General features: G+C 60.8%; 90 protein-coding genes (1 of these 90 cut by a window edge). 45 read left to right on the plus strand and 45 right to left on the minus strand.

The window, feature by feature from the left end:
- Positions 1-623 carry the 3' portion of an oxidoreductase gene (locus ACTJJ6_RS04195; RefSeq protein WP_049298926.1) on the plus strand. Its footprint begins 418 nt before the window's first position, so the window shows 623 of its 1,041 coding nt (coding positions 419-1,041); the start codon falls outside the window, past its left edge; it ends in the stop codon at positions 621-623.
- Between the two features lie 72 nt (positions 624-695).
- Entirely contained in the window at positions 696-1,700 is a 1,005-nt protein-coding gene (locus ACTJJ6_RS04200; RefSeq protein WP_016927889.1) for a bile acid:sodium symporter family protein, read from the plus strand.
- An 11-nt stretch (positions 1,701-1,711) separates the two neighbouring features.
- Here the strand turns inward: ACTJJ6_RS04200 and ACTJJ6_RS04205 are convergent, their stop codons facing one another.
- The 3 genes from ACTJJ6_RS04205 to ACTJJ6_RS04215 form a co-directional block, all read right to left on the minus strand.
- Entirely contained in the window at positions 1,712-2,257 is a 546-nt protein-coding gene (locus tag ACTJJ6_RS04205) for an AAA family ATPase (RefSeq protein ID WP_016927888.1), read from the minus strand.
- 110 nt (positions 2,258-2,367) lie between these two features.
- Entirely contained in the window at positions 2,368-3,366 is a 999-nt protein-coding gene (gene add, locus ACTJJ6_RS04210; RefSeq protein ID WP_049298931.1) for an adenosine deaminase, read from the minus strand.
- A 135-nt stretch (positions 3,367-3,501) separates the two neighbouring features.
- The gene (locus tag ACTJJ6_RS04215) at positions 3,502-4,257 is read right to left on the minus strand and encodes a DeoR/GlpR family DNA-binding transcription regulator (protein WP_143778937.1); all 756 of its coding nucleotides are present in this window, start codon (positions 4,255-4,257) and stop codon (positions 3,502-3,504) included.
- A 96-nt stretch (positions 4,258-4,353) separates the two neighbouring features.
- Between ACTJJ6_RS04215 and ACTJJ6_RS04220 the strand changes: the two genes are divergently transcribed.
- Positions 4,354-4,950: an NUDIX domain-containing protein gene (locus ACTJJ6_RS04220; protein ID WP_143778938.1), complete on the plus strand. Its 597-nt coding sequence runs from the start codon at positions 4,354-4,356 to the stop codon at positions 4,948-4,950.
- On the plus strand, positions 4,947-5,315 hold the full coding sequence (locus ACTJJ6_RS04225; protein ID WP_143778939.1) for an NUDIX hydrolase: 369 nt from the start codon (positions 4,947-4,949) through the stop codon (positions 5,313-5,315). The genes ACTJJ6_RS04220 and ACTJJ6_RS04225 overlap by 4 nt, the downstream gene beginning before the upstream one ends.
- Before the next feature lie 32 nt (positions 5,316-5,347).
- On the opposite strand, the gene ACTJJ6_RS04230 is transcribed toward ACTJJ6_RS04225, so the two are convergent.
- Complete coding sequence (locus tag ACTJJ6_RS04230; protein WP_143778940.1) at positions 5,348-6,529, minus strand: MalY/PatB family protein; 1,182 nt, start codon at positions 6,527-6,529, stop codon at positions 5,348-5,350.
- The gene (malX, locus tag ACTJJ6_RS04235; protein ID WP_033640468.1) at positions 6,522-8,141 is read right to left on the minus strand and encodes a maltose/glucose-specific PTS transporter subunit IIBC; all 1,620 of its coding nucleotides are present in this window, start codon (positions 8,139-8,141) and stop codon (positions 6,522-6,524) included. Before malX ends, ACTJJ6_RS04230 begins: the two co-directional genes overlap by 8 nt.
- Before the next feature lie 223 nt (positions 8,142-8,364).
- Between malX and ACTJJ6_RS04240 the strand changes: the two genes are divergently transcribed.
- Positions 8,365-9,396, plus strand: a complete 1,032-nt coding sequence (locus tag ACTJJ6_RS04240; protein ID WP_033640467.1) for a Mal regulon transcriptional regulator MalI — start codon at positions 8,365-8,367, stop codon at positions 9,394-9,396.
- Here ACTJJ6_RS04240 and ACTJJ6_RS04245 read toward each other — a convergent pair.
- The gene (locus ACTJJ6_RS04245; RefSeq protein ID WP_097102130.1) at positions 9,393-10,274 is read right to left on the minus strand and encodes a LysR family transcriptional regulator; all 882 of its coding nucleotides are present in this window, start codon (positions 10,272-10,274) and stop codon (positions 9,393-9,395) included. The genes ACTJJ6_RS04240 and ACTJJ6_RS04245 overlap by 4 nt on opposite strands.
- Positions 10,275-10,480: 206 nt before the next feature.
- Here ACTJJ6_RS04245 and blaSRT point away from each other — a divergent pair, with 206 nt between their 5' ends.
- The gene (gene blaSRT, locus ACTJJ6_RS04250) at positions 10,481-11,617 is read left to right on the plus strand and encodes an SRT/SST family class C beta-lactamase (RefSeq protein ID WP_016927879.1); all 1,137 of its coding nucleotides are present in this window, start codon (positions 10,481-10,483) and stop codon (positions 11,615-11,617) included.
- A 29-nt stretch (positions 11,618-11,646) separates the two neighbouring features.
- Here blaSRT and ACTJJ6_RS04255 read toward each other — a convergent pair whose 3' ends face one another.
- Positions 11,647-12,552 carry a LysR family transcriptional regulator gene (locus ACTJJ6_RS04255; RefSeq protein WP_033640465.1) on the minus strand — a complete coding sequence of 302 codons (906 nt, stop codon included), beginning with the start codon at positions 12,550-12,552 and terminating at the stop codon, positions 11,647-11,649.
- Between the two features lie 102 nt (positions 12,553-12,654).
- Between ACTJJ6_RS04255 and ACTJJ6_RS04260 the strand changes: the two genes are divergently transcribed.
- Complete coding sequence (locus tag ACTJJ6_RS04260) at positions 12,655-13,809, plus strand: serine hydrolase domain-containing protein (protein ID WP_049299008.1); 1,155 nt, start codon at positions 12,655-12,657, stop codon at positions 13,807-13,809.
- 44 nt (positions 13,810-13,853) lie between these two features.
- Here ACTJJ6_RS04260 and ACTJJ6_RS04265 read toward each other — a convergent pair whose 3' ends face one another.
- Positions 13,854-15,386 carry a YdgA family protein gene (locus ACTJJ6_RS04265; protein WP_049298941.1) on the minus strand — a complete coding sequence of 511 codons (1,533 nt, stop codon included), beginning with the start codon at positions 15,384-15,386 and terminating at the stop codon, positions 13,854-13,856.
- A 140-nt stretch (positions 15,387-15,526) separates the two neighbouring features.
- The gene (manA, locus tag ACTJJ6_RS04270; protein WP_049298943.1) at positions 15,527-16,705 is read right to left on the minus strand and encodes a mannose-6-phosphate isomerase; all 1,179 of its coding nucleotides are present in this window, start codon (positions 16,703-16,705) and stop codon (positions 15,527-15,529) included.
- Between the two features lie 322 nt (positions 16,706-17,027).
- Here manA and ACTJJ6_RS04275 point away from each other — a divergent pair, with 322 nt between their 5' ends.
- The 4 genes from ACTJJ6_RS04275 (at position 17,028) to ACTJJ6_RS04290 (ending at position 20,336) form a co-directional block, all read left to right on the plus strand.
- Entirely contained in the window at positions 17,028-17,498 is a 471-nt protein-coding gene (locus tag ACTJJ6_RS04275; protein ID WP_228009684.1) for a hypothetical protein, read from the plus strand.
- 230 nt (positions 17,499-17,728) lie between these two features.
- Positions 17,729-19,126, plus strand: coding sequence for a class II fumarate hydratase (fumC, locus tag ACTJJ6_RS04280; RefSeq protein WP_016927873.1), 1,398 nt, complete (start codon positions 17,729-17,731; stop codon positions 19,124-19,126).
- A 61-nt stretch (positions 19,127-19,187) separates the two neighbouring features.
- Positions 19,188-19,877 carry a helix-turn-helix transcriptional regulator gene (locus ACTJJ6_RS04285; RefSeq protein WP_440802198.1) on the plus strand — a complete coding sequence of 230 codons (690 nt, stop codon included), beginning with the start codon at positions 19,188-19,190 and terminating at the stop codon, positions 19,875-19,877.
- Between the two features lie 90 nt (positions 19,878-19,967).
- Complete coding sequence (locus ACTJJ6_RS04290; RefSeq protein WP_028128189.1) at positions 19,968-20,336, plus strand: VOC family protein; 369 nt, start codon at positions 19,968-19,970, stop codon at positions 20,334-20,336.
- Here ACTJJ6_RS04290 and tus read toward each other — a convergent pair.
- Positions 20,326-21,264: a DNA replication terminus site-binding protein gene (gene tus / locus ACTJJ6_RS04295; protein WP_033640460.1), complete on the minus strand. Its 939-nt coding sequence runs from the start codon at positions 21,262-21,264 to the stop codon at positions 20,326-20,328. The genes ACTJJ6_RS04290 and tus overlap by 11 nt on opposite strands.
- A 277-nt stretch (positions 21,265-21,541) precedes the next feature.
- On the opposite strand from tus, the gene ACTJJ6_RS04300 reads away from it, so the two are divergent.
- Both ACTJJ6_RS04300 and ACTJJ6_RS04305 read left to right on the plus strand, forming a co-directional pair.
- Positions 21,542-23,338, plus strand: a complete 1,797-nt coding sequence (locus tag ACTJJ6_RS04300) for a glycoside hydrolase family 3 protein (protein WP_440802200.1) — start codon at positions 21,542-21,544, stop codon at positions 23,336-23,338.
- 126 nt (positions 23,339-23,464) lie between these two features.
- Positions 23,465-24,751: a glycoside hydrolase family 10 protein gene (locus tag ACTJJ6_RS04305; RefSeq protein WP_440802203.1), complete on the plus strand. Its 1,287-nt coding sequence runs from the start codon at positions 23,465-23,467 to the stop codon at positions 24,749-24,751.
- A 51-nt stretch (positions 24,752-24,802) separates the two neighbouring features.
- On the opposite strand, the gene ACTJJ6_RS04310 is transcribed toward ACTJJ6_RS04305, so the two are convergent.
- Positions 24,803-26,071, minus strand: coding sequence for an MFS transporter (locus ACTJJ6_RS04310; protein ID WP_170913122.1), 1,269 nt, complete (start codon positions 26,069-26,071; stop codon positions 24,803-24,805).
- Between the two features lie 147 nt (positions 26,072-26,218).
- On the opposite strand from ACTJJ6_RS04310, the gene ACTJJ6_RS04315 reads away from it, so the two are divergent.
- The 3 genes from ACTJJ6_RS04315 (at position 26,219) to bioD (ending at position 29,299) form a co-directional block, all read left to right on the plus strand.
- Complete coding sequence (locus tag ACTJJ6_RS04315) at positions 26,219-27,109, plus strand: LysR family transcriptional regulator (protein ID WP_049298953.1); 891 nt, start codon at positions 26,219-26,221, stop codon at positions 27,107-27,109.
- Between the two features lie 159 nt (positions 27,110-27,268).
- Positions 27,269-28,486: a sugar metabolism global transcriptional regulator Mlc gene (mlc, locus tag ACTJJ6_RS04320; RefSeq protein WP_004938526.1), complete on the plus strand. Its 1,218-nt coding sequence runs from the start codon at positions 27,269-27,271 to the stop codon at positions 28,484-28,486.
- Between the two features lie 144 nt (positions 28,487-28,630).
- Positions 28,631-29,299 (plus strand): dethiobiotin synthase, encoded by a 669-nt coding sequence (gene bioD / locus ACTJJ6_RS04325; RefSeq protein WP_004938529.1) that lies wholly within the window; start codon positions 28,631-28,633, stop codon positions 29,297-29,299.
- 5 nt (positions 29,300-29,304) lie between these two features.
- Here bioD and ACTJJ6_RS04330 read toward each other — a convergent pair whose 3' ends face one another.
- Positions 29,305-29,799: a DUF2938 family protein gene (locus ACTJJ6_RS04330; protein ID WP_049298957.1), complete on the minus strand. Its 495-nt coding sequence runs from the start codon at positions 29,797-29,799 to the stop codon at positions 29,305-29,307.
- A 70-nt stretch (positions 29,800-29,869) separates the two neighbouring features.
- Here ACTJJ6_RS04330 and ACTJJ6_RS04335 point away from each other — a divergent pair, with 70 nt between their 5' ends.
- The gene (locus ACTJJ6_RS04335; protein ID WP_016927863.1) at positions 29,870-30,262 is read left to right on the plus strand and encodes a helix-turn-helix domain-containing protein; all 393 of its coding nucleotides are present in this window, start codon (positions 29,870-29,872) and stop codon (positions 30,260-30,262) included.
- Here ACTJJ6_RS04335 and clcB read toward each other — a convergent pair.
- From clcB to ACTJJ6_RS04360, 5 genes are all read right to left on the minus strand, one after another.
- Positions 30,259-31,560 carry a voltage-gated ClC-type chloride channel ClcB gene (gene clcB / locus ACTJJ6_RS04340; protein ID WP_016927862.1) on the minus strand — a complete coding sequence of 434 codons (1,302 nt, stop codon included), beginning with the start codon at positions 31,558-31,560 and terminating at the stop codon, positions 30,259-30,261. The two genes, ACTJJ6_RS04335 and clcB, sit on opposite strands and share 4 nt — an antisense overlap.
- A gap of 125 nt (positions 31,561-31,685) precedes the next feature.
- Positions 31,686-32,825 (minus strand): osmoprotectant ABC transporter ATP-binding protein OsmV, encoded by a 1,140-nt coding sequence (gene osmV / locus ACTJJ6_RS04345; RefSeq protein WP_021505258.1) that lies wholly within the window; start codon positions 32,823-32,825, stop codon positions 31,686-31,688.
- On the minus strand, positions 32,822-33,472 hold the full coding sequence (gene osmW, locus ACTJJ6_RS04350) for an osmoprotectant ABC transporter permease OsmW (protein WP_004938544.1): 651 nt from the start codon (positions 33,470-33,472) through the stop codon (positions 32,822-32,824). The genes osmV and osmW overlap by 4 nt, the downstream gene beginning before the upstream one ends.
- A gap of 8 nt (positions 33,473-33,480) precedes the next feature.
- Positions 33,481-34,338: a glycine betaine ABC transporter substrate-binding protein gene (locus ACTJJ6_RS04355; RefSeq protein WP_227944616.1), complete on the minus strand. Its 858-nt coding sequence runs from the start codon at positions 34,336-34,338 to the stop codon at positions 33,481-33,483.
- 64 nt (positions 34,339-34,402) lie between these two features.
- Positions 34,403-35,119 (minus strand): ABC transporter permease, encoded by a 717-nt coding sequence (locus ACTJJ6_RS04360; protein ID WP_004938551.1) that lies wholly within the window; start codon positions 35,117-35,119, stop codon positions 34,403-34,405.
- Between the two features lie 509 nt (positions 35,120-35,628).
- Between ACTJJ6_RS04360 and ACTJJ6_RS04365 the strand changes: the two genes are divergently transcribed.
- On the plus strand, positions 35,629-37,116 hold the full coding sequence (locus ACTJJ6_RS04365; protein WP_016927859.1) for an MDR family MFS transporter: 1,488 nt from the start codon (positions 35,629-35,631) through the stop codon (positions 37,114-37,116).
- A 50-nt stretch (positions 37,117-37,166) separates the two neighbouring features.
- Here ACTJJ6_RS04365 and ACTJJ6_RS04370 read toward each other — a convergent pair whose 3' ends face one another.
- Together ACTJJ6_RS04370 and ACTJJ6_RS04375 are read right to left on the minus strand one after the other, a co-directional pair.
- Positions 37,167-37,466, minus strand: coding sequence for a DUF1161 domain-containing protein (locus ACTJJ6_RS04370; protein WP_004938557.1), 300 nt, complete (start codon positions 37,464-37,466; stop codon positions 37,167-37,169).
- 89 nt (positions 37,467-37,555) lie between these two features.
- Positions 37,556-37,924, minus strand: a complete 369-nt coding sequence (locus ACTJJ6_RS04375; protein ID WP_049298960.1) for a DUF1283 family protein — start codon at positions 37,922-37,924, stop codon at positions 37,556-37,558.
- Between the two features lie 148 nt (positions 37,925-38,072).
- On the opposite strand from ACTJJ6_RS04375, the gene ACTJJ6_RS04380 reads away from it, so the two are divergent.
- Positions 38,073-38,399, plus strand: a complete 327-nt coding sequence (locus ACTJJ6_RS04380; protein WP_440802211.1) for a YnfA family protein — start codon at positions 38,073-38,075, stop codon at positions 38,397-38,399.
- 36 nt (positions 38,400-38,435) lie between these two features.
- On the opposite strand, the gene ydfG is transcribed toward ACTJJ6_RS04380, so the two are convergent.
- From ydfG to fecI, 5 genes are all read right to left on the minus strand, one after another.
- On the minus strand, positions 38,436-39,185 hold the full coding sequence (gene ydfG / locus ACTJJ6_RS04385; protein WP_016927858.1) for a bifunctional NADP-dependent 3-hydroxy acid dehydrogenase/3-hydroxypropionate dehydrogenase YdfG: 750 nt from the start codon (positions 39,183-39,185) through the stop codon (positions 38,436-38,438).
- 125 nt (positions 39,186-39,310) lie between these two features.
- Positions 39,311-39,832: a GNAT family N-acetyltransferase gene (locus ACTJJ6_RS04390; RefSeq protein ID WP_004938571.1), complete on the minus strand. Its 522-nt coding sequence runs from the start codon at positions 39,830-39,832 to the stop codon at positions 39,311-39,313.
- A 199-nt stretch (positions 39,833-40,031) separates the two neighbouring features.
- On the minus strand, positions 40,032-42,383 hold the full coding sequence (gene fecA, locus ACTJJ6_RS04395) for a TonB-dependent Fe(3+) dicitrate receptor FecA (protein ID WP_440802214.1): 2,352 nt from the start codon (positions 42,381-42,383) through the stop codon (positions 40,032-40,034).
- A gap of 114 nt (positions 42,384-42,497) precedes the next feature.
- Positions 42,498-43,454 (minus strand): ferric citrate uptake sigma factor regulator FecR, encoded by a 957-nt coding sequence (gene fecR, locus ACTJJ6_RS04400; protein ID WP_049298962.1) that lies wholly within the window; start codon positions 43,452-43,454, stop codon positions 42,498-42,500.
- Positions 43,451-43,975 (minus strand): ferric citrate uptake sigma factor FecI, encoded by a 525-nt coding sequence (gene fecI, locus ACTJJ6_RS04405; protein WP_033640439.1) that lies wholly within the window; start codon positions 43,973-43,975, stop codon positions 43,451-43,453. The genes fecR and fecI overlap by 4 nt, the downstream gene beginning before the upstream one ends.
- Before the next feature lie 426 nt (positions 43,976-44,401).
- Here fecI and guaD point away from each other — a divergent pair, with 426 nt between their 5' ends.
- Complete coding sequence (guaD, locus tag ACTJJ6_RS04410) at positions 44,402-45,718, plus strand: guanine deaminase (protein WP_079449275.1); 1,317 nt, start codon at positions 44,402-44,404, stop codon at positions 45,716-45,718.
- On the opposite strand, the gene ACTJJ6_RS04415 is transcribed toward guaD, so the two are convergent.
- Positions 45,700-46,866: an MFS transporter gene (locus ACTJJ6_RS04415; RefSeq protein ID WP_440802218.1), complete on the minus strand. Its 1,167-nt coding sequence runs from the start codon at positions 46,864-46,866 to the stop codon at positions 45,700-45,702. The two genes, guaD and ACTJJ6_RS04415, sit on opposite strands and share 19 nt — an antisense overlap.
- A gap of 103 nt (positions 46,867-46,969) precedes the next feature.
- Here ACTJJ6_RS04415 and ACTJJ6_RS04420 point away from each other — a divergent pair, with 103 nt between their 5' ends.
- The 3 genes from ACTJJ6_RS04420 to ACTJJ6_RS04430 all read left to right on the plus strand — a co-directional run bounded on the left by ACTJJ6_RS04420 (position 46,970) and on the right by ACTJJ6_RS04430 (position 51,700).
- Entirely contained in the window at positions 46,970-47,884 is a 915-nt protein-coding gene (locus ACTJJ6_RS04420; RefSeq protein ID WP_033640432.1) for a LysR family transcriptional regulator, read from the plus strand.
- Between the two features lie 437 nt (positions 47,885-48,321).
- Positions 48,322-49,608, plus strand: a complete 1,287-nt coding sequence (locus tag ACTJJ6_RS04425) for an HlyD family secretion protein (RefSeq protein WP_016927851.1) — start codon at positions 48,322-48,324, stop codon at positions 49,606-49,608.
- On the plus strand, positions 49,601-51,700 hold the full coding sequence (locus ACTJJ6_RS04430) for a peptidase domain-containing ABC transporter (RefSeq protein ID WP_016927850.1): 2,100 nt from the start codon (positions 49,601-49,603) through the stop codon (positions 51,698-51,700). Before ACTJJ6_RS04425 ends, ACTJJ6_RS04430 begins: the two co-directional genes overlap by 8 nt.
- Positions 51,701-51,886: 186 nt before the next feature.
- On the opposite strand, the gene ACTJJ6_RS04435 is transcribed toward ACTJJ6_RS04430, so the two are convergent.
- From ACTJJ6_RS04435 to ACTJJ6_RS04475, 9 genes are all read right to left on the minus strand, one after another.
- Positions 51,887-52,174, minus strand: coding sequence for a hypothetical protein (locus ACTJJ6_RS04435; protein ID WP_025302730.1), 288 nt, complete (start codon positions 52,172-52,174; stop codon positions 51,887-51,889).
- 42 nt (positions 52,175-52,216) lie between these two features.
- Entirely contained in the window at positions 52,217-52,384 is a 168-nt protein-coding gene (locus ACTJJ6_RS04440) for a hypothetical protein (protein WP_016927849.1), read from the minus strand.
- A gap of 24 nt (positions 52,385-52,408) precedes the next feature.
- Positions 52,409-52,669: a hypothetical protein gene (locus ACTJJ6_RS04445; protein WP_016927848.1), complete on the minus strand. Its 261-nt coding sequence runs from the start codon at positions 52,667-52,669 to the stop codon at positions 52,409-52,411.
- Positions 52,670-52,913: 244 nt separating this feature from the next.
- A complete protein-coding gene (locus tag ACTJJ6_RS04450) occupies positions 52,914-57,059 on the minus strand; it encodes a non-ribosomal peptide synthetase (RefSeq protein WP_440802225.1) in 4,146 nt (1,381 codons plus the stop codon).
- Complete coding sequence (locus tag ACTJJ6_RS04455) at positions 57,059-60,865, minus strand: AMP-binding protein (RefSeq protein ID WP_164052831.1); 3,807 nt, start codon at positions 60,863-60,865, stop codon at positions 57,059-57,061. The genes ACTJJ6_RS04450 and ACTJJ6_RS04455 overlap by 1 nt, the downstream gene beginning before the upstream one ends.
- 17 nt (positions 60,866-60,882) lie before the next feature.
- Complete coding sequence (locus ACTJJ6_RS04460) at positions 60,883-61,332, minus strand: toxin-activating lysine-acyltransferase (RefSeq protein ID WP_025302733.1); 450 nt, start codon at positions 61,330-61,332, stop codon at positions 60,883-60,885.
- Between the two features lie 18 nt (positions 61,333-61,350).
- Positions 61,351-62,877, minus strand: coding sequence for a hypothetical protein (locus tag ACTJJ6_RS04465; RefSeq protein ID WP_016927843.1), 1,527 nt, complete (start codon positions 62,875-62,877; stop codon positions 61,351-61,353).
- A gap of 78 nt (positions 62,878-62,955) precedes the next feature.
- A complete protein-coding gene (locus tag ACTJJ6_RS04470; protein ID WP_125460888.1) occupies positions 62,956-63,243 on the minus strand; it encodes an E492 group microcin in 288 nt (95 codons plus the stop codon).
- Positions 63,240-63,530 (minus strand): hypothetical protein, encoded by a 291-nt coding sequence (locus ACTJJ6_RS04475; RefSeq protein ID WP_049298970.1) that lies wholly within the window; start codon positions 63,528-63,530, stop codon positions 63,240-63,242. The genes ACTJJ6_RS04470 and ACTJJ6_RS04475 overlap by 4 nt, the downstream gene beginning before the upstream one ends.
- A 300-nt stretch (positions 63,531-63,830) precedes the next feature.
- Between ACTJJ6_RS04475 and dcp the strand changes: the two genes are divergently transcribed.
- Positions 63,831-66,032 (plus strand): peptidyl-dipeptidase Dcp, encoded by a 2,202-nt coding sequence (gene dcp, locus ACTJJ6_RS04480; protein ID WP_440802231.1) that lies wholly within the window; start codon positions 63,831-63,833, stop codon positions 66,030-66,032.
- Between the two features lie 71 nt (positions 66,033-66,103).
- On the opposite strand, the gene ACTJJ6_RS04485 is transcribed toward dcp, so the two are convergent.
- From ACTJJ6_RS04485 to ACTJJ6_RS04505, 5 genes are all read right to left on the minus strand, one after another.
- Positions 66,104-67,414, minus strand: a complete 1,311-nt coding sequence (locus tag ACTJJ6_RS04485; protein ID WP_016927840.1) for an MFS transporter — start codon at positions 67,412-67,414, stop codon at positions 66,104-66,106.
- 142 nt (positions 67,415-67,556) lie between these two features.
- Positions 67,557-68,186 (minus strand): N-carbamoylsarcosine amidohydrolase, encoded by a 630-nt coding sequence (locus tag ACTJJ6_RS04490; RefSeq protein ID WP_016927839.1) that lies wholly within the window; start codon positions 68,184-68,186, stop codon positions 67,557-67,559.
- A 9-nt stretch (positions 68,187-68,195) separates the two neighbouring features.
- The gene (locus tag ACTJJ6_RS04495; RefSeq protein WP_016927838.1) at positions 68,196-68,948 is read right to left on the minus strand and encodes a maleate cis-trans isomerase family protein; all 753 of its coding nucleotides are present in this window, start codon (positions 68,946-68,948) and stop codon (positions 68,196-68,198) included.
- A gap of 15 nt (positions 68,949-68,963) precedes the next feature.
- A complete protein-coding gene (locus tag ACTJJ6_RS04500; protein WP_079449269.1) occupies positions 68,964-69,758 on the minus strand; it encodes an alpha/beta fold hydrolase in 795 nt (264 codons plus the stop codon).
- Entirely contained in the window at positions 69,755-70,906 is a 1,152-nt protein-coding gene (locus ACTJJ6_RS04505) for an FAD-dependent monooxygenase (RefSeq protein WP_033634195.1), read from the minus strand. The genes ACTJJ6_RS04500 and ACTJJ6_RS04505 overlap by 4 nt, the downstream gene beginning before the upstream one ends.
- A 326-nt stretch (positions 70,907-71,232) precedes the next feature.
- Between ACTJJ6_RS04505 and ACTJJ6_RS04510 the strand changes: the two genes are divergently transcribed.
- From ACTJJ6_RS04510 to ACTJJ6_RS04525, 4 genes are all read left to right on the plus strand, one after another.
- Complete coding sequence (locus ACTJJ6_RS04510; RefSeq protein WP_049298978.1) at positions 71,233-72,291, plus strand: 2,5-dihydroxypyridine 5,6-dioxygenase; 1,059 nt, start codon at positions 71,233-71,235, stop codon at positions 72,289-72,291.
- 66 nt (positions 72,292-72,357) lie between these two features.
- The gene (locus ACTJJ6_RS04515; protein ID WP_004938613.1) at positions 72,358-72,831 is read left to right on the plus strand and encodes a MarR family winged helix-turn-helix transcriptional regulator; all 474 of its coding nucleotides are present in this window, start codon (positions 72,358-72,360) and stop codon (positions 72,829-72,831) included.
- Between the two features lie 85 nt (positions 72,832-72,916).
- Positions 72,917-73,459, plus strand: a complete 543-nt coding sequence (locus tag ACTJJ6_RS04520) for a (2Fe-2S)-binding protein (protein WP_049298981.1) — start codon at positions 72,917-72,919, stop codon at positions 73,457-73,459.
- Positions 73,452-77,021, plus strand: a complete 3,570-nt coding sequence (locus ACTJJ6_RS04525) for a molybdopterin cofactor-binding domain-containing protein (protein WP_440802241.1) — start codon at positions 73,452-73,454, stop codon at positions 77,019-77,021. The genes ACTJJ6_RS04520 and ACTJJ6_RS04525 overlap by 8 nt, the downstream gene beginning before the upstream one ends.
- Positions 77,022-77,027: 6 nt before the next feature.
- Here ACTJJ6_RS04525 and ACTJJ6_RS04530 read toward each other — a convergent pair whose 3' ends face one another.
- Positions 77,028-77,909 carry a LysR family transcriptional regulator gene (locus ACTJJ6_RS04530; RefSeq protein ID WP_033640419.1) on the minus strand — a complete coding sequence of 294 codons (882 nt, stop codon included), beginning with the start codon at positions 77,907-77,909 and terminating at the stop codon, positions 77,028-77,030.
- Positions 77,910-78,016: 107 nt separating this feature from the next.
- Here ACTJJ6_RS04530 and ACTJJ6_RS04535 point away from each other — a divergent pair, with 107 nt between their 5' ends.
- The 9 genes from ACTJJ6_RS04535 to ACTJJ6_RS04575 all read left to right on the plus strand — a co-directional run bounded on the left by ACTJJ6_RS04535 (position 78,017) and on the right by ACTJJ6_RS04575 (position 89,245).
- Positions 78,017-78,760, plus strand: coding sequence for a sulfite exporter TauE/SafE family protein (locus tag ACTJJ6_RS04535; RefSeq protein WP_197758007.1), 744 nt, complete (start codon positions 78,017-78,019; stop codon positions 78,758-78,760).
- 269 nt (positions 78,761-79,029) lie between these two features.
- Positions 79,030-79,353, plus strand: a complete 324-nt coding sequence (locus ACTJJ6_RS04540; RefSeq protein WP_239044521.1) for a hypothetical protein — start codon at positions 79,030-79,032, stop codon at positions 79,351-79,353.
- A gap of 260 nt (positions 79,354-79,613) precedes the next feature.
- Positions 79,614-80,888, plus strand: coding sequence for an HlyD family secretion protein (locus ACTJJ6_RS04545; protein ID WP_193842758.1), 1,275 nt, complete (start codon positions 79,614-79,616; stop codon positions 80,886-80,888).
- Positions 80,881-82,980, plus strand: coding sequence for a peptidase domain-containing ABC transporter (locus ACTJJ6_RS04550; protein WP_440802246.1), 2,100 nt, complete (start codon positions 80,881-80,883; stop codon positions 82,978-82,980). The genes ACTJJ6_RS04545 and ACTJJ6_RS04550 overlap by 8 nt, the downstream gene beginning before the upstream one ends.
- A 170-nt stretch (positions 82,981-83,150) precedes the next feature.
- Positions 83,151-84,206 carry a P1 family peptidase gene (locus ACTJJ6_RS04555; protein WP_021504539.1) on the plus strand — a complete coding sequence of 352 codons (1,056 nt, stop codon included), beginning with the start codon at positions 83,151-83,153 and terminating at the stop codon, positions 84,204-84,206.
- A gap of 16 nt (positions 84,207-84,222) precedes the next feature.
- A complete protein-coding gene (locus tag ACTJJ6_RS04560; RefSeq protein WP_015377804.1) occupies positions 84,223-85,047 on the plus strand; it encodes a M55 family metallopeptidase in 825 nt (274 codons plus the stop codon).
- A gap of 201 nt (positions 85,048-85,248) precedes the next feature.
- Positions 85,249-87,471 (plus strand): xanthine dehydrogenase family protein molybdopterin-binding subunit, encoded by a 2,223-nt coding sequence (locus tag ACTJJ6_RS04565; protein ID WP_049298996.1) that lies wholly within the window; start codon positions 85,249-85,251, stop codon positions 87,469-87,471.
- Complete coding sequence (locus ACTJJ6_RS04570; RefSeq protein WP_004940763.1) at positions 87,471-87,929, plus strand: (2Fe-2S)-binding protein; 459 nt, start codon at positions 87,471-87,473, stop codon at positions 87,927-87,929. Before ACTJJ6_RS04565 ends, ACTJJ6_RS04570 begins: the two co-directional genes overlap by 1 nt.
- 11 nt (positions 87,930-87,940) lie before the next feature.
- Complete coding sequence (locus ACTJJ6_RS04575; protein ID WP_016927822.1) at positions 87,941-89,245, plus strand: c-type cytochrome; 1,305 nt, start codon at positions 87,941-87,943, stop codon at positions 89,243-89,245.
- A gap of 37 nt (positions 89,246-89,282) precedes the next feature.
- Here the strand turns inward: ACTJJ6_RS04575 and ACTJJ6_RS04580 are convergent, their stop codons facing one another.
- Positions 89,283-90,452 carry a cupin domain-containing protein gene (locus ACTJJ6_RS04580; protein WP_440802251.1) on the minus strand — a complete coding sequence of 390 codons (1,170 nt, stop codon included), beginning with the start codon at positions 90,450-90,452 and terminating at the stop codon, positions 89,283-89,285.
- Between the two features lie 562 nt (positions 90,453-91,014).
- On the opposite strand from ACTJJ6_RS04580, the gene ACTJJ6_RS04585 reads away from it, so the two are divergent.
- The 3 genes from ACTJJ6_RS04585 to licT are packed head-to-tail and all read left to right on the plus strand — an operon-like array spanning position 91,015 to position 95,146.
- The gene (locus tag ACTJJ6_RS04585) at positions 91,015-92,871 is read left to right on the plus strand and encodes a beta-glucoside-specific PTS transporter subunit IIABC (RefSeq protein ID WP_016927820.1); all 1,857 of its coding nucleotides are present in this window, start codon (positions 91,015-91,017) and stop codon (positions 92,869-92,871) included.
- On the plus strand, positions 92,868-94,283 hold the full coding sequence (locus tag ACTJJ6_RS04590; protein WP_049298999.1) for a glycoside hydrolase family 1 protein: 1,416 nt from the start codon (positions 92,868-92,870) through the stop codon (positions 94,281-94,283). The genes ACTJJ6_RS04585 and ACTJJ6_RS04590 overlap by 4 nt, the downstream gene beginning before the upstream one ends.
- A gap of 20 nt (positions 94,284-94,303) precedes the next feature.
- Positions 94,304-95,146, plus strand: a complete 843-nt coding sequence (gene licT, locus ACTJJ6_RS04595; RefSeq protein WP_151254804.1) for a BglG family transcription antiterminator LicT — start codon at positions 94,304-94,306, stop codon at positions 95,144-95,146.
- On the opposite strand, the gene ACTJJ6_RS04600 is transcribed toward licT, so the two are convergent.
- Positions 95,131-96,045: a LysR family transcriptional regulator gene (locus ACTJJ6_RS04600; RefSeq protein ID WP_337055331.1), complete on the minus strand. Its 915-nt coding sequence runs from the start codon at positions 96,043-96,045 to the stop codon at positions 95,131-95,133. The two genes, licT and ACTJJ6_RS04600, sit on opposite strands and share 16 nt — an antisense overlap.
- A 103-nt stretch (positions 96,046-96,148) precedes the next feature.
- Here ACTJJ6_RS04600 and ACTJJ6_RS04605 point away from each other — a divergent pair, with 103 nt between their 5' ends.
- Together ACTJJ6_RS04605 and ACTJJ6_RS04610 are read left to right on the plus strand one after the other, a co-directional pair.
- The gene (locus tag ACTJJ6_RS04605) at positions 96,149-96,715 is read left to right on the plus strand and encodes a chromate transporter (protein ID WP_049299001.1); all 567 of its coding nucleotides are present in this window, start codon (positions 96,149-96,151) and stop codon (positions 96,713-96,715) included.
- Entirely contained in the window at positions 96,712-97,233 is a 522-nt protein-coding gene (locus ACTJJ6_RS04610) for a chromate transporter (protein WP_028127817.1), read from the plus strand. Before ACTJJ6_RS04605 ends, ACTJJ6_RS04610 begins: the two co-directional genes overlap by 4 nt.
- Before the next feature lie 4 nt (positions 97,234-97,237).
- Here the strand turns inward: ACTJJ6_RS04610 and ACTJJ6_RS04615 are convergent, their stop codons facing one another.
- Positions 97,238-97,591, minus strand: coding sequence for a protease inhibitor Inh/omp19 family protein (locus ACTJJ6_RS04615; RefSeq protein ID WP_016927814.1), 354 nt, complete (start codon positions 97,589-97,591; stop codon positions 97,238-97,240).
- A gap of 411 nt (positions 97,592-98,002) precedes the next feature.
- Between ACTJJ6_RS04615 and ACTJJ6_RS04620 the strand changes: the two genes are divergently transcribed.
- Positions 98,003-99,619, plus strand: coding sequence for a serralysin family metalloprotease (locus ACTJJ6_RS04620; protein WP_016927813.1), 1,617 nt, complete (start codon positions 98,003-98,005; stop codon positions 99,617-99,619).
- 41 nt (positions 99,620-99,660) lie between these two features.
- Here the strand turns inward: ACTJJ6_RS04620 and ACTJJ6_RS04625 are convergent, their stop codons facing one another.
- Together ACTJJ6_RS04625 and ACTJJ6_RS04630 are read right to left on the minus strand one after the other, a co-directional pair.
- A complete protein-coding gene (locus ACTJJ6_RS04625) occupies positions 99,661-100,311 on the minus strand; it encodes a dihydrofolate reductase family protein (protein WP_164053681.1) in 651 nt (216 codons plus the stop codon).
- Between the two features lie 69 nt (positions 100,312-100,380).
- Positions 100,381-101,385 carry an alpha/beta fold hydrolase gene (locus ACTJJ6_RS04630; RefSeq protein ID WP_049299004.1) on the minus strand — a complete coding sequence of 335 codons (1,005 nt, stop codon included), beginning with the start codon at positions 101,383-101,385 and terminating at the stop codon, positions 100,381-100,383.
- A 234-nt stretch (positions 101,386-101,619) separates the two neighbouring features.
- Here ACTJJ6_RS04630 and ACTJJ6_RS04635 point away from each other — a divergent pair, with 234 nt between their 5' ends.
- Positions 101,620-102,051 (plus strand): DcrB-related protein, encoded by a 432-nt coding sequence (locus tag ACTJJ6_RS04635; protein WP_049207056.1) that lies wholly within the window; start codon positions 101,620-101,622, stop codon positions 102,049-102,051.
- Between the two features lie 31 nt (positions 102,052-102,082).
- A partial coding sequence (locus tag ACTJJ6_RS04640; protein WP_440827391.1) for a PAAR domain-containing protein occupies positions 102,083-105,555 on the plus strand: 3,473 nt, incomplete at its 3' end.

Below are 105,555 nucleotides of genomic sequence, written 5' to 3' on the forward strand. Positions count from 1 at the left end.
GTTCGCTGGGCGAGGTGGTGTATTTCGAGTCGCATTTCGATCGCTACCGGCCGCAGGTGCGCCAGCGCTGGCGTGAACAAGGCGGCGTCGGCAGCGGCATCTGGTTCGATTTGGGGCCGCATCTGCTCGATCAGGCGCTGCAACTCTTCGGCAAACCCGAACGGCTGTTTGTCGATCTGGGTGAGCTGCGGCCGGGAGCGCAGGCGGTGGACTATTTCCACGCGCTGCTGAGCTATGGCGATCGCCGTGTGGTGCTGCACGCCAGCATGCTGGCGGCGGCAGAGAGCCCGCGCTACGTGGTGCACGGCACCCGCGGCAGCTATGTCAAATACGGCCTCGATCCGCAGGAAGACCGACTGAAGGCCGGCGAGCGTCTGCCGCAGGCCGATTGGGGCTATGACATGCGCGAGGGTATAGTGACGCTGTCACGTGACGATCTGCTGGCGGAGCAACCGCTGCTCAACATTCCCGGCAATTACCCGGCTTATTACGCGGCGGTGCGCGACGCGATCGCCGGTACAGGCGAAAACCCGGTGCCGGCCGCCGACGCCATCGCGGTGATGGCATTGATCGAACTGGGGCTGGAATCGGCCCGGCTGCAGCAGGCGCTGCCGGTGGTTTGATACTGCCCATTTCTCTGTGCCCGGCGAAGCGTCGGGCCTTTTTACGACTTTACGTGCAAGGAAATTCGTTTCATGTCCTGGTTGCAGCGTTTGCGCATTGATAAATTTTTGCTGGTTCTGATTTTGGTGGTGATCGTCGCCTCGCTGTTCCCCTGCGAAGGCATCTGGAAAACCTTCTTTGAACACCTGACCACCGCGGCCATCGCGCTGCTGTTCTTTATGCACGGCGCCAAGCTGTCGCGCGAGGCGATCATCGCCGGCATGAGTCACTGGAAGCTGCATCTGCTGGTGTTCCTCAGCACCTTTGCGCTGTTCCCGCTGCTCGGGCTGGCGATGAACCTGCTGGTGCCGGGCATCATGACGCCGACGGTCTATCTCGGCTTCCTCTATCTGTGCGCGCTGCCGGCCACGGTGCAGTCGGCCATCGCTTTTACCTCGGCGGCAGGCGGCAACGTGGCGGCGGCGATCTGCAGCGCCTCGGCGTCGAGCATTCTTGGCGTGTTCCTGTCGCCGCTGCTGGTGGGGGCGTTGATGCATACTCAGGGCGGCAATACCGACGTGCTGCACGCCATCGGTTCAATCATTTTGCAATTGATGGTGCCGTTCGTGATCGGTCACCTGGCGCGGCCATTGATCGGCAAGTGGATCGACCGTCATCGCAAGCTGATCAACCTGACCGACCGTTCGTCGATCCTGCTGGTGGTGTATACCGCGTTCAGCGCGGCGGTGGTGGAAGGGATTTGGCACCGCATCGACGGTTGGTCGCTGCTGACCATCCTGGTGATGTCGCTGGTGCTGCTGACGGTGGTGCTGGTGATCAACACCTACGCGGCGCGCTGGCTGGGCTTCAACACCGCCGATGAGATCACCATCGTTTTCTGCGGTTCGAAAAAGAGCCTGGCGAACGGCATTCCTATGGCCAACGTGCTGTTCCCGGCCGCGGCGGTGGGCGCCATGGTGCTGCCGCTGATGATTTTCCACCAGGTTCAACTGATGGTGTGCGCGGTGCTGGCGCAGCGCTATGCGCGTAAAACCGCCAAACAGCGGGCCGAAGCGGAGGCGCTGGTGGCCAAATAGGCCGCAGGCCGCTAACGGTGGCTCAGCGCGTCGAGCAGAAAGTCGGCGCGTTCGTCCGGTGAGGCGCGCGGCAGTTCTTGCAGCTGATAGCCATAGCGGCGATAGACGGCCACCATTGCCCGGTAGGTCAGCTCGGCTTCGGCGAAAGATTGTTTTCTCTCGCTGTCCTGCGCGTAGATCGCTTGCCACGGCGGGGCGATGAACACCCTTTCGGCATAGCGAAAGGCGCCGATCGCCGCCGTCAAATGCGCGGGGATCGGCAGTCTGCACAGCGTGAGATACCCGGCGATATCCGGCAGCCCGCGATCGAAGAACCAGCATGTTTCCCCCGTCGCTTCGCGCCATGAGCGCAGTTCCCAATCGAGCATCCGCTCGGCGAAGGCCTGGCGATCGCCCCACGGCAGCGCATGGCCGCCGGTACTCACCTGATCCTGAATAATCGCCCGGCCCGCCTCCAAGGAGTGCGGGTAACCACGGCGATGAAGAACGTCGATGAGCGTGCTTTTGCCCGAACCCGGGCCGCCGGTCAGCACGATGCGGCGTAGTTTGTCAGACATGCGGAATTCCTCTCTTGCAACAGAGTGATGGGGTGAAAACAGCGATAAAGACGCGCAGGCGGAAGAAAACGGGGGGATGAGAAGAAGGCGCCGTTTGGCGCCTTGGGAGATTAGCCTTGAACTTTGGCGCGCAGCGCCTGTTTTTCCTGCTCGCTGAGGAAAGCCAGCTTCAGGCCGTTTTCCTGCGCGGTGCGGATTTCTGCCGGCGTCAGCCCGGCCTGCGGCGCGGCGACGCGGTATTCATGCTCGATCTCGATGCCCTGAACCGCCGGATCGTCGGTGTTGATCGACGCCAGCACGCCATGGCGCAGGAAGGTGGCCAGCGGATGCTGCGCCAGTGACGGCACGGTGCTGGTCTGGATGTTGGAGGTCAGGCAGGATTCGATGCCGATGCCGTGTTCCGCCAGGAAGTCCATCAGCGCCGGATCTTCGACCGCTTTCACCCCGTGGCCGATACGTTCGGCGCCCAGCTCGCGGATCGCCTGCCAGATGCTTTCCGGGCCGGCGGCTTCGCCCGCGTGCACGGTGATGCGCAGGCCGGCGTCGCGGGCGCGGTTGAAGTGGCTGAGGAACAGGCTGCCGGGGAAGCCCAGCTCATCGCCCGCCAAATCCAGCGCGGTAATGCCGTCGCGGTGCGCCAGCAATCCTTCCAGTTCCTGCAGACAGGCGGCCTCGCCGAAGGTGCGGCTCATGATGCCGATCAGGCGAATGTCGATATCGCGATCGCGGCAGCCCGAACGGATCCCGTCGATCACCGCTTCCACCACGCCGGCGACCGGCAGTTGATGTTTCATCGCCATGTAGTAAGGGGAGAAACGCAGCTCGGCATAGTGCAGGCCGGCGTTGGCGGCATCCTCGACGTTTTCGTAAGCCACCCGGCGGCAGGCGTCCAGATCGCCCAGCACCGCCACGCCCCAGTCCAGTTTCTGCAGGAAGCTGACCAGATCCGGTTCGGCATGGGTGATCTGCACGTGCGGGCGCAGGCTCTCCAAATCGTTGGCCGGCAGGGCAAGATTGAACTGGCGGCCGAGGTCGAGAATGGTCTGCGCGCGGATGTTGCCGTCGAGATGGCGGTGAATATCGGTAAGCGGTAGGCGGGGATCGATCATGCTGGGCACTCGCTAATTATCGTAGGTAAAGTGCAGAACAGTATAAAAACAAATGGATGAAACTTGCCATCGCGTTGCATAAAAAAGTGATGTGAATCACAAATAATGCGCAATATATCGCATTATCGTCGCGAATCAGGCTTTCAACACGCTGACGCCCGCCTGCTGCAACGGCGCGATCAATGCGTCGTCGGTGGCGCGTTCAACGATGATGGTATGCGCCAGCGTAATATCGCCGATCGCATACTGCGAGGCGGCGTTAAGCTTGGCGGCGGAGGCCAGCACCACGGTTTCCGCCGCGCGGGCCGCCAGCGCGCGTTTGATGTAGGCCTCCTCCAGATCGCCGGTGCTCAGCCCCGCGGTGGGGTGCACGCCGGTCACGCCCATGAAATAAATATCGGCGCGGATATGCGACATCGCTTCTACGGCGGCGGCGCCGACGCTGACGATCGAATGCTTATACAGTCGGCCGCCGATCAGGATCACCTCGACGGTGGGGTGATCGACCAACCCCACGGCGACGCTGGGGCTGTGGGTGACGATGGTGGCGTTGAGGTTGGCCGGCAGTTGCCTGACCAGCTCTGCGGAGGTGGTGCCGCCGTCGATGATCACCACCTGGCCGGGGGCGATCAGCGCCGCCGCCGCTTTGGCGATCGCGCGTTTGGCGCCGGATTCCAAGTGATTGCGTTCGGCGAAGCTGGCGATGGCGGAAGAAACCGGCAGGGCGCCGCCGTGCACCCGCTGCAGCAACCCCTCGGCGTCCAGTTCACGCAGATCGCGCCGGACCGTATCTTCCGACAGCCCGAACATCTCGCTGAGCTGTTTGGCCAAGACCTGACCATCCTGGGCCAGTTTTTCCAAAATGATCTTCTTGCGTTGGCTGGTCAACATGGCCATTTCCTCTCAAATTTCCTATGCGCGAAATATCTTGATCATACACGAAACTGCACGATAGTATCAATTTCCTTCCTCTGGCGGAGTAAAACGATGATAGCCACCAAAGACAGGATTCGCATTGTCGAAACCCGGGTGTTGTCCGATGACTGGTACCTGCTGAAAAAAACCACCTTTGATTTTCTGCGGCGCGACGGCGTCTGGCAACGGCAAAGCCGTGAGACTTACGATCGCGGTGACGGCGCGGTGATTTTGCTGTTCAACCGGCAGGCGCAAACGGTGATCCTGACGCGCCAGTTCCGCTTTCCGGTGTTCGTCAACGGTCATGACGGCATGCTGATTGAGGCCGCCGCCGGGCTGTTGGACGACGCGTCGCCGGAGGCGCGCATCCGCGCCGAAGTTAAAGAGGAAACCGGCTATTTCGTGCAGAACGTGGAGAAAGTGTTTGAGGCGTACATGAGCCCTGGCTCGGTCACCGAAAAGCTGCACTTTTTCGTCGGTGAATATCAGGCGAGCGATCGCCTCAACGAGGGCGGCGGGCTGGCGGCGGAGGGGGAAGATTTGGAGGTGATCGAGCTGCCGCTGGCGCAGGCCCTGCAGGCGGTTCGTCAGGGTACGATCGTTGACGCCAAAACCATCATGCTGCTGCAGTTTGTCGCCTTGAATCGGACGTTGGAGGAACAACGATGAAAGCACAACAAATCTTGATCGCCGGACCCTATCGCAGCGGCACCGATGGCGATCCGCAGCGTATCGCCGCCAATCTGGCGCGCCTGGAACAGGCGGCGCTGGCGGTTTACCAGCGGGGGCACGTGCCGGTGATCGGCGAGTGGCTGGCGCTGCCTTTGGCGGCCGCGGCCGGTTCCACTCAGGTTGGCGATGCGGTCAGCGAGGCGTTTCTTTACCCGGTGGCTCACCGACTGATTGCGCAGTGTCAGGCGGTGTATCGCATCGAAGGGGTGTCTGCGGGGGCCGATAACGACGTGCGGTTGGCTAGCGAATGGGGATTGGCGGTCTATCGTCATCTGGAGGAAATCCCGTTTGTTCAGACGTAACGGAGGGGCGGGCAGAGGCTCGCCCCCTCGCGCTATTGCTCGTCCAGCACAAACCTCAATCCGGCGATCAGCTTGTCCATGCCGGCTTCCAGCTTGCTGCGCGGGCAGCCGACGTTGAGGCGCAGGAACCCGCGGCCTTCTTCGCCGTAGGTAAAGCCCGGCATGATCGCCACCTTTTCACGCTCGATCAGCACCTGCTGCAGCGCCCGATCGTCCACGGCCAGCGGCCGCAGATCGATCCAGGCCAGGTAGGTGGCCTGCGGCGGGTGCCAGCCCAGCGCGGGAAACGCCTGCTCCAGCCGCTCGGCGACGTAGGTCAGATTATCCTGCAGATAGTCGCGCAGGGCGTCCAGCCAGGGTGCGCCGTGGCGATAGGCGGCCACGTGCGCCGCCACCGCCAGCACCGCCGGCGAGGAGAGGCCGTCGCGGGCTTTGAGCTGCTGGAAATAGGTTTCGCGGCTGGCGTCGTCGCTGATAAAGCCGTAGGCGCCGGTCAGTGCCGGAATGTTAAAACTCTTGGAGCCGGAGGTCAGCAAGGCCCAGGCGCCGGTCGCCACCTGGCTCCACGGTGTATGGCGGTGTTCACCCCATACCATATCCATGTGGATTTCGTCGCTGATGACGCGCACGTCGTGGCGCTCGCACAGTTCGGCCATTTGCTGCAGCTCGTCGCGGCGCCACACCTTGCCGGTGGGGTTGTGCGGGCTGCACAGCAGCAGGATCTTGGTTTGCGGCCGCGCCAGCAACGCCTCAAGGTGCGCCATGTCGCAGCGCCAGTCGTCGCCGGCCTTGTGCAGCGGGCAGGCCAACAGCTGGCGTTGGTTGGCGAGGATCACCTTGTAGAAGGCGTCGTAAGCCGGGGTATGGGTCACCACATAGTCGCCCGGTACGGACCATTGGCGGATCAGCTGCGCCGCCATGTAGATAACGGAAGGGCCGTACACCGCCGTTGCGGTGTCGATGGCGACGTTGAAACGTTGCTGATACCAGTGGCGCAGCGCGCCGAGAAAATCTTCGTGCTGCCAGCGGCTGTAGCCCAGCACGCCGTGCTGCAGGCGCTGTTGCAGCGCCTCGAGAATGCACGGCGCGGTGGCGAAATCCATATCGGAGATGGTGAACGGCAGCAGGTCGTCGCTGCCGAAACGATCGGCGATATAGTCCCACTGGGTGCACCAGGTGCCGTGGCGGTCGATCGGGGTGGAGAAATCAAACATGGGTGGCTCCCTGCAGCGCCGCGGCAGGTTGCGCCGTGGCTATCAGTGAGTCTAATTCATCTTTCACCGATTGCACCTGCGGGCCGATCACCACCTGCAGATTGTGGTCGTTGAGATGCACTACGCCGATGGCGCGATTGGCTTTCAGCGCCGCGTCGTCCACCCGGCTCATGTCGTTGACCGACAGGCGCAGGCGGGTGATGCAGTTGTCCAGCGTGATAATGTTGCCCGGGCCGCCGAGGGCCGCCAGAATCGCCGGCACGTTGTAGCCGGATTTGCCCACCGCGCCGCTCGGCGCGCTTTGGCTGACGGCGCTGTCGCTCTCACGGCCCGGCGTTTTGATGTTAAAGCGCTGGATGGCGAAGCGGAAAATGGCGTAATAGCCGACGAACCAAACGGCGGCCACCACCGGCACCAGATACCACTTGGTGGCGGTGCCGTGCAGAATGCCGAACACCACGAAGTCGATGATATTGCCGTCGGTGTTGCCGATGGTCACGCCCAGCAGCGCCATCACGGTAAAGCCCAACCCGGTGAGCAGCGCGTGGATCAGATACAGGAACGGCGCGACGAACAGGAACAGGAACTCGATCGGCTCGGTGGTGCCGCCAACCACGCAGGCCACCACGCCGGAAATCAACAGCCCTTTGATTTTATGGCGGTTCTCCGGTTTGGCGCAGTGGTACATCGCCAGCGCCGCGCCCGGCAGCCCCCCGAGGAACGCCGGCATTTTACCCTGCGACAGGAAGCGGGTGGCGCTCTCGGCGAAGCCGGTGGTGGTCGGACAGGAGAGCTGCGCCTGGAAGATGGTCAGGGCGCCGCTGACGCTGTGGCCGCACACCTCCATCGTGCCGCCTGCCTCGGTAAAGCGGATCAGCGCCACCAGAATGTGCTGCAGGCCGAACGGCAGCAGCAAGCGTTCGCCGGTGCCGAACAGCATCGGGCCAAAGGCGCCGGCGCTGTTGATCACCCAACCCAGCCCGGTGATGCCGGCGGCGAACCACGGCCAGATCAGCGGGATCACCAGGCCGCACAGGCCCAGCACCACGGTGGTCACGATCGGCACGAAGCGCGTGCCGCCGAAGAACGCCAGCGCGTCCGGCAGGCGGATGGTGTGGAAGCGTTCATGCAGGCGATAGACGATGATGCCGACGATCACCGCGCCGAGGATGCCGGTATCGATCGACTGAATGCCGAGGATGTTCTGGATATTGTTGGCTTTCAGCACCAACGGATCGCTGGTGGGCAGCACGCCGGCGGCGGTCAGGTAGAAGTTGGTGCCCAGATTCAGCACGGCGAAGCCGACGAAACCGGAGAAGGCGGCGACGCCTTTGTTTTCGCGCGCCATGCCCAGCGGAATGGCGATGGCGAACATCACCGGCAGGAAGCTGAAGGCGAAGGAGCCTACCTTGCTCATCCAGGTAAAGATCAGCTGGAAGATCGGGTGGCCGATAAACGGCATCAGGGTGATCACGTCGCGGCTGCTCAGCGAGCTGCCGATCCCCAGCATGATGCCGCAGAAAGAGAGCAAGGCGACGGGCAACATGAACGTTTTGCCCAGGCTCTGGAAGAACTCCCAGAGGGTGATTTTGGGTTTGTTGGCTGCTGACATAACCGACTTCTCCTGGCGAAAAGACGAGCAAAAAGGGGACTTCTGATTAGGTAAAAAGAAGATAAAACGTTTTACCTAGCAAAAATGCGGCGCCAATCACAAATCTGCCGCCCGGTTTTTGGCGACAATGCGGCAGGCAGTAAAACGTTTTACTGAGCTAACGGATTCGGTATACCCTTGATCATTACGGCGCGGGTTGCCCAGGAACGGGTTCGCAGAGACTATGAGCATCAAAAAAATCACCATCACCGATGTGGCGCAGCAGGCGGGCGTGTCGGTCACCACGGTTTCCCTGGTGTTGAGCGGCAAAGGGCGCATTTCGCCGACCACCGCCGAGAAGGTCAATCAGGCGATAGAGCAGCTGGGTTATGTGCGCAATCGCCAGGCGGCGACGCTGCGCGGCGGGGAGTCCGGAGTGATTGGCCTTATTCTGCGCGACATTTGCGAACCCTTCTATGCCGAAATGACCGCCGGGCTGAGCGAAGCGCTGGAGGCGCACGACAAGCTGTTGTTTTTGACGCAGAGCGGGCGCGACGGCCAGGGCTTGCAGCGGGCGTTTGACGCGCTGCTGGCGCAGGGCGTCGACGGCATCGTGCTGGCGGGCGGCATCCGCGCGGCGGCTGGGCTGAAGGAAAAGGCGGCCGAGCAGGGCGTGCCGCTGGTCTGCGTGGCGCGCTCCAGCGGTCTCGATGGGGTGGACGTGGTGCGGCCGGACAATATGCAGGCCGCCAAGTTGGCCACCGAATTTTTGATCAAACGCGGTCACAGCCAAATCGCCTACCTTGGCGGCCAGAGCGACTCATTGACGCGCGCCGAGCGGTTGGGCGGTTTTTGCGCCACGCTGGTGCAGTACGGCCTGCCGTTTCGCAGCGAATGGATCGTCGAGTGCGATTGCCGGCAGCGTGAGGCGGCGGAAGCGGCAGAGCAACTGCTGCGCCACTACCCGAACATTACCGCCATCGTCTGCCACAAGGCGTCGGTCGCGCTCGGCGCCTATTTTGGCCTGACGCGCAGCGGCCGCAGTATCGGCTCGGACGGGGTCGACGCCTACTATGGCCGGCAGGTGGCGCTGATCGGTTTCGGCGACGTGCCGGAGGCCGAACTGACCGAGCCGCCGCTGACCTTCGTCTCCAGCTCGGCGCGGGAAGTGGGGCGCAGCGCCGCCGCGCGCCTGCTGCAGCGCATCGGTGACGCCGATCTGCCGGCGCAGAACGTCATTTTGCCGCCGACGCTGATCCGGCGCGGCTCCGCCTAGTCCCGCCGCTGTTCCTCTTCCGCCTCCCGGCGGATCCAGCCGATAAAGGTTTTCATCGCCGGCGTCAGATCCCGCGATTTCAAATGAGTCAGCCAATAGGCGCCGAGCGCGGCCTCGGCGGCGAATGGCCGCTGCAGCGCGCCGGCGGCCAGTTCGCGGCGGAACATGCTGACCGGCGCCAGCGCCACGCCGTCGCACTGGATCGCGCCTTCCACCATCAGCCGGGATGAGTCGAACACCGGTCCGTTGATCCGCCACGGCGTCACCTGCGCAGCCGTGAACCAGCGCTCCCATTCATCCTTGCGGTAAGTGCGCATCAGCTGCTCGTGCTGCAGATCCTGCGGCGTGCGCAAGCGCGCGGCGACCGCCGGCGGGCAGAGCACCGTCAGCGGCGCGTCGAACAGCTTGATATTGCAGGTGGCGGGCCAGAGACCTTCGCCGAAGCGGATGGCGAAATCCATGCCGTCGGCCGACAGATTGACCAGGTTGTTGTGGGTCAGCACCCGCAGATCGATGAACGGATGCGCCGCGCGGAACGCCGCCAGCCGCGGCAACAGCCAGCCGACGGCGAAGGTGCCGACCACCGCCACCGTCAGCACCTCGTGGAAATGCCCGCCTTCGAACTGCTGCAGCACCGCCTCGATGCGGTCGAAAGCGTCGCTCAACACCGGCAGCAGCGCCTGGCCCTCTTCGGTCAGATCCAACCCGCGCGGCAGGCGGCGGAACAGCTGAATGCCCAGCTGTTCTTCCAGCATGCGCACCTGCTGGCTGACGGCGGCCTGGGTGACGCGCAGCTCCAGGCCGGCGCGGGTGAAGTTCAGGTGGCGGGCGGAGGATTCGAACGCCCGCAGGGCGTTGAGGGGAAGTCGGTTGCGCATTGTCGATAGCCATAAGTTTTTCTTTATGCTGGCTGAAATTATTATCGCTTGTCAACCCGACGGCAAAATCCGATATTTGGCGCGGCTGCTGAGAGCGTCGCGGCAGCCGTAAAGGAATGACATCATCAACCAGGGAAAGCGCCGTGCATAACGCCAATAAAAACTTTTGGCCGCGGCCGATGCCCTGCAACCGAAGAGCCTCTATCATGACGAAAATGAACCGCCTGGCGTCCGCGCTGATCGCCGCGCTGATCTTGCCGACCGCGCACGCCGCGCAGCAGCAGGATATCGACGCCGTTATTCAGCCGCTGATGAAAAAATATGGCGTGCCGGGCATGGCGATCGCCGTGTCGGTCGACGGCAAACAGCAGATTTACCCGTATGGCGTCGCCTCGAAGCAGACCGGCAAACCGATCACCGAGCAGACGCTGTTCGAAGTGGGCTCGCTGAGCAAAACCTTCACCGCGACGCTGGCGGTCTATGCGCAGCAGCAGGGCAAGCTGTCGTTCAACGATCCGGCCAGCCGCTACCTGCCCGAGCTGCGCGGCAGCGCCTTCGACGGCGTCAGCCTGCTGAATCTGGCGACGCATACCTCCGGCCTGCCGCTGTTCGTGCCGGACGACGTGACCGACAACGCCCAACTGATGGCCTACTACCGGGCCTGGCAGCCGAAACATCCGGCGGGCAGCTACCGCGTCTATTCCAACCTCGGCATCGGCATGCTGGGCATGATCGCCGCCAAGAGCCTCGACCAGCCGTTTACCCAGGCGATGGAACAGGGGATGCTGCCGGCGTTGGGCATGAGCCACACCTACGTTCAGGTGCCGGCGGCGCAGATGGCCAACTATGCGCAGGGCTACAACAAGGACGATAAGCCGGTGCGGGTCAATCCCGGCCCGCTGGACGCCGAGTCTTACGGCATCAAGTCCAACGCTCGCGATCTGATTCGCTATCTGGACGCCAACCTGCAGCAGGTGAAGGTCGCGCAGCCGTGGCGCGAGGCGCTGACCGCGACGCACGTCGGTTATTACAAGGCGGGCGCGTTCACGCAGGATCTGATGTGGGAGAACTACCCATACCCGGTGAAACTGTCTCGTTTGATCGAGGGCAACAACGCCGGGATGATCATGAACGGCACGCCGGCTACCGCCATCACGCCGCCGCAGCCGGAATTGCGCGCCGGCTGGTATAACAAAACCGGCTCTACCGGCGGTTTCTCCACCTACGCGGTGTTTATCCCGGCGAAGAATATCGCCGTGGTGATGCTGGCCAACAAATGGTTCCCGAACGACGATCGGGTCGAGGCGGCTTACCGCATCGTGCAAGCGCTGGATAAGCGCTGATCGTGGGGGGCGCCGTCGGGGCGCCCCTGTTACCGGTGCTGTCGATCTCGCCGCTCGCGCATGAAATCGATAAAGGCGCGCAGCTTGAGCGGCAGATGCCTGCCGGCGGGAAAGTAGATGAAAAATCCGGATGCCTCGCTGGCATACTCCGGCAGCACTTCCACCAGATCGCCCTGCGCCAGCTCCTGCAACACCGTACCCTGAAAACGCTGTGCGATACCCAGCCCCGCCAACGCCGCATCCTTGATCAGCCGATCTTCGTTAAAGATCAAACTGCCGCTGACGTCCAGCGCCCGCTCATCGCCGTGCCGACTGAAATACCAGGGTTCCAATTTGCCGCTGCCGGGAAAACGGTAGCGCAGGCAATGGTGCGCGAGCAGATCGTCCGGCGTGGCCGGCGCGCCGCAACGCGCCAGATAGTCGGGCGAGGCGACCAGCACCCGGCGCTGGCCGTTGTCGATTGGCACGGCGATCATGTCCTTTTGCAACATGGCGTGCATGCGAATGCCGGCATCGAAACTGCCCAGCACCAGATCGGAAAAGCGGTCTTCGGTAAACAGCTCAAGCTGCACTTCGGGATAGCGTCGCTGAAATTCCGCCAGGTGCGGCATCACCAGCAGCGAAGCGGCCAGCTGCGGCAGCGTAATGCGCAGCAGGCCCGCCGGCTGCGCGCCCAGGGCGCGCACGTCGTCCGCCGCCACGTCGATCTGGCTCATGGCTGGCGACACCTTCTGATAGAACAATCGGCCCTCGTCGCTGAGGCGCACCGAGCGGCTGGTGCGGTGGAATAACCTCACTCCGAGCTGATTCTCCAGCGCCTGAATGTTTTGCGACACCGCCGGCGGCGTGACGCCCAGTTGGCTGGCCGCGCGGGTAAAGTTGCCCAGCCGTGCCACGGCTTCGAAATAGGGCAGCAGTTGCAGGAGTGAACTCATCTATTAATAACCTTTGCTTAATGATTCATTAAATTATGCCTTATTTTAATTTATGACGAACGTTTTAGACTGGTTTTACTTTCCCTCAGCGAGATGAAAATCATGTCGGCAACACAACAGGCGTTAACAGAACGGATCGCGGCGATCGATCAACAGGCGATGGCCGAAGGGCGCATCGTGGGCAGCGTGGTGCTGGTGGCGCGGCGGGGCGAGATTTGTTACGCCGGGGCGGCCGGCTATGCCGACCGCGAAGCGCGCCGGCCGATGCGGCGGGAAACGCAGTTTCGGCTGTCGTCGGTCTCCAAACCCTATACCACGCTGGCGGCGCTGCGCCTGATTGAGCGGGGCAAACTGAGCCTGGACGATGCGGTCAGCGATTGGCTGCCGTGGTTTACCCCGGCGCTGGCGGATGGCCGCCGCCCGACGATCAAGATCCGCCATTTGCTGAGCCATACCGCCGGTCTGGACTATCGGCTGAACCAACCGCCGGCGGGCGTTTACCATCAGTTGGGGATCCAGGACGGCGTGGAGCTGTCGACGCTGACGCTGGAGCAAAACCTGCGGCTGTTGGCGCAGGCGCCGTTGCTGTCGGAACCGGGAGAGCGCTTCAATTATTCACTGGCGATCGACGTGCTTGGCGCGGTGCTGGAGCGGGTGACGGGCATGTCGCTGCCGCAGCTGTTTGTCGAATGGGTGGCGCAGCCGCTGGGGCTTGGCAACACCGCATTCCATGCGACGGACGCCGTGAACCTGGCGACGCCGTATTACAACACGCCGCAAGGGCCGCTGCGCATGCATGAAGGTCTGCGGATCGCCTTGCCGGAAGGCATGGCGGGGGGAGAAGTGACGTTCTCGCCGGCGCGCGCGCTTAACGTGGAGGCTTATCCTTCCGGCGGCGCGGGCATGGTCGGCGATGCCGACGATGTGCTGAAGCTGGTGGAAGCGTTGCGCAGCGGCGGGCAGGGCATGTTGCAGCCGGAGACGGTGGCGTTGCTGCGCAGCCCGCACGTGGGTGCGCAGGCGCAAACGCAAGGGCCGGGCTGGGGGTTCGGCTTTGGTGGCGCGCTGCTGATTGACGCAGAAGCGGCGCAGACGCCGCAGCACGCCGGCACGCTGACCTGGGGCGGCGTTTACGGCCACAGCTGGTTCTTTGATCCACAGGCGCAGCTGAGCGTGGTGATACTGACCAACACCGCGTTTGAAGGCATGTGCGGTTATTATCCGCAGCAGATCCGCGATGCGGTTTATGCGGCGTAAATAAAAAGGGCCCCGCAGGGGGCCCTTGTTAGGTTTTCAGGCGATTACTGCGCCGGTGTCGGAGCGGGTTCCGCTTCCTGCGCCGGTTCAGCGTCTTCCGCCGGGGCGCCCAGCATGGCGAACTGGCCGATGAACTGCTGCAGCGACATTTTGTTGCCGTTCAGGTCAACCTGATTGTCAGCGTAATGGAACTGGCTCGCGATCACGCCGTCTTTCTGGGTGGTCAGTTTGAACATCTGGCCCATGGCCGCCAGGCCCTGCACTTGCTGCTGCGCCAGTTTCTGCGCGTCTTCCGCATTATAGCCCTGCAACAAGGCGGTCTTCGCGGTCACTTCGGTGGCCATCGCTTCCGGAATGGTCAGGCTGAGATCCAGCTTTTTAACCGCCTGAGCGATCAGCTGATCCGGCGATTGTGCCGGGGAGGCGGCCTTGCTCGGATCGGTCATCGCCAGATCCAGCGTGAAGATGCTCTCACCCTTGCTGTTTTTCCAGCTCAGCGGGGCGATGCTGAGGCTTGGATTGCCTTTCAGCAGCATCGGCAGGTTCTTTTGCAGCATCTCGGAGGTCTGCTGTTCGTAGACGTCCGGATCCAGGTTCTCGCCCTGCTGCAGCAGCGCCATGGTTTGGCGGTTGTAGCTGTCGGAGAAGTCTTTCAGCGCCTTGCCGTCGACGTTGTCGATTTTCAGCGTCAGTTTACCGGCGCCGAAGTCGTTGCCCTGCACCTTGAGCGCGTCCATGGTGTAGTCGATCTGGCCGCCGATGTTGCTGCTGCCTTGCTCGCCGAACTTGCTCACCAGATTGAAACCGTCCAACGCCACGGTGTCTTTACCGTCGATCGTCAGTTTGAACTGTTTCAGGGTCATCGTCTGATCGCCGAGCTTCACGCCGAACTTGCTTTCGTTACTGTTGCCTTTCAGGTTGAAGCCCTGGAAGGTGATCTGCTCGTTTTGGCCGAATTCATTCGGGCTGGCGAACACGATAGTGTCGCTATTGGCGTCCAGCGCGAATTTTTTCAGATCGCGGGACACGTCGGCGTCAATGGTGGCGCCGCTGAATTTCAGCGAAGATTTATCCTTCTGGTAGTCCAGTGGGATAAAGTCGATGGTGGACGCGGTATCGCCGCTGTACGAGATGCGCGAATCGGCGGTAAACAGCGATTTGCCTTTGGTGGTTTCAAACAGGCCTTTCACCGCCGGGGTGTTTTCCAGCTCGGTATGCACCGACGCCATGCTCGGCAGCAGGTTGAATTTTTTCAGCTGCGCGAACGGGAACGGACCGTGATCGATGGTTTCCAGGAACGCCACTTCTTCACCGGCTTTCAGCGCCGCGTTTTCGCTGGTATCCGTGCCGTCGGAACGCAGCACATAACGCACTTTGCTGCTGAACAGGCCGCGCTGGTAATTTTCATAGCTCAGCTTGACGCCGGCTTTCGGCAGGTAGGCTTTCAATTGGCCATTGGCGTTGTCGACGACTTCGCCCATGTGCTGCTCGATCTGTTTCCCGGTGTACCAGGATGCCCCGGTCCATGCTGCGCCAAGAACGACAATGACGCTGACAGCGACTAACGATTTTTTCATAGCTCTGTTTCATCCTTTTTTCTTATCACCCTCCGTTGCGTGGGAGGGGCAAATAGGGGCCGCCAAAAAACGCCCGCAGGCGCTTAATTGTGGGGGCAGCTCTCGCTTTCAGCAAGCAATTTGCTGAAATTTATCAACGGTTAGGCCAGTTGGTTATAAACCCGGGCGATGCGGCCGCTGCCGCTGACGTTGACCGGGGATTCGAACGCCCCGATAAAGCAGGATTCGCCCGGTTTGAGCGTCAGGCGTTGCCCGGATTTCTCCAGCGTCGCTTCGCCGGCGACGCAGAACACGATGGCGGCGCTTCGCTGTGCCAGCGCCTGCGGCGCGGCGGTCAAATCGTGCAGTGAGAAGGCGAAATCTTCCACCGGGATCGGGAAGAACAGCTCGTTGCCGCGTTGCTCCGGTTGGGTCAGCAGGCCGGAAGCCGGTTGCGGGCGGAACTGCAGGTTGGCCAGCAGCTCGGGCACGTCGATGAATTTCGGCGTCAGGCCCGCGCGCAGCACGTTATCCGAGTTGGCCATCACCTCCAGCGCCACGCCTTTCAGGTAGGCGTGAGGCGTTTCGGCATACAGGAACATCGCCTCGCCCGGCGCGAGCTGCACCACGTTCAACAGCAGCGGTGAGAACAGACCGCTGTCGTCCGGATAGAAGCCGGCGATGAAGCGCACGGTATCCCAGGGTTCCCCCTGCTGGTTGTTGAGCGCGGCTTTCAGCACGCCGAGCGCCAGCGATTTTTGTTCGCCGCTCATCGTCAACAGGCTGGCGAACAGGGTCGCGAGATGGGCGGTGTCCGGCTGTTGCAGGAAGGCGGCGATGTCGTGGTGCGCGCCGGCGATCGGCTGCAGCAGGGAAACGATATCGGCCAATTCACGAAAACCGTTCATCGCCAGGAACGGCGTCAGGGCGAACACCAGCTCGGGCTTGTGATTGGGATCTTTGTAGTTGCGTTCGGCGGCGCTCAGCGGGATGCCTGCGGCGTTCTCTTTCGCGAAGCCGACCTCGGCCGCCGCTTTGCTCGGGTGGACCTGGATCGACAGCGGCTGATCGGCGCACAGCACTTTAAACAGGAACGGCAACTCGCCAAAACGGCTGGCGACGTTGGCGCCCAGCTGTTTTGGCTGGTCTTCGTCGATCAGATCGCGCAGCGAACGCAGTTCACCGTCGGCGCCCGGCACGCGGGAAGGGCTCTTGGGATGGGCGCCCATCCACAGTTCGGCCATCGGCTGATTATCCGGGTTGGCGATGCCGTAAAGACGGGTCAGCGCATCGTGGCTGCCCCAGGCGTAATGCTGTACCGCGTTGGTCATTTTTTGCATGTCGATAAACGTCCTTAACGTCATTGTCGTACTGGATGACAATAACCTACTGATTTTATACGGTTAACTAAATCTGTGCCGACACCTATCCTACGCCCGCGTCGGCAGGAAAAATCATGGGCGCGATCAAAAAAACGCCGGATAACGTCGCGCCCGGCAACGGGGCCAAAGTATAGCGTGATAACGATCGGCGTCTCAATTGGCGCGCAGGCCTCAAGGCGGCCCGGAAAACCCGCCGATCGATTATTCTTTGGCCCCGCGGAATTATTGCCGATAGCTTGGTCATTCTGCGTCATTATTTATTTTTTCAGCATGTCAAACTATGTCGGCTGAATTTATTTTTTACCGTCTGAGCCATTCCCTTAATTATTATTTTCGCGCTGCGCCGGGCTATCACACGCTGAGCTTAAACCTGCGCGTCAGACCCGTTTACCGTAACGGCCAACACGTCGATTTAACGAAACAAGAGGTCTGTTGCATGAAAAAACTGTTGTTGCTATTGGGGCTTTGCACCGGCGCAACCCAGGCGGCGGTGATTGTCGCCTATCCTTACGCGGCGCCACGCACCGTGGTGATCGCGCCGGCACCGATCGTCGTTACACCCGCGCCGGTCGCGGCTGTGGCGCATCCGCTGGCACTCACCGCCGGTGCGGCGGCGACCGGGGTGTATCGGCATAATGAACGGCAGGACGCCTACGACGAGATCAATCATCTGCAGCAGCAACGGTTCGATGAGCTCAATCATTTACAGGCGCAACGCATCAATAATTTTAATTCGCGTCATCCGCATTAATGGTTATCCACATTTTTATTCTCCAGGCTCATTCCCGGCCGTTTATTTCACCGCGGGTTAACCGGCGGAAAATAACCGCGTCGTTAATGGGTAAAAGAGATGAAACGTGCTGTGAGATAACTCTCTTAATGCGAATAGTTATTATGTCACTATACTGGGAGTGCATGCCGACGGGGGGTAGCGCGTCGGCCTAACCCTACAATTTTAGGAATTATGCTAAGGAGATCATGATGGCAGGCGTTCGTATCGAAAAAGACTCTATGGGCCCCATCGAAGTACCGGCCGACAAGCTGTGGGGCGCGCAAACCCAGCGTTCGTTGGCGCATTTCCGTATTTCCTCCGAAAAGATGCCGACCGCGCTGATCCACGCGCTGGCGTTGACCAAGCGCGCCGCCGCGCAGGTGAACGTGGATCTGGGGCTGCTGCCGGCCGAACGGGGCGCCGCTATCATCAAGGCCGCCGACGAAGTGCTGGCGGATCGCCATGCCGACCAGTTCCCGTTGTCAATCTGGCAAACCGGCTCCGGCACCCAGACCAACATGAACATGAACGAAGTGTTGGCCAACCGCGCCAGCGAGCTGCTGGGCGGCGTGCGCGGTGAAGAGCGCAAGGTGCACCCGAACGACGACGTCAATAAAAGCCAAAGCTCCAACGACGTGTTTCCCACCGCGATGCACGTGGCGGCGGTGATTGCGCTGCGCGAGCACCTGATCCCCGAGCTGAAAGTGCTGCACAAGACGCTGAGCGACAAGGCCGAAGCCTACCGCGACATCGTCAAAATCGGCCGCACCCATCTGCAGGACGCCACGCCGCTGACCCTGGGGCAGGAGATATCCGGTTGGGCGGCGATGCTGGCGCACAATCTGAAACACATCGAGGACAGTATCCCGCACATTGCCGAGCTGGCGCTGGGCGGCACGGCGGTCGGCACCGGCCTGAACACCCATCCGGAGTACGCGGTGCGCGTCGCTAAAGCGCTGGCGGAATTGACCCATCAGCCGTTCGTCACCGCGCCGAACAAGTTCGAAGCGCTGGCGACCTGCGACGCGCTGGTGCAAGGGCATGGCGCGCTGAAAGGGCTGGCGGCTTCGCTGATGAAGATCGCCAACGACGTGCGTTGGCTGGCGTCCGGCCCGCGCTGCGGCATCGGTGAGATTTCGATCCCGGAGAACGAGCCGGGCAGTTCCATCATGCCGGGCAAGGTCAACCCGACCCAGTGCGAAGCGATGACCATGCTGTGCGCGCAGGTGCTGGGCAACGACGTGGCGGTGAACATCGGCGGCGCTTCCGGCAACTTCGAGCTGAACGTGTTCCGCCCGATGGTGATCCACAACTACCTGCAGTCGATTCGCCTGCTGGCCGACGGCATGCAGGGCTTTAACGAGCACTGCGCGGTGGGTATCGAACCGAACCGCGATCGCATCACCCAATTGCTGAATGAATCGCTGATGCTGGTGACGGCGCTCAACACCCACATCGGTTATGACAAAGCGGCGGAAATCGCCAAGAAAGCGCACAAGGAAGGGCTGACGCTGAAAGCCGCGGCGCTGAAGCTCGGCTACCTGACCGAAGCGCAGTTCGACGAGTGGGTGCGGCCGGAAGCGATGGTCGGCAGCATGCAGAAATAATTGATCTGTGAGACAACCGGGGGCTTACTGAGGTAAGCCCCTTTTTTATGGAGAAATTAAGATGTCGCGCGCACAACGTTTACTCGATCTGATGCAGCTGCTGCGCAGCCACCGTTATCCGGTGGCGGGCCATGCGCTGGCGCAGACGCTGGGCATCAGCATGCGCACCCTGTACCGCGATATCGCTACGCTGCAGCAGCAGGGGGCGGAGATCGCCGGTGAGGCGGGCGTCGGCTATGTGCTGCGCCCCGGCTTTATGCTGCCGCCGTTGATGTTCTCGCCGGCGGAGACTGAAGCGCTGGTGCTGGGGATGCGCTGGGTCAGCCGCCGCGGCGACAGCCAATTGGCGAGCGCGGCGGGCCAGGCGCTGGCCAAGATCGCCGCGGTGCTGCCGCCGGCGCTGCGGGAGGAGCTGGAGGCCAATACGCTGCTTATCGCGCCGGTTCAGGCGCCGCCGGTGGCGGATGAGATGCGGGTGCTGATCCGTGACACCATCCGCCGCGAGCGCAAACTGCATATCGACTACCTCGATCTGGCGGGACAGGGCAGCGAACGCCTGCTTTGGCCCTTTGCGCTGGGCTTTTTCGATCAGTTTCAGATGTTGGTCGCCTGGTGCGAGCTGCGTCAGGCCTTTCGCCATTTTCGCCTCGATCGCATCCAGGCCGCCACGCCGTTGGAACAGCGTTATCCGCGTGGCCGGCGGCGGCTGCTGAAAGAGTGGCGCCTCAGCGAGGGCATAGCGGAGCAATAGCGGCACGCTGCTGCCATAAACTGTCAGTCGCGCGCCTTAGTCTGTGCCTATCGGGAACCGACCGGTTCCCATCATCCAGAGGACAGACCGATGACCCTTCCCAGCATGACCCTGCTTTACGTCGACAACCCGCTCAACAGCGCCGCCTTTTATCAACGTTTATTGGGACAGGCGCCGGTGGAACTTTCGCCCGGCTTCGCCCTGTTCGTACTCAACAACGGCTTCAAGCTGGGGATGTGGGCCAAACAGGGGGTAAAACCCGCCGCCACGTTGACCGGCGGCGGCGGTGAGCTGGGCTTCTTGTGCCAGGATCCGCAAGAGGTCGAGGCGCGCTATAACCAGTGGCGCGAACTCGGGCTGCCTATCGAGCAAACGCCGACCGAGATGGAATTCGGTTACACCTTCGTGGCGCGGGATCCGGACGGCCATCGCCTGCGGGTGTATGCCCTCAGCGAGTAGCGTCGTCGGCATACAGGTGCAAGCGCGGCACCAGCAGCCGCAGCGGCCTGGCGTCGGGTTTGTAACGGTGTTTCACCGCGTCGGCGTCGTAGTTGAGCAGCTCGCCAATCTTCGGCACCGCAGCGCCGTTTTCAACCTGACACAGGGCGATCAGCGGCAGCGGGCAGGGGTGTTGCACCTGTTTTTGCTGCTGCTGATACCACACCCGGGCGATCGGCTGCACTTTTACCGGCCGCTTGATTTTCAGCGTCGCATGCTGCGGCAGGCGGCTGACGTCGTCTATTTCGCGGCTGACCAGGGCGGCCCACTGTTCACGGCTGTGCGGCGGCACCGCGCGGCCGGCTTTCAGGCTTTTCTCCAGCTGCGCCAGAATGTCGTCCCGCTTGACGTTTTTGATGATGTGCTTGTTGGCCCAGCCGAAGCGCACGGAGTCGGGATTGGTCAGGGCGGTGAGGGTGCGGTAGGCGCTGAGGGTAATCAGCCCGTGCAGATGGGTGTGCACGAACTCGAAACGCTGCTCCGGCGCCAGACCGGAATCGACGGTGATAATCTGCTCCAGTTCGCTCTTCAGGCGGTTGATCAGCGCCAACTGCGTCTGCAACGTCTGATATTCCGGTTGCTCCACCGCCAGACAGATGACGCCGGGCAGGCGCACGGCGGCCTTGCTGCTGACATTCTCCCGGTTATGGTGGATGAACAACCGTTGATAGTGTTCCAGTGCCAGATCGCGCGCCGCTTGCCCCACATGCTGCTCGACCGCGATATGCGAAATCGCCTGATGTTCCTGGCCTTTTTCAACCTCCGGCAGGCTGAACACCCGCGCCGCCAGCAACCGCAGCGGGGCGATCTGCTGCTGCAACGCGCCGAGCGCCTGCTCCAGCTCGTTAAAGCAGGCGTTCATTCGGCCAATCACATCGTATCTGCTCATCGCTCACTCCCATATTAGTTACAACATACTATAGAAGAGCGGCCGACTGGGGGCAACATCGGCAATGGGGCAATACTCGGCTAAACTGCCCGCCCAGCTTGCCAGGGGAAATAGGGCGGGCAGCAGGGGGAATTCTCTCGCTCGTTTATTTTTTGTTTAGCCCATTTCTTGTTTGCCGTTGTCCAATCGCTGGAACAAACAGAATGGCAGGACGCTATGAGCCCCTCGGGTTATCTTTTCTTCTGTCATTAACGGGTGCTTTAAACGGAGGTTTACGGTGGATATTAAACAGAAAGTCAAAAACATGACGCTGGAAGAGAAGATCGGGCAAAAAATCATGCTGGATTTTCGCTACTGGGATCAGAACGGTAGCAGCAATCAGGATATGACCGTTCCCGATGCAGCCATTGGCAAGCTGATCACCGATAACCACATAGGTGGGGTGATCCTGTTTGCCAATAATCTGAAAGACAAGCAGCAGATCAAAACGCTGACGGCCTGGTATGCCGCGATGAAAACGCACGCCGGCGTTCGTTTGTTTATTGGCACGGATAACGAAGGCGGTAACGTTTTCCGGCTGCCGCGCGGCGACTACGCCTCATTCCCCGGCAATATGGCGCTGGCGGCGGCGATTGAGGGCGGCGCGGATAAACAGCTCGCCGTTGAACAGGGCAAACTGATGGCTCAGGATATGCGCGCGTTGCATATCAATACCAACTTTGCCCCGGTCGTGGATGTCAACACCAACCCGTTCAACCCGGTGATTAACGTTCGCGCCTTCAGCGATGATAAGAACACCGTTGCCCGCCTGGCCGAGAAAATGGTGGCGGGGATGAAGCAGCAAGGGCTGATCACCGCGTACAAACACTTCCCCGGCCATGGTAGCACCTCCACCGATTCGCATACCGGTTTGCCGCGCGTCGATCGTACGCGGGAAGAGGCCTTTGCCATCGATATCGCGCCTTACAAGCAGGCCATTGACCGCTGCGTGGCGCCGGACATGGTGATGACTGCGCATATTCAGTACCCCGCACTGGATAACAGCCAGATCGACACCCGCAACGGTGAAAAAATCACGGTGCCGGCCACCATGTCGCGCGAAATCCAGACCCAGATCCTGCGCAATGAGCTGGGTTATGCCGGCGTAACGATTTCAGACGCGCTGGATATGGGCGCGATTGCCGAGCATTTCAGCCAGCAAGCGGCGGCTGAAAACGTCTTTACCGCCGGGGTGGATATTGCTCTGATGCCTGTCAGCATCGCCTCGCCGGCGCAGGCGAGCCTGCTGCCCGAGCTTATCCGCTACATTGCGCAGCGGGTGAAAACCGGGCATCTCAGCGAGGCCGATATTGATGCCTCTGTCGAGCGCATCTTGCGCCTCAAATTGCGCCATCACCTGATGGGCCATAGCGATAAACCCTGTTCCCACGACGTTTCGTCCTCTGCGCATCAGCTGGAGAAACGGATTGCCGATCGTTCCATTACCGTGGTTATCAACCGTCAATGTCTGCTGCCGTTAAAGGACAAAGCGCTGCGCTACTTTATTCTGACGCCGTGGGGCGAGCAGGCCAAAGGCATTGCGAACGTGATGGCGCAGGAAGGCTACCAGAACGTCGTGGCCGCGAAGGAAACGGAACTGAGCGACGCCCAGGTCAGGGAACATATTGCCGGCTGCGACGTGTTCTTGCTTGGAACCCTCTCAACCCGCTTTACGCCTGCCGAGCAGGATGGGGTTGTGACCTCCGCAACCGGGGCGGCTAATGATACCAGTCCTTATCCGGGCTGGCTGAAATACGCCGCCGAGCAGGGGAAAAAATGCGTTCACCTCTCATTGCGCGCGCCTTACGATATCGTGAACTATGCCGCTGACGTGGATGCGGCTGTCGCCACCTATTCTTACTACGGGTATGACAGCGGCGTATGGCGCGGTCCCTCGATGATATCTCTGGCTCTGGTGCTGACGGGGAAAATCACACCGCACGGAAAACTGCCGGTCAACACCTGGCATGACTACGATGAGCAAACCAATACGGGCAAGGTGGCGTTCCCTCGTGGGACGGGGCTGAGCTGGTAATGGGACAAGTACCGGCGTCGTCAGAAAGGGCGGCGCCGGTCGCTGGATGGCGTTGATAAAGCGGGCGGTTTCTTGCTCCGCACGCCGCGACATGGGATAACCGTCACTCACGGAAGGAGAACATTTATGCCGACAGGCGCAACAAAACTAGGCGGATGGCTGTTGATGGCCGCCATGCTGGGCGTGAGCGGATGCGCCAAACCCCCTGAGCCGGAAAAGCCTCCGCAGCCTGTACCGCCGGTCACACCGATGCGGGGCATCTGGCTGTCCACGGTCATTGGATTGGACTGGCCGCCGGCGGCCTCGCTGAAAGCGGAATCCCCGCAAGAGCGGGCGCGCCTGCAGAAGCAGGGGCTGACGGACGCGCTGGACGACATGGTGAAAACCGGGATTAACACGGTGTATTTTCAGGTTAAACCGGACGGAACGGCCCTGTGGCGTTCTGACATCTTGCCCTGGTCGGAGGTATTGACCGGCACCGTGGGCCAGGATCCCGGTTATGATCCGCTGGCCTTTATGCTGACAGAAGCGCACCGGCGCGGCATCAAGGTCCACGCCTGGCTGAACCCTTATCGGGTTTCCATAAATACCCGACAGCAAACGATAGATGCACTTAATCATACGCTGCAGTCGCCGCCGGCCAGCGTCTATGCGCTGCATCCCGACTGGATCCGCACCGCCAGCGATCGCTTCGTGCTCGATCCTGGTCTGCCCGACGTGCGCAACTGGATCACCGGCGTGGTGGCTGAAGTTGTCAAAAACTATGATGTCGACGGCATTCAGTTTGACGATTATTTCTATTACGAAACGCCGCAATCGCCGCTGGATGATGAAAGGACGTATCGCGAATACGGCCAAGGGTTTGCAGACAAAGCCGCCTGGCGAAGAGACAATACGCTGCAATTGATAAAACAGGTTTCCGCCACCGTCAAAGCGTTGAAGCCCGCAGTCGCGTTTGGCGTCAGCCCGGCGGGCGTATGGCGAAACCAAGCGGACGATCCTGCCGGCTCGGCGACGCGGGCCGGCGCGCCGTCGTACGATACGGCCTATGCCGATACGCGCCAGTGGGTCAAGCTGGGGCTGCTCGACTACATCGCACCGCAGCTGTATTGGCCTTTTGATCGTGAAATTGTCCGCTACGACGTGCTGGCCAACTGGTGGGCCGAGGTGGTGAAAGGCACGCCGGTTCGGCTTTATGCCGGGGTGGCGCTGTATAAAGTGGGTACGCCATCGGCCAGCGAGCCGGCCTGGACCGTCGACGGCGGCGTCCCCGAGCTGAAAAGGCAGTTGGATCTCAACGAGAGCCTGCCGGGGATGGGGGGAACCATCCTGTTCCGGCAACGTTATCTGACCGAGCCGCAAACGGATAAGGCCGTGAACTACCTGCGCACCCGCTGGAAAACCGGTCAATAATCACAGGCTCCGGCATGACGGGCCGCGGCAAGTCGCCGCGGCTTTTTCTTTTCAGAGACGGGCCGCTTCCGGCAGGCGTTTCAGGTAATGCACCACCAGCAGCGCCAGCAACAGCATCAGGCTGATGAACGCCGCCACGCCATTCCAGCCGAAGCTGTGCCAGAACACGCCGCCGAGGGTGCCGGCCACGCTGGAGCCGACGTAATAGCAGAACAGGTACAGCGACGACGCCTGGCCTTTGGCGCGGCGCGCGCGGCGGCCAATCCAGCTGCTGGCCACCGAGTGGGCGGCGAAGAAACCGGCGGTGAACAGCATCATGCCGATAAAGATCGCCGGCACCTGCGGCAGCGCGGTAATCAGGATCCCGATCAGCATAATCACGATCGACGCCAGCAGCACCGGGCCGCGCCCGAAGCGTGAGGTGAGCGCGCCGGCCTTGGGCGAGCTGTAGGAACCGGTGAGGTACACCACCGACAGCAGGCCGACCACCGCCTGGCTCAGGTGATAAGGATCCGCCAGTAGGCGATAACCGATGTAGTTGAACAGGGTGACGAAGCTGCCCATCAGCAGGAAACCCTCCGCGAACAGCAGCGGCAGCCCCTTATCGTGCCAATGCAGTTTGAAGTTGATCAGCAGGGTGCGGGGGCGCAGCGAGCTGGCGCGAAAATGCCGCGAGGCAGGCAGGATACGCCAGAACATGCAGGCGGCGGCGAGGGCGAACAGGCCGATGACGCCAAGCGATACGCGCCAGGAAAAGAAATCGGTCAACACCCCGGTCACCAGGCGGCCGCTCATGCCGCCGATCGAGTTGCCGCTGATATACAGCCCCATCGAGAAGGCGACGAAGCTCGGATGGATCTCTTCGCTGAGGTAGGTCATGCCGACCGCCGCCACGCCGCTCAGCGACAGGCCGATCAGCGCGCGCATCAGCAAAATGCCGTGCCAGCTGGTCATAAAGGCGCAAATCAGCGTGCAAACCGCCGCCAGCAGCAGCGCCACCACCATCACCGACTTGCGGCCGATGGCGTCGGACAACGGCCCGGTAAACATCAGGCCGATCGCCAGCAGGCCGGTGGAGACCGAAAGCGACAGGCTGCTTTCCGCCGGCGAGACGCCGAAATCTTGCGACAGCACCGGCAGGATCGGCTGCACGCAGTAGAGCAGCGCGAAGGTTGCCAGCCCGGCGGAAAACAGCGCCAGCGTCACGCGCATAAACTGCGGCGTGCCGCGTTCGATATAGGGGAGTTTGTTGTTGAGGGTGGAGCGTTTTACTTTTGGCGCAGCGGCCGCGTCATCGTTGGCGGCCAGCGTCGACGGCATCGCGGCCGCAGAACGCACAGGGGTTGTCACAGCGTTTCCTTACCGAACTTCGGGGAGATAAACAGACAGGTTACAGATAACAAAATGATAGGGAGCGGCGATTTTTTTGTCTAATATATTAATAATTCAAATTAAGACGTTTTAAATATGAATATCGAACTGAGACACCTGCGTTACTTTATCGCCGTGGCGGAAGAGTTGCATTTTGGCCGCGCCGCCGAGCGGTTGCGCATCTCCCAGCCTCCGCTCAGCCAGCAAATTCAGGCGCTGGAAGAGATGGTCGGCGCGCGCTTGCTGGCGCGCAACAACCGCAACGTCAGCTTGACGCAGGCCGGGGAGATGTTCCTCAAAGAAGCCTATCAGGTGCTCGATCAGGTCGGGCGCGCGGCGGAAAAGGCGGCGCGCCTGGATCGCGGCGAACTGGGGGAAATGACCATCGGCTTTACTTCTTCCGCGCCCTTTATCGGCGTGGTGGCGCGCAGCCTGCGCGCCTTTCGCCAGCAGTCCCCGCAGGTGCACATCAAGATGCGCGAAATCAACACCAAACAGCAGATCGAACCGCTGCTGAACGGTGAGCTGGATCTGGGGGTGATGCGCAATACGCGGCTGCCGGAGGCGCTGCACTATCAGCTGCTGCTGCGTGAGCCGCTGGTGGCGGTGGTGCCGGAAGGGCATCCGCTGGCGGAAACGCCCGGCGGCGCGCTGCGGTTTCAACACTTGGCGCGGGAACCGTTCGTGTTCTTCTCGCGCGAAGTGGGCACCGCGCTGTACGACGAAATTCTGCTGCTGCTCGGCAAAGCCGGCATTACCCCGTATATCACCCAGGAAGTGGGGGAAGCGATGACCATCATCGGGCTGGTCTCCGCCGGATTGGGCGTCTCGATTCTGCCGGCGTCTTTCGCCCGGGTGAGGGTGGACGGCGTGCGCTATTTGCCGCTGGCGGAGCCGGACGCCACCACCGAAGTGTGGCTGGTGCATCACCGCCGCCGGCCGCTGACCGCTGCCGCGCAGGCGCTGATGGCGTTGATGCTGAAATGACGTTGAACTTGGGCAAATAAAAATCAATTCACGCTGAAATTGCGAGGAATTTGTGCAGCAAATCACATAACTAATCAAATAGTTGACGCTGTATGACAAAAGCCCCACCATAACCCCTAGTCTTTATTTAGAAGCGCGAAAAATAGTAGGAGCAGGTTTGTGATTGCGGTTGGGCAGCCTGGGCATATCGATCAAATCAAGCAGACCAATGCGGGGGCGGTTTATCGGCTAATCGATCAACTGGGCCCGATTTCGCGTATCGAACTGTCAAAACGCGCGCAGCTGGCGCCCGCCAGCATCACCAAGATCGTGCGCGAGCTGCTGGAAGCCCATCTGGTCAAGGAAACCGAGTACCAGGAAATCGGCAGCCGGGGCCGCCCGGCGGTGGGGCTGGTGCTGGACACCGAGGCCTGGCATTACCTGTCCGCCCGTATCAGCCGCGGCAGCATCACGCTGGCGCTGCGCGATCTCAGCAGTAAACTGGTGGTGGAGGAGCAGCTGCCGCTGGCGGCCGAACACCCCGAACCGCTGCTGAAACGCATCCTGACCGAAGTCGACCAATTCTTTATCCGCCACCAAAGCAAGCTGGAACGGCTGACGGCGATCGCCATCACGCTGCCGGGCATGATCGACGTGCAGTCCGGCGTGGTGCATCGCATGCCGTTTTACGATGTGCTGGAGATGCCGCTCGGCCCGGCGCTGGAAACCCGCACCGGCCTGCCGGTTTACCTGCAGCACGACATCAGCGCCTGGACCATGGCCGAGGCGCTGTACGGCGCCTCGCGCGGCAGCCAGAACGTGATTCAGGTGGTGATCGACCACAACGTCGGCGCCGGGGTGATCACCGGCGGCCACGTGCTGCACGCCGGCAGCCACAGCGTGGTGGAGATCGGCCACACCCAGGTCGATCCCTACGGCAAACGCTGCTACTGCGGCAACCACGGCTGTCTCGAAACCGTGGCCAGCATCGAGAACATGCTGGAGATCGCCCAGCAGCGGCTGAGCGGCTCGATGAGCTCCAGCCTGCACGGCGCGCCGCTGACCGTCGAATCGCTGTGTGACGCCGCGCTGGCGGGCGATCAGCTGGCGCGGGACATCATTCTCGGCGTCGGCCACAGCGTGGGGCGGATTCTGGCTATCATGGTCAACCTGTTCAATCCGGAGAAGATCCTGGTGGGCTCGCCGCTCAACCGCGCGGCGGAGATCCTGCACCCGGCCATCGCCTCCTGCATTCGCCAACAGGCGCTGCCGGCCTACAGCGAGCAGGTCAAGGTCGAATCCACGCAGTTCTTCAATCAGGGCACCATGCCCGGCGCGGCGCTGGTGAAAGAGGCGCTGTACAATGGTTCATTGCTGGTGCAACTGCTGCAAGGCTAACATCAGAACTTCTTATTAATCCTGCAAAAGATTGAGCTACCTCAAGCCCCTACGCGGCAGCATCCCCTAGAATTTTTCCGAAAGACTTCTTCGCCGCCGGTGCGGCGATACATTGTTAACGGGGCATTCTGGGGCATTTTATTCATGTTGAAGCGTTTATTTGTGACAGGCACGGATACCGACGTCGGTAAAACCGTGGTTTCCCGCGGGTTGATGCAGGCGCTGGCCGCCGAAGGCCGTTCGGTGGCCGGCTACAAGCCGATCGCCGCGCGCTGCCAGGAAACCAGCGAGGGCATCCGCAATAAAGACGCTTTGGTATTGCAGGCATCTTCAACCCTGCCGCTGTCCTACGAGGAGATCAATCCCATCACCTGCCTGGATGAGGTGTTTCACGCGCATGCGACCGAGGACATCAACTATGGCGTGATGAGCAGCGGTCTGCGGGATCTGTCCGCCAAAGCCGATACGGTGGTGGTGGAAGGCAGCGGCGGCTGGCGGGTGCTGATGAACGATCTGCGGCCTTACGCCGAGTGGGTGGTGCAGGAACAGCTGCCGGTGGTGCTGGTGGTGGGCATCAAGCTGGGCTGCGTCAGCCACGCGTTGCTGACCGCACAGTCGATTATCAATGACGGCCTGCCGTTGCTGGGCTGGGTCGCCAACCGCATCAATCCGGGGTTGGCGCACTATGCCGAAACCATCGCGGCGCTGCAGCAGCGCATTTCCGCGCCGCTGCTGGGTGAGATCCCGTATCTGCCGCGCGCGGAGCAGCGCGAACTGGCGCACTATCTCGACATTTCCACGCTGCTGCGCTAGCGCGCTCAGGCCAGCAAAGGGGCCAACAAACGGGCGGAGACAAACAGCCCCAGGCCGTACACCGTATGCACCAGCAGGCTGATGATGCGGCTACGCGTCGGATTGGGGGTGTTCGCCGCCGCTACGCCAAAGCCCAACGCCGGCTGCATCACGAAGAAGGGCGCCGCCAGGCTCAGCCAGCCGCTCAGCAGCGCGACCAGCGGCGTCGGCGCGGCGTACCACACGATGCCCGCCAAGCCGAGCGGGATAAAGGCGAAGGCGACGCCGATCGCGTAGTGCAGCAGCCATCCCATCGCTTTTTCTCCCCGTCGCACCGGCGCCGCCATGATCGGAGCGTGATAAAACCGGCCGTCGAACAGGCCGATAAACCAGCGGCCAACCAGCGCGTAGTTAAGGGGCGGGATGCCCAGCACGCGCTTTTGCACGATGGCCCACAGATCGGTGCACAGCGTGGCGCCCACCCCGGCCAGCATAATCATCAGTAAAATTTCTGTCGTCATTTTCGTGCCCTTAAAGTCACTCATGGTGTAATGTGCGCACAGTGTGCAACTTAAAGTCGACTTCAAGTCAATGGCAAAAGAACTGGATATTGGCGAGGTGGCGCGTTTGAGCGGCATCGCGCCCTCGGCGCTGCGGCATTACGAGAAAAAAGGGCTGATCGCGTCGATAGGCCGCAATGGTTTACGTCGCCAATACGCCGCTGGGGTGCTGGATCAACTGAAGCTGATCGCCCTCGGGCGGCTGGCGGGATTTACGCTGGATGAGATCGCCTCGCTGTTTGACGAGCGGGGACGCATTGCCCTCGATCGCCGGCTGCTGGCGGCGCGGATTGAAGAACTGGATCGCACCCTGCGGCGTCTGGGGCAGGTGCGCGCCGGTTTGCAGCACATGGTCGATTGCCCTGAACCGGAACACCTGCAGTGCCCGCAGTTCAGGAAGCTGCTGCAGCAGGGCGAGTTTTAAGCCTCGCGTTTGGGCGGTGGCGCGGTGTGGTATACCGATACCGGCCGCAGGCCGCGCGACACGGTGGTGGCGATCACGCAGGCCAGCAGAATGCCGGGCAGCAGCGCGTATTCGCCGGTCATTTCAAACACCATCAGCGCCGCCATGATCGGCGCATGGGTGGTGGCGGCCAGCAGGGTGGCCATGCCGGTCAGCGCCAGCAGCAGCGGCACCGCCGCATCCATGCCTGGCCACAGGCCGAACAGCTGACCGATGATAGAACCGAGCGCGGCGCCGACGAACAGCGTCGGGGTGAAGACCCCGCCGGGCGCGCCCGACCCGCTGCTGGCGAGGATCGCCAACAGCTTGCATACCAGGATCGCGCCCAGCAGCAACACCCCCGGCGGCGCGATCAGCAGCGCCTGCACCACGCTGTAACCGTTGCCCCACACCTGTGGGAACAGCAGCGAAAGCAGCCCGACGATCAGGCCGCCCAGCGCCAGCTGCAACGGCGGCTTCAACCGCAGCGATCGGAACGCGCGGCCGGTGGCGGTCATCAACCACAAAAACAGCGGCCCGCCGGCGCCGGCCACCACGCCGACCAGCGCCATCAGCAGGTATTGCGTCGGCAGAGGGGCGGCGAGCGGCGTCACCAGGTAGAGCGGCGCCTGGCCGCCGTTAAGCAGGTTGGTCATCAGCAGGGCGCTCACTGCGGCGATCACCACCGGGCCGAGCGAGGCCAGCATCAGGGTGCCGAACAGGATCTCGGCGATAAACAGGCTGCCCGCCAACGGCGCATGATAGGCGCTGGCCATCCCGGCGGCGGCGGCGCAGGCCACCCACAGTTTCCATTCTTTCTCGTGCGTAAAGCGCTGGGCGAAGAGCGATCCCACCAGCGCCGCCAGCAGGATCATCGCGCCTTCACGGCCGATGGCGCTGCCGCTCGACACCACCAGCAGCGACGCCAGACACTTCACCAGACTGGCGCCGGTATCCAGCTTGCCGTTGCCGGTCTCAATCGCTTCCATATAGTCGGTGGGCGCCGCCGGACGCTGGTGACGGTAGCGCTGGTGAATATACAGCAGCAGGCCCGCCGCCAGACCGCCCAGGGCGGGCGTCAGCGCGCGTCGCCAGCCGGGCAGCGCGGCGGCGGCGGCCACCAGGCTACCGTCGGCATTGCCGAGCAGCAGCCACTCGAGGCCAATCATCGAACGGTGGAACAGCCACACCGCCAGGGCGGCGGCGACGCCGATAAACACGGCGATAAACAGGCTGCGCAGCAGGGCGCGATAGTGGTGCAGGTGGACCAATCTTTTCATGCGTGGGCGGCGTCGTGAGAAAAATCAAAGGGTCATCAGCGCATTGTGCTTGGCGCTCCGGCCGATGACCAGTGAATCTTTAGCAAACTGCGGCATAGGCGGGGCGGCGAGCGCCCCGGCGGGGGTTATTGCGGCGTCAACACCCGGCGCGTGCGGCCGGAGCTGAGGTAGTCGGCGATATAATCCTGCGAGATTTCGCCGCTGTAGCGGCCGTCTTCATCGACGATCGGCATCCAGGAGGTGTTGTGTTCGTACAGCTTGGACAGCACTACGCGCAGGTTCTCCTCCGCGCGGGCGGTGACGCGAAAGCGGTGCAGGCTGTCGGCGCACACCCCGGGCGCGCCGCGCGCCTCACGGCGTTTGACGTAGCCCAGCGGTTTGCCGTCGGCGTCCACCACCGTCACCGAACGTGCATCGATATCGTCCATCAATCCGAATGCCTCTGTCAGCGGCGTTTCCCGCCGCACCGTCACCGTCTCTTGTTGATCGGCCACGTCGCCGGCCTGCACCAGCAGCAGGCGCTTCAGCGTGCGATCCTGGCCGACAAAGGAGGCGACGAAGTCGTTCGCCGGGCGCGCCAGCAGCTCATCGGCGCTGGCGTTCTGCACGATCTTGCCCTGGCGGAACACCGCGATGCGATCGCCGAGCTTCAGCGCTTCGTCGATGTCGTGGCTGACCAGCATCACGGTCTTTTTTAGCTGGCGCTGCATGTCGAGAAACTCGTTCTGGATGGTTTCGCGGTTGATCGGGTCCACCGCGCCGAAAGGTTCATCCATCAGCAGCACCGGCGGATCGGCGGCCAGCGCGCGGATCACGCCGATGCGCTGTTGCTGCCCGCCGGACATCTCTTTCGGGTAGCGGTGCAAAAAGCGCTTGGGATCCAGCGCCACCATGCTCATCAGCTCCTCGGCGCGATCGTGGCAGCGTTTTTTGTCCCAGCCCAGCATGCGCGGCACTACGGTGATGTTCTCCTCGATGGTCATGTTGGGGAACAGACCGATTTGTTGGATGACGTAGCCGATTTTGCGGCGCAGGCTGACGGTATCCAGCGCGCTGGTGTCTTCACCGTTGATAAGAATGGTGCCGCCGGTGGGTTCGATCAGGCGGTTGATCATCTTCAGCGTGGTGGTTTTGCCGCAGCCGGAAGGGCCGAGCAGCACGCAGATTTCGCCTTCCGGCACGTCCAGATTGATGTTGTCGACGGCGTTGAACGGTGTGCCGTTCTTCTGCATGAACTGTTTGGTCAGATTTTCCAATTTAATCATGAGCGGATCCCCTTGGGCGTGAGCGCAATTTGCAAGCGGTGCAATAACCAATCGAGGACGATCGCCAGCAGGCTGATCATCACGGCGCCGGTAATCAACTGGCGGATGTCGCTGCTGCTGATGCCGTTGAGCAGCAGCAGGCCGAGGCCGCCGGCGCCGATCACCGCGGCGATCGCCATCACGCCGATATTCATCACCACGGCGGTGCGAATGCCGCCGAAAATGACCGGCAGCGCCACCGGGATCTCCACCCAGCGCAGGCGTTGCCAGAACGTCATGCCGATGCCGCGGCCGGCTTCGCGCAGCCCGCCGGGCAGGTTGTCGAGCGCGGTGTGGGTATTGCGCACGATCGGCAGCAGCGAGTAGAGGAACACCGCGGTGATCGCCGGTACGTAGCCAATGCCGTGGCCGATTAAGGAAAACAGCGGGATCATCAGCCCGAACAGGGCGATGGAGGGCACGGTCAGCACCAGCGTGGCCAGGCTCAGCACCGGCGTCGCCAGCCATTTGTGGCGGACGATCAGCACGCCGAGCGGCACGCCGATCAGGATCGCCAGGCCGACGGCGATGCCGACCAGCAGCAGGTGTTCCAGCGTCAATCCGGCGATATAGGCCCAGTTTTGCCAGGCGTAAAGTAAGGTATTCATCATGCCTCCTAAATCAGGCCGCGCTGCTTGAGGAACGCGTCGGCGACCTGTTGCGGCGTCTGGTAGTCGATATCCACCTTGGCGTTAAGCTCGGTGATCACCTGATTGTTGAACTGTTTCGACAGCGTGTTCAGCGCCGCTTCCAGCCCCGGCGTGTTTTGCAACACGTCGGCGCGCACCACCGGCGTGACCGCATAGCTCGGGAAATAGCCTTTGTCGTCTTCCAGCACCTGCAGATCGAAGCCTTTCACCCGGCCGTCGGTGGTGTACACCAGCCCGGCGTCGACGAAACCGTCGCGGATGGCGTTGTAGACCAGGCCGGGGTCCATCTGGCGGATTTGCGGGCGATCCAGCGGCATGTCGTACAGCGCCTGCATCGGTTTCAGACCGTCCGAACGGCCGGCGAACTCCAGATCCAGCCCCAGCAGCCAGTTGTGTTTCGGGTCGGTTTTACGCACCTGTTCCACTTTGGCCACCAGCTGCGACATCGTGCGGATCTGCTCTTTTTCCGCGCGCCGGCGCTGCATGGCGAAGGCATAGGTGTTGTTCATGTCCGCCGGCTGCAGCCACACCAGGCCGAGTTTGGCGTCGAGCTTTTTCACCGTGTCGTAGGTCTCCTGCGGCGACATGCGCTTATTGATGTGGTTAAAGATGATCAGCGAGGTGCCGGTGTATTCCCAGGTCATGTCGATCTGTTTGTTGATCATCGCGTTGCGGGTGATCACCGTAGCCAGATTGGTTTTGGGTTCGACCTGAAAACCTTTGGCCCGCAGGTATTGCACGGTGATCGCCGACAGAATGCGCTGTTCGGTAAAGTTCTTGCTCGCCAGCGTCAGCGGGGCGGCCCAGGCGGCCGCGCCAGTCATCAGCAAGGAGAACAGCAGCGCGTGGCGGAGTCGTTGTAACCATCGAGTCATCGCGTTTCTCCCATCAGGATGCGGTGTGCGGGCTGAGCCGGCGGCCGAGACCGGCCAGCGCCAGATCGAGCAGCAGGGCGATCAGCGCGGTGGCGGCGGCGCCGAGGATCAGCGTCGGGAAGTCGTTCAGGTAGATGCCGGGGAAGATCAGCTCGCCGTAGCTGCTGGCGCCGATCAAAAACGCCAGCGGCGCGGTGCCGACGTTAATTGCCATCGCGATGCGCACCCCGGCGAAGATCACCGGCAGGGCGTTGGGCAGTTCGACCTGGCGCAGCCGCTGTCCGGCGGTCATGCCAATACCGTTGGCGGCCTCGACCAGCGCCGGCGGCACCGAACGCAGGCCGGCATAGGTATTGCGCACGATAGGCAGCAGCGAGGCGAGGAACAACGCCACCACCGCCGGCCGGTCGCCGATGCCGATGATCACCATCGCCAGCGCCAGCACCGCCAGCGGCGGCAGGGTGTTGCCGACGTTAAAGATCTGCATCACGTGCTCCGCCCAGCGGCGGGCGAAAGGGCGGCTCAGCAGGATGCCGCTGGGAATGCCGACCAGCAACGACAGCAGCATGGAACACACCACCAGGAACATGTGCTGCTGACCGAGGTAAATCAAATCTTCCCGGCGCGACTTGAGGGTTTCCCAACCGATGCCGTAAACCAGCAGCGCGATGACGGCGATAAACAACAGGCTCCCGAGGAGCAGGCGCCGATATGGCGCTGACTTGTGCATGATGTTGCGTCCTCCGTTGCGCGGAGCGGCCGAAGAGACGGCGCATTCCGCTCTGATTGTTGCCCACGGCCCGGCGGGCGTGGCGGTACAAAACGGGCGTTTCGCATGAGGTTAGCGACATTGAGCGAAGGGTGCGTTCGGCACAGCGTGCTGAACGTAGGCTCAATACGTGAGTTAATCAGCATAAGATACTGATATTTAAACCCGAGAAAGCACGGGGCCCAAAGGCGCCGGCTAGGGAAGGTATAGCACCCTGTCGTTGACCGTGCCAAGTTTTATGAGCAAAATCAGCTGATTGAGTTTGCCCGTATTGGCGCCGCAGCCCGCGTCAGCGCTGGGATGCGGGTAAAGTGAAAAAAATCCACGGCAAAACGTTACGCCGTAACAGTTAGTCCAAATGGTGCGATTCGCTATCGGCAACGGCGGGATGTGAGGGCGGATAGACTTGGCGCTGGCGCTTGCTGATATACTCAGGGAAAATAAAAACGCCAGGAAACCTGCATAACGCCATGACAAATAACGTTTCACCCGCACCCATCGCTCACCGCCCGCTGATCCTTATCGCCTGCATGCTGGCGATGTTCATGTCGGCGATCGAAGCCACCATCGTCGCCACCGCCATGCCGACCATCATCGGCGATCTCGGCGGCTTCTCGCTGCTGGGCTGGGTGTTCGCGGTCTATTTGCTGGCGCAGGCGATCACCATTCCCATCTACGGCCGGCTGGCGGATCTCTACGGCCGCAAGCGGGTGTTCTTCTTCGGCGCGACGCTGTTCCTGCTGGGATCGGTGCTGTGCGGCTTCGCCCCCGACATGTATTGGCTGATCGGCTTCCGCTTATTGCAGGGATTGGGCGCCGGCGCCATCATGCCGATCGCGTCCACCATCATCGGCGACATCTACAGCGCCACCGAACGGCCGAAGGTGATGGGCTACCTGTCGAGCGTGTGGGGCGTATCGGCGATCATCGGCCCGCTGCTGGGCGCGTTTATCGTGCAACACCTGCCGTGGGCGCTGGTGTTCTGGGTCAACCTGCCGATCGGCCTGTTGGCGATGTTCTTCCTCTGGCGCTATCTGCCGGCGCATCAGCAACTGCGGCGGCACGCGCTGGATCTGGCGGGCACCGCCTGGCTGACGCTGTTCGTTTCGGCGCTGCTGCTGGCGCTGTTGCAGATGGAAAGCCTCGGATGGTGGGTGGCGCCGTTGCTGGCGCTGGCGGCGGCGTCGCTGGCGCTGTTGATACGTCAGGAGCGGCGCGCGGTCGAACCGCTGTTCCCGCTGGCGCTGTGGCAAAGCCGGGTGATCGTCGCCGGCAACATCGGCGGGCTGGTGATTGGCGCGGCGATGATGGGCATCAGCGCCTTTCTGCCCACTTTCATTCAGGGCGTGATGGGGGGCTCGCCGCTGGAGGCGGGCACCACGCTGGCGCTGATGTCGATTGGTTGGCCGTTGGCCAGCACGCTGAGCGGCCGTTTGATGCTGATGACTTCGTATCGCGCCACGGCGCTGCTGGGCGCACTGCTGTTGGTGGCAGGCGGCCTGATCCTGCTGATGTTGCAGCCGAACGGCGGTCTGCTGTGGGGCCGGGTGGCGGCGTTTATGGTCGGCGCCGGCATGGGATTGTGCAACACGACGTTTTTAGTGTCGGTGCAGAACGCGGCGCATTACAGCATTCGCGGCATTGCCACCGCCTGTACGGTGTTTACCCGCATGGTGGGCTCGGCCATCGGCACCGCGATTTTGGGCGCCACGCTGAACCTCAACCTGCAGTGGCGTTTGCCGGAAATTGACGATCCGGTGCAGCGTCTGATGGAGCCGGCGGTGCGCCAGAGCATGGGGAGTGAGGCGCTGGCGCAGCTTATCCAGCAGGTGGCGGCTTCGCTGCATTGGGTGTTCCTGGTGTCGGCGTTGGTGTCGTTGCTGGCGCTGGCGGCGGCGATGCTGATCCCCGCGCGTTGTCGGCCGCAAGGCGAAGAGGAAGAGGCGGAGCAGGCGTAAAGGAAAAGGAAAGGGCGCGGCTGTTGCGCGCCCTGGGTAGCCGATGCGGCTTACTGCGCGTTGGAGGTGTCCTGGCTGGTGCCGGTCTGCGCCGCGTCACCACTATCGTCGCCATTGTTCAGGCGGGTATAAACGATCTTCTGGGTGTCGTTTTCGCAGTGGCCGACCACCTGGCCGCCCGCTTGATCGGCCTGATCGTTAGGCACGATCTCCAGTTTGAAGCCGGACTCCGGAACGCCGTTATTGACGATTTTTTGCGAAATGTCCGCTTTCACGCTTTCACAGGAGGCCAGGGCCGCCAATGGGGCGCCGGCCAGCAATACAGCGGTTAATATCAGCGTTTTCTTCATCACGTCATCCTTTTAGACAATGAACTTCCTGTAACAGGATAGCAGCAACGGCGGCCGGGTTTCACGCATGCCCGCCCGCCGCAGGCGGATTAAGGATTAATCCGACGCCCGGTCTGGCGATCCAGGCATTTACGGGTGTCCGGTTCCCAGTAGGCGTTGACGTTGTTGCTGTCGTTGCAGCGGTCTTCGTCATCCGCCGCGCGATCGGCCTTGTCGAACTCTTTCTCGACGCGGGTGTTGACCTTGTGGCGCAGGGATTTGGTATCATTCCACTGCTCTTTGCTTTGGCGCGCTTCTTCGGTGCTCATCGCGCCGCTGCCTTTGCCATCGACGGTGACGCAGGTGCTGCCCTGCGTGCAGGTGGCGGCCAGCGCCGGCGCCTGCCAGGCGCTCATGACGGCCAGCATGGCGACCGGCAGCATCCCGCGCAGCAGTCGTTGGGTCGAAAATGTTTTCATCGTTTCATCCTTATGAGTGAGTGCGCCTGATGATGGCGGCACTGGCGTTACCTCGCCCGCAGGCGTGGTGATAAATATACCACCGCGCTCCTGGAATTCACCAGCCAAGCGCCGATTCGTTTACTTTATCGAGAGAAAACTGCGACCGATGTTAAAAACTACGCTGTTGTTTTTCGCCACCGCCCTGGCTGAAATTATCGGCTGTTTCCTGCCTTACCTGTGGCTCAAGAAGCAGGGCAGCGTCTGGCTGCTGCTGCCGACGGCATTGAGCCTGATGCTGTTTGTCTGGCTGTTGACGCTGCATCCGGCGGCCAGCGGGCGGGTCTATGCGGCCTACGGCGGTGTGTATGTGGCGACCGCGCTGCTGTGGCTGCGGGTGGTGGACGGGGTCAAGCTGTCTGCGCTGGATTGGGTCGGCGCCGGCGTGGCGCTGGCGGGCATGCTGATTATCGTTTCCGGCTGGCGCGCGGCCTGAGGAAACGCGGCGGGAGTTGCCTCCCGCCGTCGCGGCTCAGGCGCCGCGGTGGATGTTCAGCCCGGCGAAGGACTGGCTGACCGGCATCATTTCCAGCGTGTTGATGTTGACGCGCGCCGGCAACGTCGCGACCCAGAACACCGACTCGGCGATGTCTTCCGGCGTCAGCGCATCGGCGCCTTCGTAGGTTTTGTTGACCTTGCCGTCATCGCCCTTGAATCGCACGTTGGAGAATTCGGTGCCGCCCACCAGGCCCGGCTCGATATCGGTCACGCGAATGCGCGTGCCGTGCAGATCGGCGCGCAGGCCCAGGCTGAACTGTTTGACGAACGCCTTGGTGGCGCCGTACACGTTGCCGCCGGCGTAAGGCCAGTTGGCGGCGGTGGAGCCGATGTTGATCACATGGCCGACGTTGCGCTCGACCATGGCCGGCAACAGCGCGCGCGTCATGTTCACCAGCCCCTTGGCGTTGGTGTCGATCATGGTTTCCCAGTCATCGGCGTTGGCCTTGTGCGCCGGCTCCAGCCCCAACGCCAGCCCGGCGTTGTTCACCAGCACGTCAATCTGACGCAGCTCGGCCGGCAGTGCCTCGATCGCCTGTTGAATGGCGGCGCGGTTGCGCACGTCGAGCCGCACGATGTGCAGCGCTTGGCCGAGTTCTTCCTGCAGCTCTTCAAGACGCTCAAGGCGGCGCCCGGCGGCGATCACCTGGTGGCCTTCACGGATAAAACGGCGCGCAATGGCCTCGCCGAAACCGGAGGTGGCGCCGGTAACAAAAATAATCATGTTGCTGTTCCTCAACTGTTTTTACCCTACATGCCTCTATCATTAGCACAAACCCGCAGGCAGTGGCAGCGGTTATCACGGCGGAAAGCAAAAAAGGTCACACCGGGCCGGCGGCCCGATGCTGATTAGCGCTGAGGCGGCAGGTGGTAGACCACGGCGTCATACTTGATGCGCTCGCAACGGCCGGCCAGCACGCCGCCCAGCGACTCGACGAGGCGGCGGCTGGCGGTATTCTGCTCGGCCACCGGGTAGAGAAAGTGCGGCGGCTGAAAGCGCTCGCTGGCCCAGCGCGCGATGCCCTGCACGATTTCGCGGCCGTAGCCCTGACCATGCAGGCTCTCTTTTACCCAGATGCCCAGCTCCGGGGTGTGGCTGCGCAAATTATGCGCGCCGCCGACCCCGACGAACTGCCGGTCTTCGCGCCGACGGGCGACGAAGATCACTTCTTCACCTTCGCGCATCAACGGCAGCCAGCCTTGCCAGACGTTGGCGAAATCCTCCGGCGACGCCTCTGGTTCAAAGGTCATAAAGCGCGTCAGAGTGGGGGTGATCGCCTGGTAAACATCGTCGGCGTCTGCTGCGGTAAAGGGGGCAATCAACAAACGGTCGGTGTCAACGCGGCACTGAGAAAGGTCATTGTGATTCATCTTATTCCCTCGCTTTTCAGGCCATAACGGCAAAAAATCCGCACCGGTAAATCGGGGCGGATCGTTGATATTACGCGCATTGGCGGCAGAAGCGACTTATTTTTCGCCGCTGCGGCGGCGCGGAGGAACGGCTTTATGTGACGTCGTCACGTTGATGGGAAAGACGGCGGGCACGGTTAACCGCGCCCGCCGTTGAGGATCAGAACTTCACCGAACCTTGCAGATAAATCGTGCGCGGCTGGCCGATGTACAGACCCTTGTTGTTGTCGTCATAGGCGCGGGTGAAATACGCGTGGTTGAACAGGTTTTTCACGCCGACGCCCAGATTCAGGCCGGCCATTTCCGGGCCGAAATCATAGGCGGCGCGCACGCCCCACAGCATATAGCCGGGAATGCGGCCGGTGCTGCCGTCGGCGCTTTCCGCCACGGTGTTGGCGTTGTCGGCGAACTGGCTGGACTGGAACTCGCCGTTAAGATTAAACGCCCAGTTGCCCGGCGTGTAGTCCAGCCCCATCGTGCCTTTATGCTTCGGCGAGAACGGCACCTGGTTGCCCTTGTAGCCGCCGTCTTCACGGATGGTGGCGTTGACGTAGGCGTAGCTGGCGTAGGCGGTCAGGTCGTCCAGTTTCGGCGTCAGCTGCGACAGATCGTAACGCAGGCTGCCTTCCAGCCCGGCATGGCGGGTTTTGCCGCGCGCGGTCACGCTGTCGGTCACCTGGTTGGAGTCGTACTGGTTGTTGAAGTTGATCAGGAACAGCCCGATCTCGCCGGTCAGCGCATCGCCGGCGTAGCGAGTGCCCAGCTCCCAGGTGCGCGCCTTCTCCGGTTCGATCTTGCCGCTGTCCACCGCTTTGCCCATCTGGCTGTATTGCACGGTGCCGAAGGAGCCTTCGGTGTTGGCGTACAGGTTCCAGTATTCGTTCAGGTGATACATCACGTTCAACGCCGGCAGCGGCGCGTTATAGCTGACGTCGAGGCGGTTGTTCTTGATGTAGTTGTTCTGATACGACTTGATGTACTCGTAGCGCATGCCCGGCGTGAGGGTCCAGTCGCCGATGTCGATGCGATCGTCGATATAGAAGGCGTGCGCCTCGGTACCGGACTGGGTGTCGCGATCGTACGGGCTGGCGGTGGACGGCAGCCTGCCGGTACTGGCTTTGCTGGTGTAGCGCAGTTCGTGGGTGGATTCGCTGACGTAGCGATAACCGACGCCGACCTCATGCGCCGAGTCGCCCCAGCGGAAGCTCTGGCTGTAGCGCGGTTCCACGCCGCGCACCCAGTATTCGCGCGGCGACAGCGTCAGGTTTTTACCCTGATCCAGATAGCCGCTGCGCAGGGTATAGGTGTAGAAGCTCTGCACGTCGAACTTGTGCTGCCGATCCGGCTGATACTGGTAGCCGAAGTTCGCCAACTGGCGGCGGCCCCAGAACTTGTCGTACGGGCGCGTCGACTGGAACGGGTTGGCGTTGTAGTCCGCCCGGCTCAGGCCGCCCGGCATCTCCGCTTCGCCTTCGTAGTATTGCAGCAGGCTGTTGAAGGTGTGCACCTCGTTCGGCGCGTAACGGCTTTTCAGCATCACGTCGTCGATTTTGGTCGCACTGTGCTCGCGCCAGTCGCTGCCGCGGGTGCCGGAGTAAAGCAGCGCCGCGCCGAAGCCGTTGTCGGCGGTGCCGCCGATCATCAGGTTGCCGGTGCCTTTCGGGTGATCCTGGCGCGAGGTCGGGCTGAGCTGCCCCTGCATGCCGGCCGCCATGCCGAAGGTTTTCGGGATGGCGCGGGTGACGAAGTTAACCACGCCGCCGACGCTCTGTGGCCCGTAGCGCACCGCGCCGCCGCCGCGCACCACGTCGATCGCATCCATATTGCCGAGCGAAATAGGCGCCAGCGACAGCTGCGGCTGGCCGTAAGGGGCGAAGGGTACCGGGATGCCGTCCATCAACACGGTGGAGCGGCTGGCGAGGCGTGGGTTGAGGCCGCGAATGCCGAAGTTCAGCGCCATGTCATGGCTGCCGGTGCCGTTGTTCTCCGGCGCCACCACGCCCGGCACGCGGTTCAACGCTTCGCGCACGGTGGTGGTGCCGGTTTTGACGAACTCTTCGCGGCGCACGACGTCGCGCGCGCCGGGGTGTTCGAACACGTCGATCTGGCGGCCTTCCGCCAGCCAGTCGCCGACCACGGTGATGTCCTCTTCCTTCTGCGGCTGCGGCAGTTTGGCCAGCGTGTAGCCGTTATTGCCGAGCGCTTTAGCCTGCAGGCCGCTGCCTGCCAGCAGGGCGTTCAGGCCGTCATCGACGCCGTAGCTGCCGCTCAGGCCCGGCGAACGTTTGCCGGCGGTCAACGCGCCGTCCACCGAGAGCGCGATGCCGGCGCGAGCGGCGAAAGCGTTCAGCGCGCCGTCCAGCTCACCGGCCGGAATGTGATAGGTGGCAGCGGCGCTGGAGGCGCTCGCCGTCAGCGGTGCGGCGAAGACCAGGCCAATGGCCACGGCCAGCGGCGTGGCCCGTTTTCCCCAAAGCGAAGCCGGCGCTCCCTTTCCCCAAGCGTTGTTCATACCTTCTCCTGAATCATTTTTTATTTATTGCTGCAGTGTTTTCCTGGGAGTCGGATGAGCAAAGCAAAAGGGACAATCAAGAATGCGATTTTTTATCATTTTCATTTAAAAAATTCAGGCGGGGACGATTTGCAGCCAATAGCGGGTAAAGCTCTGCAGGCGAACCGGCAGCGTCTGGCTGAGCAGGGCGAGGGCGCGATCGGTATCGTTGAGCGGGAAACTGCCGCTGACGCGCAGGCCGGCAACGGCCGGATCGCAACTCAGGTGGCCGCGCCGGTAGCGCGCCAGTTCGGCGATCACCCGGTCCAGCCGCCACTGGCTGACGCTCAGCACGCCGCGCAGCCAGCCGTCCTCCTGCACGGCGGGGTGTTTGTCGCCGAAGGCCGTCGCGCTGAAGCTGATCTGTTCACCGGCGTTCACCCGGCGCTGTTGTTGCGCGTTTTGCGCCAGCTGCGCCTCGACCGCATGCTCCAGCACTGTCAGGCGCGTTTCGCCGTCGCTCTCGCGCACCAAAAAACGGGTGCCGAGCGCGCGCATCGCCCCCTGCGGGCTTTGCACCCACAGCGGCCGGGGATCGCGTCCGGTAACCAGGCTGATTTCCCCGGCGTGCAGGCGGATCAGCCGTTGGCGATCGTCGTAATGCACGTCCACCGCGCTGGCGGTGTTCAGCACCAGCTGGGTGCCGTCGCTTAACACAATGGGTTTGATTTCACCGGTGGCGGTGCGGTAGTCGGCGCGCAGCTCCCGGCCGAGCGGCGACTGGTAAAGGAGGCCGCCGCCGCCCACGCCGAGTAACAGCAGCAGGCTTTTCAGTAGGGTGCGGCGGTCGATCGCGGATTGGCGGCCGGCGCGATCGAGCGCGCGATAGCTGAATTTGCCCGGCACGCCCTGCAGCTGGCTCTGCAACGCTTCGACGCGCTGCCAGGCCCAGCGGTGATCGTCATGCTGCTGGTGCCAGGCTTGCCACTGTTGGCGCTGGCGTTCGGTGACGCGCTCGTCGCACAGCAGGGCATACCAGTGTGCGGCCATTTTCAGCGCCTGGCGCTGCTCGGGGGTGATGGCGTTGCTCATGAATAAACGTCGTTTTCGAGGCTGAACAGCAGGCAATGCTCGGTGGCTTTGGCCATGTATTTTTTAACCGAGCTGACCGAAACGCCGAGGCGCGCGGCGATGTCCGCATAGCCCAGGCCTTCGAGCTGCGACAACAGAAAGGCCTGTTTTACCTTCGGCCCCAGGCCGTCGAGCATGGCGTCGATCTGCTGCAGGCTGTCCAGCAGGCTCTGGCGCTGCTCCGGCGACGGGGCGTAGCCTTCCGGGATCAGCGCCAGCATCTCCAGATAGGCGCGCTCCAGCGTTCTGCGGCGGAACAGATCGACCATCACCCGCTTGGCGACGGTGACCAGAAAATCTTTCGGCTCGCGCAGGGTCGCCGCGGCGTCGCCTTTCAGCAGGCGCATAAAGGTGTCCTGCGCCACATCGTCCGCATCGAACGCGCAGCCCAAGCGCCGGCGCAGCCATCCCTGCAACCAGGCGTGATGGGTGGCGTAGAGGCGCGACAGCGCGGCGTGCGGGGCAGAAGCGGTGGCGGACATGATTTTCGCATTGCTGGTCAAAAAGATGCGCGGATGATAATTGAGAATAGTTATCGTTTCAAGTTTGGCGGTTGTCCTCAGGCCGAGATTCAACCCCCAGGCGCGGTGTTGAAATAAGCCGTACGCCGTGAAGATATTCGCTTGCCCATTCAAGGTGCAGCGGCGCGGTGTTATTTTGGCAGGCAAACGGTTGCTATTGATCTGCCGGCGAAGCGCGACGTTTGCTTTATTCTTTTTTGCCGGTTAACTCCCCTTGGTTAATTAATATCACTTTGTTCTTTAAGGGATAATGTATTTTACGCCGTCAGCTGGCACGCGGCTTGCTATGCTTAAGCCGGTCTTGGCGTTTGGGTGACAAAGGCATTGTTTCATCGGCGCAGGTTATTACGCGGGTGAGGTGGGCCGGTCGCGACAAGGAAGAAAATAATGGCACTGCAATTCACCACGGCTATTCGTGGCAATTTTTTTGATATCTCAGCCTGTGTAGAGGCGCCGCAACAGCTTGAGGAACGCTTGCGGCATATTCCCGACGGTTTACTGCTGCTGAACGACGGCGTCATCGTCTGGTTCGGCAGCTGGCGGCAGGGCGAGGCGCTGCTGCCGCCGGGTTTCACGGTCACGGAGTATCGCGACAAACTGATCGTGCCGGGGTTTATCGACACCCACATCCACTATCCGCAAACCGAAATGATTGGCGCCTATGGCGATCAACTGCTGGACTGGTTAAACAATTACACCTTCCCGACCGAAAGCCGTTACGACTGTGAGCAGCACGCCGACGCGATGTCGGCCTTCTTTCTGCGGGAGTTGCTGAGTAACGGCACCACCACCGCGCTGGTGTTCGGCACCGTGCATCCGCGGTCGGTCGATGCGCTGTTCAGCCAGGCGGCAGCGATGAACATGCGCCTGATCGCCGGCAAGGTGATGATGGATCGCCATGCGCCGGAGGCGCTGCTGGAAACGCCGGCGCAGAGTTACCGCCAGACGCGCGAACTGATCGAACGTTGGCACGGCAAAGGCCGCCTCGGTTACGCCATTACACCGCGCTTTGCGCCCACCAGTACGCCGGCGCTGCTGGCGCAGGTGCAGCGGCTGCGTGAAGAATATCCCGACGTTTGGCTGCAGACGCACCTGAGCGAGAACCCGCAGGAAGTGGCCTGGGTAAAAGCGCTGTTCCCGCAGCACCGCAGCTATCTGGATGTTTACCACCGCTACGGCATGACCGGCGATAAAAGCGTATTCGCCCATTGCCTGCATCTGGAGGAGCAGGAGTGGGACTGCCTGTGCGAGACCCGCTCGGCAATCGCCTTTTGTCCCACCTCCAACCTGTTTCTCGGCAGCGGGCTGTTTGACCTGCAGCAGGCCTGGCGCAAGCGGGTGAAGCTCGGCATCGGCACCGACGTGGGGGCCGGCACCACCTTCAATATGCTGCGCACGTTAGGCGAGGCGTACAAGGTCGGCCAGCTGCAGCATTACCGGCTCTCCGCCGTAGAAGCGTTCTATCATGCCACCCTGGGCGGCGCCCGCGCGCTGGCGCTGGACGACAAAATCGGCAACTTCAACGTCGGCAAAGAGGCGGATTTCGTGGTGCTCGATCCGGCGGTCACGCCGCTGCAGCAGCTGCGCTACGCCAACAGCGCCACGTCGGCGGAGCAAGGGTTCGTGCTGATGATTCTGGGAGACGATCGCAACATTTATCGCACCTATGTGAATGGTAAGGTTGTTTATGAGGCGTCGCGCTGACGCAGCCGCGCCTGCAGCCAAACGCTGAGCGGTGCGACGGCGACGGCACTCAGCGCGCACAGCCATAACAGACGTTGCAAACTGAGCGGGGTGAGGCCGCCGCTCAGCAGCGCGGAGGAGAGCAAGAAGGCCACCGTGGCGCTCAGGTGTATCAGGGCGGTTTGCAGTACGCCGAAGGCGGCGCGTTGCCGATTGTCCGGCCAGCGCATGCTCAGGAAAGAGATCGCCACCAGCCGCGCATAGGCCGCCGCGAGAAACGCGACCATGAACAGTTCACCGCGATCGCCACCGCGCGCCGCCATCCACAGGCTGCCCAGCAGCAACAGCGTGGCGCCCACCGTCAGCGTCACGGCGCCAACGCGTTGCAACCAGCGGCCCGCCAGCACGGTCGCCAGATAGCCGGCCACGCCGCCGATGAGAAACAGCCAGGACAAATGCGCGTCTGCCACCTGTAGCCGCTGGGTGAGCAGCGGCGCCAGCACCGGGATCAGCAGCATCGGGCTGAACTGTGTCAGGCCGGCGGCGGAGGCGAACAGCAACAGCCGGCGATCGAGCGTGACGGGCGCGGCAGCCTGTGACTGCGGCGCATCCTTGGGAACAAACAGCGCCACCAATACGGCCGCCAGCAGACACAGTCCGCCGATAGCCGCCAGCGCGGCGCGCCAGCTTGCCACTTCGCACAGGTACAGCATGCCCGGCATGCCGACAATGCTCACCAACGAAAAGGACGCGATCACCGTCGCCAGCATTCGGCCGTGCAGCGCGGCAGGCGCGGCGTTGAGCAGCAGGCCGATCCCGACGCCCATCGTAGTGCCGCCCAACAGCCCGGCCAGCAGCCGCAGCGCCAACAACCAGTAAAACTGCTGGGTTGTGGCGATCAATAAGGTGGTCACGCCCAGCAGCGTGACGTTGAGCATCAGAAAGCGCCGCTTCTCAACGCCGCCGATCCAGAAAAATGCGCCGATGCCGGAAATCACCGCCGCCAGCGTATAGGCCGCGCTGACATAGCCGGCGAAGCTGACGGGCACGGAAAAATCGCCGGCCATGTAGATGAATATCGGGTTGAATACCATGTATTCCAGGGCATTGGTGAACTGAATAAAGGCGATGACCAGCGCTATCGCCGTCAGCTTTCTCGCGGGTGTCATAAGCATCCATGGGTTGCAGAGTCAGGCCGGCAGTGTAGCGCTTGGCGTTGATCGGGATTAGATGGTAGAAATGGCATGGTTTGTTATCAAATCAGGGATAATCATGCGCGATAAATTGGATTTAAACCTGTTACGCATTTTCGTGGCGGTGGTGGAGCAAGGCAGCTTCGTCGGGGCGGCGCGGGCGCTGGCGATGCCAACCTCCAACGTCAGCCGCTATATCTCTCAGTTGGAGCGCCAGCTTGAGCAGCGGTTGATCGAACGCAGCACCCGCTCGATGCGGCTGACGCCGAACGGCCAGTTGCTGCATGAACGCACCCAGCCGCTGCTGGCGTCGCTGGAACACACCGCGCAAACCCTCAGCGAGCGGCAGCAACAGCTGCGCGGGCCGCTGCGCCTGTGCGTGCCCAATGAAGTTGGGCCATACCTGTTGGGCGAGCCGCTGGCGGCGTTCGCCCTGCAGCATCCGCAGATCGAAATCAGCTGCGTGACCAACCTGGCGGGTATGACGTCGCTGCTCGACGATGTCGATCTGGCGGTGATGATCAGCCGGGGCATGCTGGACGACAGCGACTATGTCGCGCAGCCGCTGGCGTCTTTCCCCTGCATCGTGGTGGCCGCCCCGGCGCTGCTGGCGCAGTGGCCGCCGTCGTCGGAGATTGAGCAATTCACGCAATCGCCCTGTATCAGCACGGTGGATGCGCTGAAGGGGATGCCATGGCAGTTCGTCCGCCCGGACGGCAAGTTCGTTACCGTCCCGGTCAATGCGCGCTATCGCGTCAACAGCGGGGAGATGGCGCTGAAGGCGGCCTTGGCGGGCGTGGGATTCGCCATGCTTTCCGAGCTCGGCTGCCGGCCGTTTCTGGCCGACGGGCGATTGGTTGAGGTGCCGCTGACGTTGCCGCCGGCGCCACTGCAGCTGTATGCCGTTTACCCCGGCCGCCGTTATCTGCCGGCCAAAACGCGCGCGCTGCTGACCTTTCTGATACAACAGGTCGGCGAGGCGGCTCACGTCTAATCACTTGTTTTTGCTCAAACTGCCAACTGCCCTAAGCTAGGAGGTGACTCAGAGGGAGCCATTCCCCGAGACCTTATTCCGTGAACATGGAGGCGTTTCGATTTGATGCGTTTATCCACATTGCTGCTCGATCCGGCGGTTACGCCGCTGCATATTACATATGGCGAGAGATAGAATGAATAGCGTTATTTGATTAGGAGGCTCTTTATTGGTTTTTTATCGATATGCATAGTGATATACGGCTATGTGGCTGGGTAAGTGCGTAAAAAACATTGCATTTCTTCGGAACGCCCGATATCATAATGAGAATAATTATCTTTACGATATCGCTAATTAAAAACAACAGACCTGTTTTAATCTCTGCTGCTGTTTTTCGATATGCTTCCGCATTTTACGAGCCAAGGCTGGCTTGAATTTTATTTCTGGAAAGGGATGTCATGCGTGATTTGTTTCGACAGGAAGCCACGGATCATCAGCGGGCGAAATGGGCGGGTAAGGCTTTATTGATAAACGGCTTGCCTGCCTGGTGCTTTGGTCTTTTATCGTTTTTATTTATTCTTGTTTTCCTCTCTTTTCTTATATTCAGTCATTATACACGCCGCATTAATGTTTATGGTGAAATCACCACCTTCCCCCGCTCAGTCAACGTGTTTGCGCCCCAACAGGGTTTTATCTCGGAACGCTTCGTCGAAGTGGGGGATGTGGTTAAAAAAGGCCAGCGTCTTTATCAGATTGATGTCAGCCGAGTGACGGATAACGGGAAAGTGAGCGCCAATACGCGCCTGGCGCTTGAAAACCAGTTAAAACATGTCGACAGCATCATTCTAAAGTTGCAAGACAACAAGCGTATGACGCTGGAAAATCTGCGCGCGCAAAAAAAACAGTATGAATTGGCGCATATGCAGTCCAAACAGCTGTTGGATAATGCACGAGAGGGGGTGGCATTTGCTCAGGACAACATGCGTTCCTATAAGGAATATCAGCAACGCGGTCTGATTACCAAAGATCAGCTTAGCGGGCAAACCTATTCATTTTATCAACAACAAAGTCTGTTCCAAAACCTGCATAGTCAACACATTCAGGAGTCGTTGCAAATTACGAATTTGGAAAGTGACATCGTTACGCGCGCGGCAGATTTCGATAACCAAATTTCGCAGTACCAGTTTCAGCGCAATGATTTGCAACGGCAGTTAGCGGAAGCCGATGCCAGCGGCGCATTGATCGTGAATGCCCCAAGCGATGGCCGCATTGAGTCTCTCAGCGTTACGCCGGGTCAGATGGTCAATAGCGGTGACAGCTTGGTACAGATTATTCCACGTAATGGCGCGATTTATCAGCTAGTTTTATGGTTGCCGAACACCAGTGTGCCTTATGTTTCAGCGGGGGACGGCATTAACATTCGCTATGACGCTTTCCCTTATGAGAAGTTCGGTCAGTTTCCCGGCAGAATAGAAAGCATCGCTTATGTACCGGCCTCCATTCAAGAAATGTCAACTTACAGCAGTTCTCCCGTGCATCAACCCAGCGCGCAAACGGCATCTTTTTACAAGGTGACCGTTTCCCTGGATAAAACGCATATCAGTTACCAGGGCAAAGCGTTGCAGCTCACTAACGGCATGCGGGCTCAATCCACGCTGTTTCTGGAAGAAAGGCCTCTATATCAATGGATGTTCTCACCTTTCTACGATATGAAAAACAGCCTGATGGGGCCAATCAATGACTGAATCTTATTTAGACGCGCTAAAGGGCAAACTCAATTTGTCGCTGCGCCGCAAAGTGCCGCAGATCCTGCAAACTGAAGCCTCGGAATGCGGGCTGGCCAGTTTAGCGATGGTATGCCATTACCATGGTTTGCAAATCGATCTGTTTAATCTGCGCAGCCGCTACGGCTTTTCTTCACGCGGGGCGACGCTTTCCGCGTTGATTGACATCGCGAGCGCACTCAAGCTGCAATCCAGAGCGTTATCGCTGAATATCGATGAGCTTAAAGCGTTGAAAATGCCCTGTATTCTGCATTGGGACATGAAGCATTTCGTGGTGCTTGTCAGTGTCAGCCGAGGGCGGGCGGTGATCCATGATCCTGCCTTTGGCCGTAAAGTGCTGGAGTTGCATGAACTGTCGCGGCATTTTACCGGCGTAGCGCTTGAGCTATGGCCAGACAGTGAATTTCAGCCGATCAAACAGCAAAGCAGATTGCGCTTTCGTAAGCTGATGAGCAATGTGCGCGGCCTTAAGGGAGCCTTGCTAAAGATCTTCTGTCTGTCGATCGTGATTGAAGCGGTTAATCTGCTGTTGCCCGTTGGTACGCAGTTGGTCATGGACCATGTGATTTTGGCCGGCGATCATGATCTTTTAGCGCTGATTTGTATAGGATTGCTGTTCTTTATTTTATTCCGCACTGGCGTATCCATGTTGCGCTCGTGGATCTCTATCGTCATGGGCGCGTTGATAGACGTGCAATGGAAGGCGGGAGTGTTTGATCATCTGATGAAATTGCCGCTTTCCTTCTTTGAGAAGCGCAAGTTGGGTGATATTCAATCCCGTTTCGGCTCATTGGATACGATAAGAGCGACTTTCACTACCAGCATCGTCAGCAGCATTATTGATGGCATCATGTCTGTCGGGGTCTTTGTCATGATGCTGCTCTATGGCGGCTGGTTAGTTTGGGTGGTGCTCGGCTTTACGGCGATATACGTCATTCTCAGGCTGTCGACTTATCAACATTATCGGCAGCTGTCGGAAGAGCAGTTGGTGAAGGGCGCGCGGGCCGGGTCTCATTTCATGGAGACGTTATATAGCATCAGTACGTTAAAGGCGTTGGGGTTATCTGAAACTCGTTCACAGTATTGGCTGAATCTAAATGTAGAAACGATCAATGCGGGTATCAAGCTGACCAAGTTAAACATGATGTTTGGCGGTTTGGGGGCGTTTATTGCCACCTGCGATCAGGTGATCATCCTTTGGCTCGGCGCGGCATTGGTCATAGACAATCAAATGACGATCGGCATGTTTATCGCGTTTAACGCCTACCGTGGGCAGTTCTCGGAGCGTGCCAGCAGCTTGATCGACATGATGCTTCAGCTGCGAATGTTAAGCTTGCACAATGAAAGGGTGGCGGACATTGTGCTTTCGTCACCGGAACCGCAAATGCCCGCGCGTCAGCTCTTCACAAAAGGCAACGCCGCAGAGCTTCAGGTGCGGAATCTGCGCTACCAGTATGATCGTTTGGCGAAACCCATTATCACGGATTTGAATCTCAGCATTGCTGCGGGAGAAAGCGTGGCGATTGTCGGCCCCTCCGGCGTGGGTAAAACCACATTGATGAAGTTAATGTGTGGGTTGCTGTCGCCGGATGAAGGGGCCGTGCTGGTCGATGGTATGGATATCAGCAACATTGGCGTTAATAATTATCGCCAATGTATCGCTTGCGTGCTGCAGGATGACAAGCTGCTGGCGGGATCTATCGCTGAAAATATTTCAGGATTTGACGCCGAAATGGATCTGAAACGTATTGAGGCGTGCGCACGGCGTTGCAATATGCATGATGATATTCAAAACATGCCAATGGGCTACGAAACATTGATCGGCGAATTGGGGGGAAGCCTTTCTGGCGGACAGAAACAGCGTTTATTGATAGCCCGTGCGCTCTATCGTCGCCCCAGCATTCTGTTTATGGACGAGGCGACCAGCCACCTGGATCTCGATAATGAAACACATATTAACCGCGCTATTTCACAACTGAACATTACCCGCGTGATTATTGCGCACCGTCCATCGACGATTGCTTCTGCGGATAGAGTCATTCAACTCGGGTAACGTCAGCTTCGCTTCACCTGGCTTCTTCATCTCGACATTTTCGCTACGCCAACCGCGTTGCTCCCCCTGTGGTGGGCCCATGACAAAAAGGGTTATCATAACGATAACCCTGGCATGAAATGACGCTTTAGGCGCTGAAGCCAACGTTAACCGGGGAGGTCAGCCGTGTGGCTTGCAGGGCCCCGATCAGTTCGAATCGGTATTGTTGTTGTTCCCCCACATGGTACCGCCGCCGTTGCTCCCGCCCCAGGGAATGCCTGATGGGCCAACAGAGCCGGGGGCACGATCGCCGGTGACGTAGTTACCGACAGCACCGCCGACAATGGTGCCGACAACGCCGCCCGCCACGCCACCGATAGAGCCGATGCCACCGCCGATCGCTGCGCCGACAGTTTCCGCGGAAACCGTCAATGTACCGCTGCGATCTCCTGCACCGGAAATGATTGAACATTCTTCAGAGGTAAGATTGCGCATATTTGCTCCTTAATCATTAAATTTTCAAATAAGCCACGTTTATCATGCCGAGCGCTGCCCGCGATCGCTATTGAGCAATTTATGCGTGCCGATAACGGCAACGGCGATAAGGGCGTATTTCAAGAAGCGATTGAGGGTGAAATAATCCGCAATCGTGCCAGCAACAAGCCCAATTAAAATGGCGAACAATACAATAAGTGACTTTTTCATATGATGAACACGAATCTTCCTGTATTAGTTACTGTCGGCAGGATTGTTCGTCGATGTTTGTTTATTGCCACCCAACATGGATTCCACCATTTTGCCAGCGGTATAGGCGGCACCACCGATAACGGCACCGGCAACAGCGCCTGGGCCGGCACCGACACCGCCAGCCATGGCGCCGGTCATCGCTCCACCAACCGCGCCGGCAGCGACGGCCCCGCCCAGTTCCGCATAGCTGAAATCCCCAGCGGCTGCGATAAAGTTCACTTCATTAATCGTAAGTTCTCTCATAACGACTTCCTTATATTATTGGTTTTTGGTTTTTACAGTTTTCCGATACCAGAAAAATGCCACTAGCAAGGTTGAAAAGATAAAGGATTGAATGATTGTGCTGGTAAACCTCCTGTCTTCGGAAAAAAATAACGAATAAAAAATATCCATGAATGTGTAGTAAAAGCAGAACAAAAAAATCCAACTGCTGGGTAATTTCATCAGTGCCTCAATAGGTTTGAATGGCCAGGGGTATCTTCTCGCGTTATTCCAATGATGTGGACAACGCGCGCAGCATCCGCGACAGCGCTCGAAGAAGTTGAGCGTTGTTTAAAATGCTGTAATGCGTTTCTGCACAATAATTGAGTTGAACGTCATGAGAGGATTGCTTCTCCCAGCGTTGTGCAAGATTGGGGTGTTTACGCTGACGTTGCTGACTGAGCCAAAGCGTCAGCGGTATCGCTATCTGTGGCAGAGGGCCGGCGTTGTTCGTCAGATCAAAGGATTTTTTCAGCGCCCAACAAAAGGCTTCGGCATGTTCCAGCGTGATCTTCTCCGCAAGCACGCTCTGATTCAGCGCATAGTGCATTTTTATCTCGTTGGCGAAGCTGTCTATCGCATTCGTTTCTTGATGCCGACACAAATGACGCGCAATACCGAGAGAGTCGAACAGACTGAGGTAACTTTGCGCCACGCTGAAACCTCGATTCACTGAGGGTTGCTGGGCGGGCAAACCGCTGTCGATAAGCACCGCATGCGCAAAGGGCGCGCCTTGTTCCGTAGCCTGCGCCGCCATATGGACAGCTAATTGGCCGCCCAATGACCAGCCGGCGATAACGGCAGTGTCGCGTTTGGCACGCGGTATGGCCGCCAAATGGGAGGCGGCCAATCGCTGCAGGGTGAGTGTGTCGTCTGCGCCTGGCGCGGCCAACCCCGGGCTGGCGATGGTGATGATGTTGGCGCAGGCGTAAAGTTGTTTTGTCCACTTTGCATATTGATGTACCTGGCCACCGGCACCATGCACCAAATACAAGGTGGGCAGAGAGGGGCGATGGGCTGTGCCGGACAATATCGATAACGGCAAGGGCGCGTTATCGCGCAGACGCTCGGCAAGTTTATCGAGCTGTGAGTAGCCAAGGATTTCCGCCAGGGTTAATTCCACATTAAGGGCACGCTTGATGTTACCCAAAAACGTGATGCCGGAAAGCGAGCTGCCGCCATTGCTGAAGAAGCTGGCATAGGGGTCGATCTTGTCTGGAGCACAGCCTAACGTATCCGCCAACAACTCACGTAGCAGCATGAGTTCCGCGGACGCTGCGGGAACAACATCGCTGGCCTGACTCCGTTCGGTGCCTGGCGATAGCAAGGTGCGATCCAATTTGCCGTTGCGTGAAAGCGGGAAACGTTCAATAAGATGATAGTGGGATGGCGCCATATACGCGGGCAATGCGGCCGTAACCTGCTCGCGTATTCTTTGCTCCGCCTGGACGCTGGCTTTCCCCGCCTCGGTCAATGTGAAATAGGCTTCCAGATACGGTGTGCCGTTCCTGGTTTCATCGCGACAGACGACGCACGCTTCAGCGACCAGTTCGCTGCTTTTGAGCGCGAATTCGACGTCACCCAATTCGACGCGAAAACCCTGCAGTTTCACCTGTTGGTCTTCGCGGCCGAGAAATTCGATGTAACCGCTGCGATGCCAACGGCCACGATCGCCGGTGCGGTACACGCGTTCTCCGGTGGTTGGGAGAAGAACAAAGCTGCCGGCGGTGGTTTGCCTATCGCGCCAATACTCGCGGGCAACGCCAACGCCACCGATATAAATGTCGCCGGTAACGCCGAAACCGCACGGCTCGAGTTTTTCATTCAACACCCACATGCTTTGATTCGGCAATGCGGTTCCATAGGGGATGGCGTTTCTGTAGTGCGTATCTCGTGTAAGCGGATGATAAATTGACCATATTGCCCCTTCGGTGGCACCGCCAAGGCTGGTGATGGTGGCGTTGGGGCAAAGCCGATGTGCTTCGGCGATCAGCCGCGGAGAGATACGATCGCCGCTCAGCCAGATATGCCGCAGTTGAGGCAGCGACAGGATGTTTTCTTGTGCGCAGTATTGCACCAGCATTTGCAAGATGGCGGGAACCGAGTTCCAGATGCTGATTTTCCGCTGGCGTATCGCATGTAGCCATGCTGACGGCTCTTTAGCGTCGTGCGGCGATAACACGGTTACCGATGCGCCGGCTAGCCAACTGCCGAACAGGTCATAGACCGATAAATCGAAGGCCAGGTCGGCGAGCGCCAATACGTTGTCACGATGTGAAACGTTAAACAGTTGATTCATGGTCAGCAAGGTATTGGTGACGGCGCCGTGTTCCATCGCCACGCCTTTTGGCGTGCCTGTCGTCCCCGATGTATAAATGACATAGGCGAGTGCTTCCGCTTCGCCTGGTGGGAAGGTTGCTGTGCCTGTGACAGGGGGAGAAAACAGCGCCTCCAGATCCTGAACGCGGGTTGTCTGCGGATAGCGGGCGCGATGGTGAGCCCGATTGCTCACAACCCAGGCGCAACCCGATATTCGCATAATGGCCGCTACGCGGGCATCCGGTAATCCTTCGGCCAACGGCAAGTAGGCGCGTCCGGCGAGGATCACGCCGAGCGCCGCAATAGCTTGATGAGCGCCGCGTGGAAGATCGATGGCGATGAGCGCGCCTGGGGCGGTATGGGCGTTCAGCCAATGCGCCACGAGGCCGGCGTGCCGCAATAGCCGATCGTAATGCCACACCTGATCTCCCTCGAACAACGCCGGGCGATCCCCATGCTGGTGGGCAGCGCGTAACAGCCGATCGGAAAGAGGTTGCCGCAAGCATACCGGCATCGCCTGCCCGACGGAGAGCTGCCGCAATTGCCGGTTATCGGCCATTGGCGCCAGCGAATAGTGGTCGACGGCCCGCGAAGGATCGCAGGCAATTTGCTGCAACAGCAATGCGTAAGCTTGCGCCAATCCGTTAATACGCTCCGGCGTAAACAGCTTGGCGTTGTATTGCCACTCCAACTGAATGCCTTCTGCGCCGGAAATCACTTCCAGAACCAGATCAAACTTGGGCGGCGCATAGCGTCTTGGCAGGGTGTTAACCTGCGCACCGCCAAGATTTAGCTCGTTGCTTTTGCGATGTTGGCAGACGAACATGATTTGAAAAATGGGGTGGAACTTGCCGCGCGTGGGCTTGAGTTGTTCAACCAGATAAGAGAAGGGCAATCCCTGATGTTTGAAAGCGCGCGCAAATTTATTCGCGTTCTTTTGCAGCAGCGCGGTGAAACTGTCGTCGCCAGTGATGATAAATTGGTGAGCGATCGTGTTGACGAAGCTGCCAACGGCGTCGTTTAACGTCGGCTCGTTCCTGTTGGCGATCGGGCTACCGATGACCACGCGATCCGTCGCCGATTCTCTGGCAATCAGTAACGCGAAGGCGGAGTGCAACAGCGTAAACAGCGTCGTACCGTTATGTTTGGCTAACTGGGCCAGGGCCGACTGCAGTTCGTTCGTCAGCGATGTTCTGACGATATTCTGTGTTTTGCCTGCCGCGGTGATGGCGATATCGTATTCAAGCGCGTGTTTTTCCGGCGCACCATCCAGTTCATCGCGCCAAAACGCCATGCTGTCATCGACATTGGCGATGGCGAGGAAAGGGTCTTCAAGATAGCGGAAAAACGCCTGGCCGTTGTCATAATGCCAATGCTCTTCGTACGCTTGATAGTCACGGCTCAGTTCATCCACCAGCAAATTGGCCGTCCAGCCGTCGACCACGCAATGGTGGAAGGTCAAGAACAGATAGTGGTGCTGCGCGCTCTTTCTCAAGATCCGGCAGCGCAGAGGATACTCAGCCGCGAGGTCAAACGGGATCGTACACTGGGCGTTAAGCGCCGCCAGCATATTTTCTTGCTGCTCTTCACTGTTCAGCCTGCTGATGTCCTCGAGGCTGTGTTCGAAAATGGTTTCATCAGGATGCACGATGTCAACGGTGATGGCTTCACCGTCTAGCCGGTAGCGGCCGCAAAGCGCACCGTGCCGCTTGAGCAGTTTTTTCAACGCGGCGAGCAAACGCTCGGGTTCAAAGGGCCCCAGGATCTCTTTAGCGATCGGAATGTTATACAGCGGGCTGTTCTTGGTGAAGTTTTCATACAGCCACAGGTATTGCCCCGCGTAGTGATTGACGGTGTAACAAGGCTTCTCGCCGGTGTGCCGCTCTGAATTGTCCGGCGTACAGACAGATAAAAATGCGGTGATGTCTTCCTGCACCGCACTGAGTGCGGCGGCGTCAACATGCTCAATGGTTTGGCGTCGAGGCGACAGCTCGCCGAATTTTGCTCCCTGTTTCGCCATTTCCATCAGATTGATCAAGCCGATGACGCTCATCAGTGCGCTCCTTCCATGTTGACGTCGATAGTTTTCGCTGTTCGACCGCTTTTATTCGGGCGTTTGTCGCTGTGGGCGGAAATCAAATTCAGCCAATGCGCTAAGCTACACAACTGCACTCCCGGGTTTCTCCGCTGCGCCATTGTGAAGGCGGCGCGATGGTCGATATTCTCCCCATCATCGAAACCGAAGATCCTCAGTACGCAGCCGTTCAATCGCTCATTGGCCGTATCGAACCGAATGTGCGGGAAATAACCCAGCCGCGCAGAGAGGGCTATCAACTCTGTAACGCCGGCGTCGACGGCTTGGCGGCGCGCATCGACTTTATGCAGCAACAGTAGTCGCTCATGTCGGAAATCGCGTAGCAGGCCTTGCGTGAGTCTGGCTCCGCCGGCCGTATCATGCATAAAGATCATGTGGTTAACTCGGCCGGGCAGGGTGTGCAGCAGGGCCGAAAGTGCATCAAGCCAACTGGCATATTGAGTGGCTTCGTTCGGTACGTTGAATATGGCCGCGTTCAGCGACCATTCAGCAGGCAACGGCAGCGCCTGCGGTGACAGAATGTCCACATCGCGTTTGTCGGCGAGGGCGGCCAATAAAAGCCGTTCATCTGTGCCTTCGGGAGATTGAATAAACAGCCTGCTGCTGGTCGGCGCCTCGGTTGATAGACAGCGGCCGATAGCGCAACGGATGTCCAGATGCTGCGGATCCAGACCATAGCGTGCATGGGCCAACTGCGTCAGGTGTCGGCAGAAATCGGCGAGTCTTGGATGTTCAAGAATGTCGCTCAGGTTCAGATCCAACCGACAGTGGGCGTTAAGCACGTTAATGATTTTTATGGCCTGCAGGGACTCGCCGCCGAGCGTGAAGAAGTCGCCATCGTCACTGCCCAGCGTCGCCAGCCAAACTTCATGCACCAGGGTGTTGAATGTCGTCGAACGCAACTCCCGTGTGGGTTCAGGCATCCGGGATTGTCTCTCCAGGGTGCGATAATCAATCTTGCCGTTAGCCAGTTTGACCAGCGGCGTTGGATGATGCACGAAGCGCTGAGGAATATGGGCATTGGGCAGTTCGCCGTACAGTGTGCGGCGCATTGCCTCACTGAGCGGCTGCCGGCTGTGATAATGCGCGTACAGTTCCGTTCCCGCGTCGCCGCTTTTGGCCAGTACGGCAATCTCGACAATGGAGGGCAAGCGGGCCAGACAGCTTTCTATCTCACCCATATTGACGCGCTGCCCGGCGATTTTCGCTTCACGAATTTTGCGGCCAAGGAACACCAACTGCCCATCTTGGCGCTGGCAGGCGATATCGCCGGTACGAAAGGCGGGCATGAGATGGCCGTTGGCCTCAAGGGTGACGAACTTTTCCGCGCTCAGCGTTGGCTGATGCCAATATCCCAGGCCGACGGTCGCTCCGGCTATCAGTAATTCGCCGCTGCAGCCGAGCGGCAACGGCCTGAGATCCTCGCCGACGATCGCCGTGTATATACCATCCAGCGGTGTGCCTATCGTCACGGCGGCGCCATCGTTTTTGATTTCTGCGGCCGTCGCCACCACGGTTGTTTCGGTTGGGCCGTAGGAGTTGAATAACTTCCTGCCTTTGGGGTAGTGCGCGAACCAGCGTTCTTTGGCTCGCGGTGAAAGGCTTTCGCCGCCGATGATAACGGTAGTGACGGCCGGCGGTAGCGTCTGTTCACCACCGGAGGCGAACAGCATTTCATTAAAGTAGGCGGTCGGCAGATCCAACAGGCTGATTTGATGATCGTCGCAGAATGTGAAGAAAGCGGCAAAGCTGTGCTTGACGGTCTCGGGGGCGATACACAGGTGGGCGCCGGCCCCCAGCGTCATGAAAATTTCTTCGATGCAGGCATCGAAATGCAAGGGCGCAAATTGCAACACGCGTTCGTGCGGTTGAATGCCATAGCATTTTATCGCCGCATCGACAAAAACGTTGAGAGCATGTCGGGCGCCTATCACGCCTTTAGGCATTCCCGTCGAACCGGAGGTAAACATGATATAGCTGGTTCCGACCGGGAACGCCGGCGCCTCAGTCGATGTTTGCCGGCGAAACACGGTGAAGTGTGCGAAATCCGTCGGCATATTGAGTGTCGATGCGCGCCAATGCGCCAATGTGCCAGGCTCGGAATGAACGGAGGGACGCGTGCGATCGGTAATCAGGATAGCGTCGCTAAACTGTTCAAGCAGTTGACGGTAAGCCGCTCCATCCCCTTTGGCATTCAGGTTGACGAAGGGCATTTTCAATTGCAACGCAGCAAGCATGCAGATGATGGCCTCCGGCCCCTGCGGCAAGTCGAGCAACAGTACGGTATGTGCGGCGCGAACGGGAGCCAGGACATCGGCCAGCGCACGCCACTGCTGCTGCAAAACGGCATAAGACAGCGTTCTGAGCGATGACGAAGCGTGTTCAGGCGTGAGGATCGCCGTGCGTTGCGGCGCTTGAACGACGGCACGATCGATACGCTGCATGATATCGACCACGTTGTCGTTGGCTGTTTTACCCAGCAGCGAGAGCGGGAAACGTTGTCGCAATGCCGCGACGGAAAGATTTTCCGGATCGTCGTACAGCAAGGTGCACAAGGTCTGTATCCCCTGGCTGTGCCGCACCAGACTGGCCGCATCGTAAAGCCCTGAGTCGGCATCGATCTCCAGCCGCAGCGTTTGGTTATCGAGATCGGGACGCATGTTGAAGACCAGATCCTGCGCGCCTCCTGAGCGTAAGTTACGAATTTCACTACGCTGAGCGGGAGAGAATGAGGCTGCCGCTTCAAAGGGAATGATATTGACCACGATGTTGAACAACGGCGAGCGGCTGGCGACGCTCCTCAGACTTTTTATCTCTTCGTAACGAAACGCTTGATGTTTCTTGAGTTGCTTGAGCGCGTGTTCAATGGTTTGCGCCAACTGTCGGCATGAGGCGGTGTCCTCAATATCGAGAGTCAAAGGAACAACGTTGGTCTTGCAGGTTAGCGCCTGCCTCGACAGGGCGTCTGTTCGCGCCATCATAGGGACGCCGATCGTTTGCTGCTTCTCGCCGGTACATAAGTACAAATACGCCATCACCGCTACAAAAGTGCGCGCCAGCCAAGAAGGATGTTCGGTTTGCAGCGCAAGGCGCTCGGCAGGATAGGGCAACGACGTCACATGGCGGATGGTCTGTCCCGAGGGAATATTGGCGCAGGCTAATGTCATCGGGTCTGGCAGTGAGGCGCTGGCCGCTTGCCAAAAATGTCGGTCTGCTTGATAGGCGGCTGACTGTTTATACTCAGATTCAGCCCCGAGCAAGGCATCGATCGCCGGTACGTCTTGCGGTTGTTGTGTCTGGTCTCGGTAGGCCTGCGCCACTTGATGGATCAGCAAATAAGTGCCGTAACCATCAAGCAGCAGATGGTGGCTGCAGAAATACCACAGAAAGCGTTTCTCACCCAGCCTGATGATTTTTTGTCTGAATAACGGCGCCGCGTTCAGCGAGAAGGGGCGCTTAGCATCCGCTTCCATTAATTCGATAGCGGTGGCCATATCGTTGGCGCTCTGCGAAAGATCTACCCATTCCACTGAGATATTGGCGGTGACGGAATATTGATAAGGCGTGCCGTTATCCTCATCAAACAGAACGTGCAGCGTAGGGGTTTGGCTGACGACACGATGAATAGCACGTTTCATTCTTGCGATATCGAGAGTGTGATTTATTTCGACATATTCCGCGATATTATAGCTCGATTTGTCATCGCCGATCTTGGTGCCATAGTAAAATCCTGCCTGTGAATCCAGTAATTGATGTTTGCTCATTGCCTCATCCCTGACAATTATTTTTCTTTATTTTTTACAGTCATCAGTCTGCCCGTTCGGCGGGAGCGCCACACAACCGTGCGGCGTTCTACGATGGGGTGAACTCTTTTAAGGTGTTCCAAACATAAATGCGCGCTGCCTGGCTTGCAGCAAAAATCTAAAATACACAGCGTGCCGCCCTCATCCCATTCTGAGTTATGGAGAAGAAACTGCGGGTCGTTAATAAATCGACTCAGCGTCTCATCTCTCAGGTAGGCCCAGGTTATATACCCTATCGGGTTATCCAAATGGTCGAATAATATTTTAAATTGGTTTTGATTAATCGCTTCCTGAGTCCATAGCTGCAACGTTTTTATATGGTACAAACTGTAATTTTTATTCATCAACATACAGTTAACGGCGAAGCCCAGGCTCTCGTATTGACTGAACCTACTTTTACCCTGCTGGTTTTCTTTGATAAAACTCACGAAATATCCTCAGCGTTGTTATTGTAATACGTTGATCGCCTGGCGCTCGAAACGGTCGAGATAGGTTTGCAATTGTTCGGTGATCTCGCTGACTTCGCCGCGCCAGCCGGCAATTTCTTGAAAAATCACTTCACGGCGCATGAACGTGCGGGAACCCAACCTTCTGGTGACGGTCTGCTTCATCGCCAGTTGTAATCCGGCGGAGGTTTGAGCTGCTGATGTTTCCTGAAGGTATTGCGCGTATAACCGACGGAACGCCAGAGAAAATCTCTCCTCCGCGGTCGTACCCTGTTGTTCGGCGGGAACCCTTACGGGCGCGTCGATGAGCCGGTGCAACAGGGCAATCGCCGGATGAGCATTCCCCAGGCCAAGACCTTGTCGACGGGTAAAGACGCCGGGAGCCAAATCGAACATTTTTTGCAAGCGTTCGCCTAAGGCGAACCACTCGGCGGTGAGAGGCAGGCGTTGTAAAAATGCAGGGTCAAAACCCGCCATACCGAGATTATCCAGCAGGCAGGCTCGTTTATAGGCCATGTTGAAGGCCGCACCGATGCCTTGGTGCGCTGCCGCGAGAAATGCCGGGCCGAATTGATGTTTGGCTAAATAAAAAGCGAGATCTTGCAAGCCTCTCAGCAACAAAGGGGCGTCTTCATTGAGCTTGTTGTGTTGAATGTAGCTGCGCCCGGGATCGCGACGTTCTGCGGGAAAAACACTGCGAACACCATGAAAGTCCAGCAGCCTGCCGGCCATATCGCAATTGGAGGGTGAGGTCATCATCACCAAATGCCGGGTGCGGCAGTACGCGATCTGCGTCGCGAGACGCCGGGCAAGCTCGCAGAGCCCGTAGAATGCTTGTTCTTCCTGGGGCAATGCCAACCAGCTTGCGGCGTCAAACTCCGGGGGACGAGGCAGAAAAGCCGGTGCGGCGACAATCAGCTTTTCGACCCGCTGAATATCCGAAGGCTGCCTTTGCATTGCATCATGAGGATGATAGTAGGGTGCGCGGCAAAAATGTGCAGGGCGCACGACGGGCTCACGCACCAGCAACGCCTTGCGGTTATGGGGACTTCTCGCCGATTCAGGAGAGATGGCGGCTAAGGGGCTATCGGTCAACAAGATCGCCTTATTGGGCACGGCACCGTAAGGCAGCAGTTTGGCCATGACGTTCCCCCATAATGCCTCCAATACTGCGCCGGTCATCGTCAACTCACCATCGACATGCTTTGCCCCTTGACCGACTAACGCATTAGCCCCAATACCTTTAACCTGCCAACGCCCATCAAAGCCACAGCGTGCTCCGCCGCCGTTGCGCGAAATAGCGCCGCCGCCATAACGTTCGGCGAAAAAGACTTTTTCATCGTTTAAGCGCGGCGTACCGTCATCAAAAATAGCATGGCGATTATTTTCTTCGATGAGATAGCTGGTCTCTTTTTTCAGTTCGTCTTGTTCGGCAGGGCTTAATGCATTGTGCCAGAGTAATTGAGAACCTGTCTTTTTTGCGACGAAAGGGATCAAGCTTTCGTGAAGCATGGCGAGCTTTGTCATTTTTTAATCGTTATTTTTATTGGTGCAGAGTAAGTTAAATCCCGGCCTTATTGCACAAGGAATAATAAGACTGTTTTTTTAATTTGATGAATCCGGTGTTGAAAGTGAAGACGAAGGTGAAGGGCGGCCACCGCCACTGCCATTCCAGGTTGGGCCCATAGGAACCTGTGGAATAGCAACGTTAACCGGCATGTGTGGTGCGGCTTGAATAGCTATTTCCGTCCCGACGCCCACAGCTAAGGATACGGGGGTGGGTAATTTCGCTATTGTGCTCAGGCTACCGACAATGAGCGAAGTCGGATTATAAGAGTCGTTGCCGTCAGATCCGTTAATACATGACAATTCAACTTCCGTTAAGGCTCTCATTTAAACTCCTTCTTGCGAGAGGTGATAGATAAAACAAGCGAAAAAATAATCGCCATCGGCAAACCATAACTGGCCGTGGTTTTAAGGGCGGCCGTATCCAAAAGGATCGCCTGGCGCTGCAGGCAGTAGTCTAAAAATACGGCAAGGGGAAATATCAAGAACAGCATAACGATGTGGTACGCGCGCACGCCTTTTTTCTTCGCGTTTTTATAGATCGCACTGATAATGAGGATGAAAATGACAATAAGAACTATTTCCGTTATAAGGTGCAATTTGATTAGCTCCATTAATCAAAATTTACATCAAGTTACATTGGGTAACCTGATAAGTCAACAGGGTATTTTATGATTCCTCTTTATTTATCATGGCATTGAATTAATTAATCATAAAATGATTACTTTTTGTGACTATGTGTCGATGATGAAAAATAAAGATGTCAAAGAAGCGTTTGGCCGCGGTCGGCGAGGCGGTTAACTTCTAATCACTTGTTTTTGCTCAAACTGCCAACTGCGCCTAAGCTAGGTGATGACTCTGAGGGAGCCATTCCCCGAGACCTTATTCCGTGAACATGGAGGAGTTTCGATTTGATGCGTTTATCCACATTGGTGCTGGCGATCGGCATGGCGCTGGGCTCGCAGGCACAGGCAGCAGAAACCCAACCTCACGCCGACCATAGCGCGCTGCCCAGCGGCCAGGCGAAGGAGGCTACCGTGACCGGTGAAGCCAATCAGCACGACAAGCAAAAGACTCAGAATCCGTTCTTCTATCAAAGCCGCCTGCCGTTCCAGGCGCCGCCGTTCAACCTGATCAAGGAAAGCGACTACGCGCCGGCGATTGAAGCGGGCATCAAGCAAAAGCGGGAAGAGGTGGAGAAGATCGCCAACAACCCGGCCAAGCCCAACTTCAAGAATACCTTTGTGGCGCTGGAGCAGGCCGGTTCGCTGCTGACGCGGGTGATGAACGTGTTTGGCGCCATGACCTCGGCCAACACCAGCGACGCGCTGCAGAAGCTGGATGAAGAAACCTCGCCGAAGCTGGCGGCGCTGAACGACGACATCATGCTCAACGGCAAGCTGTTCGCGCGCATCAAGGCCATCTATCAAGATCGCGATGCGCTGAAGCTGGATCCGGAGTCGCGTCGGCTGGTGGAAGTCACCTATAAGAACTTCGAGCTGGCGGGCGCCAACCTGTCGGACGCCGACAAGGCCAAGCTGAAGGCGCTGAACCAGGAAGCGGCGACGCTGAGCACCCAGTTCACCAACAAACTGCTGGCGGCGAGCAAAAACGGCGCGCTGGCGATAACCGACCCGGCGAAGCTGGACGGTCTGTCCGAAGGTGAGCTGGCCGCGGCAGCGCAGGCGGCCGCCGAGCGCAAGCTGGAGAAACAGTGGCTGTTGGTGCTGCAGAACACCACCCAGCAGCCGCTGCTGCAGAGCCTGAAAGATCGCGACACCCGCAAAGCGCTGTTCGACGCCTCCTGGACGCGTGCGGAGAAGGGGGACGGCAACGATACCCGCCAGACCATTTCCCGTCTGGCCAAGGTGCGCGCCGAGCAGGCCAAACTGCTGGGTTACCCGAACTACGCCGCCTGGAAGCTGCAAAACCAGATGGCCAAAACGCCGGATGCCGCGCTGAGCTTTATGCGCAACATCGTGCCGGCGGCCACCGCGCGCGCCGAGCGTGAAGCCAAAGACATTCAGGCGGTGATCGATCAGCAGAAAGGCGACTTCAAGGTGCAGGCCTGGGACTGGCAGTTCTATGCTGAACAGGTGCGCAAGGCCAAGTACGATCTGGACGAATCGCAGATCAAACCTTACTTCGAGCTGAACAACGTGCTGAACAAAGGCGTGTTCTACGCCGCCAACCTGCTGTACGGCATCAGCTTCAAAGAACGCAAGGACATTCCGGTCTACCAGCCGGACGTCAAGGTGTATGAAGTGTTCGACAAGGACGGCAAATCGCTGGCGCTGTTCTACACCGACTACTTCAAGCGTGACAACAAGGGCGGCGGCGCCTGGATGAGCAACTTCGTCGATCAGTCTAAGCTCAACGGCACCAAGCCGGTGATCTACAACGTCGCCAACTTCACCAAACCGGCGCCGGGGCAGCCGGCGCTGCTGTCGTATGACGACGTGATCACGATGTTCCACGAGTTCGGCCACGCGCTGCACGGCATGTTCGCCGATCAGGAATACCCGAGCCTGTCGGGCACCAACACCGCGCGCGATTTCGTCGAGTTCCCGTCGCAGTTCAACGAGCACTGGGTCAGCGATCCGAAAGTGTTCAGCCACTTCGCCAAGCACTACCAGACCGGCGAGGCGATGCCGCAGGAACTGGTCGACAAGATCAAGAAGGCCGACAAGTTCAACAAGGGCTACAGCATGACCGAGCTGCTGTCCGCCGCGCTGCTGGACATGCACTGGCACATGCTGACCGCCGATCAGCCGCAGCAGGACGTGGACAAGTTCGAGGCCGAGTCGCTGCAAAAAGACAAGGTGGATCTCAGCTATGTGCCGCCGCGCTACCGTTCCAGCTACTTCCAGCACATCTGGGGTAACGGCTACGCCGCGGGCTACTACGCCTATCTGTGGACGGAAATGCTGGCGGACGACGCCTTCCAGTGGTTCACCGAGCACGGTGGCCTGACCGCCGAAAACGGCCAGCGTTTCCGCGACATGATCCTGTCGCGCGGCAACAGCCAGGATCTGGAGAAGCTGTACATCGACTGGCGCGGCAAAGAGCCGAGCATTGAACCGATGCTGATCAATCGCGGGTTGAAGGACGAGTAAGTTCGGCCACTCCCGATAAGCAAACAAAAGGGCGCGTTATGCGCCCTTCGTCTTTTTGGCGTGGCCGACATTCAGCGGTTCACCACCTTGGCCGGCAGGGCCACCACCAGCAGCGAGCTGAGCAGCAGGCAGCCGGCGAAGGCCCAGAGCGCGCCGCCGCTCTTGCCGGTCAGATCCAGCGCCAGCCCCATCAGCGAATTGCTCACCAGCCCGGCGATGTTGGCCAGCGAACAGGCCAGCGCGAAGCCGGTCGCCGCCGCCGTGCCGCGCAGGAAGGTGGCCGGCAGACTGAAGAACACAGGCACCGCGCCGATGATCGCCGCCTGGGCGATGGAGAACAGCAGCACCGTGGCCAGCGCGTTGTGAGTAAAGAAGGTGCTGCCGGCCATCGCCAACGCGCCGATGATAAACGGCACGATGATATGCCAGCGCCGTTCGCGCAGCCGGTCCGAACTGCTGCCGATCAGCAGCATGCCGAGCAGGGCGGCGACGCTGGGGATCGCCGTCAGATAGCCGATGGTGGTGATGTCGGTGACGCCGGCGGTTTTGATGAAGGTCGGCATCCAAAAGCCCATGGCGTAGGCGCTGAGCAGAATAGCGAAGTCGATGCCGCCGAGCATCCACACCTTCAGGTTGAAGAAGCCGTCGCGGAAGCTGTGCTTGCCGTGATCGGCCTCGGCGTCGTCGCGCGCCAGATCGTCGGCGATGCGTTGTTTCTCCTCGGGCGTCAGCCACTTGGCCTGCTGATAAGTGTTAGGCAACAGCCAGAAGGTCAACACGCCCAACAGCACGCTGGGAATGCCCTCCAGCAGAAACAGCCACTGCCAGCCGTGCAGCCCGTGGCGCATGTCGAAATGGCCCATGATCCAGCCGGAGAGCGGCCCGCCGATCACGCTGGACAGCGGCAGGCCGATCATGAACAGTGCGATGATGCGGCCGCGGCGATAGGTCGGGAACCACAGCGTCAGGTAAAAGAGCACGCCGGGCAGGAAACCGGCCTCCGCCACGCCGAGCAAAAAGCGAATGACGTAGAACTGGGTCGGCGTGGTGACGAACATGGTGGCGGTGGACAGCAACCCCCAGGTGATCATGATGCGGGCGATCCACATCTTGGCGCCGACGCGCTGCAGGATCAGGTTGCTCGGCACCTCGAACAGAATATAGCCGACGAAGAACAGCCCGGCGCCCAGACCAAAGGCCGCTTCGCTCAGCTGCAGCGCGTCGGCCATCTGCAGCTTGGCCAGCCCGACGTTGATGCGATCGAGGTAGGCCGCCAGGTAGCACAGGCAAAGAAACGGGATCAGTTTCCAGGTGATTTTGCGGTACAGCAGCAGCGATTCTGCGTCCGCTTTCCCCGCCAGCGGGGTGTCGACAATGGCCATGATGTTGTCTCCAGGTGGTGCGTGTTGGCCTCCGCAGGAGGCGCCTGTTGTGTTTGCGTTGCATGGGCGCCGCCCTGTTTCGGGCGGTCGCGTGAGGCGCTGTCTGCGCCTTCGTTATTGTCGTGGCAGGTGAATCGTTGACTCATAACCGGTTCAGGTAGTCGAGCGCCTCCTGTTTGTGCACCACATCGCCGTATTTGCTGTCGATGTCGAACAGGTTGGCTTCGTGCGGGCCGGGGTGACGATCGCCGACGCACTCGCGCACCACCATGGCGCGAAAGCCGTGCTGCACCGCATCCACCGCGCTGGCGCGGATGCAGCCGCTGGTGGAACAGCCGATCATCAGCAGCGTGTCGATCCCTTGCGCCACCAGCAGCGGCGCCAGCGCGGTGCCGAAGAAGGCGCTGGCGTATTGCTTGCTCAGCACCACCTCATCGGCCAGCGGCGCCACCGGCGGGCAGAACGCCGCCAGCGGGTTGCCCGCCACCATGTCTTTCATCACCGGCGCTTTCTTCACCCACAGGCCGCCATCGGCAAAATGGCCTGCATGATAGCGGATATGGGTGTGGATCACCGGAATTCCCGTTCGGCGCGCGCAGGCCAGCAGCTCGCGGCTTTCCTCGACCGCGCTGACTACGCCTGGCGCGAACAGCGGCGCGCCTTCGGTGGTGTAGGCCTGCATAAAGTCGATCGCCAGCAGCGCCGGGCGCCGGCCGAAGCCGATGCGCTGGCCCCAGACGCCGCGATAGTTGTCGCTGAGGGTGTCGTTCATTCTGCCTCCTCAATAAGCGCCGGACAGCAGGGCGCCGGCGCCGGGAACGATCGGTTCCAGCTCCAGCGCGGTCAGCATCGCGTAAGTGGTGGCGATGGCGGCGGTGATCACCGGTTTGCCGGTTTGGGCCTCCACCGTCGGGACGGCCGGTAGCGAAGGCATCTGCACGCAGGCGGACAGCACGATAGCATCGACCTCGCGTAAGTCCATCTCGGCGACGATCCCCGGCAGCCTGGCCGGATCGTGCCGGCCGACGTCGAGGTTGTCCGGGATCTCCAGCGCGCGCCATACCTTGACCTCGATGCCTTCGTGCTGGATGTAGTCCACCACCAGCTGGGTCAGCGGTTTCATGTAGGGCGCCACCAGCGCGATGCGTTTGGCGCCGATCACCTTCAGGCCGTTGACCAGCGCGCCGGCGCTGCTGATAACCGGCGCGGCGGCCTGATTGTCTTTCGTCACCTGCGCCAGCCGGGCCTGCGATTCGCGGTGGTAGCCCAGCCCCATCGCCATGATGGCCACCAGGCAGGCGTAGCCGAGCACGTCGACCCGCGCGTCGGACAGCTCCAGCGCGCAGCGATCGGACTCGGCGTCCATCGCCGCCAATTCTTCTTTATTGACGTGTTTCATGCGCATGCGGCTGGAGTGAAAGGTGAAACGCTCCGGGCGTATCAGCTGGCGCGCGCCCAGCATCGCCGGGATCTCGGTTTCCATCGTGGTGTTGGAGCTGGGCACGATCTGGCCGATGCGGTAGTGGTTGCTCATGTCGGTGTTCCTCAGTTAATCCAGAAAATCGCCCAGGGCGCGGAAGAAGCCGTCGAAATCGTCCCACGGGATCATGTGTCCGGCGTTCTCGACCTCGACGATGGCGATCTCCGGCTGCAGCGCGCGGATCTCCGCCCGGTCTTCGGGCTGAATGACGCCGCCTTTGCCCGCGGCCATCAACAGCGTCGGCATGGTCAGCTGCGGGTAGTCGCGGTGGCTGTCCACCTGATGAAAATCGTCGTAGGCGCGTTGGATCGCCGGCTCGTAGCAGGTATGCAGCCACTCGGCGCGCAGCTGGCGCTGTTCTTCGCTCCAGGTTGGGCAAAAGGCGCGCATCTGCTCGGCGCTCATGCCCGGCAGCGACTGCCGGATGGAGTCGGCGTACCACGGCCATTGGCCGGGATAGGCGCGGCGGCCGGGGCCGGAAACCGGCGGATCGACCAGCACCAGTCGCCGCACGCCGGCGGGCCGCAAAGCGGCTGCGCGCAGGGCGAAGCGGGCACCCATCGAATGGCCGAGCAGGGCGTAACTGTCCAGGTTCAGAGCGGCGGCGAAGGCGCTGACGTCCTGTGCGCAGGTCTCTGCGTCATAAGCCAGTTCCGGGCCGCTGGACGACAAACCGCGGCCGCGCACGTCGAGCACGTAGACGTCGTATTTTTCCCCCAGCCGCTCGGCGACGAAGCCCCAGGTGATCGCCGGGCTGGTGATGCCGGGGACCAGGATCAGCGCCGGGCCGTGGCCGCCGTAGCGCAGATAGTGTTGGCGAATGTCGTTGGCGTGAACGTGGGCGCCGTAGAGGAAGGTGCTCATGCGGCGTTCTCCGATTTCAGCGCTTGCGCATACAGGTCATAGCCGTAAACCCAGGCCGGATCTTCCTGGGTGCGCAGGAAGGTGTTGGCGTTGGACACCGCCTGCACCCTGGATGCGCGCTCCTTGCGGTTGGCTTCATACAGCTGGAAAGCGGTGCGGTAGTCGCTGAGGCCGGTTTCCTGCAGGCAGCGGGTCAGCATGGCGGCGTCTTCGATCGCCATCGCCGCGCCCTGCGCCATGTGCGGTTTCATCGGATGGCAGGCGTCGCCGAGCAGCACCAGACGGCCTTCGCTCCACAGCGGCAGCGGTTTGCGGTTCAGCAATGGCCATTTGGTGACCTGTTCGCTGGATTCGATCAGCGCCTGCACGATCGGGTGGTAGCCGGCGAAGGTCTCGAACATCTCTTCGCGGCTGCTGTCGATGAAGCTGCCCTGGAAATCCCAGGCCGGGTGCGGCACGCCGCTGACGTAGTAATACTCGTCGCGCCGTTGGGTGGTGTAGTAGACCATCAGATGGCGGTCCGCCGACCACCACTTCACGCAGTCTTCGAACGTCAGGTTGTATTTCGCCAGCTTCTCGCCGCGGATCAGCGCGCGGTGGGCCACCCAGCCGCTGTAGGTCGGCGCTTCAGCGCCCAGCAGGTGCTCGCGAATGCGCGAGTTGATGCCATCGGCGCCGATCACGATATCGGCGTGGGCCGAGGTGCCGTCGACGAAGTTCAGCACCACCTCGTCACCGCGATCTTCAATCTTGCTCAGGCACTTGCCGAAGTGCAGGGTGCCGGGCTGCAGCGCGGAGAGCTGCAACGCCTGCAAATCGCCGCGGTGCACCGTCACATAGGCGGCGCCGTACTCCCGGCGGGCGAAGGCGCCCAGTTCGATGCGCGACAGGTAGTCGCCGCTTTCGGCGTCGCGGCTGAACCAGAAATCGGGATGAGACGCCATCTGCTCCAACCGTTGCTCAATACCGAGGCGGCGGAAAATCTTCAGTACGTTCGGCCCCATGTGAATGCCCGCGCCGAGGCGTGAGAACGCCGGGCTCTGTTCATACAGATCGACGGTAAAGCCGGCTTTTTGCAGCAGCCCGGCGGCGGCGGCGCCCCCCAGCCCGGCGCCGACGACGGCGATGCGTGGTTGTTTGCTCATCATGTTTCCCCTGTCTGTTGGCTTTTTTCAGCGTAGGCCCAACGCGTGGCTGGACGATTGATTTATAGTGTATGCGCTAAATAACGCAAAGTTGCAAAAGTGTTAAATCAGATCTCGCTCACGCTAATTGACAGCGTGTTACTGTTAAACTCATGTTAATCACAGGATTGATGCGGGATGAAATAGGACTTTCTTATGGTGGATATTCGCAGCTTGCTTTACTTTGCTTTTTTGACTTAGATGAAATGAGTGTGTTCACTTTAAATTGTTTGAAAAATCACCGCCGCCTTGCGGGCGTCGGTGACCCTTGACGAGACAGGAGACAGGCCATGGCGGTCAATGAAACCCAGTTGGTACAGCTGTTCGAGCAGGTGCTTACGCTGTCGAAGGTCGATGCTTCGCAGAGCGTGGCGATTTTGAAAAGCCATTATTCCGATGCGCGCACGGTGCGCGCCGCGACCGACGCGGCGCTGCGGCTGGGCGCCAGGGTGTATGCCGTCGAACTGCCGGCGTTCAACCATCCGCGAGCGATGGGCAACGACATGACCGCCTATTGCGGCGATACCGCGCTGACCGGCAATCTGGCGGCGCAGCGTGCGCTGGAGGCCGCCGACCTGATCGTCGATACCATGATGCTGCTGCATTCGCCGGAGCAGGAACAGATCCTGAAAACCGGCACCCGCATCCTGCTGGCGGTGGAGCCGCCGGAGGTGCTGGCGCGCATGTTGCCCAACGCGGAGGACAAGGCGCGGGTGCTGGCCGCCGCCGCCGTGCTGGAGCAGGCGAAGCTGATGCAGGTGACCTCTGCCGCCGGCAGCGATTTCCGCGCGCCGCTGGGGCAATACCCGACGGTGACCGAGTACGGCTATGCCGATGAACCGGGGCGCTGGGATCACTGGCCGAGCGGTTTCCTGTTCACCTGGCCGAATGAGGAACAGGCGGAAGGGGTGCTGGTGCTGGAGGTCGGCGATATCTTGCTGCCGTTCAAAAGCTATGCGCGCGAACGCATCACGCTGGAGATCGAACAAGGGTTCGTCACCCGCATTCACGGCGGCTTCGAGGCGGAATACCTGCGCGAATACATGAAATACTTCGACGATCCGGAGGTGTACGGCATCTCGCACATCGGCTGGGGTCTGCAGCCGCGCGCCCAGTGGACGGCGATGGGCCTGCACGACAAGAACGACGGCATGTGCATGGACGCGCGCGCGTTCTGCGGCAACTTCCTGTTCTCCACCGGGCCGAACACCGAAGTGGGCGGCACGCGCAAAACGCCTTGCCATATGGATATCGCGCTGCGCCGCTGCGACATTCGCCTCGACGGGCAAACGGTGGTGGCGGACGGTGAAGTGGTGGCGCCGGAGGCGTCGCGCGTGCGCCGGGCGTAATCGTTGCTGCCAACGGCGGGGGTTTGTACTATTCTCGTGGATTCCATAGATGGTGAGAGTAACGCAATGACGCCCCCCGAATACCCGTCAGCCGTGAGCGGCCAACCCGAAAATTATCATTTTACCGAGCAAGTCGGGCACCTGCTGCGCAAGGTTTATCAGCGCCACGTGGCGATTTTCCAGCAAAACGTCGGCGATTCGCAGCTGACGGCGGTGCAGTTCATCACCCTGTGCGCGGTGCGCGATATGGGGCCGAGCTCGCTGACCGAGCTGGTGCAGGTGACGGCGGTGGATCAGGCCACCATCCGCGGCATCGTCGAGCGGCTGAAGGCGCGCGATCTGATCACGGTGACGCCGGATCCGGTGGATCGGCGCAAGGTGGTGGTCGGCCTGACCGACGCCGGCGGCGCGCTGCTGGCGGAAACGGTGCCGCAGGCGGCGAAAATCACAGAATTGACGTTCGGCACGCTGAACCCGGCCGAACGGATAGCGCTGATATTTCTGCTGAATAAAATGCTGGAAGACCCTGCCACCGGCTGATTCGCCCGCGTAACGTCGGTTGCCTGGTGGTCGGTGGCGAGAGGCCAGCCCATAAGACCATCAAGTGCAGGCGGAGACGCAAACAATGGCGATATCTGAAGTGCAATCGCCCAGGGACGGCGCGAAAACCACGCTGACGGAGCATCCGCTGATGCTGTCGGTGAACGGCGAACAGCTTCATGCGCAGGTGATGGCGGATACGCCGCTCTTGCTGGTACTGCGCAACGATCTGGCGCTCAACGGCCCAAAATACGGCTGCGGCCTGGGCGAATGCGGCGCGTGCACCGTGCTGATCGACGGCGTGGCGGCGCGCTCCTGCGTGATCCCGGCCCTCGGCGTGTCCGGCCGGGCGATCGTGACCCTGGAAGGTCTCGGCACTCGCCAGCGCCCGCACCCGGTGCAGCGCGCCTTTATCGAAGAGCAGGCGGCGCAATGCGGCTACTGTCTCAATGGCATGATCATGACCACCAAAGCCCTGTTGGATCGCAATCCCGCCCCGAGTGAGGCGGAGATCCGTCAGGCGCTGTCCGGCAATCTGTGCCGCTGCGGCACCCATCTTGAAATCTTGCGTGCGGTTCAGCGCGCCATCATTCTCTGCCGCGATGAGGACGCCCACGATCATGACTGATTCCCGTACCCCATCGCCGAGCCAGGCCGACTTGCTGCAGCGCGACGGCGTTCTGTTGATCGTCGACAGCGTGCAACCGCCGCCGGGGCTGGTGCCCAAGGGGCAAACGCCGGTGCTGAAGCCCAAGGAGCAAGGGCTGTTTATCGCCCTGTGCGGCAGCGGTGAAATCTATGCCTTTAACGGCCATGTCGATCTCGGCACCGGCGTGCGCACCGCGCTCGGCCAGATTGTCGCCGAAGAGCTGTACCTGCGCATGGATCAGGTGCAAATGGTGTTGGGCGATACCGAGCGCGCGCCGAATCAGGGCGCCACCATCGCCAGCGCCACGCTGCAGATCGCCGCCGTGCCGCTGCGCAACGCCGCCGCCGAAGCGCGCCGTTGGCTGTTGCGCCAGGCGGCGCAGCGCTTCGATGCGCCGATGGAACAGCTGACGCTGGAGGAGGGCGTGATCCGCAGCCCGCAGGGGCAGGCGCTGAGCTACGCCGAGCTGGTGGCCGGCGGTCATGTCGAACTGTCGATTTCCGGCGACGCGCCGCTGAAACCGCAGGCGGAATACCGTCTGGTGGGCACCAGCGCCGCGCGCGTCGATATTCCGGCCAAGGCGACCGGCGAAACCACTTACGTACACGATATGCGGTTGCCGAATATGCTGCACGGCCGGGTAGTGCGGCCGCCCTATGCCGGTTACGACAGCGGCGAATTTGTCGGCACCAGCCTGCTGGCGGTGGATGAAACCTCGATCGCGCATATTCCCGGCATCGTCAAACTGGTGGTGATCGGCGATTTCATCGGCATTGTCGCCGAGCGCGAAGAGCAGGCGATTAAGGCGGCGCAGGCGCTGCAGGTCAGCTGGAAAGACTGGCGCCGCAATTTGCCGCAGATGACCGACGTGGCGCAGGCGCTGCGCGACAACCCGCATTCGACCCGGGTGGTGCACGATACCGGCGACGTGGACGCGGCGCTGGCGGCGGCTGACAGTCGTTTCACCCGCAGCTACCTGTGGCCGTATCAGCTTCATGCCTCTATTGGCCCTTCCTGCGCGCTGGCGGACTACCGACCGGAGCGTCTGCAGGTCTGGTCAGGCAGCCAGAACCCGCACCTGCTGCGCGCCGATCTGGCCTGGCTGCTGGAGTACCCGGAAGCGCAGATCGAGATCGTTCGCATGGAGGCGGCCGGCTGCTATGGCCGCAATTGCGCCGATGACGTCTGCGCCGACGCGGCGCTGCTGTCGCGCGCGGTGAGCCGGCCGGTGCGGGTGCAACTGACCCGCGAGCAAGAGCATGTGTGGGAACCGAAGGGCACGGCGCAGCTGATGGAGGTGGACGGCGGGCTGGACGCCGCCGGGCACCCGGTCGCCTACGATTTTCGCACCTATTATCCTTCCAACGGCGCGCCGACGCTGGCGCTGTTGCTGACCGGCCGGGTCGAGCCGCTGCCGGTGGCCTATGAAATGGGCGACCGCACCTCGGTGCCGCCATACGAATATCCGTCGCTGCGCGTCAGCATCGAGGACATGGCGCCGATCGTGCGCGCCTCCTGGATGCGCGGCGTTTCCGCCTTGCCCAACACCTTCGCCCACGAGTCTTATATCGATGAGCTGGCCCACGCCGCCGGCGTCGATCCGCTGGAGTATCGGCTGCGCTACATCCATGATGAACGCGCCAGTGAACTGATGCGCAGCACCGCAGAACGCGCCGGCTGGACGCCGCATACTGAACCGATGCAGACCCCGGCGGAAGACGGCGTGCTGCGCGGGCGCGGCTTTGCCTACGCCCGTTACATCCACAGCAAGTTTCCCGGCTTTGGCGCGGCCTGGGCCGCCTGGGTGGCCGACGTGGCGATCGACAAAGCCAGCGGCGAAGTGGCGGTAACGCGCATCGTGGTCGGCCACGACGCGGGCATGATGGTCAACCCGGACGGCGTGCGCCACCAAATTCACGGCAACGTATTGCAATCGACCAGCCGGGTATTGAAAGAGCGCGTGACCTTTGAGGAATCGACGGTCTCCGCCAAAGAGTGGGGGGCTTACCCGATCCTGACCTTCCCGGAGGTGCCGGAGGTGGACGTGGTGATGATGCCGCGCCCTTACGATCCGCCGCTGGGCGCCGGGGAGTCGGCATCGGTGCCCAGCGCGGCGGCCATCGCCAACGCGGTGTTCGACGCCACCGGCATTCGTTTTCGCGAGCTGCCGATCACCTCGGACAAGCTGCGAGAGGCGCTGAACGGGCCGGACGCCGAGCGGCAGGCCGCGCCGCCCAAGAAAAAGAAGCGCGGCAAATGGTGGTTCGGTGGCGCGGCGGGGCTGTTCGGCGCCGTGCTGGGCATCGCCGGCAGCGCCTTGCCGTGGCGGGCGGAGATCGCGCCGGTGGCGACGCCCGGCGCCGGCACCTGGTCGGCCGCCACGCTGGAGCGCGGTCGTCAATTGGCCGCCGCCGGAGACTGCGCGGTTTGCCATACCGCGTCGGAAGGGGCGACCAACGCCGGCGGGTTGGCGATGGCGACGCCGTTCGGCACGCTCTACAGCACCAACATTACCCCGGACGTGGCGACCGGCATCGGCAACTGGTCGTTTACCGCATTCGATCGGGCGATGCGTCAGGGCATCGCCCGCGACGGCCGCCACCTCTATCCGGCATTTCCTTACACGGCATTCAGTAAAATGACCGACGGCGACATGCAGGCGCTGTACGCTTATCTGATGTCGCAACCGGCGGTGCGCCAGAGCAATCCGGCCAATCAGATGCGCTTCCCGTTTAACCTGCGGCCGCTGATGGTGGGCTGGAACGCGCTGTTCCTGCGCCAGGGGGAATATCAACCCGATCCGCAACAAAGCGCGCAGTGGAATCGCGGCGCCTATCTGGTCAACGGGCTCGGTCACTGCGCCGCCTGCCATTCGCCGCGCAATCTGCTGGGGGCGGAAAAGGGCGGAGCGGCTTTCCTGGCGGGGGGGATGGTGGACGGGTGGGAAGCGCCGGCGCTGAATCAATTGGCCAACGCGGACAAACCCTGGACCGAGGAACAGCTGTTTCAGTACTTCCGCAGCGGGCATTCCGCCGAGCACGGCGTGGCGGCCGGGCCGATGGGGCCGGTGGTCAGCGAACTGGCGACGTTGCCGCAGAGCGATCTGCGGGCGATGGCCAACTATGTGATGTCGCTGAGCGCCAAGGCGACGCTGAATGTGGAACCGCAGGCGCAGTTGGCGGCCCGCGCGTTGCCTGCGGGTCAACTGGCGGGCGAGCGGTTGTTTCAGGGCGCTTGCCAGGCCTGCCACAGCGCCGCCGCCGGCGGACCGCAGCTGTTCGGCGTCAGCCCGGATCTGGCCAATAACACCAATATCTTCAGCGATCGCCCCGATAACCTGATCAAGGTGATCCTGCAAGGGATCCCCAAACCGGCCACCGCCGAATTGGGCTTTATGCCGGGCTTTAAGGACAGCTTTTCCGATCGGCAGGTGACGGCGCTGGTGAATTATCTGCGCCAACGCTATGCCGGCGACAAACCGGCCTGGCGCGACGTGGAGGCTCAGGTGGCGCGGCTGCGCGCAGAGCCGGGCACGCACTGAGCCGCCTCAGGCTTGGCGCAGGAACGCCACCAGCCGCTGCGCCGGCAGCGGCAGCTGCGCCAGGTCACGCACCGCGATCGACAGACGTCGGGTCGCCCACTCGTCCGTGAGCGGCAGGGCGCCGTGTCGGATCTCCGGATGGCGTTGGGCGCTCTCTTCCGGCACCACCGCCAGCCCGGCGCCGCGCAGCACCATGCGACAGATGGCGTCGAAATTAGCCGCACGAGCCCGCAGCCGCATCGGGCCGCCGCTGCGTATCGCCAGCTGTTCCAGATGCTGTTGCAGCGCACTCTCTTCCGGCAGACCGATGAAATCAAAAGGCAGGGCGTCCGCAAAGCTGAGCGTGCGGCGGCCGCTGAGCGCATGCCCCGGCGGCAGCGCCAGCACCAGACGATCCTGGCGAAAAGGGTAACTTGTCAGCCCGCGCAGATCGGCGTGGTCCGCCACGATGCCGATATCCGCCGCCCGTTCGGCGATGGCCTGCGCGATGGCCGGGCTGGGCAGCTCCTCCAGCGCGATGTCGGTGTGCGGGTGCAGCACCAGAAAATCCGCCAACAGCTCCGGCAGAAAAGCGTCGGCGGCGACGGTATTGGCGACGATGCGCAGCTGGCTGCGCTGGCCCGGCGCGAACTCGGCCATATCACCCCGCAGCCGGTCGCGCTGTTGCAGCAGCACACGCGCGTGTTGCAACAGGCGCTCACCGGCGGACGTCGCCTGGACGCCGCGTGGATTGCGCGTCAACAGCGCCACGCCGGCCTGTTGTTCCAGCCCGCGCATGCGGGCGCTGGCGGCGGCCAGCGACAGCCCGACGCGCTCGGCGCCGGCGGTGATGCTGCCGGTCTCGAGCACCGCCGCCAACAGCCGCAGATCGATAAAGTCAAAATGCATGCGTTTTCCCTCTGTCTTTGCCGCAGGCAGGCTCTGTCATTGCCGCATTGTGCCGCGGCGCGGCGCTGGCCACAATCGAGCCGTTGATTCGCCATAAGGATAGACGCATGTCGCTGACGTTACTCGAAATTGTCGCCCTGACGGGCATTTTTACGCTGGCCGGCACGGTCAAAGGGGCGATCGGTCTGGGGTTGCCGACGGTGTCGATGGGGTTGCTCAGCCTGATGATGCCGCCGGGGCAGGCCGCCGCGTTGCTGCTGTTGCCCTCGCTGATCACCAACCTGTGGCAACTGCTGTGCGGGCCGCGGTTGGGGGCGCTATGCCGGCGGCTATGGCCGATGATGCTGTGCGTCATGCTGGGCACGTTATTGAGCGCCGGCGCGCTCACCGACATCGACGGCCGCCTGGCGCCGCTGGCGCTGGGCATGTGTCTGATCGGCTATGCGCTGCTGGGATTCACCCGTTTTGATTGGCGCATTTCCGCCGTGGCAGAGCCTTGGCTGGGGCCGCTGTGCGGCCTGGTGACCGGTACGCTGACCGGCGCCACCGGGGTATTCGTCATTCCGGCGGTGCCTTACCTGAATGCGTTGGGCCTGGCGCGCGATGAGCTGGTGCAGGCGCTGGGGCTGTCGTTCACCGTCTCGACGCTGGCGCTGGGCGCCGGATTAGCCTGGCATCAGGCGCTGCCCGGCACGCTGCTCGGCGTTTCCTTGCTGTCGCTGTTGCCGGCGTTGGCCGGCATGTGGCTGGGCGGGATCGTGCGCCGTCATTGTCGCCCGCAGCTGTTTCGCCGCCTTTTCTTTATTGGGTTATTAATCTTGGGCGTTGAGATTGTTTGGCGATTCAATTAATTGAATCGATAGCATCTGCGTGTAATTAGGTTCGGTATATTATTCTGGGTTTTATTTTAATATGATGGTTTTCAATGTTTAAAATATAATTTTCTTATTGGATTTTTTATGAAATACAGGATGGTTATGGATTGTCATTAGTGTGTTTTACTTTTGCCATTACAGCTATTTTTAATGACTGTAAAACCAGTAAACCCATAGGAGAGTATTTATGAAGGAAATTTTAAGTAGCCAATTCGATGCGGTGTCGGGGGGATGGCAGGACCGAGATGGGAGTGGAAAAAGAGCGTCTGATAACGGAGATGGGGTATATGATTAATAAATATGTTGTTTTTATAAAGAGTGATGAATCAAAAGTGCTAGAAAAGGAAGTGGTTACACGAAAAATTATTAAGGATATGAAGCGGAAGGGATTCAGAAAGCATCATATCGAAGTAGAGGCTGATAACGAAAGCGATGCCATTAAAAAAATAAATAAGAACAGCAATGATTATTTGGATTCATTGAGATGTTTTTCCGGTGATTTATTGTTTTGTTCTATTTTTGTTATTGTTATGACGATCGTCTATTTTGCCACGATGAAAATGAGTTAGAAGTAGATGCTGTTGGATTTAAAAATAAAACGGCTTGTCGAACTGGAACTCTCGGATTTTTCTCTGGATATGATACTGCCATTGGGTGAAACATACGTTCATAAAAATTTATTGGCGCCAGGATCACTCAGAAGATTTAAAGGTGTTTACTTTAATAGTTTCATATCCTCTCGCCAAAATTAACTGACCTGCTGCTTGTTTTATTGTCAATACAATAGCCTGTGAATTTGAATGTTAGCTATCAATAAGGGACGCTGATCATGTTTCGCCAGGAAGCGATCGATAATCAGAAAATGAAATGGCGTGGCCGGGCGCTCCTCCTTCCCGGCATTCCCTTTTGGCTCACGGCGGGACTCTGCCTGTTTTTCCTCATTGCTTTTCTCACCTTCACCATCGCCGGTACCTATACCCGGCGGGTCAACGTGACCGGTGAGATCAGCACTTATCCGCGGGCCGCCAATGTCTATTCCGCCGTCCAGGGGATAGTGGTCAAACAATTCGTCACCGAAGGGCAGGTGATTGCCGCCGGTGCCCCGATTTACCAGATTGACGTCAGCAAGAGTACCCGTAGCGGTGTGCTCAGCGACAACCAACGCCGGGATATCGATGGCCAGCTGGCGCGCATTGCGCAAATCATTAACCGACTGGAAAGCAGCAAGCAGGCCACGCTTATCATGCTGGAACAACAGAAGGCGCAATACACCGCGGCATTCACCCGCTCCACCGATATCCTCAAACGCGCCCAGGAAGGGATACGCATCATGAAGGAAAACATGGAGAACTACCGGCACTATCAGACCCAGGGGCTGATCAATAAGGATCAGCTCACCAATCAGGTGGCGCTGTATTACCAGCAGCAGAACAACCTGCTGGGCCTGTCCGGCCAGAACGAACAGAATGCGTTGCAGATCACCGCGCTGGAAAGCCAGATCCATATCCAGGCTGCCGAATTCGACAACCAGATTTACCAGATGGAGCTGCAGCGCTATGAGCTGCAAAAGGAGCGGCAAAACATCGATGCCACTGGCGATATTATCGTTCGCGCGCTGGCCGGCGGCCGCATCGATTCGCTGAGCGTCACGGTTGGCCAGATGGTCAACATTGGCGACAGTCTGCTGCAGATTATTCCGCAAAACATCGATCGCTATGCCCTGGTGCTGTGGGTGCCCAACGACGCCATCCCCTACATTGCCGCCGGCGATAAGGTCAATGTGCGCTATGACGCCTTTCCGGCGGAGAAGTTCGGCCAGTTCGCCGGCACAGTGTCCGTCATCTCCAAAGCCCCGGCCTCACCGCAGGAAATGCTCACCTACCAGGGGGCGCCCAAAGCGGCGCTGACCGCCGCCGTGCCTTACTACAAAGTGATCGTTATCCCGGAAAAACAATCCATTGCTTACGATGGTAAACGTCTGAGCCTGGAAAACGGCATGAAAGCGCAAAGCACTCTGTTTCTGGAAAAAAGGAAGATGTATCAATGGATGCTGTCGCCGTTCTACGACATGAAACACAGTGCGACGGGGCCGGTCAATGAGTAGGAGCACATTCAAACAGCGGGTCAGCCAACTGGATCTGCGGCTGCGCCACCGGGTTCCGATGGTGCACCAGACCGAGTCGTCGGAATGCGGGCTGGCCTGTCTGGCGATGATCTGCGGTTATTACGGCAAAAACATCGACCTGATCGCGCTGCGCCGGCAGTTCAATCTGTCATCCCGCGGTGCCACATTGGTTGGACTGACTGGTATCGCCGAGCAATTGGGGTTGAGCACCCGTCCTCTGTCTCTGGATCTGGACGAACTCGGTGCGCTAAAACTGCCCTGCATTCTGCACTGGGAATTCAACCATTTCGTGGTGCTGGTCAGCGTCAAAGGCCACCGCGCGGTGCTGCACGATCCGGCGCGCGGGCGCCGGGCCGTCAGCCTGACGGAACTGTCGCACAGTTTCACCGGCGTAGCGCTTGAGGCCTGGCCCGGCAGCGAATTCACCGCCGACAGCGTCCGCCATCGCATTCATCTTCGCACGCTGATTGGCAGCGTGCATGGCCTCAAGCGGGCGCTCGGCAAAATCTTTTGCCTGTCTCTGGTGTTCGAAACCATCAACCTGGTGATGCCCATCGGCACGCAGCTGGTGATGGATCACGCCATTCCTGCCGGAGATCGCGGGTTACTGTCGCTCATCTGCGCCGGATTGATGCTGTTTATCTTGTTGCGGGCTGCCATCGGCATGGTGCGGGCATGGTCAGGATTGGTCATGGCGACGCTTATCAACGTGCAGTGGCAGTCCGGGTTGTTCATCCATCTGCTGCGCCTGCCACTCGGTTACTTTGAACGGCGTAAGCTGGGTGACATTCAATCACGCTTCGGTTCGCTGGATACGCTGCGCAGCACTTTCACCACCAGTATCGTCGGCGCCATCATGGACGGCATCATGGTGATCGGTGTGTTGGTGATGATGGTGCTGTATGGCGGCTGGCTGACCTGGGTAGTGCTCACTTTCACCGCGCTTTATGTGTTGATGCGGCTGCTGACCTATGGATATTACCGTCAGCTGTCCGAGGAGGCGCTGGTGAGAGAGGCTCGGGCCGGCTCGTATTTTATGGAAACGCTGTACGGTATCGCTACCGTCAAGATGCAGGGCATGGCAGAACGCCGCATCGCTCACTGGCTAAACCTTGAAATCGACACCATCAACACGGGTATCCGCGTCACCAGGATGGACATGCTGTTTGGCGGGATCAACACCTTTATAGCGGCGTGTGACCAGATCGTCATTCTGTGGTTGGGAACCAGCCTGGTGATCGATAACCAGATGACCCTCGGCATGTTCGTGGCGTTCGGCGCCTTTCGGGGGCAGTTCTCCGACCGCATCGGGTCGCTGACGGAATTTTTGCTGCAGCTGCGCATGATGAGCCTGCATAACGAGCGCATCGCTGATATCGCCCTGCATCCGCGGGAGGCGCGTAAACCCGATCACCCTTACACGGCGGGGCTGCAACCTTTGGGATTGACGACCCATGCCCTGAGCTATCGTTACGACAGCCAGTCACCGGCTATTTTTGATGGCCTGGACATCAGCGTTGCGCCAGGCGAAAGCGTGGCCATCGTGGGCCCGTCCGGCGCCGGCAAAACCACGTTGATGAAGGTGCTGTGCGGACTGTTTACTCCAGATTCGGGGCGGGTTGAGGTGAACGGCGTCGATATCCGGCAGCTCGGCATCAACAACTACCACAAAATGATTGCCTGCGTGATGCAGGACGACAAACTGTTCTCCGGCTCGATCCGGGAAAATATCTGCGGGTTCGCGGACGAGGTGGACGATGCCTGGATGCAAGCCTGTGCCCGTGCCAGCTATCTGCATGACGTGATTTTACGCATGCCTATGGGATATGAAACACTGATTGGCGAGTTGGGGGAAGGATTGTCCGGCGGGCAAAAACAACGGCTATTCATAGCCCGGGCAATCTACAAAAAACCGGCTATTTTGTTTCTGGATGAGGCCACCAGCGCGCTGGATAAGGAGAGCGAAGCTGTGGTGAATCAGGCCATCAAGAGACTCAATATCACTAAGCTGATCATTGCCCACCGTGAAACGACCATTGCGTCGGCAGATCGGGTTATACATTTGGGATAAGGGGGGATATCACCCGCGGCACCGGCCATTTTCACTGTTCCCCCCTAAAAACCCAATAAATGGCGATGGGGCAAGGCTATTTTTGCTGCTCGCTTCGGCTTTCAATTTACGGCGCGGCGCATTGCGCGATATTCTGGTTTTCTGATGGGCTGACGGCGGATGAGGGAACCATGACAGACAGCCAGGCGTTTGAACAACAAAGCCTCGACAATCTGCTGAGCTATTGGCGGCGCCATCGCCGCCTGCCGGGCGCGCGCTATCCGGCCGGCCCGACCGACACCCTGTGCGACGTGCCGGGCGTCAGCGTCGGGCATCACACGCTGGCCGACGGCGAATGCCAGACCGGCGTTACCGCTATCGTGCCGCCGGGCGATCTGTTTAACCAGCCGCTGCCGTGTGGCAGCGCGGTGCTCAACGGCTTCGCCAAGCCGCTGGGGCTGGTGCAGCTGAACGAGCTGGGGGTGCTGCAAACGCCTATTCTGCTGAGCAACACCTTCGCCGTGGGCACGCTGTTCAACGCCATGGTGCGGCGCAGCTGTCTGCGTTACCCGCAGATTGGCCGCGGCAGCGCCACCATTAACCCGCTGGTGCTGGAGTGTAACGACGGTTACCTCAACGATATTCAGGCGATGGCGGTGCGTGAGGAGCACGTCTTCAGCGCGCTGGATAACCATTCCACCCGCTTTGCGCGCGGCAGCGTCGGCGCCGGGCGCGGCATGAGCAGCTTCGGCTTGAAAGGGGGCATCGGCACCGCCTCGCGCTATTGCCCAGGGCTTGGCACCACGCTCGGCGTGCTGGTGCTGGCCAACTTCGGCACCCTCGACTCGCTGACGCTGAGCGGCGTGCGCGTTGGCCAGGCGCTGGGCAAACTGTTGGCGGATCCGCCGCCGCAGGTGGACGCCGGTTCGGTCATTATCATCATCGCCTGCGATCGGGCGCTGGACAGCCGCCAGCTGAACCGCATCGCCCGCCGCGCGGGCGCCGGTTTGGGGCGGGTGGGCAGCCATTGGGGGCACGGCTCCGGCGATATCGCGCTGGCGTTTTCCACCCGGTTGCTGGGGGCGACGTTGCCGGACGAACGGCTGGAGCCGCTGTTTGCGGCGGCGGCGGACGCCACCGAATACGCGGTGCTGGATGCCTTGCTGAGCGCGGAAGGCGTCAGCGGTTTCCAGCAGCACGATCGTATGGCGTTGGGCCCGCTGCTCGATCGGCTGGCGGCAAATTAAATAACGGGAGTGTGATGTGAAAGTCTTTATCTCTGCGGATATTGAGGGTATTGCCGGCGTGATGCGGCCGGAGCAGTGCAACCCGGCCCATGCTGACTATGCTGCGGCGCGCGAGCTGATGGAGCAGGAGGTCAACGCCGCCATCGACGGCGCTTTTGCCGGCGGCGCCACCGAGGTGACGGTGGCCGACAGCCACGCGATGATGCAGAACCTGCGCGCCGATCGCATCGATGCGCGGGCGCGCCTGGTGCAGGGCAAACCGCGCGGGCTATCGATGGTGGAAGGGCTGCAGCATCAACGTTACGACGGCCTGATGTGTATCGGTTATCACAGCGCCGCCGGCGAACGCGGCGTGCTGGCGCATACCATCAATGGCCGGGCCTTTTACCGCGTCAGCCTGAACGGCGAGGTGGTAGGCGAAAGCGATCTGTATGCGGCGGCGGCGGCCGAGTTGAACGTCCCGCTGTGGCTGGTGAGCGGTGACGACGAGCTGCAACGCTGGATCGCTGAACGTTATCCGCAATCTGGCTATGTTTGCGTGAAACGCGCCATCTCGCAAACCGCCGCCGAATCGCTCAGCCCTCAGCGGGCGCGGGCGGAGATCCGCGAGCGGGCGATGCAGCAGGTGCGCCAGGGCGCCAGACTGCCGGTGGAGCGCCGCTTCATGCCACCTTACCGGTTGACGCTGATGGCGGCCAAACCGGTGCTGGCGGATCTGTTCAGCCTGGTGCCCGGCGTGCAGCGCCAGGACGCGCTCACCGTGGCCTTCGACAGCGACAACATGGCGGCGCAAATCCGCCTGCTCAGCGTCTTCTCCTCTCTGGCGACGACGCAGAGCTGACTCCCGGTGCGGGTTCCCGCCCGCACCGCACGATTCTCCAATAGAAAAACCCTCTTCAACATTAAGTCTACTGGATAATAGGCTACGCTAATTATTGCTCTGTTGCGCTATATCACCTGACGGGCGCGACAAGCCATTCCCATAACAAGATTTGTTTCGCCGAAGGCAGTGACGCCTTCGGTTTTTTTGGAGTCATGAGCAATGAGCATATCCCAAGTTCCGCTTTCGCGGCGGCGGTTTATCGTCGGCGCCGGGGCGTTGGTGATCGGCGCCTATCTGCCGTCCACCGGCGCGCTGGCGCGTTCGGCTGCCCCGACCGCCTCCGGCGCGGCGGCGTTAGACGCCAACGCCTTCGTTCAGATCGGCGCCGACGGCGTCGTCACCGTCATCAGTAAACACACCGAAGTGGGCCAGGGGGTCTATACCGGCATGGCGACGCTGGTCGCCGAAGAGCTCGATGCCGATTGGGCACAGGTGCGGGTCGTGGCCGCGCCGGTGGACACCAATATCTACAAAAACCTGGCCTTCGGATTCCAGGGCACCGGCGGTTCCAGCTCGGTGGCCAATGCCTATGAGCAAATGCGGCGCATGGGCGCCATGGCGCGCGCGCTGCTGGTGCAGGCCGCCGCGCAGAGCTGGAAAACCTCGGCGCAGGAAATCACCGTGCAGGCGGGCAAGATCCGCCATGCCGCCAGCGGGCGAGAAGCGGGCTTTGGCGAGTTCGCCGCGCTGGCCGCCACGTTGCCGCCGCCCGATCCCGCCAGCCTGACGCTGAAGGACCCGGCCAATTTCACCCTGATCGGCAAAACGCGCGGTTTGCACCGCGTCGATTCGCTGGCGAAAACCAACGGCAGCGCGCAGTTCTCGCAGGATATCCACGAGCCGGACATGCTGACCGTCACCATCAAGAAACCGCCGCGTTTCGGCGGCAAAGTGGCGACCTTCGACGCCGAGCGGGCGCTGGCGGTGCCGGGCGTGGTGGCGGTGAAGCAGGTCGCCACCGGCGTGGCGGTTTACGCCAAAAACACCTGGGCGGCGATCCAGGGGCGGGAACGGCTGCGGGTCACCTGGGACGACGCGCAGGCCGAACGGCGCAACACCGAGGAGATCTACGCCGAATTCCGCCAGGTGGCGCAGAAAACCGGCGTGGTGGCGAAGAGCCACGGCAAGCCGGACGAGGTGTTCGATAAGGCCGACAAGGTGATCGAGGCCGAATACACCTTCCCGTACGTCGCGCACGCGCCGATGGAGCCGCTGGACGGCTATCTGTTCTGGGACGGCGAGAGCGTCAAGGCGCGCTACGGCTGCCAAATCCAGACGCTCGATCACAAGCAATTGTGCGATCTGTTCGAGTTGCCGCCGGAGAAGGTGCAGATTGAAACCATTCTGGCGGGCGGCAGCTTCGGCCGGCGCATCGATTTAGGCAACCCGACGCTGGGGCCGGATCTGGCGGCCGACATGGCGGCGGCGGCCAAGGGCATCGGCCCCGGTCACGGCGTGAAGGTGGTATGGACGCGCGAGGACGACATCCGCAACGGCTGGTATCGCCCGATGATCCTGCACCGCCTGCGCGGCGCCATTCGCGGCGGCAAGGTGGTGGGCTGGACCGATACCGTGGTCGGCCACTCCTGGACGCGCCACAGCGCGATGGATGCGCTGGTGGTCAACGGGCTCGATCAAATGATGGTCGAGGGCGCCAGCGAGGTGTCATACACCTTCGAAGCCTTCCGCTGCGATGCGCACATCGTGCCCGGCAAGGTGCCGACCACCTCGCTGCGGTCGGTCGCCAGCACCCACACCGGCCACGCGGTGGAGAGCTTTATCGATCAGCTGTTGCAGGAAACCGGCCAGGATCCGGTCGAAGGGCGGCTGGCGCTGATGGGCGATGCGCCGCGCGCGGCGGGCGTGCTGCGGGCGGTAGCGAAAGCCGCCGGCTGGCAGGGCGCTAAAGTGGTAGACGGGCGCGCGCGCGGCGTGGGCGTCGCCAAGGCGTTCGATACCTATGTGGCGCAGGTGGCCGAGGTGTCGATCGGCGAGGGCGGCATCCCGAAAGTGCATAAAGTGTGGTGTGCGGTGGATTGCGGCGTGGCGGTGAACCCCGACGTGATCCGCGCGCAGATCGAGGGCGGCATCGGTTACGGCCTCAGCATGGCGCTATACGGCAATATCACGCTGAAAGACGGCGTGGTCGAACAGTCCAATTTCAATAACTTCCGCCCGCTGCGCATCGATGAGATGCCGGAGATCGAGGTGATCATCGTGCCCTCGACCGAGAAACCGACCGGCGTGGGCGAGCTGGGGGTGCCGACCATCGCCCCGGCGGTCGGCAACGCGCTGGCGCTGCTCGGGCGGCCACGCACTTCGCTGAGCCTGCCGCTGCATAATCCCACTGCGAATCCGGCGTCTGACAAGGAGAGAACCTGATGATTCATTTAACCGTAAACGATCAGCCGCTGACCTTTGAGGGCGATCCGCACATGCCGCTGCTGTGGTTTCTGCGTGACGAAGCCGGCTTGACCGGCACCAAATTCGGCTGCGGCATCGCCATGTGCGGCGCCTGTACCGTGCATCTGGACGGCGTGCCGGTGCGTTCGTGCATGACGCCGGTCTCCGCCGCCGTCGGCAAAAAAATCACCACCATCGAAGCCGTGGGCGCCACGCCGGAAGGCAAGGCGGTGCAGGAAGCCTGGCTTGATCTGGACGTGGTGCAGTGCGGTTACTGCCAGTCCGGCCAGATCATGAGCGCCAGCGCGCTGCTGGCGCAAAGCAAGGATCCGAGCGATGCGGACATCGACGCGGCGATGGGCGGCAACGTTTGCCGTTGCGCCACCTATGTGCGCATTCGCGCCGCCATCCACCAGGCCGCCAAGGCGTTGGGTTAGGGAGAGATGCGATGAGCAATGCCTTGAAAGGGCTGTTATGGCTGATTATCGCCGTGGTGGTGTTGGCGGGAGGATACGCGCTGTATACGCTGCTGCGGCCCACCGGCGCTGAGCCTGCGGCGCCGATCGCCGGGGCGCCGGCCGGCATGACCGACAAACTGGCGCGCGGCGAGTACCTGGCGCGCGCCGCCGACTGCGTGGCGTGCCACACCGCGCCGGGCGGCACGCCTTATGCGGGCGGCTTCGCCTTCAAGCTGCCGTTCGGCACCATCTACGGCACCAACATCACCGCCGACAAGGAAACCGGCATCGGCAACTGGAGCGACGATCAGTTCGTGCGCGCGGTGCGTGAGGGCATCGGCCCACAGGGCAACCTGTATCCGGCGATGCCTTATACTTCCTACACCGGGCTGAGCCGCGATGATGTGCTGGCGATCAAGGATTATCTGTTCAGTCTGCCGCCGGTGAAACAGGCCAACCCGCAAAACGAGCTGTCGTTCCCGTTCAACCAGCGTTGGGGCATGAAATTCTGGAACCTGGCGTTCTTCCAGGAGCAGCGTTTCGCGCCGGATCTCAACAAGGATGAACAGTGGAATCGCGGCGCCTATCTGGCGACGGCGCTCGGCCACTGCGGCGAGTGCCATACGCCGCGCAATCTGGGGTTCGGTCTTAACCAGAGCAAGCACCTGAGCGGTGAAGTGGTGCAGGGCTGGTTCGCCGCCAACATCACGCCGGACAAACAGACCGGCATCGGCGGCTGGAGCGACCAGCAACTGTCGCAATATCTGGCCACCGGCCATGCGCCGGGGCGCAGCAGCGCCGCCGGTCCGATGGCGGAAGCGGTGGAAAACAGCCTGCAGTTCCTGACGCCGGAAGATAATCTGGCGCTGGTGAAATACCTGCGCGACATCGAACCCATCGCCGGCGACAGCGCGGCGGCGGTGAACTTGCAGCCGAAGGGCGCGGGGGCTTCCACCCCGATCCTGCCGGGCGGGCAAGACAGCTCGCTCGGGCGGCGGATGTTCGCCAACGACTGCAGCGGCTGCCACCAGTGGAACGGGCCGGGCCGCCAGAGCGAGTATGCTTCGCTGGTGGGCAGCACGGCGGTGAACGATCCGCAGGGGCGCAGCGTGGTGCAGGCTATCCTGAAGGGGACGAGCATCAGCGTCGGCGAGCGGCATGAGATGATGCCGTCGTTCGGCAGCGCGTATTCCGACGAGGAAGTGGCGGCGGTCGCCAACTTCGTGGTCGGCCACTTCGGCGATAAGCAGGGCAGCGTCACCGCCAAACAGGTGGCGGAGCAGCGCAAGCAGTAACGAAAAGCGGCGAGGGAGATTCTCCCTCGCCGCGGCGTTATCGGCTGCGCCGCGACATCACCCGTTTGTCTTTCGGTCTATCCTGCCAGTCCTCAACCTGATTATTGAAGTTGTCCGCCAGCAGGTAGGCCGGGGTTTTCGCCAGCCAGTCGGACAACGAAATATCCTGATAAATGCCGTTGTCCATCACGATCAGTACCTTCAAATCCTCATCGCCGATGTTCTCGATGTAATGGCCGAAGCCCTGCGGCACGTAACCGACGTCCGAAGGGGCGTACTCTTCCGTCTGCGCGTGGCCGTGCGAGCTGAACACCGTCATGCGGCCTTTGCCGGCAATATAGTATTGCCATTCGTTGGCGTTGGGGTGCCAGTGCAATTCCCGGATCGCGCCGGGTTTCACGATCTCGATGATGCCGGTCATGGTGGTGGAAATGGGAAATTCTTTCGACGACACCAAATGGACGCTGCCGGCGTCATTTTCAAAGAACGGCTTTTGCTTCATTAATTCATAGCGGTGGGTCAGCGGGGCATTATTTAATCCGCCGTCGTTTTTCGGTAATGGCAAGGTGGGCGGAACGGCGCCGCCGACAATATAAGCTTCGCGCTGTTTGGCCTTGGAAAATACCGCCGCCGACATGTCGACGCTTTTTTCCAATACCTCTTTCGGCATATGCGCCACCCAATCGGTGATGCTGAAGGTGCCGAATTCGGAGAAATGGCCGTTATCGAACGCCAAAATAAAATGCGCGCCGTCCGCCAGCGCCTGAATGGAATGGCCGTAGCCTTTCGGGAAATACCAGACGTCGCCGGGGCCGAAATCCGCCACCTCACATTTTCCCTCGGGATCGAGGATGGTGATGCGCGCATGGCCTTCCAGCATGAATGCCCATTCGGCGGCGATGGCGTGCCAATGCAGTTCGCGCACGCCGCCCGGCTCCAGCGTCATGTCGACGCCCGCCACGCCTTCGGAGATCGGGAATTGCTCGACGGTAGCTTCGCGCGCCCAGCCGCTGGGCAGGCTGCGTTTTTTGCTGTCGGTGAATTTGTATTTATAGAGATGTTGCGCATCGGCAGGCGGCTGATAGCTGCTGGGGGGCATGATATTGCGATGGTCGTCGGCAGCGGCATTTTTGGTGATGCCGCCGATCATGCCGGCGGCGGCCGCGCTGACGGCGGAGACTTTCAATATATCACGACGCGATAGCATAGCATTTTCTCCAATATAAAGCCGTGCGCCTGCAGAAGCAGGCGACGGGGAAGGCGCGATCGCCATTGAAATGATTTTTGTCATCGGCGGGAATAGGCTGTGACCCTTAAATCCTAGCGGCTGGAATGTATTGCGTAGGCGTTTATTTGTTTGCGTTTGTTACTAAGTGAGAGCGGGTTTAATTATTCATTGTTAATCTCAATAGTCATGGATATGAATTAATCTTCCCCTGTAATTAAATAAACAAAGTGTCAATGAAACGCATTATTTTGGGTTATTTCCTTCCGATTGCGCTATGGGTGTGCGCAAAAAGCGTGCAGCGGCGACATTGCAGTGCATTTACGCTAAATCGTGACGCCTTTCACAACGCTGACGTCTGGCTATTGCCGAGTATTCGCGAGTATGGTGATACTTTTAGCGCGGTCGAGAAGACCGCACACCATTTTTATTGCGGCGTGTTACTGCTAAAGCAGGCAAGACCAAAATAGGAATGCACTTCTCCTTGTGATGAGGCGCATTTCCATTTTGGTCTTTTTTTTTTTGCATTTTACCGGGGAAGACGATGGACTATCAAAAACTTGGCTTAGAAATATTGGCGCGGGTCGGCGGTAAAGGCAACGTCAGCAAGCTGACGCACTGCGCGACCCGTTTGCGTATGGAATTCAACGACGACGCTAAAGTGGATTCGAAGGCGATCGAAGCCCTGCCGGGCGTTATCAGCGTGGTGGTGCGAGGCGGCCAGTTTCAGATCGTGGTCGGCAATAACGTGCAGCAAACGTTCCGCGTGCTGCAAAAGGAGATTGGCCAGCCGCAAACCGGCGCTCAAAAGCAGCAGCCGAAAGGTGGCGTGGTGTCACGGATTATCAGCGTGATTTCCACGACCTTTACCCCGGTGATCCCGGCCATTACCGGCGCGGGGATGATCAAGGCGCTGCTGGCGATCCTCAAGCTGGCCGGGGCGATAGATCCCGCCGGCACGACCTATCGATTGCTGGATACCGTCGCCGATGCGGCCTTTTTCTTCCTGCCGGTGCTGTTGGCTTACGGTGCCGCGATAAAATTCGAGTGCAATCCCATCCTGGCGATGACCCTCGCCGGCGCGTTGCTGCACCCTAATCTGGCTCAGATGCAGGCGGCGGGCGCCGCGATTGATTTTCTCGGCATTCCGGTGCGGCTGGCGGATTATGCCGGCTCGGTGTTGCCGATCATTTTTACCGTGTGGCTGATGTCCTATATCGAGCGGTTTGCCGAGAAAGTTTCGCCGACGATGATCAAGTTCTTCACCAAACCGATGATCGTGCTGCTGGTCACCGCGCCACTGGCGTTGGTGGTGGTCGGGCCGTTCGGCATTTTCCTCAATGACATGGTGGCCGCCGGTGCGGCGATCGTCGATGGCAAGGCCAGCTGGCTGATTCCTATGTTGATGGGCGGGCTGCAGCCATTTTTGGTGATCACTGGCACCGCCTGGGCGATGACACCGATCGCCACCGGCCAATTGACCAAGAATGGCTTTGAGATGATTAACGGGCCGGGCATGTTGGCGTCCAATATTGCACAAGGTGCGGCGACGCTATGTGTGGCATTCCGCACCAAGAACACGAATTTGCGCCAGTTGGCGTCCTCCGCCGGTTTTACCGCGTTGTTGGGGATCACTGAACCCTCGCTGTACGGGGTGACGCTGAAACTGCGCAAACCGTTGATCGCGGCGATGATCGGCGGTGGCTGCGCCGGCATTTACGCCGGGTTGAGCGGGTTGGTGCGTTATGCCTTCGTTTCTCCTGGCCTGGCCGCTTTGCCGGCGTTTATCGGTGAGAACCCGATGAATATCGTGCACGCGCTGATCACTTGCGCCATTGCCATCGTCGTGACCTTTGCCCTGACCTGGATCCTTGGCTTCGACGATCCGGTCGAGGAGACGAACGACGAGACTCAGGTGGCGGCGGCCGACGAGGTATCGCCGGTTTTCAGCCCGCTGACCGGCAAAGCCGTGACGTTGGATCAGGTCAACGATGACGTTTTCTCCCAGGGCTTGTTGGGCCAGGGCATGGCGATCATACCGTCGGAAGGCGTGCTGCGTGCGCCGCTGGACGGCGAGATCGTGACTTTCCTGCCGTCAAAACATGCGGTCGGCATCAAGGGGGACAACGGCGCGGAGCTGTTGCTGCATATCGGCATCGACACGGTAAACCTGGGTGGCCAACACTTTGACTCCGGACTGCAGATCGGCGATCGCGTGAAGGCCGGCGACGAGCTGGTGCGTTTTGACATCGGCGCGATCGCCGCATTGGGCTTCGATCTGACGACGCCGGTATTGATCGTCAACAGCGAAGCGTTTCAGGTTCAGGTGTTACCTAAGCCGCATGGCGTTCATGCCGGTGAGACGATTATGGCGCTGAAGGCCAATAAGGAGCCGGCATGATTTATCAACGCTTGCACGATTTCCCCGCCGAGTTTCTCTGGGGCGCGTCGACTTCCGCCTATCAGGTGGAGGGCGCATGGAATGAAGACGGCAAAAGCCCGTCGATCGTCGATATGCTCGAACATCCCGCAGGCACGGCGGATTTTACGGTGGCCAGCGATCACTATCATCGCTTTCGCGAGGATGTGAAGCTGTTCGCAGAACTGGGGTTAAAGGCCTACCGGTTTTCGGTTGCGTGGACGCGCGTGTTGCCCGAAGGCGTCGGCGAAGTCAATGCGCCGGGGTTGGCGTTTTACCGGCAGTTGATCGACGAATTGCTGGCGCACGGCATCGAGCCGGTGGTGACGCTGTATCATTTCGATCTGCCGTATGTGCTGGAGCAGCAGGGCGGCTGGTCCAATCGCGCCACCATCGAGGCTTTTGTCACTTATGCCGGCGTGCTGTTCGACGCCTTCGGCGATCGGGTGAAGTATTGGCTCACCATCAATGAACAGAACACCATGATCCTGCACCCCGGCGCTATCGGCACGCCCAAAGGCGGTGCGTTGCCTGACAAACGGACGCTGTATCAGCAGAGTCATCATATGTTGGTCGCTCAGGCCAAAGTCATGGCATTATGCCATCAGCGCTGTCCCGGCGGGAAAATTGGCCCGGCGATCAATACCACCTCGATGTATCAGGAGACCTGTAATCCGCTGGATGCCATTGCCGCTCATAACTGGGAGACGTTGCGCTGTTGGAGTTTTCTCGATGTGGCGGTGCATGGCCGCTATAACGCCCTGGCCTGGCGTTACCTTGAGGATCGGGGGTGGTCGCCGGACAGGGAGCCGGAGGACGCGGCGCTGCTGTTGGCGGCACGACCGGATTATGTGGCGATCAATTACTATTCCACCGCCACGATCGCCGCCAGCCGCGGCGACGGTTCAGACGTGAGCGCACGCGCCGGCGATCAGCAAATTATGCTCGGCGAACCGGGTGTGTATCGTGCGGCGGAAAACCCGTTTGTCGGCAAGACGCGCTACGGATGGGTGATCGATCCGGTTGGCCTGCGCTTAACGCTGCGCAAGACCTTCGAGCGCTATCACCTGCCGATACTGATCACGGAGAACGGCATTGGCGCGCCGGATGAATTGCGGGCGGATGAGACTATCGACGACGACTATCGCATTGAATTCATGCGGCAGCATGTCGAACAGATGCGGCTGGCGATCAACGATGGCGTCGAGCTGCTCGGTTACTGCCCGTGGGCGGCGATTGACGTCGTCAGCACGCATCAAGGTTACGCAAAGCGCTATGGATTTATCTACGTGAACCGCGGAGAACGGGATCTTAAGGATCTGCGGCGCATCAAAAAACGCAGTTTTGACTGGTATCGGCAGCTTATCGCCGCCAATGGCCGGTTGGGCAAATAAGCAAGGTGACGGCCGAGACGATGAAAGTCATTAAGGTGCTCAACAACAGTCTGGTGTTAACCGCGGACGACGATAACCGTGAGGTTATCGTCATGGGCAAGGGAATTGGTTTTAACAGCAAAACCGGAGACGAGATCAACTCGGCCGCCATTGAGAAAGTGTATGTGGTGCAGGAGGGGCAAAAGGGGCGGGATTACCTGCGGCTGATTGAAACTGCCCCGACGGAGCACATCGAAATTGTGCAGATGATCCTCAGTGAGGCCAATCGCCAACTGAACGGCAACATTAATGAACAGATTTTCTTTACGCTGGCGGATCACGTCAGTTTTGCTATCGAACGTCATCACAAGGGTATCGCCATCCAAAACCGCCTGCTGTTCGAGGTGAAGCGTTTCTACCCGCGAGAGTTTGCGGTGGGGCTGCAAGCCTTGGCCTACATTAACCAGCGGCTGAATATCCAACTGCCTGAAGAGGAAGCGGGCAATATCGCCTTTCACCTGGTCAACGGCCAGACCGAAGTGCAAAACATGGAGCACACGTTGCTGGCGGTGAAGATGCTGAAAGATATTTTCAATATCATCAAGTATCACTTTCGCCTCAATATCGACACCGATTCGCTGAACTACGCGCGCTTTTTAGTGCATATGCAGTTCTTTATCCAGCGCATGCTCGACGGCAAACAGATGACCTCGAAGGCCGACTTTCTGTTTGCCCAGATGACGGCCGAGTATCCGCATGCCTATCGCGGCGCGCTATTGATCCGCGATTACGTGAAGAATCTGCTGCAAATGGAGATGTCGAACGATGAGCTGCTGTATTTGATGATCCACCTGACGCGCATCACCGATCAGCCCGAGGCCTGAACCGCCTCGGCGACCAGTTCGCGAAAGCGCTCGACGATCGGCGAGGCCGGGCTATGGCGCAGCGCCAGGTAAAGCGGGGCGCTGAGCTGCGCTTCTTCGGCGATCGTGCGGTAGACAATGCCGTCGCCGCCCAGCCGCCGCATCGAGCCGGGCACGATTGACAACCCCAGCCCGGCGCCGACCAGGCTGAGGGTGGCCGGCAGGCGCGGCGCTTCCTGCACGATGCGCGGGCTGAAGCCGGCGCGGTGGCAGGCGGCCAGGATGGCGTCGTACAACCCCTGACCGGCGGGGCGGCGATAGAGAATAAACGCCTCGTGGGCCAGTTCGGCCAGCGGCAGCGGTTGCCGCGTTTCTTGCGCCAGCCGGTGGCCCAGCGGCAGGGCGACGATCATCGGCTCGCTGAGCACCGGCTCGACGCTCAGGCCGGGAATGCCGTTGGCCGGCGAGCGCACGAAGGCGGCGTCGAGGCGCTGTTCCAGCAACGCCTCCATCAGTTCGCCGCTGCCGGCTTCTTCCAACTGGGTGGTGATGCCCGGCAGGATATCGCGATAGCGGCGCAGCAGGTTGGGCACGAACGGATGCAGCGCGGCGGAGCTGGTGAAACCGATGGCGATATAGCCCTGCTCGCCGCGGGCGGCGCGCTGTACCGCTTCGCGCAGGCGTTCGGCGCGCGCCAGCAGGGCGCGGGCCTCTTCAAACAGCACGCCCCCCGCTTCGGTGACGCGCACGCCGCGCGGCAGGCGCTGCAACAAGGTTACGCCCAGTTCGTCTTCCAGCCCCTGCAGCAGGCGGGTCAGCGGCGGCTGTTGGATAAACAGCCGCTCGGCGGCGCGGGTGATGTTGCCTTCTTCCACCACGGTGACGAATGCCCGCAGGCGACGCAGTTCGATCATAGCCATACCTCAAAGGTATCTTTGGTTTTTCCGGAATGCATTAGACATCATGGCACGGCGGCGCGCATGATACCAGACATCAAAACAAGCGATGTGGAATGGCAATGTCATGTCAGATATCAATACGTTAAAACCGCACCCGGCAGCTGCGCCGGGTAATGCAGAGCTGTTTTTGGGCTTTCTGTGGCTGGGGCTTATCGGCTTCGGCGGTGTGCTGCCGATGGCGCGCAGTATGCTGGTGGAGCGCCGGCGCTGGCTGAGCAGCGAACAGTTTACCGAGCTGCTCGGTCTGTGCCAGTTCCTGCCCGGCGGCAATGTGATCAACCTGTCGGTGGCGGTGGGCATGGAGTTTCGCGGGCTGCGCGGCGCGCTGTGCGCTTTGCTGGGCCTCATCAGCGCACCGACGGCGATCGTGGTGGGGCTGGGCGTGGTGTACGCCCGCTTCCAAAACGATCCGCATGTGCAGCATGTGTTCGCCGGGCTGGCCGCCGCCGCCGCCGGGCTGCTGCTATCGACCGGGATCAAGATGCTGCTGCCGCTGCTCGGTAAATGGCCGGCGCTGGCGATCGTCGCGCTGGCGCTGATCGCCATCGCCTGGCTGCGCCTGCCGCTGTTGCCGACCATGTTGGTGCTGGCGCCGCTGAGCATTCTGCTGATGTGGCGGTGGCCGTCATGAGCGGGGTGTTGATGGCGTTGGCGCTGATCTTCACCGAGCTTTCTTTATTGGCGTTCGGCGGCGGCATGACCATTCTGCCGGAAATGCAGCGGCAGGTGGTGGAGGTGCATCAGTGGATGAGCGCCCAGGAGTTCAGCGCGCTGTTCGCCATGGCGCAGGCCGCGCCGGGGCCGAATATGATGATCGTGCCGCTGGTCGGCTGGCACGTCGCCGGCTGGGCGGGGCTGCTGGTGTCTTCGATCGCCAAGTTCGGGCCGTCTTCTATTGTTACGCTATTGGTGATGGGCGCCTGGCGGCGCTTTAAGGATCGCCCGTGGCGCCGCATCGTGCAGGCCGGACTGGTGCCGCTGACCGTGGGGTTGGTGGCGGCCAGCGGTATCTTGATCGCCGAGGCTTCCGCGCCCAGCTGGCGGCTGGCGGCAATCGTGGCGCTGGCGACGGGGTTGAGCATGAGCAAGCGCCTCCATCCGCTGTGGGTGCTGGCGGGCGGCGCGCTGCTCGGGTTGCTGTTCGCCTGAAGGGTTAGCGCGGGATCAGCACAAAGCGCGAAGGGCCGTTGCGGTCGATCAGCTCATAGCGCTTCGGCGCGGTCAGGGCCAGAAACGCCACCATGCTCCCTTCGGCGTCGGTCAGCGTCATGCCGTCCGGCGTCGGCCGCCAGGCGACCGGCAGCGCGTGCAGCGCCAGCGGCTGCAGGCATTGGGCGGAGGCGCTGAAACGGAAAGCGTTGGTGTTGGCGACCGCTTCGTCGCTCAGCTGCACCTCGCAGACGGTTTTACCGTCGCCGATGGCGGCGAGCTGCCAGTCGCCCTTCAGCGCGGCGGGTTCCAGCAACGGCAGTGAACTGCCCAGGGCACTGCTGCACAATATGCTCATAACGACTCCTGTCAGGCTGGCGCGGCGCAAGGCGCGCATAAGGAAATGGGTTGGCATCGGGTCACTCCTTTCGGCTGTCCGTTCACACTTTAGCACGTACCCATCTTGATGATGAGGGAAGGATTAGGTTTTTTAATCCTCGATTATTCTGATCCAATCGGCGATAAAATGCGCAAAAAGACGAATAATTAACCCGTTAATGCGCTCATTTTTCTCATTAATATAGTGAGAATACAAATTGTTACGCGTATCTCCAACTCAATGCCCGGCGTGGTGAAGCCAGGCCGGGCGGGCTCGCGCCAGCCGGGTGAGTCACTATACTGGTCATTCCTAAGCCTTGGCTTAGATTAGAACGACTGATGAGTAGTCTTACAAAGCGAGTGGGTTCCTATTGTGTAAAAGGAGAATACAATGCGCAGTCGCCACAACGACATTTTGCAAGATGACGATGAGTTCACCAGCCTGAGCGCCACATCCCCCAACGATCATAACTATCAGTTTTACTATCACCAGCCCGGCAGCATTTATGACGGATTGGGTTACGGCGCGCTGTTCACGCTGGACAACGCTAACCTGTACAGCAATCAGCGCGGCGGGGCAGCCATCGACAACCTGGGTAAAATCCGCGATAACTTCAGCTTCGATCGCGCCGCCGATCAGCTGACGCGGCCGGGCCTGACGCACAACGGCGATCAGGTGTATCATCAGTCGGTGGCGCTGACCTACTCCTTCCTGACGCAGAGCGCGCTGAACCGCATCGGCCAGACCGGCGACGGCGACAAGGGGCTGCAGCCACTGACCCAGGCGGCGCAGGCTCAGGCGCTGAAATCGATGCAGGCGTGGGCCGACGTGGCGAACGTGACCTTTACCGAAGCGGCGTCTACCGATATCAACCACCGCGCGGACATCACCTTCGCGTACTTCACCCAGCGCGCCGACGGCAGCACCGCCGCCGGCAGCGGCCCGAATGCCATCAACGCGTACGCCTATTACCCGCCGAGCTCCAAACCGGGCAGCGATAACGCCTTTGCGGGCACGGTGTGGTTCAACAAAAACTTCGCCACCCATCAGGCGCCGGTTAGCGGTGACTTCAGCAGCCAGACCTTCACCCACGAGTTGGGGCATGCCCTGGGGCTGGCGCACCCGGGATCTTATGACGCGTCGCTGGGCAACCCGAGCTACCAGAACGATGCCGCCTATTATCAGGATTCGTTGCAATACTCGATCATGAGCTATTTCAACGCCGGTTATACCGGCGCCGATACCAAAGGGGTGTACGGCTATGGCCCGATGGTGGATGACATTGCCGCGATCCAGAAGCTGTACGGCGCCAACATGAACACCCGCACCGGCGACACGGTGTACGGCTTCAACTCCAACACCGGGCGCGATTTCCTGACCGCCACAGCGGACAACGGCAAACCGGTCAACTTCGCGGTGTGGGACGCCGGCGGCAACGACACGCTGGACTTCTCCGGCTACAGCCAGCAGCAGATGATCAACCTGAACGACGGTGCGTTCTCCAGCGTCGGCGGCGGCACGCAGAACGTCGCCATCGCGCGCGGGGCGATCATCGAGAACGCCATAGGCGGCAGCGGGCGCGATGTGATCATCGGCAACGATCAGGACAACCTGCTGGCGGGCAACGCCGGCTCCGATATCCTGTACGGCGGCCTGGGGGCGGATCATCTGTGGGGCGGCAAAGACGCCAATAACTTCACCGACTATTTCGTCTATCTCAACGCCAAAGAGTCCACGGTGGCGGCGTTCGACGTGATTGAAGACTTCGAGCACGGCATCGACAAGATCGATCTCTCCGGCCTGCGCTTCAACAACAGCCTGAGCGAGCTGCGCTTTATCGACAGCGGCAGCGCCTTCAGCGGCCAGAAAGGCGAGATCCAGCTCAACTTCGACGCTTTCAACGGCACCACCGATCTGCTGATGAACACCCAGAGCAACAGCTATGCCGCCGACTTCAAAATCCACGTGGTCGGGCAGGTGGAGCAGAGCGATATTTTGTTTGCCTGAGGTGAGGAAGGGGAAGAGAAAAGGGCCGACCGGCCCTTTTTTTACGACTGGGCCGCCGCGGCGCTTTCCGCCACGAAAGAGCCGGTTTTCACCGCGCCGGCACGGCGGTAGTGAGCCACAATGACGCCGCCGGGCGAGACCACCGAGTGGGCCAGCGTGAAGGCCGCCGGCGCCGCGTTGTCATCGAACAGCCGCTTGCCGCCGCCGAGCAGCACCGGGTAGGTGAGCAAGCGCAGTTCATCCACCAGATCGTTGGCCAGCAGCTGTTGCATCAGCGTGCTGCTGCCCTGCACCAGCAGCACCGGCCCCTGGGTGCGCTTCAGCTCGCGCAGCCGGGCGAGGATGTCTTGCCCCAGCCACTGGCTGTTCTCCCACGTCAGCGTCTCGCCGTGGTGGGTGGCGACGTACTTGGCCGCCTGATTGAACACGCGGGCGATGTCGGCGGAAAACGGGTCGGCCTCGTCGGTGATATGCGGCCAGTAGCCGGCGAAGATATCGTAGGTGCGCCGCCCGAGCAGCAGATCGAAAGGCGCAGAGAAAAGATCGCTCATCGTTTCCGCGACGGCGTCATCCCAATAGGGCGCGGTCCAGCCGCCGAAGCGAAAACCGCCGCTGCGGTCTTCGTCCTGCCCGCCGGGCGCCTGCATCACGCCGTCGAGGCTGACGAACGCACTGGCAATAATCTGTCGCATGGCTGTCTCCTGCAATTGAGTGCCAGTTGAAAGTTTAGCCGCCGTGCGGCGGCCGCGCCAACCGGCCGCTCAGGGTTGCAGCGCCTTGAGCAACGCCTGATGGAAGCGCGCCGGCTCCTCCATTTGCGGCGCATGGCCCAGCCCGGCGAACTCGATCAGCGTGGCGTGCGGGATCAGTTTCGCCGCCTGCTTGCCCAGCACCGCGTAATGCCCGATTTTGGCCTTGACTGCCGGCGGGGCGATATCGCTGCCGATGGCGGTGGTGTCAGCGGTGCCGATCATCAGCGTGGTGGGCGTCTGCAGATCCTTGAACTCGTAATACACCGGCTGAGTGAAGATCATGTCGTAGATCAGCGCCGAGTTCCACGCCACCAGGCGGTGGCCCGGCCCGTTGTTCAGCCCGGCCAGCATATCCACCCAGCGATCGTACTCCGGCTTCCAGCGGCCGCCGTAGTAGGTGTGCTGCTCATAATTGCGGATGCCCTCGGCGGTGGTGTTCAGCTCGCGCGCGAACCATTGATCGATGCTGCGCCACGGCACGCCTTTCGCCTTCCAGTCCTCGAGGCCGATCGGGTTGACCATCACCAGCCGTTCCACCGCCTGCGGATACATCAGGCTGTAGCGCGTGGCCAGCATGCCGCCGGTGGAGTGGCCGATGACGATGGCCTTGCTGATGTTCAGGTTCTGCAGCAGGCCGTGGGTATTTTGCGCCAGCTGCTGGAAGCTGTACTGGTAATGCGCCGGCTTGCTGGAGGAGCAAAAACCGATTTGGTCCGGCGCTATGACGCGGTAGCCGGCCTTGCTCAGCGCCTTGATGGTGTCCTGCCAGGTGGCGGCGCAGAAGTTTTTACCGTGCAGCAACAGCGCGGTGTGGCCGTTGGCGGCGCCTTCCGGCGGCACGTCCATATAGCCCATCTTTAACGGCTGCCCCTGCGAGGTGAAGCTGAACTGCTGCAACGGGTAGGGGTAGTGAAAGCCCTGCAGTTCCGGGCCGAACGTCGGCGTTTCGGCGGCGCCGGCGTTGAACGCGGCCAGCGCGGCGCACAGCAGCGCGCTACGGGTGAATCTCAGCATCCTGATCTCCTGAAAAACGGACGAGAGCCGAGTATAGCCACAATCAAGGCGTTGGCGCGCCAGTGGTTTCAGATAATTCTGTAATATGACGGTTTGATTCCCGGCCAGATTCCGGCAACGCTCTTTTGCACAGTGAACGCGGTCACGCCGTGCAACATTGGCGACGCCTGATGGTTTTATTTCAAGGCTAAGTTATGCGATGCTTAAGCATTATTTATGCAAAAGGATCCTCGCATGTCCGCTTTATCCCGCTGCGCTTTCAGCGAAGGCAGCGTCGCTTTGCCGGAAGGCTATGCCGATCGCACGGTCAACGTCCTGTTGGCCGGCGATGATGTTTCCCCCTCAGTCAATATTTCCCGCGATGCGCTGCAGCCGGCGGAGAACCTGGAAGGCTACGTCACCCGCCAGCTCGATGCGCTGGCGCAGGGGCTGAAAGGCTGGGCGTTCAAAAGCCGCGAGCCGGCAACGTTGGGCGATGGGCTGGCCGCCGGTGAGTGGGTGCGCGCCAGCTACCTGCGCGACGGCAAACGCATCTGGCAGAACCAGGCGGTGTTCGCGCTGGCGGAGGGGCGGGTGCTGGTATTCACTCTGGCGATGGCGCGCAAGCTGACGCCGCAAGACGACGCGCTGCTGCAGCAGGTGCTGAGCAGTTACCGGGCGGCCTAACGATGAACTCTTTGCGTAAAAGGACCTTACGATGACCGAAGCGGCTCGCGTCGGCGATATCATCGGGCATTCCCATGCCCTGGCCGGCATGATTGCCGGCACCCTTGTCGGCGGCCTGATCGCCGCCGCAGGCGCGGTGGCGGCGGGCGCGCTGTTCGTCGCCGGCCTGGCGGCTTCCTGTATCGGCGTCGGCGTGCTGCTTATCGGCGCCAGCCTGGCGGTGGGGTATCTCACCGGGGAGGCGGCCACCGCGGCGCGCGACGGCATTGCCGACGCCGGTGCCGGTAGCCTGACCCCCAAAGGCAATATCGTCACCGGCTCCCCCAACGTCTTCATCAATGGCAAACCCGCCGCGCTCGCCACCAACAGCCAGGTGGCCTGCAGCGACGACGGCCCGAGCATGCAGATGGCGCAGGGCTCCGACAAGGTCAGCATCAACGGCCAGCCCGCCTCGCGCGTGGGGGACAAAACCAACTGCGACGCGCAGGTGATGGAAGGCTCGCCCAACGTGTTTATCGGCGGCGGCACCGTCACCACCTTGCCGATCAAGCCCGAAGTGCCGGATTGGCTGTACAAGGTCTCTGACCTGACGCTGCTGTTCGCCGGCCTGGTGGGCGGCGTGGGCGGCGCCGCCGGCAAGCTGGGGGCATTGGGCAAACTGTTGGGCAAGCTGCCCGGCATCAACAAACTGGCGCGCATCGCCTGCCGCGCCGGCACCCTGATGACCGCCACCGCCGCGGTCGGCATTATCGCCCGGCCGGTGGATATCGTCAGCGGCCAGAAATTCCTCGACGGCGAAGACGATCTCGATTTCGTGCTGCCTTCGCGCCTGCCGGTCGCCTGGCAGCGCTATTGGCGCAGCGGCAACCCCGGCGACGGCGTGCTGGGCCGCGGCTGGAACCTGTTCTGGGAGAGCAGCCTGCAGCCGTATCAGGACGGCCTGGTGTGGCGTGCGCCTTCCGGCGACTTCGTCGCTTTCCCTATGGTGCCGCGCGGCCATAAAACCTACTGCGAAGCCGAAAAATGCTGGCTGATGCACAACGACGACGGCAGCTGGCAGCTGTTTGACGTCGGCGAACAGATTTTCCACTACCCGCCGCTGGCGGGCGACCAGCCGAGCCGGCTGAGCATGATCACCGACGCCATCGGCAACGCCACCTCGCTGTTCTACGACGATGAGGGACTGCTGAGCGAACTGGTGGACAGCGCCGGGCAGCGCCTGATGTGCCGCTATGCGCAGGGCCGCCTGCGTGAAGTGGCGCTGCAAACCGCCGACGGTGAACGAACGCTGGCGCGCTACGGTTACGATGAGCAGGGCCAACTGACGACGGTGAGCAACCGCGCCGGTGAGGTGACGCGGCGCTTTGGCTGGCGCGACGGCCTGATGATCAGCCACCAGGACGCCGCCGGGCTGCTGAACGAATACCAATGGCAAGAGATCGACGGCGTGCCGCGCGTGACGGCCTACCGCAACAGCGCCGGGGAGTCCCTTGAGTTCGGTTACGACTTCGCCGGCGGGCGCCGCAGCGCGGTGCGCGGCGACGGCAAACGGGCGGAGTGGCGGCTGGATGACGACGACAACGTGGCGCAGTACACCGATTTCGACCAGCGCCGCTACGGTTTCATCTACCAACGCGGCGAGCTGTGCAGCGTGCTGCTGCCCGGCGGCGCGCAGCGCCAGAGCGAATGGGATCCCTACGGCCGCCTGCTGTCGGAGACCGATCCGCTCGGCCGCGTGACGCGCTATCAATATTCGCGCAACAGCGGCCGGCTGTTCGCCGTCGCCTACCCGGACGGCAGCAGTGAGGCGCAGCATTGGGACACGCTGGGGCGCCCGACGCGCTATGTCGATGCGCTGGGCAATGCCACGCTGTACCGCTATCCGGATGACGAAGAGAGCCTGCCAGCCAGTGTGATCGACGCACTGGGCGGGGAAGTGAAGCTGGAGTGGGACGCCCGCGGCCAGCTGACGCGCTACACCGACTGTTCCGGCAGCGTGACGGCTTATACCTACGATGCGCTGGGGCAACTGACGACGCAGACCGATGCCGAAGGCCATCAGACGCGCTACCTGTGGGATAACGGCGGCCGCCTGCATACCCTGATCCACCCGGACGGCGGCGAAGAGCGCTTTAACTGGAACGCGCACGGCCAGCTGGCCGAACATCAGGACGCGCTGGGCAGCCTGACCCGCTGGCAGTACAACGCCCTGGGGCTGCCGGTCAGCATCACCGATCGCATCAACCGCACCCGGCGCTATCACTACAGCCCGCAGGGCTGGCTGACGCGCCTGGAGAACGGCAACGGCGGCGACTACCGCTTCAGCTACGATGCGGTGGGCCGCGTGCTGACCGAAGAGCGCCCGGATGACACCCGCCACTATTATCGCTACGGCGCGGCCGGGCTGCTGGAGGAGCACCGCGAGGTCGGCTTGCCGGGCAGTGCGGGCGAGCTGACGCAGCGCGAACAGCGCTTCCGCTTCGACGAGGCCGGGCAGCTGGTCTGGCGCGGCAACGCCAGCGCGGAATGGCATTACCGTTTCGACGCCATGGGGCGGCTGCGCGAGCTGAACCGCCTGCCGACGGCGAGCGGCGCGGCGCTGGGCATCGAGCCGGACAGCGTGCAGATGCGCTATGACGCCGCCGGGCGGCTGCTCGGCGAACAGGGCGTGAACGGCGAGCTGCAATACCAGTGGGATGCGCTGGCCAACCTGCAGGCGCTGACGCTGCCGCAGGGCGATCGCCTGCAGTGGCTGTATTACGGCTCCGGCCACGCCAGCGCCATCAAATTCAACCAGCAGGTGGTGAGCGAATTCACCCGCGATCGCCTGCACCGGGAAACCGGCCGCAGCCAGGGCGCGCTGCAGCAGCAGCGGCGTTACGATGCCATGGGCCGCCGCAGCTGGCAGAGCAGCGCCTTCGGCCACGATAAACTGACCCGGCCGGAAGACGGCGTGCTGTGGCGCGCCTATCGCTACACCGGCCGCGGCGAGCTGGCCGGGGTGAGCGACGCGCTGCGCGGCGAAGTGCACTACGGTTACGACGCCGAAGGCCGCCTGCTGCAACACCGCGAACCCAATCAGGGCAAACCGGGCGCGCGGCTGGTGTACGATCTGGCGGATAACCTGCTGGGCGAACGCAGCCCGCAGAACGACATCGACGCGCACCTGCCGCTGGCGCCGATCGCCGACAACCGCCTGACGCACTGGCAAAAACTGTTTTACCGTTACGACGCCTGGGGCAACCTGATCAGCCGGCGTAACGGCCTGTACGAACAGCACTACCGCTACGACGCCGACAACCGGCTGGTGCAGGCGCACGGCCGCGGCCCGCAGGGCGAGTTCGAGGCGCAGTACCATTACGACGCGCTGGGCCGCCGCAGCCGCAAAGCGGTGCGCTATAAGGGCAAAACCGAACAGACGACCCGTTTCCTGTGGCAGGGCTACCGGTTGCTGCAGGAGCAGCGCGACGACGGCAGCCGCCGCAGCTGGAGCTACGATCCGGC

Source organism: Serratia sp. 22278, from assembly GCF_052045405.1.
Lineage (GTDB): Bacteria > Pseudomonadota > Gammaproteobacteria > Enterobacterales > Enterobacteriaceae > Serratia > Serratia marcescens.

Bases quoted from the DNA above. Each gene is read 5' to 3' on its own strand.
- ACTJJ6_RS04200 (WP_016927889.1), top strand. From the start codon at position 696: ATGTCCTGGTTGCAGCGTTTGCGCATTGATAAATTTTTGCTGGTTCTG.
- ACTJJ6_RS04205 (WP_016927888.1), bottom strand. From the start codon at position 2,257: ATGTCTGACAAACTACGCCGCATCGTGCTGACCGGCGGCCCGGGTTCG.
- add (WP_049298931.1), bottom strand. From the start codon at position 3,366: ATGATCGATCCCCGCCTACCGCTTACCGATATTCACCGCCATCTCGAC.
- ACTJJ6_RS04215 (WP_143778937.1), bottom strand. From the start codon at position 4,257: ATGTTGACCAGCCAACGCAAGAAGATCATTTTGGAAAAACTGGCCCAG.
- ACTJJ6_RS04220 (WP_143778938.1), top strand. From the start codon at position 4,354: ATGATAGCCACCAAAGACAGGATTCGCATTGTCGAAACCCGGGTGTTG.
- ACTJJ6_RS04225 (WP_143778939.1), top strand. From the start codon at position 4,947: ATGAAAGCACAACAAATCTTGATCGCCGGACCCTATCGCAGCGGCACC.
- ACTJJ6_RS04230 (WP_143778940.1), bottom strand. From the start codon at position 6,529: ATGTTTGATTTCTCCACCCCGATCGACCGCCACGGCACCTGGTGCACC.
- malX (WP_033640468.1), bottom strand. From the start codon at position 8,141: ATGTCAGCAGCCAACAAACCCAAAATCACCCTCTGGGAGTTCTTCCAG.
- ACTJJ6_RS04240 (WP_033640467.1), top strand. From the start codon at position 8,365: ATGAGCATCAAAAAAATCACCATCACCGATGTGGCGCAGCAGGCGGGC.
- ACTJJ6_RS04245 (WP_097102130.1), bottom strand. From the start codon at position 10,274: ATGCGCAACCGACTTCCCCTCAACGCCCTGCGGGCGTTCGAATCCTCC.
- blaSRT (WP_016927879.1), top strand. From the start codon at position 10,481: ATGACGAAAATGAACCGCCTGGCGTCCGCGCTGATCGCCGCGCTGATC.
- ACTJJ6_RS04255 (WP_033640465.1), bottom strand. From the start codon at position 12,552: ATGAGTTCACTCCTGCAACTGCTGCCCTATTTCGAAGCCGTGGCACGG.
- ACTJJ6_RS04260 (WP_049299008.1), top strand. From the start codon at position 12,655: ATGTCGGCAACACAACAGGCGTTAACAGAACGGATCGCGGCGATCGAT.
- ACTJJ6_RS04265 (WP_049298941.1), bottom strand. From the start codon at position 15,386: ATGAAAAAATCGTTAGTCGCTGTCAGCGTCATTGTCGTTCTTGGCGCA.
- manA (WP_049298943.1), bottom strand. From the start codon at position 16,705: ATGCAAAAAATGACCAACGCGGTACAGCATTACGCCTGGGGCAGCCAC.
- ACTJJ6_RS04275 (WP_228009684.1), top strand. From the start codon at position 17,028: ATGTCGGCTGAATTTATTTTTTACCGTCTGAGCCATTCCCTTAATTAT.
- fumC (WP_016927873.1), top strand. From the start codon at position 17,729: ATGGCAGGCGTTCGTATCGAAAAAGACTCTATGGGCCCCATCGAAGTA.
- ACTJJ6_RS04285 (WP_440802198.1), top strand. From the start codon at position 19,188: ATGTCGCGCGCACAACGTTTACTCGATCTGATGCAGCTGCTGCGCAGC.
- ACTJJ6_RS04290 (WP_028128189.1), top strand. From the start codon at position 19,968: ATGACCCTTCCCAGCATGACCCTGCTTTACGTCGACAACCCGCTCAAC.
- tus (WP_033640460.1), bottom strand. From the start codon at position 21,264: ATGAGCAGATACGATGTGATTGGCCGAATGAACGCCTGCTTTAACGAG.
- ACTJJ6_RS04305 (WP_440802203.1), top strand. From the start codon at position 23,465: ATGCCGACAGGCGCAACAAAACTAGGCGGATGGCTGTTGATGGCCGCC.
- ACTJJ6_RS04310 (WP_170913122.1), bottom strand. From the start codon at position 26,071: ATGCCGTCGACGCTGGCCGCCAACGATGACGCGGCCGCTGCGCCAAAA.
- ACTJJ6_RS04315 (WP_049298953.1), top strand. From the start codon at position 26,219: ATGAATATCGAACTGAGACACCTGCGTTACTTTATCGCCGTGGCGGAA.
- bioD (WP_004938529.1), top strand. From the start codon at position 28,631: ATGTTGAAGCGTTTATTTGTGACAGGCACGGATACCGACGTCGGTAAA.
- ACTJJ6_RS04330 (WP_049298957.1), bottom strand. From the start codon at position 29,799: ATGACGACAGAAATTTTACTGATGATTATGCTGGCCGGGGTGGGCGCC.
- ACTJJ6_RS04335 (WP_016927863.1), top strand. From the start codon at position 29,870: ATGGCAAAAGAACTGGATATTGGCGAGGTGGCGCGTTTGAGCGGCATC.
- clcB (WP_016927862.1), bottom strand. From the start codon at position 31,560: ATGAAAAGATTGGTCCACCTGCACCACTATCGCGCCCTGCTGCGCAGC.
- osmV (WP_021505258.1), bottom strand. From the start codon at position 32,825: ATGATTAAATTGGAAAATCTGACCAAACAGTTCATGCAGAAGAACGGC.
- osmW (WP_004938544.1), bottom strand. From the start codon at position 33,472: ATGAATACCTTACTTTACGCCTGGCAAAACTGGGCCTATATCGCCGGA.
- ACTJJ6_RS04355 (WP_227944616.1), bottom strand. From the start codon at position 34,338: ATGACTGGCGCGGCCGCCTGGGCCGCCCCGCTGACGCTGGCGAGCAAG.
- ACTJJ6_RS04360 (WP_004938551.1), bottom strand. From the start codon at position 35,119: ATGCACAAGTCAGCGCCATATCGGCGCCTGCTCCTCGGGAGCCTGTTG.
- ACTJJ6_RS04365 (WP_016927859.1), top strand. From the start codon at position 35,629: ATGACAAATAACGTTTCACCCGCACCCATCGCTCACCGCCCGCTGATC.
- ACTJJ6_RS04370 (WP_004938557.1), bottom strand. From the start codon at position 37,466: ATGAAGAAAACGCTGATATTAACCGCTGTATTGCTGGCCGGCGCCCCA.
- ACTJJ6_RS04375 (WP_049298960.1), bottom strand. From the start codon at position 37,924: ATGAAAACATTTTCGACCCAACGACTGCTGCGCGGGATGCTGCCGGTC.
- ACTJJ6_RS04380 (WP_440802211.1), top strand. From the start codon at position 38,073: ATGTTAAAAACTACGCTGTTGTTTTTCGCCACCGCCCTGGCTGAAATT.
- ydfG (WP_016927858.1), bottom strand. From the start codon at position 39,185: ATGATTATTTTTGTTACCGGCGCCACCTCCGGTTTCGGCGAGGCCATT.
- ACTJJ6_RS04390 (WP_004938571.1), bottom strand. From the start codon at position 39,832: ATGAATCACAATGACCTTTCTCAGTGCCGCGTTGACACCGACCGTTTG.
- fecA (WP_440802214.1), bottom strand. From the start codon at position 42,383: ATGAACAACGCTTGGGGAAAGGGAGCGCCGGCTTCGCTTTGGGGAAAA.
- fecR (WP_049298962.1), bottom strand. From the start codon at position 43,454: ATGAGCAACGCCATCACCCCCGAGCAGCGCCAGGCGCTGAAAATGGCC.
- fecI (WP_033640439.1), bottom strand. From the start codon at position 43,975: ATGTCCGCCACCGCTTCTGCCCCGCACGCCGCGCTGTCGCGCCTCTAC.
- guaD (WP_079449275.1), top strand. From the start codon at position 44,402: ATGGCACTGCAATTCACCACGGCTATTCGTGGCAATTTTTTTGATATC.
- ACTJJ6_RS04415 (WP_440802218.1), bottom strand. From the start codon at position 46,866: ATGACACCCGCGAGAAAGCTGACGGCGATAGCGCTGGTCATCGCCTTT.
- ACTJJ6_RS04420 (WP_033640432.1), top strand. From the start codon at position 46,970: ATGCGCGATAAATTGGATTTAAACCTGTTACGCATTTTCGTGGCGGTG.
- ACTJJ6_RS04425 (WP_016927851.1), top strand. From the start codon at position 48,322: ATGCGTGATTTGTTTCGACAGGAAGCCACGGATCATCAGCGGGCGAAA.
- ACTJJ6_RS04430 (WP_016927850.1), top strand. From the start codon at position 49,601: ATGACTGAATCTTATTTAGACGCGCTAAAGGGCAAACTCAATTTGTCG.
- ACTJJ6_RS04435 (WP_025302730.1), bottom strand. From the start codon at position 52,174: ATGCGCAATCTTACCTCTGAAGAATGTTCAATCATTTCCGGTGCAGGA.
- ACTJJ6_RS04440 (WP_016927849.1), bottom strand. From the start codon at position 52,384: ATGAAAAAGTCACTTATTGTATTGTTCGCCATTTTAATTGGGCTTGTT.
- ACTJJ6_RS04445 (WP_016927848.1), bottom strand. From the start codon at position 52,669: ATGAGAGAACTTACGATTAATGAAGTGAACTTTATCGCAGCCGCTGGG.
- ACTJJ6_RS04450 (WP_440802225.1), bottom strand. From the start codon at position 57,059: ATGAGCGTCATCGGCTTGATCAATCTGATGGAAATGGCGAAACAGGGA.
- ACTJJ6_RS04455 (WP_164052831.1), bottom strand. From the start codon at position 60,865: ATGAGCAAACATCAATTACTGGATTCACAGGCAGGATTTTACTATGGC.
- ACTJJ6_RS04465 (WP_016927843.1), bottom strand. From the start codon at position 62,877: ATGACAAAGCTCGCCATGCTTCACGAAAGCTTGATCCCTTTCGTCGCA.
- ACTJJ6_RS04470 (WP_125460888.1), bottom strand. From the start codon at position 63,243: ATGAGAGCCTTAACGGAAGTTGAATTGTCATGTATTAACGGATCTGAC.
- ACTJJ6_RS04475 (WP_049298970.1), bottom strand. From the start codon at position 63,530: ATGGAGCTAATCAAATTGCACCTTATAACGGAAATAGTTCTTATTGTC.
- dcp (WP_440802231.1), top strand. From the start codon at position 63,831: ATGCGTTTATCCACATTGGTGCTGGCGATCGGCATGGCGCTGGGCTCG.
- ACTJJ6_RS04485 (WP_016927840.1), bottom strand. From the start codon at position 67,414: ATGGCCATTGTCGACACCCCGCTGGCGGGGAAAGCGGACGCAGAATCG.
- ACTJJ6_RS04490 (WP_016927839.1), bottom strand. From the start codon at position 68,186: ATGAACGACACCCTCAGCGACAACTATCGCGGCGTCTGGGGCCAGCGC.
- ACTJJ6_RS04495 (WP_016927838.1), bottom strand. From the start codon at position 68,948: ATGAGCAACCACTACCGCATCGGCCAGATCGTGCCCAGCTCCAACACC.
- ACTJJ6_RS04500 (WP_079449269.1), bottom strand. From the start codon at position 69,758: ATGAGCACCTTCCTCTACGGCGCCCACGTTCACGCCAACGACATTCGC.
- ACTJJ6_RS04505 (WP_033634195.1), bottom strand. From the start codon at position 70,906: ATGATGAGCAAACAACCACGCATCGCCGTCGTCGGCGCCGGGCTGGGG.
- ACTJJ6_RS04510 (WP_049298978.1), top strand. From the start codon at position 71,233: ATGGCGGTCAATGAAACCCAGTTGGTACAGCTGTTCGAGCAGGTGCTT.
- ACTJJ6_RS04515 (WP_004938613.1), top strand. From the start codon at position 72,358: ATGACGCCCCCCGAATACCCGTCAGCCGTGAGCGGCCAACCCGAAAAT.
- ACTJJ6_RS04520 (WP_049298981.1), top strand. From the start codon at position 72,917: ATGGCGATATCTGAAGTGCAATCGCCCAGGGACGGCGCGAAAACCACG.
- ACTJJ6_RS04525 (WP_440802241.1), top strand. From the start codon at position 73,452: ATGACTGATTCCCGTACCCCATCGCCGAGCCAGGCCGACTTGCTGCAG.
- ACTJJ6_RS04530 (WP_033640419.1), bottom strand. From the start codon at position 77,909: ATGCATTTTGACTTTATCGATCTGCGGCTGTTGGCGGCGGTGCTCGAG.
- ACTJJ6_RS04535 (WP_197758007.1), top strand. From the start codon at position 78,017: ATGTCGCTGACGTTACTCGAAATTGTCGCCCTGACGGGCATTTTTACG.
- ACTJJ6_RS04540 (WP_239044521.1), top strand. From the start codon at position 79,030: ATGGGAGTGGAAAAAGAGCGTCTGATAACGGAGATGGGGTATATGATT.
- ACTJJ6_RS04545 (WP_193842758.1), top strand. From the start codon at position 79,614: ATGTTTCGCCAGGAAGCGATCGATAATCAGAAAATGAAATGGCGTGGC.
- ACTJJ6_RS04550 (WP_440802246.1), top strand. From the start codon at position 80,881: ATGAGTAGGAGCACATTCAAACAGCGGGTCAGCCAACTGGATCTGCGG.
- ACTJJ6_RS04555 (WP_021504539.1), top strand. From the start codon at position 83,151: ATGACAGACAGCCAGGCGTTTGAACAACAAAGCCTCGACAATCTGCTG.
- ACTJJ6_RS04565 (WP_049298996.1), top strand. From the start codon at position 85,249: ATGAGCATATCCCAAGTTCCGCTTTCGCGGCGGCGGTTTATCGTCGGC.
- ACTJJ6_RS04570 (WP_004940763.1), top strand. From the start codon at position 87,471: ATGATTCATTTAACCGTAAACGATCAGCCGCTGACCTTTGAGGGCGAT.
- ACTJJ6_RS04575 (WP_016927822.1), top strand. From the start codon at position 87,941: ATGAGCAATGCCTTGAAAGGGCTGTTATGGCTGATTATCGCCGTGGTG.
- ACTJJ6_RS04580 (WP_440802251.1), bottom strand. From the start codon at position 90,452: ATGCTATCGCGTCGTGATATATTGAAAGTCTCCGCCGTCAGCGCGGCC.
- ACTJJ6_RS04585 (WP_016927820.1), top strand. From the start codon at position 91,015: ATGGACTATCAAAAACTTGGCTTAGAAATATTGGCGCGGGTCGGCGGT.
- ACTJJ6_RS04590 (WP_049298999.1), top strand. From the start codon at position 92,868: ATGATTTATCAACGCTTGCACGATTTCCCCGCCGAGTTTCTCTGGGGC.
- licT (WP_151254804.1), top strand. From the start codon at position 94,304: ATGAAAGTCATTAAGGTGCTCAACAACAGTCTGGTGTTAACCGCGGAC.
- ACTJJ6_RS04600 (WP_337055331.1), bottom strand. From the start codon at position 96,045: ATGGCTATGATCGAACTGCGTCGCCTGCGGGCATTCGTCACCGTGGTG.
- ACTJJ6_RS04605 (WP_049299001.1), top strand. From the start codon at position 96,149: ATGTCAGATATCAATACGTTAAAACCGCACCCGGCAGCTGCGCCGGGT.
- ACTJJ6_RS04610 (WP_028127817.1), top strand. From the start codon at position 96,712: ATGAGCGGGGTGTTGATGGCGTTGGCGCTGATCTTCACCGAGCTTTCT.
- ACTJJ6_RS04615 (WP_016927814.1), bottom strand. From the start codon at position 97,591: ATGAGCATATTGTGCAGCAGTGCCCTGGGCAGTTCACTGCCGTTGCTG.
- ACTJJ6_RS04620 (WP_016927813.1), top strand. From the start codon at position 98,003: ATGCGCAGTCGCCACAACGACATTTTGCAAGATGACGATGAGTTCACC.
- ACTJJ6_RS04625 (WP_164053681.1), bottom strand. From the start codon at position 100,311: ATGCGACAGATTATTGCCAGTGCGTTCGTCAGCCTCGACGGCGTGATG.
- ACTJJ6_RS04630 (WP_049299004.1), bottom strand. From the start codon at position 101,385: ATGCTGAGATTCACCCGTAGCGCGCTGCTGTGCGCCGCGCTGGCCGCG.
- ACTJJ6_RS04635 (WP_049207056.1), top strand. From the start codon at position 101,620: ATGTCCGCTTTATCCCGCTGCGCTTTCAGCGAAGGCAGCGTCGCTTTG.